The organism is Massilia rhizosphaerae (assembly GCF_016093545.1).
Taxonomy (GTDB): domain Bacteria; phylum Pseudomonadota; class Gammaproteobacteria; order Burkholderiales; family Burkholderiaceae_D; genus Telluria; species Telluria rhizosphaerae.
In genome coordinates this window covers 57,672-169,613 of record NZ_JADKYX010000014.1, presented here as the reverse complement: position 1 = coordinate 169,613, position 111,942 = coordinate 57,672, and the positions used below count along the sequence as shown (strand labels likewise).

At 63.2% G+C, this 111,942-nt stretch carries 110 protein-coding genes (1 of these 110 cut by a window edge); 47 read left to right on the top strand and 63 right to left on the bottom strand.

Annotated elements, in window-relative coordinates:
* Both ISF28_RS20260 and ISF28_RS20255 read right to left on the bottom strand, forming a co-directional pair.
* Nucleotides 1–173, bottom strand: the 5' portion of a protein-coding gene (locus ISF28_RS20260; RefSeq protein WP_198118985.1) for a transglycosylase SLT domain-containing protein. Its footprint begins 403 nt before the window's first position; 173 of the gene's 576 nt are visible here — the first part of the coding sequence; it begins with the start codon at nucleotides 171–173; its stop codon lies beyond the left edge, outside the window.
* A complete protein-coding gene (locus ISF28_RS20255; RefSeq protein ID WP_198118984.1) occupies nucleotides 170–724 on the bottom strand; it encodes a PAAR domain-containing protein in 555 nt (184 codons plus the stop codon). The genes ISF28_RS20260 and ISF28_RS20255 overlap by 4 nt, the downstream gene beginning before the upstream one ends.
* A 431-nt stretch (nucleotides 725–1,155) precedes the next feature.
* Between ISF28_RS20255 and ISF28_RS20250 the strand changes: the two genes are divergently transcribed.
* The 3 genes from ISF28_RS20250 to ISF28_RS20240 are packed head-to-tail and all read left to right on the top strand — an operon-like array spanning nucleotide 1,156 to nucleotide 4,638.
* Nucleotides 1,156–2,229: a hypothetical protein gene (locus tag ISF28_RS20250; RefSeq protein WP_198118983.1), complete on the top strand. Its 1,074-nt coding sequence runs from the start codon at nucleotides 1,156–1,158 to the stop codon at nucleotides 2,227–2,229.
* Nucleotides 2,222–3,430 (top strand): cation:proton antiporter domain-containing protein, encoded by a 1,209-nt coding sequence (locus ISF28_RS20245; RefSeq protein ID WP_198118982.1) that lies wholly within the window; start codon nucleotides 2,222–2,224, stop codon nucleotides 3,428–3,430. Before ISF28_RS20250 ends, ISF28_RS20245 begins: the two co-directional genes overlap by 8 nt.
* Entirely contained in the window at nucleotides 3,427–4,638 is a 1,212-nt protein-coding gene (locus tag ISF28_RS20240) for a YbdK family carboxylate-amine ligase (RefSeq protein ID WP_229519230.1), read from the top strand. Before ISF28_RS20245 ends, ISF28_RS20240 begins: the two co-directional genes overlap by 4 nt.
* A 150-nt stretch (nucleotides 4,639–4,788) precedes the next feature.
* Here ISF28_RS20240 and ISF28_RS20235 read toward each other — a convergent pair whose 3' ends face one another.
* From ISF28_RS20235 to dusA, 3 genes are all read right to left on the bottom strand, one after another.
* Entirely contained in the window at nucleotides 4,789–5,136 is a 348-nt protein-coding gene (locus ISF28_RS20235; RefSeq protein ID WP_198118981.1) for an energy transducer TonB, read from the bottom strand.
* A gap of 73 nt (nucleotides 5,137–5,209) precedes the next feature.
* On the bottom strand, nucleotides 5,210–7,009 hold the full coding sequence (locus ISF28_RS20230; RefSeq protein WP_229519229.1) for a methyl-accepting chemotaxis protein: 1,800 nt from the start codon (nucleotides 7,007–7,009) through the stop codon (nucleotides 5,210–5,212).
* Between the two features lie 343 nt (nucleotides 7,010–7,352).
* A complete protein-coding gene (gene dusA, locus ISF28_RS20225) occupies nucleotides 7,353–8,399 on the bottom strand; it encodes a tRNA dihydrouridine(20/20a) synthase DusA (protein ID WP_198118980.1) in 1,047 nt (348 codons plus the stop codon).
* 120 nt (nucleotides 8,400–8,519) lie between these two features.
* Between dusA and ISF28_RS31065 the strand changes: the two genes are divergently transcribed.
* A complete protein-coding gene (locus tag ISF28_RS31065; RefSeq protein ID WP_198118979.1) occupies nucleotides 8,520–9,599 on the top strand; it encodes a tyrosine-type recombinase/integrase in 1,080 nt (359 codons plus the stop codon).
* A gap of 353 nt (nucleotides 9,600–9,952) precedes the next feature.
* Here the strand turns inward: ISF28_RS31065 and ISF28_RS20215 are convergent, their stop codons facing one another.
* From ISF28_RS20215 to ISF28_RS20200, 4 genes are all read right to left on the bottom strand, one after another.
* Nucleotides 9,953–10,387, bottom strand: coding sequence for a BPSL0067 family protein (locus tag ISF28_RS20215; protein WP_198118978.1), 435 nt, complete (start codon nucleotides 10,385–10,387; stop codon nucleotides 9,953–9,955).
* Nucleotides 10,388–10,393: 6 nt separating this feature from the next.
* The gene (locus ISF28_RS20210) at nucleotides 10,394–10,885 is read right to left on the bottom strand and encodes an Hcp family type VI secretion system effector (protein WP_198118977.1); all 492 of its coding nucleotides are present in this window, start codon (nucleotides 10,883–10,885) and stop codon (nucleotides 10,394–10,396) included.
* Between the two features lie 596 nt (nucleotides 10,886–11,481).
* Nucleotides 11,482–12,165, bottom strand: a complete 684-nt coding sequence (locus ISF28_RS20205) for a hypothetical protein (RefSeq protein ID WP_198118976.1) — start codon at nucleotides 12,163–12,165, stop codon at nucleotides 11,482–11,484.
* Between the two features lie 74 nt (nucleotides 12,166–12,239).
* The gene (locus tag ISF28_RS20200; protein ID WP_370663475.1) at nucleotides 12,240–12,710 is read right to left on the bottom strand and encodes a 3'-5' exoribonuclease domain-containing protein; all 471 of its coding nucleotides are present in this window, start codon (nucleotides 12,708–12,710) and stop codon (nucleotides 12,240–12,242) included.
* 210 nt (nucleotides 12,711–12,920) lie between these two features.
* Between ISF28_RS20200 and ISF28_RS20195 the strand changes: the two genes are divergently transcribed.
* On the top strand, nucleotides 12,921–13,466 hold the full coding sequence (locus ISF28_RS20195) for a hypothetical protein (RefSeq protein WP_198118974.1): 546 nt from the start codon (nucleotides 12,921–12,923) through the stop codon (nucleotides 13,464–13,466).
* Between the two features lie 119 nt (nucleotides 13,467–13,585).
* On the opposite strand, the gene ISF28_RS20190 is transcribed toward ISF28_RS20195, so the two are convergent.
* A complete protein-coding gene (locus tag ISF28_RS20190) occupies nucleotides 13,586–14,956 on the bottom strand; it encodes a hypothetical protein (protein WP_198118973.1) in 1,371 nt (456 codons plus the stop codon).
* 399 nt (nucleotides 14,957–15,355) lie between these two features.
* Here ISF28_RS20190 and ISF28_RS20185 point away from each other — a divergent pair, with 399 nt between their 5' ends.
* From ISF28_RS20185 to ISF28_RS20175, 3 genes are read left to right on the top strand one after another with little or no spacing between them, the layout of a single operon-like run.
* Nucleotides 15,356–16,474 carry a DNA cytosine methyltransferase gene (locus ISF28_RS20185; RefSeq protein ID WP_198118972.1) on the top strand — a complete coding sequence of 373 codons (1,119 nt, stop codon included), beginning with the start codon at nucleotides 15,356–15,358 and terminating at the stop codon, nucleotides 16,472–16,474.
* Between the two features lie 13 nt (nucleotides 16,475–16,487).
* The gene (locus ISF28_RS20180; protein ID WP_198118971.1) at nucleotides 16,488–17,876 is read left to right on the top strand and encodes an ATP-binding protein; all 1,389 of its coding nucleotides are present in this window, start codon (nucleotides 16,488–16,490) and stop codon (nucleotides 17,874–17,876) included.
* Nucleotides 17,873–18,850, top strand: a complete 978-nt coding sequence (locus ISF28_RS20175; RefSeq protein ID WP_198118970.1) for an O-methyltransferase — start codon at nucleotides 17,873–17,875, stop codon at nucleotides 18,848–18,850. Before ISF28_RS20180 ends, ISF28_RS20175 begins: the two co-directional genes overlap by 4 nt.
* An 18-nt stretch (nucleotides 18,851–18,868) precedes the next feature.
* Here the strand turns inward: ISF28_RS20175 and ISF28_RS20170 are convergent, their stop codons facing one another.
* The 3 genes from ISF28_RS20170 to ISF28_RS20160 all read right to left on the bottom strand — a co-directional run bounded on the left by ISF28_RS20170 (nucleotide 18,869) and on the right by ISF28_RS20160 (nucleotide 21,777).
* Nucleotides 18,869–19,276: a very short patch repair endonuclease gene (locus ISF28_RS20170; RefSeq protein WP_198118969.1), complete on the bottom strand. Its 408-nt coding sequence runs from the start codon at nucleotides 19,274–19,276 to the stop codon at nucleotides 18,869–18,871.
* Between the two features lie 339 nt (nucleotides 19,277–19,615).
* On the bottom strand, nucleotides 19,616–21,481 hold the full coding sequence (locus ISF28_RS20165) for a replication endonuclease (RefSeq protein WP_198118968.1): 1,866 nt from the start codon (nucleotides 21,479–21,481) through the stop codon (nucleotides 19,616–19,618).
* Complete coding sequence (locus tag ISF28_RS20160) at nucleotides 21,478–21,777, bottom strand: hypothetical protein (RefSeq protein WP_198118967.1); 300 nt, start codon at nucleotides 21,775–21,777, stop codon at nucleotides 21,478–21,480. Before ISF28_RS20160 ends, ISF28_RS20165 begins: the two co-directional genes overlap by 4 nt.
* 322 nt (nucleotides 21,778–22,099) lie before the next feature.
* Here ISF28_RS20160 and ISF28_RS20155 point away from each other — a divergent pair, with 322 nt between their 5' ends.
* From ISF28_RS20155 to ISF28_RS20145, 3 genes are all read left to right on the top strand, one after another.
* On the top strand, nucleotides 22,100–22,330 hold the full coding sequence (locus ISF28_RS20155; RefSeq protein ID WP_198118966.1) for a helix-turn-helix transcriptional regulator: 231 nt from the start codon (nucleotides 22,100–22,102) through the stop codon (nucleotides 22,328–22,330).
* A gap of 31 nt (nucleotides 22,331–22,361) precedes the next feature.
* Nucleotides 22,362–22,787, top strand: a complete 426-nt coding sequence (locus ISF28_RS20150; protein WP_198118965.1) for a DUF7673 family protein — start codon at nucleotides 22,362–22,364, stop codon at nucleotides 22,785–22,787.
* Between the two features lie 259 nt (nucleotides 22,788–23,046).
* On the top strand, nucleotides 23,047–24,105 hold the full coding sequence (locus ISF28_RS20145; RefSeq protein ID WP_198118964.1) for a CAP domain-containing protein: 1,059 nt from the start codon (nucleotides 23,047–23,049) through the stop codon (nucleotides 24,103–24,105).
* A gap of 39 nt (nucleotides 24,106–24,144) precedes the next feature.
* On the opposite strand, the gene ISF28_RS20140 is transcribed toward ISF28_RS20145, so the two are convergent.
* Nucleotides 24,145–24,876, bottom strand: a complete 732-nt coding sequence (locus tag ISF28_RS20140; protein ID WP_198118963.1) for a COG3904 family protein — start codon at nucleotides 24,874–24,876, stop codon at nucleotides 24,145–24,147.
* A 373-nt stretch (nucleotides 24,877–25,249) separates the two neighbouring features.
* Between ISF28_RS20140 and ISF28_RS20135 the strand changes: the two genes are divergently transcribed.
* A complete protein-coding gene (locus ISF28_RS20135; protein WP_198118962.1) occupies nucleotides 25,250–25,453 on the top strand; it encodes a hypothetical protein in 204 nt (67 codons plus the stop codon).
* On the opposite strand, the gene ISF28_RS20130 is transcribed toward ISF28_RS20135, so the two are convergent.
* The 28 genes from ISF28_RS20130 to ISF28_RS19995 form a co-directional block, all read right to left on the bottom strand.
* Nucleotides 25,440–26,408 carry a VOC family protein gene (locus ISF28_RS20130; protein ID WP_198118961.1) on the bottom strand — a complete coding sequence of 323 codons (969 nt, stop codon included), beginning with the start codon at nucleotides 26,406–26,408 and terminating at the stop codon, nucleotides 25,440–25,442. The genes ISF28_RS20135 and ISF28_RS20130 overlap by 14 nt on opposite strands.
* Complete coding sequence (locus ISF28_RS20125) at nucleotides 26,405–27,235, bottom strand: alpha/beta fold hydrolase (RefSeq protein WP_198118960.1); 831 nt, start codon at nucleotides 27,233–27,235, stop codon at nucleotides 26,405–26,407. Before ISF28_RS20125 ends, ISF28_RS20130 begins: the two co-directional genes overlap by 4 nt.
* A 31-nt stretch (nucleotides 27,236–27,266) precedes the next feature.
* Nucleotides 27,267–27,695, bottom strand: a complete 429-nt coding sequence (locus ISF28_RS20120) for a lipocalin-like domain-containing protein (protein WP_198118959.1) — start codon at nucleotides 27,693–27,695, stop codon at nucleotides 27,267–27,269.
* A gap of 41 nt (nucleotides 27,696–27,736) precedes the next feature.
* A complete protein-coding gene (locus ISF28_RS20115) occupies nucleotides 27,737–28,603 on the bottom strand; it encodes an alpha/beta fold hydrolase (RefSeq protein WP_198118958.1) in 867 nt (288 codons plus the stop codon).
* A gap of 17 nt (nucleotides 28,604–28,620) precedes the next feature.
* The gene (dmpG, locus tag ISF28_RS20110; protein WP_198118957.1) at nucleotides 28,621–29,646 is read right to left on the bottom strand and encodes a 4-hydroxy-2-oxovalerate aldolase; all 1,026 of its coding nucleotides are present in this window, start codon (nucleotides 29,644–29,646) and stop codon (nucleotides 28,621–28,623) included.
* 13 nt (nucleotides 29,647–29,659) lie between these two features.
* Nucleotides 29,660–30,607: an acetaldehyde dehydrogenase (acetylating) gene (locus ISF28_RS20105; protein ID WP_307727456.1), complete on the bottom strand. Its 948-nt coding sequence runs from the start codon at nucleotides 30,605–30,607 to the stop codon at nucleotides 29,660–29,662.
* Nucleotides 30,608–30,613: 6 nt separating this feature from the next.
* Nucleotides 30,614–31,399: a 2-keto-4-pentenoate hydratase gene (gene mhpD, locus ISF28_RS20100; protein WP_198118956.1), complete on the bottom strand. Its 786-nt coding sequence runs from the start codon at nucleotides 31,397–31,399 to the stop codon at nucleotides 30,614–30,616.
* A 21-nt stretch (nucleotides 31,400–31,420) separates the two neighbouring features.
* The gene (locus ISF28_RS20095; protein ID WP_198118955.1) at nucleotides 31,421–32,365 is read right to left on the bottom strand and encodes a 3-carboxyethylcatechol 2,3-dioxygenase; all 945 of its coding nucleotides are present in this window, start codon (nucleotides 32,363–32,365) and stop codon (nucleotides 31,421–31,423) included.
* A gap of 86 nt (nucleotides 32,366–32,451) precedes the next feature.
* Complete coding sequence (locus ISF28_RS20090) at nucleotides 32,452–33,702, bottom strand: DUF1329 domain-containing protein (RefSeq protein WP_198118954.1); 1,251 nt, start codon at nucleotides 33,700–33,702, stop codon at nucleotides 32,452–32,454.
* Nucleotides 33,703–33,725: 23 nt separating this feature from the next.
* Nucleotides 33,726–35,339, bottom strand: a complete 1,614-nt coding sequence (locus ISF28_RS20085) for a DUF1302 family protein (protein ID WP_198118953.1) — start codon at nucleotides 35,337–35,339, stop codon at nucleotides 33,726–33,728.
* Between the two features lie 62 nt (nucleotides 35,340–35,401).
* The gene (locus ISF28_RS20080) at nucleotides 35,402–37,771 is read right to left on the bottom strand and encodes an efflux RND transporter permease subunit (protein WP_198118952.1); all 2,370 of its coding nucleotides are present in this window, start codon (nucleotides 37,769–37,771) and stop codon (nucleotides 35,402–35,404) included.
* A gap of 28 nt (nucleotides 37,772–37,799) precedes the next feature.
* Entirely contained in the window at nucleotides 37,800–38,849 is a 1,050-nt protein-coding gene (locus tag ISF28_RS20075) for a WD40/YVTN/BNR-like repeat-containing protein (RefSeq protein ID WP_198118951.1), read from the bottom strand.
* 204 nt (nucleotides 38,850–39,053) lie between these two features.
* Nucleotides 39,054–40,472 carry an indoleacetamide hydrolase gene (iaaH, locus tag ISF28_RS20070; protein ID WP_198118950.1) on the bottom strand — a complete coding sequence of 473 codons (1,419 nt, stop codon included), beginning with the start codon at nucleotides 40,470–40,472 and terminating at the stop codon, nucleotides 39,054–39,056.
* A gap of 12 nt (nucleotides 40,473–40,484) precedes the next feature.
* Complete coding sequence (locus ISF28_RS20065) at nucleotides 40,485–41,237, bottom strand: aspartate/glutamate racemase family protein (protein WP_198118949.1); 753 nt, start codon at nucleotides 41,235–41,237, stop codon at nucleotides 40,485–40,487.
* A 31-nt stretch (nucleotides 41,238–41,268) separates the two neighbouring features.
* Nucleotides 41,269–42,600, bottom strand: a complete 1,332-nt coding sequence (locus ISF28_RS20060) for a zinc-binding metallopeptidase family protein (protein ID WP_198118948.1) — start codon at nucleotides 42,598–42,600, stop codon at nucleotides 41,269–41,271.
* Nucleotides 42,601–42,618: 18 nt separating this feature from the next.
* Nucleotides 42,619–43,632, bottom strand: coding sequence for a ring-hydroxylating dioxygenase ferredoxin reductase family protein (locus ISF28_RS20055; protein WP_229519227.1), 1,014 nt, complete (start codon nucleotides 43,630–43,632; stop codon nucleotides 42,619–42,621).
* A gap of 23 nt (nucleotides 43,633–43,655) precedes the next feature.
* Nucleotides 43,656–45,053 (bottom strand): amidase, encoded by a 1,398-nt coding sequence (locus tag ISF28_RS20050; RefSeq protein ID WP_198118946.1) that lies wholly within the window; start codon nucleotides 45,051–45,053, stop codon nucleotides 43,656–43,658.
* Nucleotides 45,054–45,105: 52 nt separating this feature from the next.
* Nucleotides 45,106–46,446, bottom strand: a complete 1,341-nt coding sequence (locus tag ISF28_RS20045; protein ID WP_198118945.1) for an aromatic ring-hydroxylating dioxygenase subunit alpha — start codon at nucleotides 46,444–46,446, stop codon at nucleotides 45,106–45,108.
* A gap of 228 nt (nucleotides 46,447–46,674) precedes the next feature.
* Nucleotides 46,675–47,412, bottom strand: coding sequence for an SDR family NAD(P)-dependent oxidoreductase (locus ISF28_RS20040; protein WP_229519226.1), 738 nt, complete (start codon nucleotides 47,410–47,412; stop codon nucleotides 46,675–46,677).
* Nucleotides 47,402–47,920 (bottom strand): bacteriohemerythrin, encoded by a 519-nt coding sequence (locus ISF28_RS20035; protein ID WP_229519225.1) that lies wholly within the window; start codon nucleotides 47,918–47,920, stop codon nucleotides 47,402–47,404. Before ISF28_RS20035 ends, ISF28_RS20040 begins: the two co-directional genes overlap by 11 nt.
* Nucleotides 47,921–47,942: 22 nt before the next feature.
* Nucleotides 47,943–48,473, bottom strand: a complete 531-nt coding sequence (locus ISF28_RS20030; RefSeq protein WP_198118943.1) for a cupin domain-containing protein — start codon at nucleotides 48,471–48,473, stop codon at nucleotides 47,943–47,945.
* 38 nt (nucleotides 48,474–48,511) lie between these two features.
* Complete coding sequence (locus ISF28_RS20025) at nucleotides 48,512–49,627, bottom strand: alcohol dehydrogenase catalytic domain-containing protein (RefSeq protein ID WP_229519224.1); 1,116 nt, start codon at nucleotides 49,625–49,627, stop codon at nucleotides 48,512–48,514.
* Nucleotides 49,628–49,908: 281 nt separating this feature from the next.
* Nucleotides 49,909–50,907 carry an AraC family transcriptional regulator gene (locus tag ISF28_RS20020; protein WP_198118942.1) on the bottom strand — a complete coding sequence of 333 codons (999 nt, stop codon included), beginning with the start codon at nucleotides 50,905–50,907 and terminating at the stop codon, nucleotides 49,909–49,911.
* 195 nt (nucleotides 50,908–51,102) lie between these two features.
* Nucleotides 51,103–52,704, bottom strand: coding sequence for a methyl-accepting chemotaxis protein (locus ISF28_RS31060; RefSeq protein WP_198118941.1), 1,602 nt, complete (start codon nucleotides 52,702–52,704; stop codon nucleotides 51,103–51,105).
* The gene (locus ISF28_RS20010) at nucleotides 52,691–54,277 is read right to left on the bottom strand and encodes a methyl-accepting chemotaxis protein (RefSeq protein WP_198119001.1); all 1,587 of its coding nucleotides are present in this window, start codon (nucleotides 54,275–54,277) and stop codon (nucleotides 52,691–52,693) included. The genes ISF28_RS31060 and ISF28_RS20010 overlap by 14 nt, the downstream gene beginning before the upstream one ends.
* Nucleotides 54,278–54,349: 72 nt before the next feature.
* A complete protein-coding gene (locus ISF28_RS20005; protein WP_198118940.1) occupies nucleotides 54,350–56,200 on the bottom strand; it encodes an EAL domain-containing protein in 1,851 nt (616 codons plus the stop codon).
* 252 nt (nucleotides 56,201–56,452) lie between these two features.
* Nucleotides 56,453–58,945, bottom strand: a complete 2,493-nt coding sequence (locus ISF28_RS20000; protein WP_198118939.1) for a glycoside hydrolase family 31 protein — start codon at nucleotides 58,943–58,945, stop codon at nucleotides 56,453–56,455.
* A gap of 30 nt (nucleotides 58,946–58,975) precedes the next feature.
* Entirely contained in the window at nucleotides 58,976–59,911 is a 936-nt protein-coding gene (locus ISF28_RS19995; protein ID WP_229519223.1) for a LysR family transcriptional regulator, read from the bottom strand.
* A 142-nt stretch (nucleotides 59,912–60,053) separates the two neighbouring features.
* Here ISF28_RS19995 and ISF28_RS19990 point away from each other — a divergent pair, with 142 nt between their 5' ends.
* On the top strand, nucleotides 60,054–61,055 hold the full coding sequence (locus tag ISF28_RS19990; RefSeq protein ID WP_198118938.1) for a zinc-dependent alcohol dehydrogenase family protein: 1,002 nt from the start codon (nucleotides 60,054–60,056) through the stop codon (nucleotides 61,053–61,055).
* Nucleotides 61,056–61,092: 37 nt separating this feature from the next.
* Here the strand turns inward: ISF28_RS19990 and ISF28_RS19985 are convergent, their stop codons facing one another.
* Genes ISF28_RS19985 through ISF28_RS19975 form a run of 3 tightly spaced genes read right to left on the bottom strand, consistent with a single transcriptional unit; the run spans nucleotide 61,093 to nucleotide 63,046 of the window.
* Entirely contained in the window at nucleotides 61,093–61,485 is a 393-nt protein-coding gene (locus ISF28_RS19985; protein WP_198118937.1) for a DUF302 domain-containing protein, read from the bottom strand.
* 8 nt (nucleotides 61,486–61,493) lie between these two features.
* A complete protein-coding gene (locus ISF28_RS19980; protein ID WP_198118936.1) occupies nucleotides 61,494–62,381 on the bottom strand; it encodes a c-type cytochrome in 888 nt (295 codons plus the stop codon).
* Nucleotides 62,378–63,046: a c-type cytochrome gene (locus ISF28_RS19975; RefSeq protein ID WP_198118935.1), complete on the bottom strand. Its 669-nt coding sequence runs from the start codon at nucleotides 63,044–63,046 to the stop codon at nucleotides 62,378–62,380. Before ISF28_RS19975 ends, ISF28_RS19980 begins: the two co-directional genes overlap by 4 nt.
* Nucleotides 63,047–63,233: 187 nt before the next feature.
* On the opposite strand from ISF28_RS19975, the gene ISF28_RS19970 reads away from it, so the two are divergent.
* On the top strand, nucleotides 63,234–65,762 hold the full coding sequence (locus ISF28_RS19970; RefSeq protein WP_198118934.1) for a cation-translocating P-type ATPase: 2,529 nt from the start codon (nucleotides 63,234–63,236) through the stop codon (nucleotides 65,760–65,762).
* Nucleotides 65,763–65,768: 6 nt separating this feature from the next.
* Here ISF28_RS19970 and cydX read toward each other — a convergent pair whose 3' ends face one another.
* Genes cydX through ISF28_RS19935 form a run of 7 tightly spaced genes read right to left on the bottom strand, consistent with a single transcriptional unit; the run spans nucleotide 65,769 to nucleotide 71,646 of the window.
* Nucleotides 65,769–65,936, bottom strand: coding sequence for a cytochrome bd-I oxidase subunit CydX (gene cydX, locus ISF28_RS19965; protein ID WP_198118933.1), 168 nt, complete (start codon nucleotides 65,934–65,936; stop codon nucleotides 65,769–65,771).
* A gap of 14 nt (nucleotides 65,937–65,950) precedes the next feature.
* Nucleotides 65,951–67,090, bottom strand: a complete 1,140-nt coding sequence (cydB, locus tag ISF28_RS19960; protein WP_198118932.1) for a cytochrome d ubiquinol oxidase subunit II — start codon at nucleotides 67,088–67,090, stop codon at nucleotides 65,951–65,953.
* Between the two features lie 10 nt (nucleotides 67,091–67,100).
* Nucleotides 67,101–68,669 (bottom strand): cytochrome ubiquinol oxidase subunit I, encoded by a 1,569-nt coding sequence (locus ISF28_RS19955; RefSeq protein WP_198118931.1) that lies wholly within the window; start codon nucleotides 68,667–68,669, stop codon nucleotides 67,101–67,103.
* Nucleotides 68,670–68,694: 25 nt separating this feature from the next.
* A complete protein-coding gene (gene cydP, locus ISF28_RS19950) occupies nucleotides 68,695–68,895 on the bottom strand; it encodes a cytochrome oxidase putative small subunit CydP (protein ID WP_198118930.1) in 201 nt (66 codons plus the stop codon).
* On the bottom strand, nucleotides 68,892–70,553 hold the full coding sequence (locus ISF28_RS19945; protein ID WP_198118929.1) for a bifunctional protein tyrosine phosphatase family protein/NAD(P)/FAD-dependent oxidoreductase: 1,662 nt from the start codon (nucleotides 70,551–70,553) through the stop codon (nucleotides 68,892–68,894). Before ISF28_RS19945 ends, cydP begins: the two co-directional genes overlap by 4 nt.
* Complete coding sequence (locus ISF28_RS19940; RefSeq protein WP_198118928.1) at nucleotides 70,550–70,741, bottom strand: YgaP family membrane protein; 192 nt, start codon at nucleotides 70,739–70,741, stop codon at nucleotides 70,550–70,552. The genes ISF28_RS19945 and ISF28_RS19940 overlap by 4 nt, the downstream gene beginning before the upstream one ends.
* Before the next feature lie 29 nt (nucleotides 70,742–70,770).
* Nucleotides 70,771–71,646 (bottom strand): MBL fold metallo-hydrolase, encoded by an 876-nt coding sequence (locus tag ISF28_RS19935; protein ID WP_198118927.1) that lies wholly within the window; start codon nucleotides 71,644–71,646, stop codon nucleotides 70,771–70,773.
* Nucleotides 71,647–71,845: 199 nt separating this feature from the next.
* Between ISF28_RS19935 and ISF28_RS19930 the strand changes: the two genes are divergently transcribed.
* The 4 genes from ISF28_RS19930 to ISF28_RS19915 all read left to right on the top strand — a co-directional run bounded on the left by ISF28_RS19930 (nucleotide 71,846) and on the right by ISF28_RS19915 (nucleotide 77,725).
* Nucleotides 71,846–73,177 (top strand): sigma-54 interaction domain-containing protein, encoded by a 1,332-nt coding sequence (locus ISF28_RS19930; RefSeq protein ID WP_370663474.1) that lies wholly within the window; start codon nucleotides 71,846–71,848, stop codon nucleotides 73,175–73,177.
* A gap of 168 nt (nucleotides 73,178–73,345) precedes the next feature.
* Complete coding sequence (locus ISF28_RS19925) at nucleotides 73,346–75,631, top strand: beta propeller repeat protein (protein ID WP_198118925.1); 2,286 nt, start codon at nucleotides 73,346–73,348, stop codon at nucleotides 75,629–75,631.
* Nucleotides 75,632–75,857: 226 nt separating this feature from the next.
* Nucleotides 75,858–76,736, top strand: coding sequence for a flagellin N-terminal helical domain-containing protein (locus ISF28_RS19920; RefSeq protein ID WP_198118924.1), 879 nt, complete (start codon nucleotides 75,858–75,860; stop codon nucleotides 76,734–76,736).
* Between the two features lie 104 nt (nucleotides 76,737–76,840).
* Entirely contained in the window at nucleotides 76,841–77,725 is an 885-nt protein-coding gene (locus tag ISF28_RS19915) for a hypothetical protein (protein WP_198118923.1), read from the top strand.
* Between the two features lie 105 nt (nucleotides 77,726–77,830).
* Here the strand turns inward: ISF28_RS19915 and ISF28_RS19910 are convergent, their stop codons facing one another.
* The 9 genes from ISF28_RS19910 to ISF28_RS19870 form a co-directional block, all read right to left on the bottom strand.
* Nucleotides 77,831–78,529, bottom strand: coding sequence for a PEP-CTERM sorting domain-containing protein (locus ISF28_RS19910; protein ID WP_198118922.1), 699 nt, complete (start codon nucleotides 78,527–78,529; stop codon nucleotides 77,831–77,833).
* A gap of 315 nt (nucleotides 78,530–78,844) precedes the next feature.
* The gene (locus ISF28_RS19905; protein WP_198118921.1) at nucleotides 78,845–79,909 is read right to left on the bottom strand and encodes a transposase; all 1,065 of its coding nucleotides are present in this window, start codon (nucleotides 79,907–79,909) and stop codon (nucleotides 78,845–78,847) included.
* 358 nt (nucleotides 79,910–80,267) lie between these two features.
* On the bottom strand, nucleotides 80,268–82,364 hold the full coding sequence (locus ISF28_RS19900; RefSeq protein ID WP_198118920.1) for a flagellar biosynthesis protein FlhA: 2,097 nt from the start codon (nucleotides 82,362–82,364) through the stop codon (nucleotides 80,268–80,270).
* On the bottom strand, nucleotides 82,361–83,500 hold the full coding sequence (gene flhB, locus ISF28_RS19895; protein ID WP_198118919.1) for a flagellar type III secretion system protein FlhB: 1,140 nt from the start codon (nucleotides 83,498–83,500) through the stop codon (nucleotides 82,361–82,363). The genes ISF28_RS19900 and flhB overlap by 4 nt, the downstream gene beginning before the upstream one ends.
* A complete protein-coding gene (gene fliR, locus ISF28_RS19890) occupies nucleotides 83,493–84,272 on the bottom strand; it encodes a flagellar biosynthetic protein FliR (protein ID WP_198118918.1) in 780 nt (259 codons plus the stop codon). Before fliR ends, flhB begins: the two co-directional genes overlap by 8 nt.
* Nucleotides 84,272–84,541, bottom strand: coding sequence for a flagellar biosynthesis protein FliQ (gene fliQ / locus ISF28_RS19885; protein ID WP_198118917.1), 270 nt, complete (start codon nucleotides 84,539–84,541; stop codon nucleotides 84,272–84,274). The genes fliR and fliQ overlap by 1 nt, the downstream gene beginning before the upstream one ends.
* A gap of 19 nt (nucleotides 84,542–84,560) precedes the next feature.
* Entirely contained in the window at nucleotides 84,561–85,340 is a 780-nt protein-coding gene (gene fliP / locus ISF28_RS19880; protein ID WP_198118916.1) for a flagellar type III secretion system pore protein FliP, read from the bottom strand.
* A complete protein-coding gene (locus ISF28_RS19875; protein ID WP_198118915.1) occupies nucleotides 85,337–85,714 on the bottom strand; it encodes a FliM/FliN family flagellar motor switch protein in 378 nt (125 codons plus the stop codon). The genes fliP and ISF28_RS19875 overlap by 4 nt, the downstream gene beginning before the upstream one ends.
* A 5-nt stretch (nucleotides 85,715–85,719) precedes the next feature.
* Complete coding sequence (locus ISF28_RS19870; RefSeq protein ID WP_198118914.1) at nucleotides 85,720–86,574, bottom strand: FliM/FliN family flagellar motor switch protein; 855 nt, start codon at nucleotides 86,572–86,574, stop codon at nucleotides 85,720–85,722.
* A 351-nt stretch (nucleotides 86,575–86,925) separates the two neighbouring features.
* Here ISF28_RS19870 and fliE point away from each other — a divergent pair, with 351 nt between their 5' ends.
* Genes fliE through ISF28_RS19785 form a run of 17 tightly spaced genes read left to right on the top strand, consistent with a single transcriptional unit; the run spans nucleotide 86,926 to nucleotide 100,504 of the window.
* Complete coding sequence (gene fliE, locus ISF28_RS19865; RefSeq protein WP_198118913.1) at nucleotides 86,926–87,270, top strand: flagellar hook-basal body complex protein FliE; 345 nt, start codon at nucleotides 86,926–86,928, stop codon at nucleotides 87,268–87,270.
* A 16-nt stretch (nucleotides 87,271–87,286) separates the two neighbouring features.
* The gene (gene fliF / locus ISF28_RS19860) at nucleotides 87,287–89,038 is read left to right on the top strand and encodes a flagellar basal-body MS-ring/collar protein FliF (RefSeq protein WP_198118912.1); all 1,752 of its coding nucleotides are present in this window, start codon (nucleotides 87,287–87,289) and stop codon (nucleotides 89,036–89,038) included.
* Nucleotides 89,019–90,041, top strand: coding sequence for a FliG C-terminal domain-containing protein (locus ISF28_RS19855; protein WP_198118911.1), 1,023 nt, complete (start codon nucleotides 89,019–89,021; stop codon nucleotides 90,039–90,041). Before fliF ends, ISF28_RS19855 begins: the two co-directional genes overlap by 20 nt.
* Nucleotides 90,038–90,730 carry a flagellar assembly protein FliH gene (gene fliH / locus ISF28_RS19850; protein WP_198118910.1) on the top strand — a complete coding sequence of 231 codons (693 nt, stop codon included), beginning with the start codon at nucleotides 90,038–90,040 and terminating at the stop codon, nucleotides 90,728–90,730. The genes ISF28_RS19855 and fliH overlap by 4 nt, the downstream gene beginning before the upstream one ends.
* The gene (fliI, locus tag ISF28_RS19845; RefSeq protein ID WP_198118909.1) at nucleotides 90,727–92,043 is read left to right on the top strand and encodes a flagellar protein export ATPase FliI; all 1,317 of its coding nucleotides are present in this window, start codon (nucleotides 90,727–90,729) and stop codon (nucleotides 92,041–92,043) included. Before fliH ends, fliI begins: the two co-directional genes overlap by 4 nt.
* Nucleotides 92,040–92,492, top strand: a complete 453-nt coding sequence (gene fliJ / locus ISF28_RS19840) for a flagellar export protein FliJ (RefSeq protein ID WP_198118908.1) — start codon at nucleotides 92,040–92,042, stop codon at nucleotides 92,490–92,492. The genes fliI and fliJ overlap by 4 nt, the downstream gene beginning before the upstream one ends.
* Before the next feature lie 14 nt (nucleotides 92,493–92,506).
* Nucleotides 92,507–93,922 (top strand): flagellar filament capping protein FliD, encoded by a 1,416-nt coding sequence (gene fliD / locus ISF28_RS19835; protein ID WP_198118907.1) that lies wholly within the window; start codon nucleotides 92,507–92,509, stop codon nucleotides 93,920–93,922.
* A 19-nt stretch (nucleotides 93,923–93,941) separates the two neighbouring features.
* Entirely contained in the window at nucleotides 93,942–94,331 is a 390-nt protein-coding gene (fliS, locus tag ISF28_RS19830) for a flagellar export chaperone FliS (protein WP_198118906.1), read from the top strand.
* Complete coding sequence (locus ISF28_RS19825; RefSeq protein ID WP_229519222.1) at nucleotides 94,324–94,653, top strand: hypothetical protein; 330 nt, start codon at nucleotides 94,324–94,326, stop codon at nucleotides 94,651–94,653. The genes fliS and ISF28_RS19825 overlap by 8 nt, the downstream gene beginning before the upstream one ends.
* A gap of 5 nt (nucleotides 94,654–94,658) precedes the next feature.
* Nucleotides 94,659–95,876 (top strand): flagellar hook-length control protein FliK, encoded by a 1,218-nt coding sequence (locus ISF28_RS19820; protein WP_198118905.1) that lies wholly within the window; start codon nucleotides 94,659–94,661, stop codon nucleotides 95,874–95,876.
* Between the two features lie 52 nt (nucleotides 95,877–95,928).
* Nucleotides 95,929–96,390 (top strand): flagellar basal body-associated FliL family protein, encoded by a 462-nt coding sequence (locus ISF28_RS19815; RefSeq protein ID WP_307727454.1) that lies wholly within the window; start codon nucleotides 95,929–95,931, stop codon nucleotides 96,388–96,390.
* A gap of 23 nt (nucleotides 96,391–96,413) precedes the next feature.
* A complete protein-coding gene (fliA, locus tag ISF28_RS19810) occupies nucleotides 96,414–97,145 on the top strand; it encodes a FliA/WhiG family RNA polymerase sigma factor (protein WP_198118903.1) in 732 nt (243 codons plus the stop codon).
* 24 nt (nucleotides 97,146–97,169) lie between these two features.
* Nucleotides 97,170–98,060 (top strand): flagellar motor stator protein MotA, encoded by an 891-nt coding sequence (gene motA, locus ISF28_RS19805; protein ID WP_370663473.1) that lies wholly within the window; start codon nucleotides 97,170–97,172, stop codon nucleotides 98,058–98,060.
* A gap of 13 nt (nucleotides 98,061–98,073) precedes the next feature.
* Entirely contained in the window at nucleotides 98,074–99,039 is a 966-nt protein-coding gene (locus ISF28_RS19800; RefSeq protein WP_370663472.1) for a flagellar motor protein MotB, read from the top strand.
* A 29-nt stretch (nucleotides 99,040–99,068) separates the two neighbouring features.
* Nucleotides 99,069–99,350 (top strand): flagellar biosynthesis anti-sigma factor FlgM, encoded by a 282-nt coding sequence (gene flgM, locus ISF28_RS19795; RefSeq protein ID WP_198118900.1) that lies wholly within the window; start codon nucleotides 99,069–99,071, stop codon nucleotides 99,348–99,350.
* A gap of 4 nt (nucleotides 99,351–99,354) precedes the next feature.
* Nucleotides 99,355–99,783 carry a flagellar export chaperone FlgN gene (flgN, locus tag ISF28_RS19790; protein WP_198118899.1) on the top strand — a complete coding sequence of 143 codons (429 nt, stop codon included), beginning with the start codon at nucleotides 99,355–99,357 and terminating at the stop codon, nucleotides 99,781–99,783.
* Nucleotides 99,770–100,504 carry a glycoside hydrolase family 73 protein gene (locus tag ISF28_RS19785; RefSeq protein ID WP_198118898.1) on the top strand — a complete coding sequence of 245 codons (735 nt, stop codon included), beginning with the start codon at nucleotides 99,770–99,772 and terminating at the stop codon, nucleotides 100,502–100,504. Before flgN ends, ISF28_RS19785 begins: the two co-directional genes overlap by 14 nt.
* Here the strand turns inward: ISF28_RS19785 and flgA are convergent.
* Nucleotides 100,494–101,165, bottom strand: coding sequence for a flagellar basal body P-ring formation chaperone FlgA (gene flgA / locus ISF28_RS19780; RefSeq protein ID WP_229519221.1), 672 nt, complete (start codon nucleotides 101,163–101,165; stop codon nucleotides 100,494–100,496). The genes ISF28_RS19785 and flgA overlap by 11 nt on opposite strands.
* 114 nt (nucleotides 101,166–101,279) lie before the next feature.
* Here flgA and flgB point away from each other — a divergent pair, with 114 nt between their 5' ends.
* Genes flgB through ISF28_RS19720 form a run of 12 tightly spaced genes read left to right on the top strand, consistent with a single transcriptional unit; the run spans nucleotide 101,280 to nucleotide 111,134 of the window.
* Nucleotides 101,280–101,639, top strand: a complete 360-nt coding sequence (flgB, locus tag ISF28_RS19775; protein ID WP_198118896.1) for a flagellar basal body rod protein FlgB — start codon at nucleotides 101,280–101,282, stop codon at nucleotides 101,637–101,639.
* 10 nt (nucleotides 101,640–101,649) lie between these two features.
* The gene (gene flgC / locus ISF28_RS19770; RefSeq protein WP_198118895.1) at nucleotides 101,650–102,054 is read left to right on the top strand and encodes a flagellar basal body rod protein FlgC; all 405 of its coding nucleotides are present in this window, start codon (nucleotides 101,650–101,652) and stop codon (nucleotides 102,052–102,054) included.
* A gap of 2 nt (nucleotides 102,055–102,056) precedes the next feature.
* Nucleotides 102,057–102,722, top strand: a complete 666-nt coding sequence (locus ISF28_RS19765; RefSeq protein WP_198118894.1) for a flagellar hook capping FlgD N-terminal domain-containing protein — start codon at nucleotides 102,057–102,059, stop codon at nucleotides 102,720–102,722.
* Between the two features lie 41 nt (nucleotides 102,723–102,763).
* Nucleotides 102,764–103,984: a flagellar hook protein FlgE gene (locus ISF28_RS19760; RefSeq protein ID WP_198118893.1), complete on the top strand. Its 1,221-nt coding sequence runs from the start codon at nucleotides 102,764–102,766 to the stop codon at nucleotides 103,982–103,984.
* Between the two features lie 15 nt (nucleotides 103,985–103,999).
* Entirely contained in the window at nucleotides 104,000–104,725 is a 726-nt protein-coding gene (locus ISF28_RS19755; protein ID WP_198118892.1) for a flagellar basal body rod protein FlgF, read from the top strand.
* A gap of 34 nt (nucleotides 104,726–104,759) precedes the next feature.
* Nucleotides 104,760–105,545 (top strand): flagellar basal-body rod protein FlgG, encoded by a 786-nt coding sequence (gene flgG / locus ISF28_RS19750; protein ID WP_198118891.1) that lies wholly within the window; start codon nucleotides 104,760–104,762, stop codon nucleotides 105,543–105,545.
* 2 nt (nucleotides 105,546–105,547) lie between these two features.
* Nucleotides 105,548–106,216: a flagellar basal body L-ring protein FlgH gene (gene flgH, locus ISF28_RS19745; RefSeq protein WP_198118890.1), complete on the top strand. Its 669-nt coding sequence runs from the start codon at nucleotides 105,548–105,550 to the stop codon at nucleotides 106,214–106,216.
* 7 nt (nucleotides 106,217–106,223) lie between these two features.
* On the top strand, nucleotides 106,224–107,393 hold the full coding sequence (locus tag ISF28_RS19740; RefSeq protein WP_198118889.1) for a flagellar basal body P-ring protein FlgI: 1,170 nt from the start codon (nucleotides 106,224–106,226) through the stop codon (nucleotides 107,391–107,393).
* Nucleotides 107,393–107,749 carry a rod-binding protein gene (locus ISF28_RS19735; protein ID WP_198118888.1) on the top strand — a complete coding sequence of 119 codons (357 nt, stop codon included), beginning with the start codon at nucleotides 107,393–107,395 and terminating at the stop codon, nucleotides 107,747–107,749. The genes ISF28_RS19740 and ISF28_RS19735 overlap by 1 nt, the downstream gene beginning before the upstream one ends.
* Nucleotides 107,750–107,794: 45 nt before the next feature.
* Entirely contained in the window at nucleotides 107,795–109,165 is a 1,371-nt protein-coding gene (gene flgK / locus ISF28_RS19730; protein WP_198118887.1) for a flagellar hook-associated protein FlgK, read from the top strand.
* An 11-nt stretch (nucleotides 109,166–109,176) separates the two neighbouring features.
* Entirely contained in the window at nucleotides 109,177–110,088 is a 912-nt protein-coding gene (gene flgL / locus ISF28_RS19725) for a flagellar hook-associated protein FlgL (RefSeq protein ID WP_198118886.1), read from the top strand.
* A 5-nt stretch (nucleotides 110,089–110,093) separates the two neighbouring features.
* Nucleotides 110,094–111,134, top strand: a complete 1,041-nt coding sequence (locus tag ISF28_RS19720; protein ID WP_198118885.1) for a hypothetical protein — start codon at nucleotides 110,094–110,096, stop codon at nucleotides 111,132–111,134.
* A 298-nt stretch (nucleotides 111,135–111,432) separates the two neighbouring features.
* On the opposite strand, the gene ISF28_RS19715 is transcribed toward ISF28_RS19720, so the two are convergent.
* The gene (locus ISF28_RS19715) at nucleotides 111,433–111,927 is read right to left on the bottom strand and encodes an Hcp family type VI secretion system effector (protein WP_198118884.1); all 495 of its coding nucleotides are present in this window, start codon (nucleotides 111,925–111,927) and stop codon (nucleotides 111,433–111,435) included.
* Nucleotides 111,928–111,942 lie beyond the last annotated feature (15 nt).

Sequence of the window (111,942 nt, the reverse complement as noted above, 5' to 3'; positions counted from 1 at the left end):
TATATCTGGCAGATGATGACGTCTTCCTCGATCTGTGATCGGTTATTTTCCCTGACCAGCGCACGAATTTCGCGGAGTCTCTTTGCGTCGTCGATCTTGGCCTGAGCTGGCGCTTTATCGGACTGCGGAGTCAGTCGCGCGCTCTGGCGGTGTACAACGTGTGCAGCTGTCATAGCTGATCCCAGTTTCGACGAATCGGAGGCGTATCGTCAAACACGACCAATTCAACGATGTGGCTTGCACTCGCGGAGCAAAGTTTCGTGTGACCTTGGTCGTCCGTTGCACCTTCGAGGCTGCTGCCATCCGGCAGGCAAATGGCGTAGCGCCGTCGGCGCAACGGCTTGCCGGTCGCGGAGTCGAGCAGCAAGAAATAGCGATCAAAGCTTTCGCCGGGTCCCGTCGCCTGCCCAGAAGAGGCTCCTTGATCGCGCAAGCTTTCTGAACGGGCATCGTCCGCATACTCGACGGTCGCAGTATGTTGAGATGCAATCAGGGTTGCACCGCAGGCGGTCAGCATACCTTCGAGGGCAGTTCCGATACTGCCAAACACATGGTTTGCAGCACCCTCCGTGATCGGAAAATTGCCTTTGCACTTGGGACACCAGACTTTGTGCCCCAGTCCGGCAATTGGGAGCCCGTACAGGCTGGTATGCTCCCAGCCCTCCAGTACCTTACCGCCGTGGGAAGTCGCGTCCCCTTTTCGGATGATCGCTCGCGCAGACATTTATTCCTCGGGGTCAATTAAGGAAAAACGCCATTACAACGTGCCGTCGACCTGCCGCTCTTACGCCACCGCAAAATCGAAAATGAAAATGAAGCAGCCGACCTTTTCTGCAACAATCGCAGCCGTACGCCACCCCGCCCGCGCATGGTTTAAAATGCATGTCAGAAATGTATGAACGTCAATCATATTTGAGCAAATGAATTATTTGCCGTATACTTGACTGCGGTATATATCTAAAAACGAGCGGCAGGCATTGCGTTGACCTGGCCGCCATGCGGCCCCGCCGCATCGCGGATGCGCCGCAGCATCCACTCTTTCAACGGGTCCAGGCGCCGGCACGGCCGCGCCGCGACCGCCCGCCTCCGCGCGCCGGGACGGACCTGCCATCCCCGCCGGCCGCGCCGAGGCCTCTCTCCAAGGGCCGATCATTTATGACCCCAACACCGCCGCCGCACCGCCATCGCTCCGATAAGGTCCGCCTGCTCGCGAGCGCATTCGCCATCTGCGTGCTGCTCGCACCGTCGTCGCACGCGGCCAGGCGCAAGCCGGCGCCGCCCACGACACCGACCATCGCCGATTTCAGGGAGTTGAGCGGCTCTTACCCCGACGACTGCGCGGCGCCTCCGGATCCGGCGTTGTCGGCGATGGGCGCGCCGACGACGCGCCGCTGCGCCTGGAGCCAGCGCATCGAGATGGTGTACTGGCGCAGCATCCCGACACCGGCGGCCACCTGCCTGCCGCCGGCCGCGATCGCGTGGCAACGCCTCGCGCAGGACATCCACGCGGATGCGCCGCCGTGGAGTAGCGCCTGGTCCGGCCGGACCATGTCCGCGAACGTGGGCAACAGCCAGCAGGTGGCTGCCGTCTGGCGCGACGACGACGGCCAGTGGTCCGCGGCGCTGTGGCGCTGGCAGCCGTCCGAAAAGCCCGCGACGCGCGTCTGGCAGACCGGCCACTGGAACGACGTGATCGAGGCCGCGCATGCCATCGGCGCCGGCAATCCGATGCCCGCGGCAACGCCGCTGTTCGTCGCCTGGAGCGATGCATCGAAGGGCAAGCCGCGCGTGCTCGACGGCGACACGTGGCGCTGGGTATCCGACCGCACTTGCCTGCGCCTGGAGACGGCGAACATCGCGCAGACGCGCGTCCACCTGCCGTATTCGCGCGACGATGCGCGGCTCGAGCAGCGCAGCGGCATGCAGGTGCAGCTCGCGCGCCTGCTCCCGAACGCCGAATGGCTGCAGCCGTTCACGCTGCTCGATCCGGTCAAGCCGGGCGAGCGCACGAGCGCGAAATTCATCGCGGTCTGGCGGGAAGGCCGCAGCGTGAAGGGACAGCTGTGGATTCCGCTGCGCGACGACGCCGGCATCGTGCGCGCCCGCATCGTCAGCGACCTCGCGCCGGCATCCCCGGAACGCCAGAAAGACCTCGCGAAACAACGCGCGGACGTGATCGAACATGAGCTGACGGCGCTGGCCCACGCCTGGGAGGTACGCCATGAATGACGAACTGTCCACGCCCCTCTGGTTGCTGTCGCCGCTGGCCGTGCTGGGCGCCGGCCTGATGGTCGCGCTCGTGATCGGCCTGACGCTGCAGCGCTTCAAGATCCCCAAACTGTATGGCGCCGTGATCGCCGGCCTGCTACTCGGCGCGACCGGCGGCGGCTTCATCGACCGTGCGCTGCTGACCCAGTTCCAGGAACTGCTCAACGGCGCGGCGGCGCTGGTGCTGTTCGAAGTCGGACGCACGATGGACCTCGCGTGGCTGATGCGCAGCGGACGCCAGGGCGCAAGCCTGCTGCTGGCCACGCTGCTGCGCGGCGCGGCCGCCGCCATCACGCTGGGCCTCCTCGGCCTGCCGTGGGGCGCCGCGATCTTCATCGGGTCGATCCTCATCGCCGTCAACCCCGTCATCCACAGTTCGATGGTGGCCGACGAAAACGCCAGCGGCACGAGCACCTTCGCCACGTCGAACATGGTCGGCCTGTCCAACCTCGTCGCCCTGCTGGCGCTCGGGATCACGCTCGCGTGGACCCGCAGCCACGGCCCCGATGCCGACAGCGATTTCACGGTTGAGTTGATGCGCCAGGGCGGCAAGCTCGTGGTGGGCGCGGCCATCGCCGTGCTGTCGTACGGCGTCTACGCGCTCGCCACGCGGCTGTGCAAGGTGCCGGCGACGCTGCGTCCCGGCATGCTGCTGGCCGCGCTGTTGATCGACCTGGGCCTGTGCTCCGTGACGGCGGCCAGCGCCCTGCTCTCGCTGCTGCTGATGGGCGTCCTGCTGCGCAACGCCGAGAAGCGCGACAACGTGTTCCAGGCCCAGTTGAAGACGGCGCAGGACATCGGCTACGTGCTGCTGTTCCTGATGTCCGCCGCGCTCGTCGACCTGCAGCAACTGCTGCACGGCTGGGCCATCCTGGCGGCCGTGACGGTGTTCGCGGTCCGTATCGCGGCGACGCGCCTGGCCCTGTGGCCCGGCACGGCCTGGGACATGCGCAAGCAGCATGCGATGTCCCTGTCGATGTGCTCCCTGGTGAGCTACGGCGGCCTCGTCGTCGACAACACCCTGAATGCCTACACGGGGCTCGATGCGACGTCCACCGCCGTGATGGGCGCGCTGCTGGCCCTGAACGTCCTGCTGGCGCCGGGCCTGACCTGGGTCGGCCTGCACCTGGCGGGCGAAACTTACCGAGGAGGTGCCCAATGAGCGAATTGATGAACGAAGAAGGGCTGAGCAAGCTGAAACAGGATGCGCAGGCGCAGGCCGTTTCGGGCCAGGGTCCCGCGTATCTGCCCGACTTCAAGGCGTCGACGATCGGCACCATGGGCATCGAACTGGAACTGATGGTGCTCGACCGCCTCACGTTCGACCTGTTCCCGGCCGCGCCGGACATCCTGCGCCTGCTCGACAAGCATGACAAGCCGTGGGTCCACACGCCGGAAATCACGACGTCGATGCTGGAAGTGGCGACCGCGATCCTGACCTCGTTCGACGAGGCGGCCGAGCAGCTGGAACACATCCGCACGACGGTGCAGCGCGCCGCGTTCGAGGTGGGCGCGTCGATCTCCGGCGGCGGCGCGCATCCGTTCCAGAAGTGGAACGAACAGCGCATCTATCCGAAGGAGCGCTATTTCGCGTCCGAGCGCAAGTTCGGCTATCTGGCTAAACTGTTTACCGTGTTCGGCATGCACGTGCACATCGGCGCCGGCACGCCGGACGAAGCGATGCGCCTGTGCTCCTGGCTCACGCAGCGCGCGCCGTTGTTCATCGCGCTGTCGGCCAATTCGCCGTGCTGGCAGAGCGAGGTCTCCGGCTTCTGCAGCTCGCGCAGCAATGTCGTGGGCGCGTTCCCGATGAGCGGCATCCTGCCGTACAACATCCGGACCTGGAGCGATTTCCGCGCCCATTTCGACGAGCTGGCCGGCCACGGCATCGTCAACAGCATCAAGGATTTTTACTGGGACGTGCGGCCGAAACCGGAATACGGGACGATCGAACTGCGCGTGCTGGACACGCCGCTCAAGCCCGTCTACGCGGCCGCGCTGGCGTGCTACGCGCGCGAGCTGTGCCTGGAATGGGCCGACCAGCCGGGCCTCTGGCCCACCAGCGCCAGCCGCGAACTGTACATCTGGAACCGCTTCAACGCGGCGCGCGACGGCGTCGAGGCAAGCTGGATCGATCCTGAAACGGGCGTCTCGATGCCGGCCGCGGAAGCGATCCGCGCCGACCTGGAACGGTTGCAGCGCCGGTCGACCGACCCGGGCTTCCCCAAGGCATGCAAGGTGATCGAACACCTCATGAAAAACGGCGGCCAGGCGCGCTGGCTTCGCGCCCACCTCGACGCCGGCGGCGGCATGAACGACCTGGCGCGGATGGCCAGCGAACTGTTCGAGGACGGCGCGCCGCTGGGCTAGTTCGGATGCAAAAAGGGCGTTCCCGCGGGAACGCCCTTTTCGAATCGCCGGGTACCGCCAGGCCGCTGGTCTCGTGCGCAACCGGTAGAGATGCCGGGGACGCATTGCCTCACCTGGAGCGCCGAGCCAGCCGGCCGGCACCCGGGATGATCAGTCCAGCTTCCAGGCGTAGTCGACCTTGGTCCAGGTCTGGGCCGGCGCGCCGCCCTTGGTGCCCGGCTTGAACTTGCAGTTCGACAGGCCTTTCAGCGCGGCCTTGTCCAGGCCCTTGAAACCGCTCGACTTTTCCAGCTTCGAATCGGCCACCGAGCCGTCGGCGTTGACGAGGAACGACACGACGGTCACGCCCTGCTCTTCGTTCATCAGCGACGCCTTCGGATACTCGACCTTGCACTTGGACGGGTCGAACGTTGCCGGCGTATCGCCTGCGTAAGCCGAGCCGGCGACGCCCGAGATCAGCAGAGCCATCAGGCTCGCATAAAATTTCTTATTGGACATTTTTATTACCCCCGAAAAACAAAGTTTTTTTTAATGCCGGTGCGGGCACCGGCCCTGGACGAGCCGTCCTGGCTCAGAATTCTTCCCAGTCGTCGCTGGCGGCGGCCGCCGCGACCTTCTTGGCGGTCGATGCCGGAGCATCTGCCGGGCGTTCTTCCTGGACCGGCGCCTTGGCCTTCGCCGGACGTTGTGCCGAACGTTGCGCCGGACGTTGTCCCGGCTTCTTCAGCTGCGGCTTGGCTTGCGAGACGACGACGGCACGGCCGGGAGCGGCCGGTGCCGGCGTTTCCGCGACCACCGGCTCTTCGCCTTCGGCCAGCTTGAAGATGCTGACGACGCGCTGCAGTTCCGCAGCCTGATCCTGCAGGCTCTGGAACGCGGCGGCGGCTTCTTCGACCAGCGCGGCGTTCTGCTGCGTCATGCCGTCCATTTCGATGATCGACAGATTGACCTGCTCGATACCGGCGCTCTGTTCGGCGCTGGCGCTGGCGATGTCGCTCATGATGTCGGTCACGCGCTTGACGCTCGCGACGACCTCGTCCATCGTCTCGCCGGCTTGGCCGACGAGCTTGCTGCCGCGGCCGATCTTCTCGACGGAGTCGCCGATCAGCTGCTTGATTTCTTTTGCCGCCGCGGCGGAACGCTGGGCCAGGTTGCGCACTTCCGATGCGACGACGGCGAAGCCGCGGCCTTGTTCGCCGGCACGCGCCGCCTCGACGGCCGCGTTCAGCGCCAGGATGTTCGTCTGGAAGGCGATACCGTCGATGACGCCGATGATGTCGGCGATCTTGCTTGCCGAGCTATTGATCTCGCCCATCGTGCCGACGACTTGCGACACCACGTCGCCGCCCTTGCGCGCCACATCCGATGCCGTCGCGGCCAGCTGGTTCGCTTCGCGGGCATTGTCGGCGTTCTGCTTCACGGTCGACGTCAGCTCTTCCATTGCCGACGCGGTCTTTTCCAGCGAGCTGGCCTGCAATTCGGTACGCGACGACAGGTCGGTGTTGCCGGCCGCGATTTCACGCGATGCCGTGGTAATAGTGTGCGTGCCGCGACGCACTTGGCTGACGATGTCGACCAGGCTGTTGCGCATCTGCTTCATTTCGGTCAGCAAGCTGCCGCGATCCGTCGTTTTGGTGTCGATGGCGATCGACAGGTCGCCTTCGGCGATGCTGCCCGCGATCTTGGCGGTATAGCCCGGCTCGCCGCCCAACTGCTTCAGCAGGCCGCGGGTAATGGCGGTGGCGGCCACGATGCCGATCGCGACGGCCAGGCCCAGCAGCACGAGCATGAAGTTGCGGGCGCTGGCGAACGCGGCTTCGGCATCCACCTGGCTTTGCGCATTCTGCTTGTCTTCCAGCTTGCCCAGCTGATCCAGCGCGTCCAGCCATTTCTTCTGGGCGGGACGGATTTCCTTGATCATGACGCGGGTGGCGTCCATCGCGTTATTGGCCAGATAGAGGGCCGACGCCTTGGCGATGGCCGGCATGGCCGTGCTTTCGGCTTCCTTCACCTGGTTCAACAGGTTTTTTTCGTCGGCCGACGACTCTTCCGAGAACTTGGCAGCCAGTTTTTGCTGCAGAGCGTCGTATTTGGCGGTCTGTTCCTTGAAACGGTTCAGTTCCGGCTCCATGTCGGTAGGATCCGTCATCAGGGTCAAGGTGCGCAGCGACGTGACACGCTCGCTCACGTTGTTGCGCATGTCGACCACTAGACGAGTCACCACATTGTTGACGTTGACGACGTGGTCGAGCCGATTCTGGATCTGCGCCATGCGCAGGACACCGATGACAGTGACCATGACCAGCAGCACGAGCACAAGGGCAAAGCCCAACCCCAGCCGCGTGCCGACTTTCATGTTTGCAAGATTCATTCCTTATCTTCCCTGTTTCAAGTTCGGACCTGCCCGGGTGCCTGCCGCCCCGGTACCGTCTCATTTTTGTTACGGAAAGTCCATCTTCCCGGTGGACTTACGTATTTCCGTCAGGATAAATCAAAACGGCGAATTGCAGACAGAAAACATGCACCGCTGTAATTATGTTTCGTCACAACAACAGGATTAGATGTCGTGCAAGGAGAAGAACCACGATTATGGGTGTTCCCTTGCTTTTCAGCAAGGAATATGATGCATAGCATTTTACAAATGCATCACTTTATGTCGCACATTTTGAACAACCGGGGCCGCGTCGAGCGACTTCCGGTAGCAAAACGACAAATCAGGCGGCCAGGCGCAGGCGGCCGGCCGCTTCGAGGAGGAGTTCGGGATCGCCCGCAGCGAGGCGGCGGGAATCGGACAGCAATTGGCGATAGCCACGCGCGCCCGGCAGGCCCGCCATCAGGCCCAGCATGTGGCGCGTGATGCTGTTCAGGCGCAGGCCCAGCGGGCCGTAACGGTCGAGTTCGGCGCGAATATAGGGAATCATCGCTTCCAGCACCTGTTCGCGCGACTTGGGCGGGGTCGCATCGCCATAGAAACGGGCATCCCAACCGGCCATGACGTACGGATTATGATAGGCCTCGCGCCCGATCATGACGCCGTCCACGTGCTGCAGGTGGGTGGCGATCTCGTCGTCGGTCTTGATGCCGCCGTTGATGATGATTTCGAGATCGGGGAATTCGCGTTTCAATCGATACGCGACTTCGTACCGCAGCGGCGGGATCTCGCGGTTTTCCTTGGGCGACAGCCCCTTGAGCACGGCATTGCGCGCGTGCACGATGAAAGTTTGGCAACCCGCGTCGGCGATGGTGCCGATGAAATCGCGGACGAAACCGTATTCCTCGTCGTAGTCGATGCCGATGCGGTGCTTGACGGTGACGTCGATGGCGACGGCGTCGCGCATCGCCTTGACGCAATCGGCAACGAGCTGCGGTTCCTGCATCAGGCAGGCACCGAACGCGCCCTTCTGCACGCGCTCGGACGGGCAGCCGCAATTCAGGTTGATCTCGTCGTAGCCCCACTGCTCGCCCAGCCTGGCGCTCTTCGCGAGGTCGGCCGGATCGCTGCCGCCCAGCTGCAGCGCGACCGGGTGCTCGACGTCGTCATGGCGCAGGTGGCGCTCGACGTCGCCATACACCAGGGCGCCCGTCGTCACCATCTCTGTATACAACCAGGTGTGCTTCGTGATCTGGCGGTGGAACACGCGGCAATGGCGGTCCGTCCAGTCCATCATCGGAGCAATAGACAATCTCCGTCCCTTGTAAATATTTTTTTTCACACTGTTCTCATAGGAGAAAGCCGGATTTTCTTGGTTGAGATCATTCATTTTAGTTCACGATTTTTCACTACATTTGACTGTACCAGTGCCACAAAACTTGCCACAATTTACCCACGAGTTCGCTTGGCCGGGCCATCCGAACGCGACAACTTACAGCATGGAGAACACGTGGCAACAATCCTTCAAATCGGCAGCAAGTGGCAAGCACGCATCCGCAAAAAGGGCTTCCCGTCGACCTCTGCAAACTTCGACACGCAGAGGGAGGCAAAGGCATGGGCAGCCCACACTGAGTCGGCTATGCTCAAGAAGCAACACCAAGACAAGCGAGCGATGAAGGACCTCACCTTAGGGAAACTCGTCGATCAATACTTCGAGAAAGAAAAGCCGACCAAACCCTATGGCGACACGAAGAAGGCCAACCTCAACCGCATCAAGCGCATGCTTGGCGACGTTGTACTCCCCACCCTTACCTATGATCGCCTCAAGTCCTTCGTCAAGGACCGCGAAAAAGGAGGCGCGGGCGGCGTCACTATCGCGATGGACATCGCTGAGATCGCTGCTGTCATCCGTTCTGGTCGCAAAGATCACAAGTACGACTTTGACATGACAGTGTTCTCCGACGTGCGCGAGCACATGGCTGATACCGGTCTTGATCCAAAGTCCCATGAACGCGACCGACGCCCTACTGAGGAAGAGCTCACGACGATCAAGAAGCACTTCGACGCGAAGAAACGCCAAGAGATTCCTATGTCGGCCATCATCGATTTCGCAATCGCCACAACGATGCGTGCGGCTGAGATCACGCGCATCAAGTGGTCCGACGTCGACTTCGAGAAAAAGACTGTCATTATACGAGATCGGAAGCACCCGAAGAAAAAGAAGGGCAACCACCAGAAGGTTCCGCTCTTGGCCGACGCCTGGGCCATCCTGACTGCCCAGCCACGCACTCATGATGAAGTTTTTCCCTATGACCCTAAGTCGATCAGTACCATTTTCCCACGTGCAGTGAACGCTTGTGACATAAAAGACCTACACTTTCACGACCTCCGGCATGAAGGGACTTCTCGGCTTTTTGAGAAGGGCTACGACATCCCGCGAGTCGCGATCTTTACGGGTCATAACGACTGGAAGCAGCTTGCTCGCTACGTTCAGTTGAAGGCTGAGGATCTGCATCCTGATGAGGATGGTATCCTTCCGTGGCTTCGCATGATGATGAAGACGCCCATGCCGGTCGCTGAAGCAGCTTAACTAAGAAAAGCCGCCTCTGTGGGCGGCATTGTTTTACTTGCATGTCAGTTTTACATCCGTTACGTCTTTCTTACTTCCTCGGACCCTAAGCTTACAACTGTTGACCGTGGGCTCAGGCTTCACTTCTTTCCAAGCCTGAAGAGTTCCGTACTCACACACAAGCCATGCTGTGTTCAGGGGCAGCTCGACGTCATAGCCGCCCTTCACCTTCCTTCTCGCGCCTTGTATTTCGGTCTGCTTATCGAAATACGCGCCCGCTCCGGTCAGCTTGGCTCCCTGAGACACTTTAGGGCACTCGACTGTTTGAGCACTAGCGCCGGACGCTAGAAATATACCGATCAGTAGGATCTTCCTCATGGCACCATCACCACATAGTAGTCGTCCGCGTTGTCGCATGGGAGGATACGGAGCCGCTTGGCCTGGTCGACCGGCCACGCGTTCTTGTTCCTCCTCGCGACGGTCTTGCCGTGCCATTGGTCGAGCACCCAGAAATGCGTATAGCCACCACCAGGCCTTCTGTTGCCAAATTCCAAAAAGATGGCGACGTGGTAGCCGTGCATGTTTGGGAACCTTGCCTTGCCATTCTCGAACTTGAAGTTGGCGATCACCGTTCCAGGAGTAATGAACGTTTGATCCATCACCCTCGCACCGGGTTGCCATCGGCTCGTGTGACCGATGCTTGTAACTGCTTGCGGGAAGGCGACGCATTCTTGGTTCCTGCCGGCGAAGTGTCCGAAATATTTCGCGAGCAGTTCTCCAAGGTCGCCCTCGTAGAGGACGGGGCGCATAGGCGCTCACGCCGCGATTTTGTTGGTAGCGGCATCCCAGCCGCCTGAGGTATTGCCGGAAGCTCCGCCAGCGATCTTCTGCTGCGTGTAGCTCCACTTGATCTTCGAGTAGGCCAACGAAACCCGTTCGGTCAACACACCGCCGTCCCCGCTTGATGGGCTTACAGAGGAGATCATCACGTTCTCGATCTCGACAGTGTAATACTTGATGGGCTCACCGTTACCATCCGCACGCATAAACTCAAACTTGGCTTTCGGGATCGTCTTGCCAGTGGCACATGTCTGGCAGAGCAGCGGCGATGACAGGTCAGCCAGCTTCTTGAACGAGATTTCCGAAAGCTCGGCTTTGCCATTCGTGTGTCCCGAAGATGAGATCGACAGTGCGCGCGGCTGGTGAACATGCCAGTCGACGTTGCTGACCTCGATCCATTCTTTATGCTTTGAGTCGGTCGATTCGCCCTTGATGCCGTCGATTTGCAGGTATGCGTCGTTTGCCATTTGAGGCCCCATGTCAATTAAGGACCTCTCATCCTGAACTATAGGCTCGACCATGTATCAAATATGGTCAATCTGGAATCTTGACAGAGCGCAAGTAGTATCAACCAATCACCCGTGGGTCGGGTCCCGTCCCTACGAAGAACCTCATCAGTTGCCGAAGCACTACTGCCTGTGACTCGCCAGTTGCCTCAACAGCAAAATCGAACGCTTTACGCAGATCGTCATCAACGCGGATTGTGACTGCCGACTTGCGCTTCACGACTGGTCGGCTCTTTGATGCGTGGTAACACAGAAACCCCTGAGCGGTTCGTATAAGATGCTCTATACAACCGTGCCTATACACTGAGACAACCTCGGGCTCTTCCCCATCAACTTCTTCAGTCACGCACATACCGAACAGCTGTCCAACCGGCTGGAGAGGGTCATACGAGATCTCGGCATGTAGCCGACGACCAGTCAGTCGATTTGAAAAGGACAAGAAAGTCGTGCCATCAGGGAAGACACGATACGCCATGGCCTTCGTCAGCAAACCGGAATCGACTAAGCGCGGCACTTCCATGGCTGGATGCAGAGTCATAGAACCCATATGAAAGCCCTCAGTGTGTGACGCGCTTATACACCCGTTGGTATAGCTCTTCTTCAATGCCTAAGAATTCTGTGGTGTCGCACTGCTTTACGTACTCTGCAGCTAGAAGCGCCGCGAAGTCAGGATCTGAATAAAACTGATCAAGCAGCCGCCGCTTCTTCCGGCCTGGAATGAAGTGTGCGACGGTCAAAATGTAACTTCCGTCTGTACAGAGATAGACAGTCGCTTTGATCGTGGCTCCTTGCGCGGTGAAGTTTGGAGGCATAATGATTTCCACCTTCTTCTGCTCTTCTTGATAGTCACAGTGATCATGCTTGTCACGTGATTCTTGATCAACAACTAAGTTACGTTCAGCTTCTAAAATCACCTCACCTTCGTCCAGCGCGCGTGGCATAACTATGAAGAAACGGTACGCTGCTTCACCAATGTCAAAAGCATCAGTAACGTAGTCGAAAATCTTAATCCAGCGCTCGCCTTCTGCCTTGACTTCCAGGCAGAATTTCTTATCCGCTGTGATTTTATAGCTGAATTTCTCATCTTCGACGTGGCGCACGTACGACTCGAACGTGCCTAGCAAAACTTCATCCATTAAGCGCTTGCGGTCATACGTATAACGAACATCCTCATCGTAAGTGTAGATATTCTTAGGAGGGAAATTGTCCGTCAACTCCTCAAGCAATTCTTCACGCGGCATAGCATCGCTCCTCACATTACGTATGTTTATTGTAGTTGTCGGACACGCTATCAAAAAGCGAATTTTTTATTTTTTTATTTCTGTGCGTTCCGTATCCAAGGGCGGAGTGAATATCGCAAAGCTCGTGCATCATGCAGCGCGTGATGTTCTACTTGCTTCGTGCGTACATGGTATTCGTACTGCTTGATCTTATTGATGTATGACGCACCCAGCCGTTGAAAACTTACGCCCGTCGGAAAATTATTTTCAAAAATAATTTCAAGCATCATTCGATCGTAATCTGAATCAAAACACAACACGACCGGCTCCCCCTTCTTTATCTCCTCGACCCAGGCCGACAATCGGACCTTGAGTTCTGCGAGCGAGTATTTCTCAGAACTCGAGAGAAGCGGGACCACAGTGTTTCGTACGAAGTCGGTGCATGCTTCTAGACTGTACTCGACTTCTGCATAGAATTCATCACGGTCTAGGGTAACAAGCCCGATGCTGATGAGCTCGGGTTTTTCAAAATTAGTAAATTCCGTATCAATAAATACGTGCTGCACCAAGGTAGCACCTCCTTTATAGATAGCGCACTATCCTTTTTTCTAAAATACAACCTGCGTTACCCATCCATTATCTCAACATGAGCAGATCTTCGCATCAAAATTCAAAAATATCTTCGGCGAATGTTACGTTTTCGAATTTCCCACAAGATTCTCTCTAATATAGATCTAGAGGAACGATTTTTTAAAAAAAACGCAACGGATGTGAACATGAGTTCGTCTAAAGAGTTGGAGGACACAGCATTTTTCTACTACACCATTCAATCGATTCACTATTTAGAAGAGATTCCAATTGCAGAGTTGCGAGAGTTGGATATCGTCATGTTGCAGCGCATTTCAAAAGCGGCAACCTACGATGGACTTATGTTAGTGCTCGCTGTTGATTTCCACGACAAGAATTTGATCGTCGAACGCTACTGCCCTGACAAGCAGTCGAAACCGCTCCTCCCATTTTCCGAATCGCCCGACTCTGCAATTTACATCAGCAATGAAGCTGACCCTTATGAAGTTATCCAGAAACTACAAGAAATTTCCGAGCGATATGACTTACTAAATGCTCCGCAGTTTCAGAAATACGCAGATGATGAGACGGAGAATTGCGGATGGACTGTTCCTATTGACGAATATTTAGAAGAGAACGCGAAGGCAAAGTACAACCACGAAGTCTTTATGCGCAACTATGGCATGCATCAGATCGTCATCCCGGCAGACTACAAAAAACGCGCATGTCAGCTTAAATTAGTTAAAAATACTTAATCTATCGACGATTTCCAGATTATTTCAATGTAATCAAAATCCGGCTTTTTCAATTAGGAGGAAAACCGATTGTCTGTAGCTTATGCCGGAATAAAGTTCGGTTTGTATCAGCCGCAGCTTCAATAACTATCTTCGCCCTCTTCTTTCCTGCGTCCCAGAGTAGGCTTTGGCAGATCAAATAGCTTCCTTTTGGCCTCGTAATCTGGGGTCATCGACAAGGCGCAATCTGAAGCGACACCTTTCGCATCAGTTCCACTTGTCTTAAAGATGTGTGAAAATCCAAAAAAACCGAATGACTCAAGCCTTGCAACTGTTTCGTTGAGCCAGCTGTAGGCAGAGTGAAATTTACGTCTCCAAAGTTCGATCTCTTGTTTCGCTATCTCAAGCGCACGCTTAGCTAGGCGCAAGTCATTTTTAAGTTCAATATTCTCTCTAAAGACACTCACCGCAAGTTGTACATTCCCTCGCGTTAGAGCCAGTATGGTTCGCTCTTTATCTTCCGCAGCAAGTTTCGCAATTTTTAAAATGCGCTGAGCTTCCACTTTAGCTCTCTCTTGTGCGTCTTCTACCAATTGCTTACTTAGAGCCTCAGCCTCTTTCTCTGCTTCCGCCTTTTCTCTAGCAATTTCTTCGTTTGCCAAGCGGCGCCCTTCTATCGCAGCTCGTACCTGCTCGAACGCCTTCTCTTTCAGCTTCTCTGCTTCCAGTCGCTCAGCTTCTGCTTTTTTGATGTCGCGTTGACGCACAGCCTCTGCATGATTTAATTTTCGTTTCTGCTCCCCGAGCCTTGTTAAATTAAAGTGGCGTGCCACGTCATGATGAAATTTGTCTTGATATTCTTTCATCGCCTCAACGAAAGCTTTGCCTGTCTTTGCACCTGAAGAATTACCAGTCTTTTCGATTGCTCCGCGACGTGTTTTACGGCTTTCTCCATATCCTTCGTGCACTTCCCCAAAAGGCTCAGAGAAAGGTTTTCCATCCTCTCCAATACCGAAAAGTGGTATGCAGTAAGCGTGAAAATGTTTATTTTCCTCGTCTACATGCTCGATAACAAGCTTAAGCCGATTGCCATATTTCTCCTTTAACCATTTCAAAGAGGCCTCGCGAAAGGCAGGCCATTCGTCGTCCATTTCTTTTGGCAAAGAAATTACGGTCGATGCCATGACGGGAGAATTTCTTTGGTGCGCCCGTCCTGTGACTGCTTTGCGAGAGTCGGCCCAGGCTTCTGCCAGATCAGCAACCTTTAGCGGGTCTTCTCGAATGTCGTCGCTGCATGCGTACAAGATACCTGGCGGCTTGGGGGCTTTTACATGTGGTATGTGTCCATCTTTGCGTAGTGCCTCATTGAGTAGATCTAAAGCAGACCAGGCTACAGGTGTGATTTCTCTACCACGAACAATTACCTTTTCCTTCTTATCGAGTTGTACGCGAGCAGACCAAATCTTATTTATGAACTGGGCTCTTTGCATGTTTTTAGGTACGTTTTCCACAATTTCCGCCCATGATAATAATAGTTATATTTATGCAACACACTTAAATATATTATCACGCCGGAATTGGCATTTTTTCTGATCTTGGATAGTGGCTATTAGCAGACTAGACACTTCGCTTCGCAAAGTGTCGTCTGCCCCTGCGGGGTGCAATTCAGAACACGTCTATGCCGCCGTCTACACCAAGACCGCACCAGCTATGTCGAGCGAGCGTAAGCCTTGATCTGCAGCTATCCCGGCAAATTTCGCGCCGGCAAATTGATACTTCAGCCGCTCTGCACTGGCAAATAGTTGCACTTCTACAAAACATTTTGATCATTCGCGTACTTCTGTACGCGTTACGATTTACTTTTAAGCAATGTTAGGGTACGATCATAAGATATTCATTCAGAGTTCTTTATGCCACGTATCATCGATTTATTTGCCGGAGCTGGTGGAATTAGCTTAGGAGCAGTTCGAGCGGGCTTTCATCTTAGCGGCGCCGTAGAACTCGACGAGTTTGCAGTCGACACACATTCACGCAACTTTCCAAATTCTACGCACCTTAAACTCGACGTTGCGAAGTTGACGGGTGCTGAATTATTGTCTCTTGTCGGTTTATCAAATGGTGAACTCTCCGGTTTAGTTGGCGGACCGCCTTGTCAAGGTTTTAGCGCTATCGGCAAAAGAGATATAGCTGATCCAAGAAATAATTTGTTTCACCATTTCTTCCGGCTTGTGCATGAAATTCAACCGGCGTTTTTTCTAGCAGAAAATGTTCCTGGAATTCTAGACGAAAAATATGACGAGATCCGAACCAATGCTTTTTCTCAGCTGAATAACTTAGACTACACAATACTGCCGCCAATCAAGGTTCGGGCGTCTGACTACGGTGCTCCGACAACACGAACACGAATTTTTTTCTTTGGATATGACCAAAGGAGATTTCGCGCCGATTTTGATGTCCAAGACTTTGCTCCTACGGCTGATATTCAACCGATAAACGTTGAGACCGCTTTGGAGGGGCTACCGGTTCATATAGATAGTGAGTGGCAATCCGCCGAAGCAGGATGGCGCCCTATTGAAGCACTCCCTGAAGGTTATTACTTTGAACGAATTTTGAATAACGTTCCATCGAATATCGGCCATCAAGAGTCTCTTGAGAGGTTTTTCGGGGATATGGAAGTATCGGGATGTATGGGTACACGTCATACGTCTGATGTAATCGAGAGGTTCACGAGGCTCGGTTGGGGCGAGACCGATAAAATTTCAAGAGCCGTTCGTCTATCGCCAAGCGGTTTTTGTCCTACCCTCAGGGCAGGAACTGCAGCAGACAAAGGAAGCTTTCAAGCGGTTAGGCCAATACATCATCTTAGCCCACGAGTGATCACTCCACGCGAGGCCGCTCGCCTTCAGGGCTTCCCGGATTGGTTTGTGTTTCAGCCAACTAAATGGCACAGTTTCCGACAAATCGGGAATAGTGTCAGCCCGCTAGTTTCGGAATTTATATTTACGAAAATTCGCTCAAAACTAATTTAGTCTCACTAAAAATATGTCAAACACTGTCAAGGCAAATGCTTCTCCAGCAAAAAGATTTTTTGTCGAGATGCTTACAAGAGATATCGAATTGCAGGACTCGATTCTAGATCTATTGGATAATTGCGTCGATGGAGCCATGCGGTCCGTAGATGGAAAGGCTAGAACAAGCAAGCCTTACAAAGGTTGTGTTGCCTGGATAACCTTAGCTAGTGACCACTTTCAGATTTTAGACAACTGCGGCGGTATTCCACTAGACCTAGCGCAGACCTATGCATTTCGTCTTGGTCGACCTGACCCTCAGCGAGACAAGGATTTGCCCACCGTCGGCGTTTATGGTATCGGGATGAAACGTGCAGTGTTTAAAATGGGCCGGAACATTCAAATAAATAGTCGCACTAAAAGCGATGGTTTTATCGTAAATATTCCGCCTACCTGGCTTGACAGCGACAATGACTGGGAACTGCCTCTAGAGCTAGATAACGATGCTTTAGATAAACCTGGGACCTTAATTCGAGTCGAAGAGCTGCGCGATGGCATTCCGCGCTTATTCGGGAACGAGACGGGCTTCGTTGACAAACTCAAAGCCTCGATCTCAGCATATTACTCCTACATTATGGAGAAAGGGTTCCAAGTCTGGATTAACGGAGAAAAATTGGCCCCTATTCACAGCAATCTTATATTCGACGATAAGAATAATGCAGGAATAGCTCCGTTCTTATATCAAGCGAAGATTGGCGAGGTTTCTGTCGAATTGACAGTAGGCCTATATCGCCCACTACCGAAAGATGAAGAAGATGAAGAGGCGTTAGAGGGGCGTCCGAGCTCAGAACATGCGGGATGGACCATAGTATGTAATGACAGGGTTGTTTTATATGCAGATAAGACAAGGGCTACCGGCTGGGGTGAGGCGACCGTTCCCCAGTACCATACACAATTTATTTCCATTGCAGGTACGGTCATATTTAAGTCGAATGACGCATCGAAGCTGCCTCTGACCACTACAAAACGAGGAATTGACGGTAACTCCGAATTATATTTGGCCGTCAAAGAATACATGCGTGAGGGATTAAAGCATTTTACCGATTTCACGAACAAGTGGAAGAAGTCGACTAAAGAGCTTTCGCAACTGAACTCATCGTCACCTACGGTGCGTACTGAGAGCGTCAGTGCTTTGGTGCCACAAGACAAGTGGACTACAGTCAGTCGAGGGGTTGGAGGTAAGCGCTTTAAGCCCAACTTACCATTGCCAAAAGATGATGATCCTAACAAAGTAATAAAGTTCTCTAGGCCAGCAAGTGAAATTGCTGAGGTAGCAGAAATGCTCTTTGATGATCCTGATCGGTCACCAATGGATGTAGGCATGAAGTGCTTTGATGATGCTTTGAGAAGGGCACGGAAATGAGTTTAGGCGGAACAATTCCTTACAACTTGCGACAAAATAAGGCTATTGAACGTGGTCTTTTCGTCGACTTACTGTCCCGAATTGGACGCTACCGCAACATATCAAAGTACACATACATAGGTTTCGGCGGTCCATTCATGGAGGATTTTAAGCTCCTCCATAACGAAATCAAGATTAGCAAGATGATTTCTCTCGAAGTGGACAAAAACGTCCTCGCAAGGCAGGCATTCAATTTGCCGTTAGCATGCATTGAGCTTCGCAACAAAAAAAGCGGGGACTTTTTGGTAAGTCATGCGTTCTCAGGATCAAACATTGTTTGGTTTGACTATGCAATCCCGAAAGATCTCCCAACTCAACTTGCCGAGGTCGAAAGCTTGGTTAGCAAACTTTCGGCTGGAGATATAGTCAAGATTACTCTAAATGCTAATCCCAGTAGCTTAGGAGAGCCTACCAACACCACCGAAGATCTCTTGGATTACCGAGCGAAGATTGCACAACAACGTTTGGCAACGTACGCTCCTTCCAACATCGATGGCGACAGTGTAAAGTCCAATTCTTATCCCACACTGCTTTTGCGCGCCTTAGAAAATTCGATGAAAGCAGGTCTGAGTGGCACGGCAGATTTGATACTCCAACCTCTCACTGCATTCATATATGCCGATGGTCAACAGATGCTTACCGCGACCGCGATCATATTGAAAAAAGGTCATCGAAAAGATTTTATTTTAAAAAGTCGACTTTATGCTTGGGAGTACCAGTGTATAGACTGGAAAAAACCAATTTCGATTAGTATTCCGGATTTATCTTTGAAAGAACGATTGGAAATCGAGTCTTTACTTCCTGGAGCAACCCCAGCAGATATTCAAGCCAAATTGGGTTACTTTATTGGAAATAAGAAAGATGCGTTGGGCTTAATGGAGAATTTTGTAAGATATTATCGACTGTCGCCTTCTTATACTAGGGTGGTTATGTAATAATTTCAATAGACGCACTTAAGGCTGAAGAAAATTTTTTATCTCTTCAGCCAGTAGTTCAGGTTTTTTTAGTTCACATTGCCAAACCACAAGAACTCTCCAACCTTTCTTTTCAAGCTCACCAATAGTTTTGGAATCACGTTCTCGATTACGCCCGATTTTCTGAGACCAAAATTCTACTCGCTGCTTGGGCAATCGAGCATACTTACATCCAGTGTGGCCGTGCCAAAAACACCCATGCACAAAAATTATCTTTTTTCTTCCATGAAAGACTATATCAGGCTTACCTGGAAGATTATCTACGTGCAATCTGTAGCGAAAACCTGACGCATAAATAAGTTTACGTACTGCAATTTCTGGTTTTGTATTTTTCGCTTTAACTTGACTCATCAGCCAACTTCGACGTTCGGGCGACAATCTGTCCATTTATTGACCTCCCTCCTGCCGATTATTATAGCACTCACTACACACGGCACTAGTTCGGTATAACTTGGATAACTAGGAAAAGTTTTCCGGATGGGTGCATTATGAATCCTATTCAAACTGGCAGAAATTATAGCAATTACTTGAAAATCATTTCACGTTAAATTAAAAATTGTTTTGTTTTATTTTTGAGTTAATCAAGTTACCGACTCTGCAATAGCAGCTTTCAGGGCCTCAAATTTTTTAAAATAAAAAAATAGCTGTAATTTCGAAACGCAAAAAGCCGGTCTACCCGGCACGCTAATTCTATATTACAGCTCTGGCTATTTATCTAAAGCTAGGCTAAGGACTACAAGGCTTTCGGACGAACGCAGTTTGCACGGTCACAAATTCCCATTTTTTCAATTTTGTTCGAACGCTTGCCACAATCGACGTGACGGTTTTCCACACACTTCGTGGACGATCCTGTTTATCACTCTTACTTACGACCTTCATACGCTTCTTTTCGACCAAGAGAATTCCAACTGTTTTCTCGATGCGATCGCCATGTCTATTTGTGCTCTGTTCTACCAGACGAGTAAGCGCTAAGCGTTTAGCGTTCTGTTTGCCGTTTCTAGCGGCATCAAGTCCACCTAGTGCTTTCAGGAAAGCAAATGCGTCGCCGCGCTTGCCTGCTCCTTTTCCGATTCGGCCATCGTCAACACCGCCACGTGCCTTTGCCCACAAATCTCGTACTTTCGAGTTTTTTGGGGCACATACCATTTTTCTTAGGTGGTCCCATACGGTGAGACATTTTGCAACGCCGAATAGTTGCCCCCGACTCATTCCCCAAACTGACCTATATGAGTCTACCCTGGCAAGAGATAATCCTTTAGACGACTTATTTTTGTTGTCTTTCACATCGGAATTTATTTCTCCCTTTTTAAAGTTTACAGGCAAGGTCATCATTAAATATTTGGTAGCGTATGATGCTCCTTTACTTATATCAGAATTAATTTTCGAAAACACGACTTGCGCCCTTGCTTTGATTGAGCATACCTCAGGCGAACGAGCCACCAGGTGCTCACGACTTTTATAAATCGATTGTTCATGGATAATTTTTCCATCAGCCGATCGAAGTGCCGTTGCGACCTTTAACCTATGTGGAAAATATTGCATAATCGCCAGCATGATTTTGGCCTCATGTTCTGGGCGATATAATAACCAGACATGGTAATGCGGACATGCGTCACCATGGGGCTCCACGACACGCAATCCGCTCAATCTAATATTTCTTCGATGAAGATCCCGTACAATTGCTTGCCACCGCTTACAAAATGACTGATGCGCTTCCCTTGGCGACTTTCCGTTCCATTTTTTTATTCCGTGGGATGGATTTGGGTGCCACTCCGACTCGAGTGTAATTGTCAACATTGCCGAGTTGAGCTTTGATTCTTCGGCAAGAAGTTCCATGGCTTTGACGAAACTATACAGTTTTGCGAACCGCGCTTTAGGCTCCTGTACAACATCTATAAGCGGAATTTTTTTGTGATCGGGGCGCGGCTCAGGTGCATCATCTGATTTCGCAGGCACTAAATAAGTGTCGCTCATCCACTTTTGCTGTTTCCGAAGCTGAAGCTCTCGCGCATCAATACTTGAATCTGATACGTATTTCTCTAACTTCGTGCCAAGCATACCGAGACGGAGAAAGGCCTGCTCTTTCGCCCTCGCAACCCGCGTGGAAAGCGCTCGCCTCCAAAAGGCTGCGCTACAGCAACGAGAAAATTGGGACGCGAACGTATCGCCTGGAATATCGCACCCCAATAGTCTTTTCGAGGCATTTACTTTCTCGGTATGACTTGAGTATTGGAGTTCCGCTAGTGAAATTGCCAACTGTTTTATTTCAAAGTGGCTCATTTCGATGTAGTCGGCAATGCGACCATCTGATGCCACTACTGACAACAAAGATCGAGAAATTCGTTCGCCGACCTTTTTAAGTTCCTCGTGATCTCTCCGACTAATCTCCGGCGGAATCTCATCCATTGCGGTGTACTTTCCCGCATATAGACGCGATATTATTTCGGATTCAAGGTTTTTCTTGTATCTCTGCAGTAACTCAGCGATACCATCCCGAGTGTTGGACTTTTCAGAGAACGCATTATTTACATTGGTCCCTAAGTCGCCTCGATCCTTTGATTGATTTACAGCGTGATTATATTCGTGACTCATTCTTCAGCCCCAACTGAAGAATTGGAACCAAAAAATTGAAAGCTCAACTGGTGCTGATCAGGCAAGACATGCTGGGCGCCTTTTTTAAACAGCGATCGCTTTGGCAAGCATCCAGCAGTTCGCGGTGTCGAAGGTTCGGGATATTGAGCCGGCGCAAAGTGTGGTAGCGTCAGCTGGATTGGATGCTGACTGAGTCTCGGGCCAATGTTGCTTTTGTTGCCAGGAAATTTATTTGATTGGGCTAACGATTTAGAATTTGTTTCAAAATCATCAATAGATTGATTTGTGTTTAACATATTTACACCCTAAGGTAAGGTGTAGCTACGTTATCAGTTCCCCAATCGAAAATTCGTAGAAATAGCGTTATTTCTCAGTTATTTGAAAAAATCGAGCACAGAAATATTGCTGATATTCAGATTACTATAAGATTCGAAATCTCTTTCAGAAAAAAACGACACTTGTTTCGAATTAGCTGTATCTCGGCTATTGAACGAAATTCAACACTGTTGGAAATTTGCGAAAAACCTTGCAAATTGAATTTTTTTCCCAGACCTCAATGCATTAGATATTTACTTGCCTATAGAATGTGCTCATCCAGACGTTGCTTGAGGAAAACAAATGAATGCACATATATTTTACGGCTTAAAATACGGAAAACTCACTATTACATTAACGGAGGCAGCACCTGAGCTCGGAATGGAAGTGGGAACTGCCCATAACCAAATCAGCGCCGGCACGTTTCCTATCCCGACTAGAAAATTAGGAAAAAATCGCGTAGTTGATGTACGTGATCTTGCTGATTATATTGACCAGCAACGAATGCTTGCTCGTAAGATTTTTGAAAAATAACTTAAACAATTAATTAAAAAGGGGCTTTTGTATGGCACAAGAAGAAAAGGCAACTAAAAACATTATGCATGCGACTTCACATACGGATTCATGCGATTTGGCGCAAGCATTGAAATCCGCAGTGGCAGAATTATATCACTTGGAAAATAATCTGCCGGAGATTCGTGCCAAAGGTGAACTTGCACTCCAGCGTCTACTTCCTGTGGCTTTTTATTCAAGTGGACAATCGTCAGTGGTGGCGCGCTTCCTTTTGAATTTAGATCGCGGTGACCGCTTTCCCTTCGACATGACGGACCTACGCCGACTCGACTGCGATATACATGAGGACTGTCTATTAGTGCTCAAGATGGATCACAACCCTCTGAAAAAGGTCCATCAATACTTTGAGGATGGCAGCACCTTATGGGAATCACTCGCAAAGAAATGGGGTTCTAGAGATGATCTACACACACCTTGACGTCAGCGATTCTACACCAGGGTATCAGTCCCCCAGCAAACATTACTGCCTATCTAACACTCAAAATGAACTCTTCGGTATGTGACATTGTCACGTCTGCAAACGGGTATTTTAGGGCCTTTTCTGTCCGAAGCCGTAAAACCTAGCTTTTTCTAAAAATCCGCTAGCGGAGTTGTGTTGGCACACACATAATAAATATTGAGCAATTAGATGTGAAGTGACCCCGTAACACTTCTTCTAACTGCCCCATCAATAATTATTGGATAAAAAAGTGCATAAAACAAAAGTCGCCATTTCTATCAGCTTAATGCTGGCACTCTTGGGCTGCGGTGGCGGTGGCGGTACTTCGTCGCCTCCGGTTGCCAGCAACCCAACTACACCCGCTGTCCCCACCACTCCAGTCTCGACCGTTCAAACAGCCAGCCTGCAAGCTGCCGCGCCTTCGACCTACACAGCTGGCTCGACCGCTGATATCGCGTTCAAAAAGCTGAATGCGTTCCGCGCTGTCCAGAACCTCGGCCCGGTCAACCAGAACGCCAACGCCGACATCGCCGCCAAGAACCACCAGTTCTATGTGTACACGAACCAGAGCGGTGCCAACGGCCACGTTGAAGTCGCTGGCAATCCGGGCTTCACTGGCGTGGACGTAAAGGCGCGTCTGACCGCCGCTGGCTACCCGGCCACCATCGCTGGCGAAGTGATTGCGTTCAGTCTGGAACAAGGCAACCCGAATGCCACGGCAGTCGATAACCTGATCAACACCGTGTACCACCGCGCCAGCATGATGTACCAAGGTTTCACGGTCGTGGGTTCGGCAGGTGACGACGATACCAACCCACTGTACATCGACTTTGGCGCGACCGAGGCGCAAGTCAACGCGGGTGATTATGTCGGCGTGTACCCGGCCAACGGTCAAACCGGCGTGTTCCTAACGCACAGCATGGAAGCCCCGAACCCGTTCTATCAAGAACTGGAAATGACCCAGGCAAACATGTGCACCAAGACCAGCGCCCCGGTTAGCGTGGCTTCGGAAGCTTCGACTGTCCTGAGCGTGACCACCTTCACTCTCACCGAAGCCGGTCAAACCGCCCCGCTGGATGTGCGCCTGATCACCAGTGCAACCAGCCCCCAGGACACCACTTATCTTGGTCAGAACGTGGCCTTCGTCGTGGGCAAGGCTCCGTTTAAGCCGAACACCACCTACAACGTGCGTTTCGTGGGCAAAGCCACTGGCACCGCCACCGGCGCCACCAACGGCCTAACGATCGACAAGTCGTGGAGCTTCACGACCGGCAGTTACAAGCGCGGTTGCCCGTAACGCTTCCTGTGCAAACACAGATGGCCTTCGGGCCATTTTTTATTTAAAGTTCGTCCCCATTATTGCGTTAATGCAAGCCGTACGTTCATCGTAGCCAGTGTACTTGGTACATTCTGCATTCAGCCTGGCCATCTTTTGAACGTACTCTTCCCTAGTCACGCCGAGCTTCTTAGCCCTACGAATATCGTCCTGCTCTTGCTTAATGTAGTTCCCTTGGTCCAGTCGGTAGCGCGATACCTCTTCACTTGTGAGGATACGCATCTTGTGCGGCTCAACCGAGAACATGTCATCAACCAGTGACGGGGCAACACCCTTTTCTTCCAGATACTTCCGAATCTGGTTTTGCACGCGGATTACAGCAGAGGCCACAGCACCTTCTGGAAGATCTAGGTCCGTGATGAAGGGCCGGTGAATTCCAATCTTTCCTCCGACAGTCTTTGACTCCCCCCCTGCCAGCACAAGCACACAAGAGCTTTTGCAGCTCATCGCCTTGGGAACAATTACACCGATCTCGTGTGCTTCCAGATAGTTCCCGATCTTCATCGCCTCGCTTACACGTCCGCCTGGAGAGCTGATCATCAGAAGATGGCTGGTCTTAGGGCTTGCCTTCTGGAAGGCTGCTGCAATCCTCTCTGCGTCACCTGCTTCGATTGCTCCAGTGAAGAAAACAATCTCGTATCCATGGTCTTCGGGCAAAAGGCTAACAGTATCAGCAGCCATGACGTCGCAAGAAAGGAAAGCCAGCGAAAGAAGGGCAAGTAATTTGCGCATAGAGCCTCATGTTTAGTTGACAACATGATACCTCACGCAAATACCCTGCGGGCAACTTTGGCCAAAATTTGAAGAGCTGACAGTTGTGGCACCGGATGAGCTCAGTGCCACAAATCACTGCCACAAGTCGCTGAGTTTTGATGTTTCTCGGGGCTAGCGACGCTTCACTCTGCCCAGTCCATCATGGGTGCTACGCTCAGTTTTCTCTTGCTGTCTTTCATCAAATCCCTACTTTTCCCTGTTTCCTCCAGCGCTGCGACGATTCCGCAACAGATGACTTCGATACTTGAGGTCGGAGCATCTGGCGGGTGCGGATCCGCCGCAGGGGTCACAAGTCCATAACGGAAACTTTCCGGCGAAGGCGCTGAGTCGCGTGGCGCGACCGATCGAGGCTGAGATGGATGCCCGGCGCTTCGACGGCGCTCGCGGGCTGGCGAATATTACCCTAAAAGAGCCCATCGACTGGTATTTCGATGAGATCAGTGCGGCTCAACCCTTCGGCAAGAACAGGAAATTCGGCCGCAAGAGGCACGCGGCCAGGGCGTCAGGCGTCACGATCTCGATTAGCGATCGCTAACGACATCATGATTACCGGGCAGGACGTGCACCGGCTGGCGCAGCCCTCGATCGGCATTGTCTTGCAGTTGGGCGCGCAAGACGGCATTGGCCTCCTCGCTCAACCAGCTCCGGTTATGTCCCCAGATGCTGGGGCCATCGGTCAACTCGACCGCCTGCCAGGTGGCAGGGTCGATGGTCAGGCCGCCCCAACCGTATTCGATCATGAAGTCCGATGGCGTCCTGACATAGAAGGACGTCATGTGGTCGTTGGAATGCCGACCCAGGGTAACCGCAATGTCCGCCTTGCGCAGTTGCGCCAGGTCGTGGGCATGCCCCACGTCGTCGAACTGCATCAGCTCCAACATCAGGTGATGGAAGCCGCGCCGTCCGTTTTCGATCAAGGCCAGGCTGTGGTGACGCGGGTTGACGTGCAGGAAATAGGCCTTGAACGGGGCCAGCACGTAATCGGATACGCCGAAGCCGAGCAGCTCGGTATAGAAAGGCAGCACGGACGCGATATTTTCGCAGGTCAGCACCACGTGGCCGATGCCGAGCGGGCCGGCGCGGAAGCCGGCGATATTGCGTCCCGGCGCAAACGGACTGTCCGCTTTTTCCGGTCCCCAGTAGAGCTCGACCCGGTTTCCGGCCGGGTCATGCATCCAGATGAGTTCGCGCACCCGGCGCTGCCCGGCCAGCGCGGCGCTGCCGCGCTGGATCCGGACGCCGGCCGCTTCCAGCCGTGCCGCCATCGCTTGCAGGGCCGCGGCGCTTTCCACTTCCCATCCGATCTGCTGGATGACGCCGTCGGCGCCGTCCTCGAACTGGAAGCGCTGGCTCAAGTCGTCCATGCGGAAGGACAGGGTCCGCGCCGACCGGTCGGCAATTTGCAGGCCGAGGAATGCCGTGCCGAAGTCGGCCCACTCGTCCAGGCGGCCGGTACTCACGCCCACGTAACCCAAGGATATGACGCTCATGTGTTTTCCTCCAGGAAGCGGGTGACGATGTCGAGGAATGCCTGCTTCTTCTCGATTTGCACCCAGTGGCCGCAATTGGCGATCGGGTGCAGGGTGGCGTTCGGCAGCTTCGATGCGAGCATTTCCGATACGCTGAACGGAATGACGCGATCGTCGCGGCCGTGCACGAGGGCGACGGGCATGCGGATGGCGCGCAGTTGCGCATCGCTCAGTGCAAGCATGTCGACGCCCTCCTGGCGCGGCGCGGGAAACAGCCGGGCAAAGCGCTCCTGCGCGTCGGCGCGGATGCTGGCGCGGTAGCGCAACTCGACCAGGTCGTCCGTGACGATCGACTGGTCGTAGGCAAAGATGCCGATCAGTTCGCGCATGGCGTCGCGCGACGGCCGGTATCCCCACACCTTGTCCAGTCCTTCGCTGATCGGAAAACGCGTGCCGACCGAGCCCATCAGCACGACTTTCCTGACGCGGTCCGGATACATGCTCGCCAGCCTCAGCGCGATGGCGCCGCCGAAGGAATTGCCGATGACGGAAAATCGCGCGATCCCCAGCGCATCCATCAGGCCGATGGCTTGCGCGACCCAGTTGTCCGGCGACGTCCGGTACCCGGGCGGCGCGTGCGTGTAGCCGAAGCCGGCCATGTCCGGCGCGACCACGCGGTGCGAGGTCGCAAGTTCCGGCAGGACCAGGCGCCAGTTGGCCCACGCCGTCACGCCCGGGCCCGAGCCGTGAATGAGCAGGATGGCGTCGCCCTGCCCGCGGTCGTGATAGTTGATGTCCACCCCGTCGAGGGTGATGCTGTTGCCGATCTCGGGAACGTTCTCGCTCATGTCTGCTTCTCGAATTTTCATGCCGTAATGGTCAGCCGCGCTTCCAGATCAGCCGCGCCGTGCGCGCTTCCGACGTGCCCTCTTCCAGGCGCGCCACCAGCGCCAGCCGGTCCGCCTCGAACGTTTCGATACGGCGCTTCTGGGTGCCGCCCTGCCAGTTGGGAAAGGCGCTCAATTCCACGTGATGGCTGACGGTATCGCCGCCAAACGTATAGGTCCCGGCATAGGCCAGCATGGAGCTGTAGGCCGCCGCCCTTTCTTCCTCCGAGGCGTTCCATTGCCCGCCGATCGTGAAGTTCTGGCGGTCGCCGCGGCACAGCATGCACATCATGCGGCCGTCGGGATCGTATTGGATGAAGCCTTGCACTTGCTGCCCCATCGGGTAGGTGCGGCGGCCGTCGTCGTAGACCTGTTCCCACGCGACGATCTGCCAGCGTCCGGTGATGCCTTGTTCGCTCATCGACTACTCCTGTGAATTCTTGAAAATCTGTTCTTGCCGCGTCATTCCGCCAGAAACGCCAGCACCATGCGGTTGAATTTGTCCGCGTGTTCCCACTGCGCCCAGTGGCCGCAGCGGTTGAAGATGTGCATCTCGGCATTCGGCATGCCCCACAGCAGGCGCAGGCCGATATCGAACGGAACGAAGCGGTCGTCGCGGCCCCAGATGATGAGGGCCGGTGCCTTGACCTCGCCGAGGCGCGGGCCGTAGTCGCTGAACTGCTTCGGATGCGCGGTCACGCTCTTGACCCAGTTGTCGAGGTGATCGCGGCGCGCGAGCATGTTTTCCACGCGCAGCTGCAGGAGATCGTCCGTCAGTGCGCTGGCGTCGAACACGAAGATGTTCATCATGCGCTTGACGTTCTCGAGCGTCGGTTCGCGATAGACGTGGTTGAGCAGCTTGATGCCTTCGGTCGGCATCGGCACGAACTGGCTCGGGCCGCCCGTGCCGCCGCCCATCAGGACGAGCTTGCCGACACGCCCGGGATTGGCGAGCGCGAAGGCCATGCTGCTGTGCCCGCCCATCGAATTGCCGACCAGGTGCGCGCGTTCCACGCCGAGCCGATCCAGCACGAGCTTGACGATGCGGCCGTTGAAGTCCGAGCGCGAGCCGGCCGTGTTGAGGAACGCGTCGCTCTTGCCGAATCCGGGCATGTCGATCAGGAGCACGCGATAGCCGGCGCCGGCGAAAGACTCGACGTTACGGTGGAAGTTCGCCCAGCCGGTCGCGCCCGGGCCCGAACCATGCAGCATCACGACGGCCTGGCTGGACGCCGGGCCGACGTCGTTGTAGTGAACGTTGTACGCCACCTCGCCATCGCGGACTGTGACGAACCGGCTGGACGCGGCTTCGGTATAAGGGGTGCTCATATGCGATTCCTCCGGCCTCAAGCGGCCTTCTGCTTCAACATGTCCAGCGCGACGTCGACGATCATGTCTTCCTGGCCGCCGACCATGCGGCGCTTGCCCAGTTCGACGAGGATGTCGAACGCCGGCAGGCCGTACTTCTGCGCCGCCGCTTCGGAGTGGCGCAGGAAGCTGCTGTAGACGCCGGCATAACCGAGGGCCAGGGTTTCGCGGTCCACGCGCACCGGGCGTTCCTGGAGCGGGCGCACGATATCCTCGGCCGCATCGATCAGCTTCTTGACGTCGCAGCCGTGGTTCAGGCCCATGCGATCGACCGCGGCGATGAAGACTTCCAGCGGTGCATTGCCGGCGCCCGCCCCCATGCCGGCCAGGCTCGCATCAATGCGGTCGCAGCCGTTTTCCAGCGCGACGATGGAATTGGCCACGCCGAGCGACAGGTTGTGGTGCGCGTGCATGCCGGTATGCGTCTCCGGCCGCAGCACGTCCTTGAAGGCCTTGAAGCGGTCGGCGATGTCGTACGGGCTCATCGCGCCACCCGAGTCCACCACGTAGATCGTGGTCGCGCCGTAGCTTTCCATCTTCTTCGCTTCCTGCGCCAGGTTCTGCGGCGTGGTCATATGGCTCATCATCAGGAAGCCGACCGTGTCCATGCCGAGGTGTCGTGCGTATTCGATGTGCTGCTTCGAGACGTCCGCTTCGGTGCAGTGGGTGGCGACGCGCACGATGCGCGCGCCGGCATCGTAGGCGTTCTTGAGGTCGTGGACGGTGCCGATGCCGGGCAACAGCAGGGTCGCCACTTTCGCATGCTTCAGCACGCCGGCGACCGCTTCGATCCATTCCAGGTCGGTGTGCGCGCCGAAACCGTAGTTGAAGCTGGAACCTTGCAGGCCGTCGCCGTGCGCGACTTCGATGGAATCGACCTTCGCGTCGTCCAGTGCCTTGGCGATCCGCACCGCTTGTTCCAGGCTGTACTGGTGGCGGATGGCGTGCATGCCATCGCGCAGGGTGACGTCGGAAACGTAAATCTTTTTTGTCTTGTCGAACATGGTAATCCTCCGCTTAAGCCGCTGCCGCGGAAAGTTGGCGCTCGGCCATGCGCTCCGCCGTCTTCAGGGCCGCGCTGGTCATGATGTCGAGGTTGCCGGCATACGCCGGCAGGTAATGGGCCGCGCCTTCGACTTCGAGGAAGACGGAGACCTTCAGGCCGGGCTGGCTGCCGATGCCGGGCAGGTTGAGGCCGTCCTCGTAGCGGTCGAACTGCACCTCCTGCTTCAGGCGATAGCCGGGCACGTATTCCCGGACGGCGGCGGCCATGTCCTTGACCGATTGGCGGATGGCGTCCTGGTCGGCGTCCAGTTCGGTCATGCAATACACGGTGTCGCGCATGATCAGGGGCGGCTCGGCCGGGTTCAGGATGATGATGGCCTTGCCCTTTTGCGCGCCGCCGACCTGCTCGATGGCCCGGGACGTCGTTTCCGTGAATTCGTCGATGTTGGCGCGCGTGCCGGGGCCGGCGGACTTGCTGGAAATCGAGGCGATGATTTCGCCGTAGTAGACCGTGGCCACGCGCGAGACGGCCGCGACCATCGGGATCGTCGCCTGGCCGCCGCAGGTGACCATGTTCACGTTCGGCGCTTCCAGGTGCGCGGCGCCGTTCACGACGGGGATGCAGTACGGGCCGATGGCGGCCGGCGTCAGGTCCACCATGCGGACGCCGGGCTTCAATGTACGGAGGAAGGCGTCGTTCCTGACGTGCGCCGAGGCGGACGTCGCATCGAAGACGATGTCGATGTCGGCGAAGTTCGGCATGCGGGTCAACCCTTCCACGCCTTCGTGCGTCACCGCGACGCCCATGCGCGACGCACGCGCCAGGCCGTCCGAGTTCGGGTCGATGCCGACCATCGCGCCCATCTCGATATGCTTGCCGTGCCGCAGGATCTTGATCATCAAGTCCGTGCCGATGTTGCCGCTACCAATGATCGCGGCCTTGAGTTTCTTGTTCATCATGATTCCTTATTCCGTAAATACCGCGCTCACGCTGCCCAGTCCGTCGATCTGCGCCGTGAACGTTCCTCGCTGCGTGACGGGCACCATCGGGCCGAGCGCGCCGGTCAGCACCACGTCACCGGCACGCAAGGGCGTGCCCATTTTCACCATCATGTCGGCCAGCCAGACGGCGGCGTTCAGCGGATTGCCGAGGCAGGCGGCGCCGCTGCCGCGCGACAGCACCTCGCCGTCGCGGGACAGCGTCATCGTCGCCGCGACGAGGTCGAGACCGGCCAGCCGCACCGGGCGGCTGCCCAGCACGAACAGCGCGCTCGACGCGTTGTCGGCGACGGTATCGACGAAACGGATGTCCCAGTTGCGGATGCGGCTGTCCACCACTTCGATCGCGGCCAGCGCGTACGCGGTCGCGGAAATGATGTCGGCGAAGGTGTGCTTGTCGTGCGTGAGGTCGCGCTCGAGCACGAGGGCGATTTCCGCTTCGGCCTTGGGCTGGATCAGGCGCGACAGCGGCATCGGCTCACCGTCGCCATACGCCATATTCGCGAAGAGCGCGCCGAAATCGGGTTGATCGACGCCCAGTTGCTGTTGCACCGCGAGCGAGGTCAGGCCGATCTTGCGGCCGACGATGCGCTCCCCTCGTGCGCGCCGTGCATCGACGTTCGCCTGCTGGACGGCGTAGGCCAGCGCCATGTCGTCGAGCGCGATTTCCTCGCGCACCGGCGCCACCGGCAGGCGCGTGCTTTCCGCGTTGCGCAGCCTGCGGGCCAGGCTTTGTGCGAGTTGTTCAGACATCAGTGTTCCTTCTTTGTTTGATTACGCCGCCGCGGCGGGCGCGGCATGCATGGCGCCGAAACCCGCAATCCATTCGGGAATCGGCCGATAAAAATCCAGCGACGCGCGGTACGGCCCGTACGCGGACAGCGCGCCGAACGCCGCGACCCACGTGCGGATCTCATGCGCCGACCTGCCGCCGTCGCGGGTGATGGCTTCGTTGGTCATGCCGTCGACGGCCGGCAGCTCGGACGCCAGGCGTTCCAGGAACGCCCGGTCCCATGCGGGATTCAGCGGCCGCAGGTTGGCGGTGCCGGCCGCGAACGCGCGGGCGGCGGCGATGGTGCGTTCCTGGCGCGCGTTGCGCGCCTCGGGCGTCGGATTGCGTCCGGCGATCAGCCGTTCCGCCACTTCCGCATTGGCGCTGGCCAGTTCCGGCACCGGCGGCTCGTGCGAGATGCCGCCGGAACCGATCACGAGCACGCGTTTCCCGGTGCGCGCCAGGAAGCGCCCGATGGCTTCGCCGAGCAGGCGCGAGCGGCGCAGCGTCGCCAGCGGCGGCGCCACCGAATTGATAAACACCGGAATCACCGGGAATCGGTCCAGTCCACCGGTCAGCACTTCCAGCGCCTGCGCGCAGCCGTGATCGACCTGCATCCGGTACGACAAGGCGACGTCGACATCGGCCGCCAGCACGCTCGCCGCCAGTTCCCTGGCCAACTCGCCCGGCACCGGCAGCGGCCCGGCGAGGCTCTTGTAATCGCCGATCGAGTGCGCGGCCGCGCCGATGCAGAACGGCGGCATCACGTCGTAGAAGAAGCCGTTGTAGTGGTCCGGCGCGAACACGACCACCAGTTCCGGGTCGTAGGCGCGCACGCGTTCGCGCGCGGCGGCCTCCACGCGTTCCACCTCGGCCAGCACGTCCGGCGCCGGATCGAAATAGCCGTGCAGCGGCGTGTGGGAGAGGCATTCAAGACGAATTGGCATAGCGGTGCTTTTATGAATTCTGGGGTTGCCCCGGACGCGCGGTGCGAACCGCGCGCCGCAGGGCTCGCTGTCACGGCAGGCCGGCGTCAGCGTCCGGCCGATTCCAGCCGGGTCAACGACACGTCGCTCGGCTTGGCGTCGAAGTTGGTGCGCCAGGTCGACACGTCGATCAGCGACACCGTCGCGTGGTTGCGCTGGAAATCGATCACGTCGGCGGACACGGTGCGGATGTCGCCGGCCTTGGTGTTGACGTAGGAATGCAGTTCGATGAACTTCCAGAACTCGCCCTTGCGGTTGTACGCCTCCACGTAGTGCACGCGCGGATAGGCGGTCTCCACATACATCACCTTCTTGCTGTACGGGTGCTGCGACGGCGTGGCGACCTCGACCACGTAGACCTCGCGCGGCTCGAACGAATCGTTCAGGTTCCAGTACGGCGCGGAACGATCCAGCGTCGGATATTTCTCGGCCTGGCCGGACGCCTTCGTATTCCAGTTGTCCAGGCGGCTGTTGGCCGGGGCCAGGACCCAGCGCTTGCCCAGCAGCTTGTATCCCGGATACCAGCACGGGCGCGCATTGAAACCGTCGATCTCGTCCTGCAGCTGGTCGGAGGAACCGATCGGATCCATCCATGCGCCGCCCGACAGGCGGCGGGTACGGCGCACGGCGGGCACATAGGCCCACACGTCCGGCACCTTTTTCGAGTCGTACATCATGGTGTAGGTGCCGATGCCCTTGACCTCGGAGGGCGACTTGAAGAACAGCAGCTGGCGCGCGCTTTCGTCGTCGTCACCCAAGGTCGACGCGTTGCCGGTCAGGCGGCCCTTCATCGTGAACCGGGTGAATTCGGCCACCAGTTCGGCGTGGATGCCGCTCTTGCCGTCGATCAGCAGCTGCGTGAAGTTCGGCACGGAGGAAACGTCGCCGAGCAGCGATCCCAGGTGCAGGTTCCAGACGATTTTCTTCGCCGCGTCCGGATCCTTCACGTCGATGTCGGGGAACGGTTCGCCCGCTTTCCAGCCGTCGACCTTGCAGGTGGCTTCGTTGATCCTGGTCTTGCCTTGATTGGCCTTGCTGGCCGCGACCCAGCGCGGGTCGAGCGCCACTTTCTTCGAATGGGCCAGCGTGAGCTTCCAGCCGCTGTTGCGGATGCGCCATTCCATCTTGTCGGTCAGCATGCTGCCGATGGTGTGGCCTTCGAAGGTGCCGTTCTTGACCTGGTCGATGTTGGCGGCGGAAATCACCGTGCCTTCGGCCAGGTCGGCGGCCAGTGCCGGCAGGCAAGCCGCGCCGATCAGCGCGGCCGCGAGGGGGCGGTACAGGGTTGTTGCGTTCATGATTGCTCTCCGGGTGCAATGAGTTAGAACTGATAAGTCAGGCTGGTGTAGACCTGGTCGCGGTGATGCAGGTAGCCGAACAGCGTGGTCCTGTCGCTGGCGGGCACGCCACCGTTGACCGTCTTCGCATAGCCGTTGTCCCAGAAGCCGTCGTACTCGACCTTCCAGCGCAGGTTCTTGCTCAACTGGGTCGTGAGGGAGGGAACGTAGAAGCCGCCGCCATTCGTCACGTCCGAACCCAGCACGAGCTGCGGATGGATGCGGCCGTTGTCGTAGCTCAGGTCGAAGATGGTGGTCACGAGCGTGTTGTGGCGCTTGGCGCGGCCGCCCCAGCCGACGCTGTACAGCAGGTTGTCATTCCGGTCGAACTTCTGGATCCATTTGTCGAACAGCTGAACCGAGAAGAACATCGGCTTTTCCGTGCCCAGCAGGTCCTGCGTGAACGCGAAATTCTTGTCCATGCGAACCATGGCGGCGACGACGTTCTTCGTCTTCCAGCCGTCGAAGCCGGGCGCGATGAACTGGCTCATCGGCGACGACGTCGCGGCAACGACGTTGAACGGCGCGTTCTTGATGAAGGCGACTTCGGTACTGAACACGGCATCGGCCATGTCGGCGTAGCGGCTGGCCGTCGCGCCGAACACGTTCACGATCGGATAGATGATGTCGCCGGCGCTGCCGGCCGTGGTCGTCGCGCCGGTCGGCGTCACGCCCGACGACGCGCCCACGCCCGGGATACCCAGCAGGAAGACGGGCGTGGTCGGCGACGGATTCATGATCGGCGCGTTGTAGAACGTGCGCATCCACGAGACCGAGTAGTTGGTATCGCCCGCCATGCCGCTCCAGCGCACGCCGCCGGTCTTGCGGTCGATGTCGGCCTTCGAGTTATGCCAGGCATAGGGGTCGATGTTCCGGAAGTCGACGCCGGCATAGGGCTGGCTGGACCAGCGGCCGCCGTAGACGTCGATCTCGGTGCCGATATCCCGCTTGCGGTCCCAGCCCGGACGAAGGAAGGCCTCGATGCCGCCGTTCGCTTCGGGAACGTCGACATTGGCCTTGAGGATGATGTTGCCCTTGCGCAGTTCTTCGTTGGCCGGCTCCAGGAAGCTGCGCCAGACATCGTCATAGCCTTGCGCGAGGTCGTTGGCGACGAAGAAGTCGGTCTCGCCCCAGACGATCTGCTGCTTGCCGATGCGGAACTTGACGCGGTCGCTTGCCTTGATGTCGGCATACCATTCGCGCAGGTCGACGTCGTTGTACAGGTCCGTCAGGTTCTTGCCCCGGTAGCTGTTGGCGCCCAGGCTTTGCAGATGCTTCAGGAACGGGGTGTCGATCTCGCGGGCGGCGCGGCCCTTGGCGACGACGGTGACGGCGTCGCTCACCTTGAAGTCCAGGTTCAGGCGCAAGGTCGTACGCGCCATCGAGACCTTGCCCTGGTCGTCGTAGTTGGGCGTGTCCTGCCAGTTCTTGGCATTGACGGACACTTCCTCGCGCAGGTAGCCGTCGAGGTGGAAGCGGTCTTCGCCGCCATTGTCGTCGGCCAGCACCAGCGGGCTGGCGGCCACCATCACTGCGGTGGGGATCAGCGCGCGGCACAGGCGGCGGCGTCGCGTCGGGGTGGTCTTGCGTTGCTTCATTTTGTCTCCCTCGGAAGAAGCATGGAAAAGAATTGGAATCACGTTGTTGTTGTATGCAGCGATCAAGCGGCTTGCGGCAGCGGCACCTTGGCTTCGCCCCCTTGCGCACCGAAGATGAACCTGGGACGGCACACATAGATCAGCGAAGGCATCACGAACAGCGCCGACATGGCCGACACCGAGAGCCAGATGGCCATCAGCAGGCCCATCTCGGCCTGGAAGCGCAGCGACGACACCCACCACAACAGCGTGCTCAGGATCAGCACGCTGGCCGTGACGATGACGCCCATGCCGGCCGAGTGCAGCGCCTGGCTGACGGCGTGCTCGGGCGAGCTGCCGATGGCGATCTCTTCCTTGATGCGGTCGGCGATGTAGAACGCGTAGTCGACGCCGAGGCCGATGCCGAGCGCGGCCACCGGCACGGTATTGATGTTCATGCCGATCCCTTTCCAGACCATGAAGGCGAAGGTCAGCATGTTGGAAATGATGACCGGCACCATGAACAGCATCCCGGCGATCGTCGAGCGATAGACGATGGTGCACAGCACCGCCAGCACCAGCAGCGCCAGCGCGATGGCTTCGATCTGGCTGGAGAGGATGATCTCGTTGATCGCCGCCATCACGCCGACGACGCCGCCCGCCAGTTGCCAATGGCCTTCCTTGAGCGGGTTGGCCGCGATGAATTCCTTGATCCGTGCCACGGCGGTGCGGATGGTTTCGCCGCGGCGGTCGCGGAACATCAGCGTGACCGACGCATTGGCGGACTGCTTGTCGACGAAGCGGTCCATGTCGCCCGGTTCGGAGACCGATTCCAGCATCGCCATCAGGCTGCCGTTGATGGCCGCGTTGTCCGACATTTCGCGGTAATGCGGATTACCTTCGTGCAGCGTCGCGTTGAGCTGGGGGATCACGTCCGCGATCGACAGCGAGCCGCCGATCTCCGGCTGCACTTCCATGAAACGCTGGAAGCGGTCCATCGATTGCAGGACCTCGTTGCTCTTGACCACGCCCGGCCTGTCGTCGTCGCCGATCACCACGAACAGGCGATCGACGCCCTCGAAGCGCGCATTGATGGCCTTGGAATCCTGGTTGTACTTCGCCGTCGGCCACAGGATCGGCGAGCCGGGGTTGGCATCGCCGATCTTCAGGTTCAGCGCATACACGCCGGCGCCGACGACCACCAGCAGGCTCACGCCGAGCACCGCATAGCGTGCGCGGGACAGGGTGATGCCGACGGCGCAGTCCAGCACCTTGCGCAATACCGGCTGCAGGTCGAGCGGATGCGCGTGGCCGCGCGGCTTGCGGATGCAGGACAGCAGCACCGGCGTGAGGATCACGGCGCTGACGGTCAGCGTGGAGACCCAGACCACCGACAGCACCGTGAGCTTTTGCAGCATCGGGATCGGGCTCATGGCCACCACGGCCATGCACGCGGCGTCGGCGATCACGCCCAGCATGCCGGGACGGAACAGGTCGGCCAGCGCGACGCGCGCCGCGGTGCGGGACAGGTCGGCGTCGCCCAGCAGCGGCTGCGCCTCCAGCTCGTCATCGAAGCGATTGACGATCTGTACCGAGTGCGACACGGCACGCGAGGTGATGAGCATCGCCACCACGATCACCAGCGGCTCGAAATTGATGCCGAGGATCTCGCAAATGCCCAGCGCCCAGATCGCCGAGACGAGGCCGGCCAGCAAGGGCAGCACGACGCCGCGCCACGTGCGCAACAGCACGAACAGCATGGCCAGGGTGACGCCCAGCGCGTAGAACACCAGGTGCAGGGTCTCGGGCAGGTAGTGGTTCACCCAACCGAACAGGATCGGTTCGCCCACCACGCGGATCTTCACCGAGCCGTCGTCGACCTTCCTGATCTGCGCATCGATCTCCTTGAAGACCGTGGCGTAATCGACTTTCTGGTCGATGAAATCCACCGTGATCAAGGTCGCCTGCAAATCCTTCGACACGTACGGGCCGTACACCAGCGGATTGCGCAGCACGGCCGACTTCAGCTCGGCCATCTTTTCCGGCGTGGCCGGCACGTCCGGCCACATCAGGGGCGCGCTTTCGATGCCGCTGGTCGAGGCATGCACTTCCTTCAGCTTCTTGGATGCCAGCGACGTGATCTGGAACTGGTTGACCGCGGACACTTCGCGCATGCCCTGGGTCAGGTCGCGCACTTTCTCGAGCACGGACTTGCGGAAGATGTCGCCCTGGTCGACTTCGAGCATGATGGTGACCATGTTCGAGCCGCCGAAGGTGTCCTTGAATTTCTCGTGGGTCTTCACATACTCGTGCTTCGAGGGCAGCATGTCCTCGAACACCGTCCGCACCTGGATGTGCAGGGCGAACCAGCTCAGGATAAGGGTACAGGCCAGCAGCAGGCCGACGACCGGTTTGCGCCGGCGGATGCAGAAATGCGCGATGCGTTCAATCATGGGAGTCTCGAAAAATGGGGCTGGAGGTTCAATGCGGGGCGAGCGGCGTCCATTGCCGGCCATTCCAGCTGCCGACGTCGGCGCCGGCCAGCCAGTAAGCGGCACCTGCCGCCAGGACGCGGGTATGCCAGGACAGGGTGTGCTCGCCCAGCACGCCGGTCTGCCATTGCGTGCCGTCGGCGCCTTGCTTGCCGCTGACCCAGCGGCCCAGCGCGCCGACCGCGAACCATTCGTTCTTGTCGGCGTTCCACAACACGTCCAGCAAGTGGTCATGCGCGGGTACGTCGACACGGGTCCAGGTGCGGCCACCATCGCCGCTGGTCAGCACGACGCCGTCGAGCCCGACGGCGACGCCGTTGGCCGCGTCGCGGAACGCGGTGGCCATCAGCGACCCCTCGACCGGCGCCTGTTCCTTCTCCCAGGTCTTGCCGCCGTCGCCGCTGCGCAGGATCTTGCCGAACTCGCCCACCACCACGTACGCGCCGCCGTCCAGGATGGCGACGTCGTTCCAGGCCACGTCTTCTTCCTCGCGCAGGCGCTCCCAGGTCTTGCCGTAGTCCTGCGAGCGCAGCAGCGCACCCATCTCGCCGACGGCGACCGCCACGCCGTCGGCGCCGGTGCGCACGCGGTTAAGCTTGTTGGCGACTGGCGAGCGCGGCACGTTCGCGGCCCTGGCCCAGTGCTTGCCGCCGTCTGCCGTGAAGAGGATGACGTTGTCGTTGCCCACCGCCACGGCGTGCGTGGCGTCGAACGCGGCGATGTCCTGCAGCGACAGGTCGACCGGCGTCGCCTGGCGCGTGACCGTGCGGTTCGCGCCGATGGCCAGGATCTTGCCGTTGGACGCGGCCGCCAGCAGCGCACCGCCCTCCCCGTGCGTGATGCCGTAGACCCGGTCGCGGCGCTCCAGCGCCGGCGGCGTGACGCTGCCGCCCACGGCCTTGGGTTTGATGAACAAGCCGGCATACAACAGGCCGGCAATGATCGTCCACGGCAGCACCGACACGAGAAGATTACTCAGGCGCAGTTTCTCTTTCGATCGTGTCGGGCTTTCCATGCGAAGACTGGCGCGATTATTCATAAAGCGATCCACAAAGTTGAGATACGAAAATGGCTGCTACAAAACGATTCTCTTGATCCAGGTCATGTGCGGCTATCCCGGCACTGCGGCCTTATCCCTTGCCTGCAATATTCATGACGACTGCAGCGCAAATGGGACAGGCGTGCGCACGCCACGCGCCGACGTGTCGCGGCGCGTCCTCGCACATGACGTGACGGCGCGGTGTCAGGCCGGCGGTATGCGGTCGAGCACGGATTCGATGGCGATGCCGATCGCCAGCAGGCGGCGATCGCTTCCCGCCGGCGCATCCAGCTCCAGCCCGACCGGCACGCCGCTGCGGCGGCCCAGTCCGACCGGCAGCTGGATGCAGGCCAGGCCCGCGCTGGCGCCGGGTTCGGTATTGCGGATCAAGCCTTCGAAGTTTTTCGGCTCGTTGACTTCCGGCCCCGCCGGAGGCGCCACGATGGTGGTCGTGGGGAAAACCAGGGCATCGATCGCCAGGTTGTCGAACAAGGCGCGATAGCGCGCTTTCAGTGCCTGCCTGCCGCCGTTCTCGGCCGCCTCGTACAAGGGCTCGACGTCGACCATGCCTTGGGGCGTCGGCATTTTTCCCGGTAAAACCCACTGCTCGTAGATGGCTTTCACGTCCGGGCTGTTGATGTTCTCGACCAGGGCCTCGATGGAGATCCCCGGCCCCTGCTCGCGCAGATAGGCCTGCAGGCCGACGCGCGCTTCGTGGATGACGACGGGGAAGCCGATGGGCTGGTTCAGATCGAACAAGCCGGCATCCGGGATGTCGACCAGCTTCACGCCGTGTGCGCGCAACCTGGCCAGCGCGGCCTCGGCGCATCCGCGCGTGTCCTCGTCCAGCCGGGTCCAGAACTCGGCGGGCACGCCGAGGCGCAACCGGGCCAGTTCGACAGGTGGCAACGCGTATTCATCGGTCATCAGCGCGTCGAGCAGGGCCACGTCGGCCATGCAGTGCGCCATCGGCCCGACGGTGTCGCGGCTGGTCGAAATGGGAATCGTGCCCAGGCGCGAATAGCGGCCGCTGCTGGGCCGCAGCGATGCGCAGCCGTTCAGGGCGCAGGGAATGCGCATCGAGCCGCCCGTGTCCGTGCCGAGCGCCGCCAGCGCCATGCGCGCGCCGAGCGCCGCCGCACTGCCCGAGGACGAACCACCGGCGATCCGTTCGCTGTCGTAGGCGTTGCGCACGCCCACTCCGCTGCCCGTGTTGAACGAGGGGTTGTAGCCCGTCGCGCCGAACGCGAACTCGTTCATGTTGGTCTTGCCCAGCACGATGGCGCCCGCGTCGCGCAGCTTTTGCAAGGTCGGGGCATCCTGTTCGGGCACGAAATCGGCCAGTGCCGGGGACCCCGCCGTGCACGGCAGGCCGGCGGCGTAGATATTGTCCTTGACCACGATCGGAATGCCGGCCAGCGGCTTGCCCGGCTTGCCGGCCGCGCGCGCCAGGTCGGCCTGGGCGGCCGCCGCCAGCGCGCCGGGTGCGTCGACCGTCACGAAGACGTTCAGATGCTTGCGTTCCTCGATGCGCCGCAGGCAGGCTTCGACGAGGGCCACGCTGGTCAGCGTGCCGGCGCGGAAGGCGGCCATCGCGTCATGGATGGTGAGATCGGTTTTCATGGGCTTGCCTCGTCAATTGCCGAATCCGATACGGAAGGCGTCGTCCTTGAGCGCTTCCGGGCTGGGGAAGGCGGTCTTGCTGTGGGCGATGCCGAGGTCGAGCAGCATTTCGCACATCTTGTACGCGATCACCCCGGGGTTGAGGACCGGCACCGGCAAGTTCGCCGCCAGGAACGCATGCGACTGGTGCATGGTGGTGGAACCGAGCACCAGCACGTCCGCGCCATCTTCTTCGATGGCCAGCCGGGCCTGCTCCAGCAGCTTGCCGAACACGACGTCCTCCTTGCCCTGCAATAAGGCCTCGGTATCCGGGCGCACGTCGATGGCGCGTATCGATGCCAGGCGGGACTCGAGGTTGTATTCCTTGAGCGTCTTGCGGTAGAGCGCGAACCACTGCGGCCACATGGTCAGGACGCTGAACTTGTGACCCAGCGTGCAGGCCAGGTGGAATGCGCTCTGGCCCGGCGCCATAACGGGAATCGACAGGCGCGAGCGCAGACCGTAGAGGCCGGAATCGCTGACGGTATTGATGCAGACCGCGTCGAAGCCCTCTTCCTCGGCCTTCATGCCGGCGGCCAGCACGGCGGCATCCATCAGGGTCGTGTCGTAATAGCTGTCGGCCAGGCTGAGCACGCGGCCGGCGCCCACGAACTCGACGTCGATGTCGTCGCGCACCATGCCCGGCGGCAGCTGGGACGCGAACATGGCCTTGGTTTGTTCATTCATCGGCACGGGGACGATGAGCTTGATGCGTTTCTTTTTCATGGCGTGTCTCCTTGTATTTGTTATGCGGTGCTTACAGGCCCAGTTCGCCGCGCGGGCGCGTCAACGTGTCGACGAGGGCATACATGACTTTCCGGGCGCAGGGGATGAGCTCGGGAACGTAGGTCGCGCCCATGCCGCCCAGGCCTTCGGCGACCGGCAGCGGCGCGCCTTGCGCCGGCCACGGCCAGCCGATGCGCGCCGTCGGCACGCCCCAGCGGCGCAGGGCCGCGCCATCCGTCTGGCCGGCCAGCCAGTCGGGTGTGCCGTGCGGCCGGCCTTCGATGTGTTCCCAGCCACGCTTGCAGGACTGGATGATCCAGTTCTGCGGATCGGTGGTGCCGCCGGGCGTGGAGCCGTACATCTCCCAATCCATGTCCAGTTCCGGACGGCGCGCCTGGAGGTCGGCGACGAAGGCCGCGAACTGCGCTTTCACGTCGGCCGGCGACATGCGCGGATTGACGCGCACGTCGAAGAACAATTCGGTGAGGAAGGATGGAAACGCGGGACGCTCGGGATCGCCGCCGCGCACGCCGGCGATCCAGCCGTGCGGCTTGATCACGCCGGAGGTGTTGTTCTCGGCGTAGTCGAGGATCCATTGTTCCAGCTCGGGAATGACGGTGGCGGTGGCGCCGACCGAACTGCGGAAACCGGGAATGTCATGCGGCACGCCCGCGTAACCCAGCGTGCCGTACACGCGCAGCTTGAACCAGGCCATGCCGGGCTCTTCGTGATAGACCCAGTTCCACGGCTTCATGATGATGGCGAAGTCGGGATACATGCCGCGGTTCAGCAAATGCAGTACGCCGCCGGACATGCCGGCATGCTGGCGCGCCGAGATGTCCACCGGCATGCCGCCATCGGCCATGCCCATCAGCAGGTCGCCGCGCAGCGGCACCTTCGCTTCGATCAGGGCGGTGGCGACTTCGGTCAGCGTGGCGATCATGCCCTTCGGATTCGATGCGCCCAGGCCGAACACCCAGTCGTCGACCTGCTGCGCACGCGGCTGCATGTCGGCCTCGGTGGCCGGCCCCGTCAGCAATTCGCGTTCTGCCGGCGTGCATTCGAGGTGCGTGTCGATCGGCGCGTACAGCATCACCGACGCGCCGCCGCCCGCTCCCTTGTACTGCGCCTTGACGTTGCCGCTGGTCTCGGTCAGCGGCTGGTAGCCGGCCTCGAAGCCGACCTTGCCCAGGTGCGCGACCATGAATTCGCTGGCCGCGCGCGTCGCGCCGGTCGGGCTGTGGATGTCGGTCAGGTCGAACAGCAGTCGTTGCAGGCGCTTGGGATCGATCTTCGCGCAGGCCTGCTCATACCATTGCTTCTGTTCGGCGGAAAACGGGACGGGGGTGGTGGCGGGCAGCATGGTCGGTTCCTCGTGCTCTCAATTGCTCGGTGTGAATTGTTCGCTGTAGATGTTGGCCGGGTCCGCGCCCAGCTCGATCAAGCGTCTGGTCGCGGCGTCGATCATGACCTGCGGACCGCAGAGATAAGCGACGGTGTCGGGCGTCACGTCGCCCGCGCGCAGGGCGCTGACCGGGTTGCCGTGATGCATGCCTTCGAGCGGATCGCGGTCCACGCAGATGCGCGCTTCGAGCGTCGGCAGCCATTGCTTGCGCAACTCGATGTCGTCCAGGCAGAACAGCGCGTCCGGCGTCGCGCAGCCGAAGCTGAGCAGCATCGGCGGCTTGCGCCCGCCCATCTGGCGCAGCGTGTCGATCATCGACAGGATCGGCGCGAGCCCGGTGCCGCCGGCCACGAAGATGTGCGGCGCGCGCTTTTTCTCTTCGCGCAGGAAGAACGAACCGTACGGGCCCGTCAGCTTGAGCACCTGGTCCGGCCCGGCCGCCGTCGACAGGAAGTTGGACATCGCGCCGTCGGGCAGGATCCGGATCAGGAACGTCATCTTCGGCAGGTCGGTGCCCACGCTCGACGGCGAATAGCTGCGCAGCACGCCGAGGCCGGGCACTTCGATCTGCATGAACTGGCCTGGACGGAATGCCATCCACTCGCCTTCGGCCAGTTCCACGGTCAGGCGCACGGCATTGCTGGCGATGTTCTCGATCGAGTCGATGAACGCATGGACTTCGTGTGCGACGCCGGCGCCAGCCTCGCTGGTGTAGCCGACGTCGAAGCTGCAGTCCGAATTGGCTTCGCATACGCACAACAGGCGCGTGCCGGCGGCCACCTCGCTGGCCAGGAGGGTCGAGCTGGCGCCGGCGCGGGTCTGCGCGTCGCCGGACGCCAGCGTGGCCGTGCAGGAGGAGCAGCTGCCCGACTGGCACTGGTACAGCACGGGAATCTCGGCGGCAATGGCGGCGTCGAGGATGAGCTCGCCGGGGGCGACTTCGAAACTGCGGCTGACGCCGTCGGCATAGTTAAGTGTGACGTTACGCATGGTGTTTCTCATTACGGTGAAAGTCAGATTCCGGGCGGATGCTGCTTGTGCCAGTCGCTGACGCGCTGCACGGCCATGCCGGCGCGGCACAAGACGGCTTCCGCGCCTTTTTTTCCGATGAACTGCACGCCCAGCGGCAAGCCCTGCTGCGTGCAGCCGTAAGGCAGGCTCAGGCATGGATGGCCGCTCACGTTGAACGGCGCGGTGAACTGGATCAGGTGCCGGTTCGCCTCGGGATCCTGCGCGAGGTCCGCCAGCTGCTCGTAGGTCGGCGCGGCATACGGCTGCACCGGCGCCAGCACCAGGTCGACCCGATCGAACAAGGCGTCGACTTCGCCGGTGAAGCGCTGCGCGGCCAGCAGGATGCGCTGGTAGTCCAGGCCGCCCAGCTCGCGCCCGCCATCGATCAGGCGGCTCAAGGCCGGGCCGTAGTCGGCGGCACGGCGCGGATACGTCGCTTCGTGCGCGATCGCCGTCTGCACGCCGCAGTGCCGTTCCCAGTTCGTGCTGACGGCACGGGTGTCGGGCATCCGCACGCTGTGCAGGACGCCGCCGCCTTCGCGCACGAACGCCATGATCTGCTGCAGGCCGTGCTGGATGGCGGGATCGACGCCGTCGCTGAGCCACGATTCGTCCACGCCGACGCGCAGGCCCTTGAACGTGTCGTCGACCCGCGGGATTTCCAGGCATGCGCCGGGCAGCGAGGTGGGATCCCTGGGGTCGTGGCCGGCGATGGCGCACAGCAGGTAGAGCACGTCCCTGGCGCTGCGCGCCATCGGGCCGACGTGGTCGAGGCTGGCCGCAAGCTCGAACACGCCGTGCCGGCTCACGCGGCCCCAGGTCGGCTTGAGGCCGGTCAGGCCGTTGGCCGCGCACGGGAAGCGGATCGAGCCGCCCGTGTCGGTACCCAGCGCGCCGTAGCACAAGCCGGCGGCCGTGGCCACGCCGCTGCCGCTGGACGACGCGCCGGCCCAGTGCGCCGCGCCCCAGGGATTGACCGGCGCCGGCAAGTCGGGATGATGGATGGCGAACGCGCCCTCGGTCATGCGCAGCTTGCCGAGGTTCACGGCGCCCGCGGCTTTCAGGCGCGCCACCACGGTCGCGTCTTCCGGCGGCACGAAGTCGCGGTAGATCGTGGTGCCCGCCGTGGTCGGCATGTCGTGCGTCCAGAACAGGTCCTTGACGGCAATCGGCACGCCGTGCAGGGGGCTGCGATACTCGCCCCGCGCGATTTCGGCCTCGGCCTGGCGCGCCTGCGCCAACGCCTGCTCCGCCGCGACATACGCATAGCTGTTGAGTTTGCCGTCGAGCTGCTCGATGCGCGCCAGTTGCGCCTGCGCGACGTCGACCGGCGATATCTTGCCGCCGCGGATCAGCAGCGACAGCTCGGACAGTTCCAGATAGTGCAAATCGTTTTCCATGCTCACTCCATGCCGCGGAAGAATTCAGGCGCCGACGCAGCCCGCACGTGGCTTACTCTTCGTCCGGAATCTTCGGGACCTTGTAGCCGGGACGCATGCCGTCGGCCGTATCCTTGAAGCGCAGGCTGCTCGTCTTCAGCGCGCCGGCCACGCCACGTCCAGGCTTGGCGATGCCGCGGTGCCAGCGCGACGCGAGCTTGCGCCAGGTGATGGGCGACACGTCGGTCGCCACCAGCTGCTCGTCGTCCCAGCCGGTGCCGTCGGCATAAAAGTTCTGCATCGCTTCGCGGGCATACAGGTCGCAGTCGTTGAAGCCGTGCAGCGCCAGCGGCTTGTAGACGCGGTCGAAGCGATACTGGAATTTCTTGCGGTCCGCCTCGGTCGGGCACACGCGCACCAGCACTTCCCAGTATTCGTGCGTGTCGTCGGTGATCGGCACGTACCACTCGTACTGCACCACGTGCTCTTCCGGCCAGTTCTCGACCATCAGCACGCCCGGCAGCACCACCGAGGTGCGGTAGTAGCGGCCCTTGATGCCTTCCACCTTGAGTCCCAGCTTTTCGTTCTCGAGCACGGGCGCCCACTTGTCGGTGAACAGCCACTGCATCAAGCCCTTCGGCCCGTTGTCGTCCTCGACGGTGGCGATGCAATCGTCGCTGGTCGGCAGGATGCCCAGGGGCAGGACCCAGTCCAGCGCGTGGACGATCGTGTTGTCCTTGTGGACCAGGATGTGGGCATTGTCGAAGCCGTTCTCGCAAGCGATGCGCCAGTTGCCGAAGCCGGTGCGGTGCATGCCCAGCGCCACGGCGTTGTCGTCCAGGACGCTCGGCGAGGCGGGCCACAGCGGGTGCGGGAAGCGTTCGCTGTTTTCCGGGAAGCGGAACGGCAGGTCGTCGGACAGCGGCGGCACGTCGGCGTCCGGGAAATCGTCCTCGCGCACGAACACGAAGATCATGCCGGCCACTTCGCGCACCGGGTAAGTCGTGATGCCGGTCGTGCCGATCAGCTTGTCTTCCGGGTTGGCCACGATGGTGGACAGCACGCCGGTATCGAGGTCGAACGTGAAGCCGTGGTACCAGCAGGAGATCGTCTCCTTGTTGAAGCACATCGGCTTTTCCGACAGGCGAACGCCGCGGTGCACGCATTGATCCTTCAGCGCATGGATCTTGCCGTCGACACGGCGCAACACGATGGGGATGCCGCAGATCTGGATGCCTTCGACCTGGTCTTCCGGCAGTTCATGGCTGAACAAGGCCGGGTACCAGTGATTGATGAAGCCCCAGGCCGCATCCTTGTACGGCTGGTACTGGCTCTGGACTTTGCTGCTGTTGGTGCGCTCTTCGCTGATGCCGGTCTTGACGACGCGGCGACGGACAACGGGTTTATCTGCCATGGGAGTCTCCTACTGTATGGGAAAGATGCTTCGTCCTGTGCGAAGCGGTGATGCCATCGTACGTAGCGGCATCGTTGCTGGCGCTCCCGCCGGTGAACCCACTATCCCGTCAATGCAAGAAAACACGTCCATGTGCGGGCGGCGATTTGGGCGGCAAATGAACAAGGGCCGGGCCCCGTTTGCACAGGACCCGGCCCTTCGATTCGATGCGTCGCGCGCCGTGCGCCGTCAGGCCGTCATCCCGCCATCGACCGACAGCACCGCACCGGTCACGTAGGCCGATTTGTCGGACAGCAGGTAGAGCACGGCCTCGGCCACTTCCTGCGGCTGGCCGATGCGGCGCATGGGGATCATGTCGTCGAGCAGGTGGATGTCGCCGCCCGTCGAGCGCATGTAGTTCGGCGTTTGCGTCGCGCCCGGACACACGGCGTTGATGCGGATGTTCCTGGCCGCATACTCTTTCGCGACGGCCTTCGTGAGACCGACCACCGCATGCTTGGCCGCGACATAGTGGGCAATGCCGTCGATGCCGCGCAGGCCGAAGATCGACGCGTTGTTCACGATCGCGCCGCCACCCGCTCGCAACATCGCCTCGACCTGGTACTTCACGCCGTAGTAGACCCCCTTGAAATTGAGGTCGATGACCCATTCCGACTCGTCGACGGACGTGTGATGGATCGGTTTGAAATCGGCGTGGCCGCCCGCATTGTTGAACGCGAAATCGAGACGGCCGAAACGCGACTCGACGAACCGGACGAGCGCCTCCTGGTCGTCGCGGCGCGACGCGTCCATCGCCTGGATCTCGGCCTTGCCGCCCGACCGGACGATCTCGTCGCGCACGGCGGCAAGCTTGTCTTCGGTACGGCCGGCCAGCACCACCGTCGCGCCCTCGGCCGCGAGGGCCAACGCAGCCGCGCGTCCCATGCCGGAGCCGCCGCCCGTCACCAGTCCCACCTTATCCTTCATCCGCATACGCTCCGCCCTGTACGCCGGCACGGATGTCGCGCCGCAGGATCACCGGTGCGCCGCCATGCCTGCGTTTGGTGATCCACGTCGACAGCGCGGAATCCAGGTAAGTGGCGTGCTTCGGGAACCAGTCCGCGAGCGCGGCCGCGAGGCGTCGCACGTCGCGCAAGCCCACCTGCCCGGCCTGCGCGAGCCGGTTCACCTCCAGCACCGTGTCGAGGACCTTCTGGTGTTCGTCGAGATGGCAATCCATGTTCGGATAGCTTGTGCGCACCATAGCCTGCCGCTCGGACTCGAAATGCGACAGCAGGTGGTCCTCGACCGCCTGCAGGCAGCCGAGAGCCGTGACCGCGTTACATGCCGCAAGCGCCTTGACGACCTGCACGAATTCTTCATGCGCGGCGTCCGTCGGGCCGTGGCCGAGCAGCATCGCGTCGTTCCACTCGAGCCGCTCGGCGGCGTTCTCGTCGAATCCGCCCTGGTGCGCATGTGCGTGATGATGTGACATGTGAAGACTCCGCGTCGAACCGTCAGATTGCGGCGCCGATCAGCACGGACAGCATCACCGCCGGCGTTTCGGTCCGGTTGCGCCACGCGTGGCGCGTGCCGTTCTGGATCACGACGTCCCCGGCCTTCAGGTGGCGGACTTCGCCATCGTCGAGCTCGAGCCACAGCTCTCCGGACAGGATCACGTCGTAGTCGACCGTGGCGGTGCGGTGGAAGCCGGAACCGTCGGCATCGAAGGTCTCGGCGAGGCCCGGCAGGAATGCCGCGTATTCCGCGCCGGTCGCGGCACCGTCGAAGCCCGGCGCGGCCATCACGCTGTCGGGCGGGAACTGCACGACGATCACGCGCGTGCCATTTGGTGCGGGCAGCATCGATTGGATGCCGGCGGCCGGGTCGCGCCCGTCGAAGGGCAACGTGGGCCCAAGCTCGGAAGCCCATGCCAGCGTGGTGCGGAAACCGGGCACCGACGCGTAGTCGTGCGTGTTCTCCACCTGGCTGTCGAACACGACCACCGACTTGCCGTTACGTTCGCCCGTTACGATACGTCTTACCATGTCAAACTCCTTGTCCTTGCTGGTTGCGGACCGTGCGCTCACTGCACGATCACCACGTTGACGAAACCGCCCTTGCGCTGCTCGGCGTCGGCGAGCGCCTCGTTGGCCTGCTCCAGCGCATACCGGTGATGGTCGAACACGCTCAAGTCCAGCGTGCCCGCCGCGGCCATGTACGCGAGGTCCTGGCCTTCGCCCACGGTGAACCACAGCGACGTCATCAGGCTGATTTGCGAGCACATGATCTCGTGCAGGTTCAACGGCAGCGGATCGGACATCGCGCCCACTTCGACCAGGCGGCCGCCACGGGCCAGCGTCCGCAGGCAATCGAGCGTGACCTGGTGCGACGCGCCCGGGCCGATCGCGTCGAGCACCGCATCGACGCCGACGCCGTCCGTCTCGCTCCGCACCCACTCGCCGAGATCGCCGGAGCCATACGAAAAGGTGCGGATCCGCCGCGGATCGAGTGCGCGCACTTGCTCGAGCAACTCGGGGTTGCGCGCGACGCAGAAGATCTTGACCGCCCCCATCGCCCGCGCGATCTGCACCGCGCACAGGCCGAGCGTGCCGCTGGCACCGCTGATCAGGACCGTCTTGCCGGCGCCGACACCCGCCTTGCGCAAGCCCGAATAGGCGGTGCCCAGATAGCCGAAGCGGGCGGCCTGCTCGAAGCTGACCGCCTCCGGCAATTTGACGAGGCCGTCGGCCGGCGCGGTCGCATACTGGCCGAAGCCGCCGTACGGATATTGCTTGTAGATTTGCTTCGAATTCGGTCCGAAGCCGAAATAGCCCTGGAAGGTGTAGGCGACGCAGTTGGTCGGCTCGCCGCCGCGGCAGGCATGGCACGATCCGCAGGAGCGGCCCGGATTGACGTACACGCGGTCGCCCGGCGCGATGCCCGTCACGGCCGTACCGACCCTGGCGACGACGCCTGCGATATCGAGACCGAAAATCGCGGGCAAGTCAGGCAAGGTCAGGTAGGAACGTTCGCCATAGTGGCTGATCACGTTGCGCAGGTTCGGCACGACGCCGGACGCCTTGACCTCGACGAGCACATCCGTCGGGCGCAACAGCTCCGGGAGCGGCACCGTATCGAGCTGAAAACGGCCGCTGGCGTCATGCACGCGCATGGCTTTCATCTGCTTCGAAGCGTTCATTCGGTCTCCTTGATCTGGTAGTAGGTTCGGAGTCGATGCTAGGGCACGGCGGGCCGGCCGGCGCTCCCGCCGGCGAAACCACTATCCCGTCAATGCAGAAAAGAACGCGCTGCCGCGCCGGTCGGCGCAGGCCATGGCGGCCGGCGGCGATCGGGAGCGTATCGAAGGTTCGGTGGGATGGCGCCGGAGCGGCGCCTGCGGCATGCACGCGCGGTGCAGCGAAGGTGCTACGGGTAATGCACCGGCGAGCGCCGGCGCATCAAGTACGCGTCAGGAACGCATCAGGAACGCATCAAGGTTTCGGACGGGGTTTCGCCGAAGCGGCGCTTGTAGTCGGTCGTGAAGTGCCCCAGATGACTGAAGCCCCAGCGGAATGCGACGGCGGTCACGGTGCCGCTGGAAGGCTGGGCCTGCTGGAGTTCGTCATGCACGCGGCGCAGGCGGACTTCCTTCAGGTAGTGCATCGGCGAGATATTGCGGAAGCGGCGAAACGCGGAGAACAGCGAGCGCGTGCTGACGCCGGAATATTCCGCCAGGTCACCCACCGAAATCGGCTCATGGGCATGTTCTTCGATGTAATGCTCGATGCGCTTGACGAAGGACGGCGCGATGGACTGCCCTTTGTCTTCGTGCAGTTCCGCGCTGTAGTTGTTCGGCTGGCAGCTCAACAGCGTGCCCACGAACGTCGATTCCAGTTGTTTGCTCAACAGCGGCGACAGCTTGTTCGAGTTCGACAGGACGTCGCACATCCACGCCAGCATCTGGACAAAATTGCGGCCGTCGGGCGTATTCAGCGCCATGCCCGTCTTGAACTCGACGTCCTTCTGCAAAGTGCGGCCGAGATGCTGCTGGCAATGGCGTTTGACGACGTCGTTATCGACCCGGACGATGATTTTCTCGGTATTCGCCATGTGGTGGATGCGCGTGCGCGCATGCGCGTTCAGCACGACGCCCTGCTCGGATTCGAACAAGACCGGCTTGCCGTCGCACTCGATCAGCTCGCGCCCCCTGATCGGCACCTGGATCAGTGCAAACGACTCCATCACATCCGGATCGATGATGGTCTCGCCGCCATAGGTCATGCGCCCCACGCCCAGGCCGCCCGCGCGCCGGTAATTGACGCGCGTATTGAACTGGGGATCTCTGGAATAGATCGTGTTCTTGCAAAAGATGTGCTCACCGACCGAGCGCGCCTCTTCGATATCGGACGTCTGGCACAGGCCATAGGCCGACAGCACGGAATCGGCCGGAGTCACGGAAGGAAAAGTGCAGTGCGCCATAGTCTCTCTCTCGAACGCATAATGAACGACCAATGATGGGATTCGTGTTCCGAGCATGGAATACGGCGTCGTCGCCCGGACTGTTTCCCCACTCGCAGCGCGCATGATGTGAGCAGCGGTTTTTCCTGCTTCTTTATAAGTTTGATCCGCGTCAATGCAACGAAAATACTATCATACGCAGCGTAAAAAATTTTCCTATTTGCAGGGCTGATCGCCGAGCAATGGCGTCGCAATGGCCAGGCGTGGCGCCGGCGCATCAAGCTTGAATACGCTGACGACATCCGCCAGCGTCGCCACCTGGTCCTGCATGGACTGGGCCGCCGCTGCCGCTTCCTCCACGAGCGCCGCGTTCTGCTGCGTGACGTGGTCCATCTGCCCGATGGCCTGGTTGACCTGTTCGATCCCGGCCGTCTGCGCCTGCGCGGCGGCGGTGATCCGGCCCATGATCCCGCCGACGCGCTTGACGCTGTCGACGATCTCTTCCATCGCCGCGCCCGCCCGTTCCGCCAGCTTGCTTCCCGCGTCCACTTTTCCCACCGAATTGTCGATGAGCGCCTTGATTTCCTTGGCCGCGACCGCGCTGCGTTGCGCAAGCGTTCGTACTTCGGCGGCCACCACGGCGAAGCCACGCCCCGCCTCGCCGGCGCGCGCCGCTTCCACCGCCGCGTTCAACGCCAGGATATTGGTCTGGAACGCAATCCCATCGATCACCCCGATGATGTCCACGATCATCCTGGACGAGTCGTGGATCGAACTCATCGTCTCGACGACCTCCAGCACCACCGCCCCACCCTTGACCGCCGTTTCGGAGGCCAACAGCGCCAGGCCGTTTGCCTCGCGCGCGTCGTCGGCGTTGCGCCGGACGGTCGACGTCAATTCTTCCATCGAGGAAGCGGTTTCTTCCAGCGAGCTCGCTTGCTGCTCGGTGCGCGAGGACAAATCGAGATTGCCGGTGGCGATCTGGCTGGAGGCGCTGGCAAGCGCCCCGGTGCCGTTGCGCACTTGAGCCACGATCTTCACCAGGCTATCGTTCATGTTCTTCAACGCCTGCAGGAGCTGCCCGGTTTCTTCCGTGGTCCGGACGTCGATCCGGCTGGTCAGGTCGCCCGCGGCAACCGTATTGGCCAGCGTCAGCGCCTGCTTCAGCGGACGGGTGATCGAGAGCGTGATCCGGATGCCCATGACAGCGGCGAACAGCAACGCCGCAGCGCCCAGGCCGAGCATCATCAGGCGGCTGGTCGCATGGGTCGTCGCGGCACGTTCGCTATACGCGTTCATGCGCTCCACCTCGAATCCGATGATGTCGTTGATCGCGGCCTTGTACGCGGCCAATGCCGGGCCAAACTTCTGGTTCAGGTAAGCCTTCTGCGCGTCCGGCGTATCGGCGGCAAGCAGCGTGAGCAACCGGTCGGTGCAGGCCGCGTATTGCGCATCGGCGTCCAGCGCTTTCCGCAACAGTGCCTTGCCTTTCGGCAGATCGACCGTTCGCTCCAGATAGGCGAGTTTTTCGTGCAAGCCTTTTCGCGATTCCGTGATGTGCGCTTGCTGCTTGTTCCTCTCCCCGCTATCCTCGTTGAGCAGCATATTGCTCAACGCAATCGCGATGTCATTGATATCGCCCATCGCCTGCGTCGCCTGCGCCGCCTTCGGCACGGAGTCCGTGACGATGATCGCAGTCGCGCCATTGACGCGGCCCAGCATGGTGATGCCCAGGGAAATACAGGCCACCAGCAGGAGGCCCATCACGACATTGTTGGCAACAAGGCGCGTGCCGATCTTCAGGTTAGTGATATTCATGCTTCTTTCCGTCCAGTTTGAATACGCTCACCGCCTGCGACAGCTGCATTGCCTGCTCTTCCAGGCTGGAAGCCACTGCGACCGTCTGTTCCACCAGCGCGGCATTCTGCCGAGTGACTTCGCCCATCGTGCCGATGGCCCGGTTGACCTGGTCGATGCCGCTGCTTTGCTCACGGCTGGCGGAAGCGATCTCGTGCATGATGCCGGCCACGCGCCGCACCGACTCCACGATGTCCGTCATGATGTGCTCGGCGTCGCCGACCAGGCGGTTCCCCAGTTCGACCCGCGCAACCGAGTCGTCGATCAGCCCTTTGATTTCCTTGGCCGCGGCGGCGGAGCCCTGCGCCAGGCTCCGCACTTCGGCGGCGACCACGGCAAAGCCACGCCCCTGCTCGCCCGCGCGCGCCGCCTCGACGGCGGCATTCAGCGCCAGGATATTGGTCTGGAACGCGATACGATCGATCAGGCCGATGATGTCGGCGATCTTCTTCGCCGAGGCACTGATACCGCCCATCGTCGCGCCCACCCTCGACACGGCTTGACCACCCTTGACCGCAACGGCCGAGGCGGACTCGACAAGTTCGTTGGCGCGCTGCGCATGGTCCGCATTCAGCTTCGCGCTCGAGGAAAATTCTTCCATGCTGGACGCGGTTTGTTCGAGGCTGGCGGCCTGCGCTTCGGTGCGTGCCGACAGGTCCATATTGCCTGCGGCAATTTCCCTGGTCGCGACGTTCACGGCATCGACATTGGTGCGCACGTCGCCGACGATCGCCAGGAGATTGGCGTTCATTTGTTGCAAGGCCCGCAGCAATTGCCCCATATCGCCACCGCGGTGTGTTTCGAACGTGCTGGTCAGATCGCCGCCGGCAATCGTGCGCGCGGCACGGATCGCGCCGCGCAAGGGGACGACCACGGATTTGTGGAGGAAGTATCCCAGCGACGCTGCGCCCGCCACGCCGAAGGCGGCGGCAGCGGCGAATCCGCGCGCCGTCCCGCCGCTCGACGCCGCGAAACCGAGGATGCCCATGCCGAGATACGAGGCACAGATCGTCAGCAGCCCGAAGGTGATGTGCGCGCTCACCGGCAGGTCGTTCAATGCCGGGATCAAGCCGGCCAGGCCGGTACGCACGATCTGTCCCTCGCGGATCGCGATGCGATCCGGATTGCCGGCAACGATGCTTCGATAAGCCCGCTCCGCCGCCTCGACCTGCGCGCGGCTCGGCCTGGTACGGACCGACATGTAGCCGCTCGCACGGCCGTTTTCCATCACGGGGGTCACGTTGGCCACGACCCAGTAGAAGTCGCCGTTCTTGCGCCGGTTCTTCACCATCCCGGTCCACGGCTGGCCGGCCTTGATGGACTTCCACAAGTCTTCGAACGCTTCGGGCGGCATGTCCGGGTGGCGCACCAGGTTATGCGGCGCGCCGATCAATTCCTCTTTGCTGAATCCGCTGACTTCGATGAAATACGGATTGACGTAGGTGATTTTTCCCTTGAGATCGGTCTTCGACACGATCGGCTTGCCATCCTCCATGTGGTACTGGATATCGGTTACGGGCAGGTTTTTACGCATGCTGTTGGTCGCTTTCTTGAATGACCGCACGCGAACGTCGTTCAGGCAGATCTTCAATCGGGTGTGTGTTCGTTACGTACCGGGTGCCGTGCGTGTCGGCCGGGCCGGGGCGGCCTTCCTGGCGTTCTGGCGATGCAGCTGAACGATGGACAAACGCTCTTCGCAAATGATGGATTTGGCCAGGCGGGGCAATACGCCGTCGAGCGCGTGGACGAATGGCGCCCCGGCATGCGCGTCGACCCATTCGGGCAAGCGGTCGGCCGGCATCGGCCTGGCCACCGTGTAGCCCTGCACCGCATCCACGCCCAGTATCATCATCGCTTCCAGCATCTCCGGATTCTCGATGCCTTCGACGACCACCCATTTGCCCAGCGAATGCCCCAACCGCGTCAATTGATAGGCGAAGCGCAACGCATCCCGGGCGTTGCCGATGTCCCTGGCGCCGTCCGGGGTCTTGACGATGCCGCGGTCAATCTTGATGCCGTCGAACGGCAGCGTGCGCAAGCGCGTCAGTCCGCTATGCCCCGACCCCAAGTCGTCCTGCGCCAACTGCACGCCCAGCGATTTGAACTGCGATAACAGCGTCTGCTGGTTGTCGTACGGGCCCAGGGATTCGTTTTCCAGCATTTCCAGTGTCAACCGTTCGGGGCGGCATGCGTGAACCGCGAGTGCGTGGCGGGTCGCTTCCAGATAACGGCAGTCGTTCATTGCCGACGGCGGCAGGTTCAAGGACACGTCCAATTCGATACCTTGCTCCAGCCAGCGCCGGCGATCCAGCAGCGCGCGATTCAAGCCGCGCACATACAATTCCAGAAAATCGTCCGGCGACAAGGCCGCGAAAAACGTGTCGGGTGCCAGGATCTCGTCGTCGTTCATCAAGCGGGCCAGGGCTTCCACCTTGGTCACGCTGCCGGAACGCAGGTCGAGTATCGGCTGGTAGTGGAACTGCAGGGCATCGGAATGGAGCAATGCCGATATGTGTTGCCGGTCCAGCAGGGAAACGACCGGCGTGTAATTGTCTTCGATCTTGAGCCGTGCGATCGCGCTGCCCAGGATGCTCTGTATCAGGTTGATAAAGGTTTCCTGGAGCTTGCCGATGAATCCGCCGGGGTACACGCTGAACAATAGCAATACGGCGAATGAAATCGGTTGATCGGGGGAGCGCAAGGGAATGGCCGCACACGAGCGCAGGCCGAGCGCCATGGCCTGGATACCGTGCGGGCTTGTTTGTGTCTTGAAATTCAGGACGCGCTCGATCTTGCCGCTACGCCAGGCCCGGCCTGTCGGCCCCTGGCCCGACGGATCGTCGGCATGGACGACGGGAGGCGGATCCAACGCGCTGATGACGTTCGGCGCGACCTTGTTCGATCGGCTCTCGACGTGCTCGAAATGAAAAACGCCCTGCTCGTCCGGGCGTCCGATGGCACAGACGCCGATGTCGTAGTGATTCGCGAGGATGCTGACGGCCTGCTGGATGAGGTCGGTATAGTTTTGCGCACACCAGGCGGCCTTGGTAATTTCCAGCAAAATACTTTGTTGCGAGTCCGCGAGGTCCTGATAGGCCTTGAGCTGGTAGGCCAGGTCTTGCGACAGGCACTGGCTGTAGACGGCCATGGCTTCCAGCGACACGTCGTCCTTGACGAGGCGGTAGATGACCTCCATCAGGATGCTGCGGCTGTTTGCCAGCTCGTCCCGGTCCAATCCGACAATGGCGTGAATGCGCCCGACGTCCAGGGCAATGGCTTCATGTCCGCGGGTATCGTCCGGTTGCAGTCCGGCCAAGCGTTGCAGGTTTTGCGCCTGGTGCGCCTGCAAGTGCAACAACTCGTCCTCGGACAGGATGTCCAGGATACGCCTGGACTTCGGCAGCCGTGACAGCTCCGTATAAAACTGCCTCACGATGTCCCAGGCCTTGTCTTTCATGACCTGTTCCATTTGCCCGATACCGCTTTCTACGCGCCGCATGTCACCCTTCTGGACAAGTGCTGTTTGCCGAGTGACCGGATGAGGGTTCTCCATGGGAAGACTGGAATACCGGTTCATCGAGCAATCCGCAAAGTTGACATGCCAAAAAACGGCCTGTACATACGGATTCTCTCGATCACGATCCTTCGCGGCTATCCCAATCCCGCACGCTTATCCGTTGGCTGCAACATTCGGGCGCGGCCTGTCCTGTCACTGCCGCCGCACCACCACCGTCGCGGGGTGCGCCGCATCGTCCAGCATGAAGCTCACCGTGCGCCTGGCCGGATCGACGCGGCCCGCCAGCGCCTGCCCGCCGGCGCGCACGTCGGCCTTGCCCTGCCAGCCGTGCACGGTGATGGCCAGCCGGCGCCACCACGGGGCGAAGCGGCCCTCGCGCGGGCCGAACTCGATGGCGACGCCGTCCGGCCGCACCGTGCAGCTCACCGCCTGGCGCAGGTAGCCGCCCTTCTCGAAGTCCATCGAATGGCCGTCGTCGAGATACAGCTCGTCGGTGCAGTCGGGGCCCGGGTACACGTCCAGCATCAGCGGGCCGCGCGGCGTGTCGGCCGTGGACTGCACGACGTTCTGGCGCGGCAGGATCGTGCCCGCCCGCACGTACACGGGCAGGTGCGCGAGGCGCACCGTCTCGGTCACGAACGAACCGCCGCCGTGCGCCTCGCCCGTGGCCTGGGTGGCGGACTGGATCACCTGGTCCTGCGCGGCCGGCGCCGGCTGGCCGACCGGCAGTCCCGTCCAGTAATCGAACCAGCCGCCTTCCGGCAGGCAGGTGCGGTAGGACTGGGGCGATTCGGGATGCGGCGGCGGCGACACGAGCAGCGCGCGGCCCAGCGTGAACGTCCACGATTGGTCGCACGACAGGTTCAGCGCCGACGGGTAGTCGTAGAACACGGGCCGCAGGATCGGGTCGCCGGTGCGTGCGTTCTGCTCGGCCAGCGCGTACAGGTAGGGCATCAGCTTGTAGCGCTCCTCCACGTACCTGCGGCGGATCGCCAGGTGCTTGGGGCCGTCGACCCACGGTTCCACGCGCGGCGTGCCCTTGGCCGAGTGGTCGCGGAACAGCGGGTAGAACGCGCCGATCTCGAACCAGCGCGTGAGCAGGTCCGGGGCCGGTCCGCCCGTGAAGCCGCTGACGTCGGCCGCGCCGTACGAAAAGCCGGACAGGCCCAGGTTGATGATCTGCTGGACCGACAACTTCAGGTGGTCCCAGGTGGCGCTGTTGTCGCCGGTCCAGGTGACGGCATAGCGCTGGCCGCCTGCATAGCTGGCGCGCGTCATCACGACGGCGCGCTCGCCCGGCGCCAGCTTGCGCAGCCCGTCGTAGGTGGCGCGCGTGTTCTGCATGCCGTACACGTTGTGGATCTCGCGGTGGTCGGCGGTGCGCGGCGCGAAATCGTCGGAGTCGATGCGGTGGCGCGTGTCCAGCGGCATGGTCTTGGTCGGCGTATTGAAGATGGCCGGCTCGTTCATGTCGTTCCACGACCCGGCCACGCCCCACCGCACCTGCTCCTTGAACAGGCCACCCCACCAGTCGCGCGTGGCCGCCCGCGTGAAGTCGGGGAACACGGACGGGCCGGGCCACACCGGCGCGACATACGTCGTGCCGTCCGCGTTCTTCACGAAATGGTCGCCCTGTGCGCCGCTGGTGTAGGGCGCATAGCCCTGCTCCACCTTGGCCACGTGCAGGTCGGTGATCGTGATCAGCTTGATGCCCTGGCGGCCCAGGTCGCGGATCAGGCCCGGCATGTCGGGGAACGCTTTCTTGTCGACGGTGAACGGCCGGTTGCGGTCCTGCCAGTCGATGTCGAGCCAGACGACGTCGGTGGGCACGCGTTCGGCGCGCAGCCGCGCGACGACGCCGCGCAATTCGTCCGCCGACATATAGCTGTAGCGCGACTGCTGGTAGCCCAGGGCCCAGCGCGGGACCAGCGGCGCCTTGCCCGTCAGGTCGGTGTAGCGGCGCACCACCTCGGCCGTCGACGGGCCGTGGATCAGGTAGTAGTCGATCGGACCGTCCGGCGCGCCGAATGCCAGCACGCCGTCCTCGCGGTGGCCGAAGTCGAACCAGCTGCGGTACGTGTTGTCGAGGAAGACGCCGTAGCTGCCCCCGGCGCCGCCGACGCCGATGAAGAACGGGATCGATTTATAGATCGGGTCGTCGGCCGAGCCGAAGCCGAATGCGTCCGTGTTCCAGTCGACGAAGCTCTTGCCGCGCCGGTCCAGGCCACCGGTCTTGTCGCCGAGGCCGAAATAATGCTCGGCCTGCGGCATCTGCTTGCGCAGCGTGAACGCGTGGCCGTCGACCTTGACGGGATCGATGGCGTCGGCCGAGATGACCTTGCCGGCCAGGTCGCTCACCACGAGCCGGCCGTCGCGCAGGTCGACGCGCAGCGTGCGCGTGGCGAACCCGGTCGGACTCGCCTGCACGTGCACGTGGCGTGCGCGCACGTCGGCCGGCACGGCCCAGCTGGCGTCTTCCGGCAGCGTGCCCGCCGCGCCCATCGTCACGCGCAGGATGTCGTCCGTGAGGGCGCGCACGCGGATGCGCAGGCTGCCCTGGCGCACAATCATGCCGTCGTCCTGGGCGCCGATGGTCGCCGGCTGCGCCTGGGCCGGCGCGGCGGCGAGAACGGACAGCGCCAGCGCGACGGCGGCGATGCCCTGCTTGAGGACGTGGTCCTGCATACTGGTCTCCTGATCGGTCGGTATTCGCGTTTATATCATTTCCTGGCGCGCGGGCTGATCGCGGCAGCGCATCCGGAAGACCGCGTGCAGGAACTCGACGAACACCTTCACCTTGGCGGCGCGCAGGTGCCGCTGCTGGAACAGCACCGCCACGTCGGGGCCCGGCGCCGTCCATTCGGTCAACAGCGGCACCAGGGCGCCGCGTCGGATCCGGTCCTGCACAGAGATCGACAGCACCTGGATGATGCCGCCACCCGCCACCGCTGCCCCGATCAAGCTTTCGACGTGGTCGGAGACGAAGATGCCGCGCGGCGCGAGCGAGGTGACCTGGGCGTCGCGCTGGAAATACCAGGGCCGGACCCGGCGCGACTTCGGGTAGAGGAAATTCAGGCAGTCGAAGTGGTCCAGGTCTTCCGGCGACTGGGGCCGGCCGCGCCGCGCCAGGTAATCCGGCGCCGCGCAGCAGACGTAGCGCGTGCCGGCCAGGGTCTGGGCCACGAGACGGGAGTCGGCCAGGTTCCCGATCCTGACCAGCACGTCGATGCCTTCTTCCACCATGTCGACCAGCCGGTCGTTGGCGCTCATGCGCACCGTGACTTCCGGGTAGTTGCGCAGAAAGCCCGGCAGCGCCGGGGAGACGATCTGCGTGCCGATGATGCCGGGCATGTCGACCCGCAACAGGCCGCTCGGGGCCGCGGTGGAGTGGCGCAGGACGTCTTCCAGCTCGTTCATGTCCGCCAGCAGGCGCATGGCGCTTTCGTAACACTGCCGTCCCTCGTCGGTGACGGACATGCTGCGCGTGGTCCGGTGCAGCAGTTTCACGCGAAAGCGCGCTTCCAGCGCCGCCACCTGGTTCGTCACCGACGTCGTGGATATGCCGAGGCGGTCGGCGGCGCGCCTGAACCCGCCCGCGTCGACGACACTGCAGAAGACTTTCAACGCATCCAGGCGATCCATGCTGTTCATCCCAAGTCGTGTCACGATGGCCGGGCATTGTAGCAGCGGATGTCGATTGTTTCCGAATCCGGAATACTGCATCGCCGACTGCCCGGTTTTTCCGGACGCGCAAGGCCCCTACACTGGGTCACACCGATTGAAAGGAGTGATCATGAATACCGCAACAACCATGCAAGCAGTCGTCCTGCGCGCCTTCGGCGAGCCGATGGTCCTGGCCGAAATCGACCGCCCCGTGGCGGGTCCCGGCCAGGTCCTGGTCCGGATCGCAGCGAGCGGCGTGAACCCGCTGGACACGAAGATCGCGGCGGGCAAGGCCGATCACGCACGCGCCGTCCTCCCCGCGATCCTCGGCATCGACATGGCCGGCGTCGTGGAAGCGGTCGGCGCGGGCGTCGCCGGATTCCGCCCGGGCGATGAGGTCTACGGCATGACCGGCGGGATCGCCGGCGTGCAGGGCTCCCTGGCCCAGTACGCCGCCGTCGACGCCGACCTGCTGGCCCACAAGCCGCGGAACATGTCGATGCGCGCAGCGGCCGCCCTGCCCCTGGTCTTCATCACGGCCTGGGAAGGCCTGGTCGACCGCGCCCAGGTCGGGGCGGGCGCGAAGGTGCTCGTGCACGGCGGCGCCGGCGGCGTCGGCCACATCGCGGTGCAGATCGCGCGGGCGTTCGGCGCCGAGGTCTACGCGACCGGCGAAGCGCGCCAGCGCAGCGCCATCGAAGGCTACGGCGCGACCGCCATCGATTTCAGGGCCAGCAGCGTGGACGACTACGTCGACCGCTACACCGATGGCGAAGGATTCGACATCGTCTACGACACCGTCGGCGGCGCGACCCTGGATGCGTCGTTCCGCGCCGCGCGCCTGTACGGGGGCCACGTGGTCAGCTGCCTGGGATGGGGCACGCATGCGCTGGCCCCGCTGTCCTTCCGGGCGGCGACCTATTCCGGCGTGTTCACCCTGCTGCCGCTCATCCGCGGCAAGGGGCGCGCCGCCCACGGAGCCATCCTGCGCGAAGCCACTCGCCTCGTCGAAGCCGGCAAGATCACGGTGCGCGTCGATCCCACCGAGTACGCCCTGGCCGACGCGAACGCCGCCCATCGCGACCTCGTGGACGGCAAGGCGAGCGGCAAGCTGGTGGTCTCGATCGCCTGACGCGGACGACGCGCGATCCGGTCCGGCGTCGTCCGGCTCAGATCGCGCGAAGCACCCTGTCGAGACGCTCGCGTACCTCCGTGGCCAGCGCCGCGATCTCCGGCTTGTCGACCAGTTGCAGGACCGTCTCGGTGTTCATCACCTCGACGTGCACGGCACCCGCCGGGTCCTGCCGCACGAGCACATTGCAAGGCAGGAGCAACCCGATCGACGGCTCGGCCGCGATCGCCCGTTGCGCCAGCGGCGGGTTGCAGGCGCCGAGGATGCGGTAAGGCGGCATGTCCGCCCCGAGTTTCTTCTTCAGGGTCGCGGCGACGTCGATGTCGCTGAGGACGCCGAAGCCTTCCCGTTGCAGCGCCTCGATGACCAGATTCACCGCCTCGTCGAAGCCGCACCGTACCGTCTTGCCGTAGCCATATCGCTGAGTCATATGTCCTCCTATTTGCTGCCGAGAACGTGTCCGTTCACGGTCATGCCATACATCGAGGTCGGCTCGTCGTGGAATTTCTTGCGGGTTTCCGCCACCGAGCCGGCAAAGCGCGGATCCTGGGGCCGCTCGTGGCTGTCCATGAACATGGCCACGTCCCAGGCTTCCTGGTCGCTGAGGGTGCCGCCCAGGCCGAGCGGCATATTGGCCTTGATGAAGGCCGCGGCGTTCTTGACGTCATGCATGCCGGCACCCCAGTTGAACGACTTCGGTCCCCACAGCGGCGGAAAGGCGGTCTTGCCGCCGCTCGCCTGCCCTTCGCCGTTCGCGCCGTGGCACAGCGCGCAGTGCTGGGCGTAGAGCTTCTGGCCGCGCGCATAGTCGGGCGCCTGCGCGGGCTTCGGCACGCTCGGATAACCGCGTCCCGCCACGGCCTGCCGGACCGGCGCGCCGGTGGCAAGCCAGTAGGCATAGGTCTCGAGTGCGACCAGGACTTCGTCGTCGGCCGCCGGCGCCTTGCCGTTCATGCTGAACTTGAAGCAGCCCTGCAAGCGCTCGGCGAACGTGTTCACGTGCTTGTTCTTGCTGCGGTAGGCCGGATAGGCGACGTAGGCCGCCCACAACGGGCTGGCATTGGCCTTGCGTCCGGCGTCCAGGTGGCAATTGACGCAATTGAGGCTGTTGCCGACGTACTTGCGGGCATTCTCCTGCGTGTTGACGAAGATTTGCTCCCCTCGCCTGACCACTTTGCCGAACTCGTCGTCCGGGATGCTGTCGGCGGCGGGCGGCGTGAACGGGACCGGCTTGGCTTCGGCCTTGGCCTGGGCCGCCGCATCGGCGGCAATCGAGGCGCCGGCCAGCGCGGTCGCCGCCATCAGGGAAAGTACGAACGTTTTCATGGTTTGGCCCCGCCGAAGTAATTGGATACCGCCGTGATGTCGCCGTCCGACAGCTTGCCGGCGACGGCCTTCATCAGGTCCTGCGGACCGCCCGGCCGCGTGCCGTTCTTGAACGCGTGCAGCTGGGCCGCGATATAGGCGCTCGACTGTCCGGCGAGCGCGGGAAAGGCCGCCCCGACGCCGGTGCCGCCCGGTCCATGACATTGCACGCAGGCCGGCAGGTCGTGGTCCCAGCGCCCGCGCAGCGCCAGCCACGCGCCGGTATCGGTCTGTCGCAGCGCCCCGCCTTCCGGCGACGCGGGCGCGGCAACCGGCGCGAGCGCGCCGTAGTAACCCGCGACGGCCTGGCGCTGCGCCGCATCGAGTTGCTTGGCGATCGGCCCCATGATCGGGTTCTGGCGCTTGTCCGCCGCAAAGCTGTCGAGTTGCGCGGCCAGATACTGGGCGGGCAAGCCTGCCAGCCGGGGAAACCCGGCCGCCGCGTTGCCTTCGCCCTGGGTGCCGTGGCACGTCATGCAGGCCAGCGCGCCCGCAGGCGTTCCCTTGGCCGCAATCGCGGCACCGTCGCCCTTCATCTGGGCCAATGCCGGCGTCAAGGGCCCCGACAGTGCCAGCACGGCCATTCCTGTCCACACCGGTGTGAACTTCCTGAAGCGTCGTCGCATGATGTTGTCTCCCCTCTCCCAAGGCGTGTCCAGCCGAGGCTCGGCTTTTCGCCAATTGTATATCGAATTATATATCGTCAAAAGATATAATGTATTCGAGTAGATTCTATGCGACACCGTGCGTGCGGAGAAGATGCTATCGTCGAATGCACCACGCAAGGAGCCGACATGCATGCGGAGCGAGTAGATGGACACATTGCCCGGCCAGCGCCCCGGCCTTGACGACGAGGAGGCGGCACGGCGGCTGCGCCAGGACGGCCCCAACGAACTGCCGGCATCGCGGCCGCGCAGCATGCTGCGCCTGCTGCGGGATATCGTGCTCGAGCCCATGTTCCTGTTGCTGGTGGCCTGCGGCGCCATCTACATGCTGCTCGGGGACCGGCAGGAAGCGTTGATGCTGCTGGGCTTCGTGTTCGTCGTGATGGGCATCACCTTCTTCCAGGAGCGCCGCGCCGAGCGGTCGCTCGACGCATTGCGCGATCTCTCGAGCCCCCGCGCCCTGGTCGTGCGCAACGGCCGGCCGCGCAGGATTCCCGGGCGCGAGCTGGTGCGCGGCGACACGGTCCTCCTGGCCGAAGGCGACCGCGTGCCGGCCGATATCCGGTTGCACGAATCGTCGAACCTGATGGTCGACGAGTCGATGCTGACCGGGGAGTCCGCGCCGGTCGCCAAGCACGCGGCGCCAGGCGACGATGCCGGCGGCAGCGTCTTCTCGGGAACCCTGGTGACGCAAGGCACCGCGCGCGGCGAGGTCGTCGCCACCGGCGAACGCAGCGCCCTGGGCAGGATCGGCAAGTCCCTCGCGAACCTGGGTGGAGAAAGCACGCCCATCCAAACCGAAACGCGGCACATCGTGAAAGTCGTGGCGCTGGCGGGTCTCGCATTGGCGGCGCTGCTGGCGCTCGGCTACGGCTTGCTGCGCGGCGACTGGCTGCATGCCCTGCTGGCCGGCCTGACGCTCGCCATGGCGATCATCCCCGAGGAATTGCCGGTCGTCCTGACGCTGTTCCTCGGACTCGGCGCCTGGCGCCTGTCCCGCGAAAACGTCTTGGCGAGAAACGTCCCGGCCGTCGAACTGCTCGGGGCCACGACGGTCCTCTGCGTCGACAAGACCGGCACCTTGACGACCAATCACATGGTCGTCCGTCAACTCTGGTGCGATGGCGCGCAATACGATGTCGCGGCAACGGCGGACGCCATGTTCCCGGAAGCGTTTCACGGCCTGCTTGAATACGCCGTGCTGGCCAGCCACCGCCGCGCATTCGATCCGATGGAGACGGCCATCGTCGACGCCGGCCAACGGCTGCTGGCCGATTCCGAACACCTGCACGGGGATTGGGCCCTCGTCGACGACTACCCGCTCTCGCGCGACATGCTGGCGATGTCGCGCGTGTGGCAATCGCCCGATACCGCCACGCGCATGATCGCCGCCAAGGGGGCGCCGGAAGCGATCGTCGACTTGTGCCACCTGGACGCCGCGCAGGGCGAGCGGATCGCCGCACAGGTGGCGCGCATGGCCGCCGGCGGCATGCGCGTCATCGGGGTGGCGCGTGCGGTCTTCCCGGCGCGGGATCTGCCGGCGAGCCAGCACGATTTCGATTTCCGGTTCCTCGGCCTCGTCGGCCTGGAAGATCCGGTGCGGCCCGACGTGCCGCATGCCATCGCCGAGTGCCGCGCGGCGGGCATCCGCGTCGTGATGATCACGGGCGACCACCCGAGTACCGCCCTGTCGATCGCCCGCCAGGCCGGCCTGGCGGCGGACGGGAATCCGATGACCGGCCCCGAACTGGCCGCGCTGGACGACGACGCGCTGGCGACGCGGCTGGCGACCACCGACATCTTCTGCCGCGTCCAACCCGAGCACAAGCTGCGGCTGGTGCAGGCGTTCCGGCGCCAGGGCGACATCGTCGCGATGACCGGCGACGGCGTCAACGACGCGCCGGCGCTGAAGGCCGCCCACATCGGCGTGGCGATGGGCGGACGCGGGACCGACGTCGCGCGCGAGGCGGCCGGCCTGGTGCTGCTCAAGGACGATTTCACGTCGCTCGTCACGGCGGTGCGTTACGGCCGGCGCATCTTCGCCAACCTGCGCAAGGCCATCACGTTCGTCGTCGCGGTGCACGTGCCGATCGTCGGGCTGTCGATTCTCCCGGTCCTGCTGGGATGGCCCCTGATACTCATGCCGGCGCATATCCTGTTCCTGCAGCTGATCATCGACCCGAGCTGCTCGCTCGTGTTCGAGGCCGAGGAACCGGAACGGGACACGATGCGCGGCAAGCCGCGCCGCCCCGACGACCGCCTGTTCGACACCGCCGTCCTGGCCAGGGGACTGGCGCAGGGCGCGGGATTGCTGGCCCTGCTGTGCGGCGTCTACGTGTGGAGCAGCCGTGCGGCGCATTCGGCCGACGTCGCGCGCGCCATGACGTTCGCGGTGCTGGTCCTGTCCAACATCGGGCTCATCTACGCGAACCGCCGCTGGGACGCGGCGCCGTGGCGGATGAAGCGCGCGCCCAATCGCTACTTCGACTGGATGGCCATCGCGACGTCGATCCTGCTCGCGGTCGTGCTCGCCATCCCGGAGGTCGCGCGGCTGTTCGCGTTCGCATTGCCGCCGGTCCGGATGCTGGCCGCCGCCGCCGGCGCGTCGCTGCTCGCCGTCGCCTGGTTCGAAGGGGTGAACGCGATCCGCCGTCCGGGCCGGGCCGGCACGCGCTGAGCCTCTTCAGCGCCGCCGCTTGCGCCGCTCCTGCTCGCGCGCTTCGGAAAAGCGCGTCTCCGTCACGCTCGCTTCGCGCCGGCCGAAGGCGTAGTTCGCCTCCAGCCACAACACGTTGATGATGCCCGCCGCCAGCGCCAGGCCCACGCCGAGGATCCAGCTGAAATACCACATGGTGCTCTCCTTTCTCAGTACGACGTATGTTCGTTCTCGCGGATGTAGTCGAGCGTCACCTTGCCCCGCATGATCCGGTAGACCCAGGCGGTGTAGGCGACGATGATGGGCAGGAACAGGAGCACCATCCAGAACATCAATCCCAGCGTGCGCTTGCTCGACACGGCGTCCCAGACGGTGAGGCTGCTGCGCGGATCCAGCGACGACGGCAGGATGAACGGAAACAGCGCGGCGCCGGCCGTCACGATGATGGCCGCCACGGCCAGCGCGCTGGCGCCGAAGGCCAGGCGCGGCCGGCGCAGCCCCATGCACAGCGCCGCCAGCAGGGCGCCGCCGACGCCGGCCGCGGGAAACGCCATCATGGCCGGCCACCGGCCATAGTTGTCCATCCACGCGCCGTCCGCCACCGTCACGGTCTTGGCCAGTGGCGTGAAGGCGCCGTTCGGGTCCGGCATCGCGTCGATGCGCATGCCCGGCAGGTGCGCGACCCAGAAGCCGGCGGCGGCGAACAGCAGCGCGGTGCCGAGCGCGGCGCCGATGCCGATGCGGCGTGACCGCGCGGCGACCTCGCCTTCCGTCTTGACCAGCGCAAAGGCCGCGCCATGCATCAGCAGCATCAGCACCGACACCAGGCCGGCCACGAGGCCGAACGGATTCAGCAACCCGAAGAAGCTGCCGTAGTACGCGACCCGCATCGATTCGTCGTAGCGGAACGGCACGCCCAGCAGCAGGTTGCCGAACGCGACCCCGAAGATCAGCGGCGGCACGAGCCCGCCCGCGAACAGGCCCCAGTCCCACGCCGAGCGCCAGCGCGGATCGGCCACCTTGCCCCGGTAGTCGAACCCCACCGGGCGCAGGAACAGGGAGAACAGCAGCACCATCAGCGCCACGTAGAAGCCGGAGAACGCGGTCGCGTAGACCAGCGGCCAGGCCGCGAACGTGGCGCCACCGGCGGTGATGAACCAGGTCTGGTTGCCTTCCCAGGTGGGGCCGATGGCGTTGATCAGCACGCGCCGCTCGCCGTCGTTGCGCCCGGCGAAGGGCAGCAGCATGCCGACACCGAAGTCGAAGCCGTCGGTGAGCGCGAAGCCGACCAGCAGCACGCCGACGAACGCCCACCAGATGAGCTTGTAGGTTTCGTAATCGAAGATCATGTCGTTCTCCTCAAGTGGGCTGGCCGGCGCCCTGCTCGCGGTGGTAGCGGCCCGTGTGCAGGCTGCTCGGGCCCAGGCGCGCGTACTTGACCATCAACGTCATCTCGACCACCAGCAGGAACGTGTAGAAGCCGACGAAGCCGGCCAGGCTGAAATACAGGTTGCCGGGCGTCAGCGTGGAGGCGGACAGGTGGGTCGGCAGCACGCCGGCAATGGTCCAGGGCTGGCGGCCGTACTCCGCCACCACCCAGCCGAGTTCGGCCGCGATCCACGGCAGCGGGATCGCGAGCGCGGCCAGCCGCAGCAGCCAGCGCTGGGGCGCCAGCCGGCGCCGCACCAGGAAGTAGAACGACGCGCCGAAGATGAACAGGAACAGGAAGCCCAGGCCCACCATGAGGCGGAACGCCCAGAACATCGGCAGCACGTGCGGAATGGTGTCGTCGACGGCGCGCGCGATCTGGGCGGGCGTCGCGTCGACCACCTTGTCGGTGTACTTCTTCAGCAGCAGGCCGTAGCCGAGATCGGCCTTGGTCGCTTCGAACGCCGCCACCGCCGCGGGCGAGCGGTCGCCCGACTTCAGCCGCGCCAGGTCCGCGTAGGCCTGCATGCCGCGCCGGATGCGGACTTCGTGCTCGCGCTTGAGATCGGCGATGCCGACGACCTTGCCGTCCGTCGAGCGGGTGCCGATCAAGCCCAGCACCCAAGGCAGCTTGATCGCGTAGTCGGTGCGCCGGGCCTGCTCGTTCGGGATGCCGAACAGGGTCAGGCTGGCCGGCGCCGGCTGGGTTTCCCACTCCGCTTCGATGGTCGCCAGCTTGACCTTGTTGACCTCGCCGGCCGTATAGCCCGACTCGTCGCCCAGCACGATCACCGACAGCACGGACGCGAGGCCGAACCCGGCCGCCACGGCGAACGAGCGCAGGGCGAACGCGGTATCGCGGGCCCGCAGCAGATACCAGGCCGAGATTCCCAGCACGAACATCGAGGCCGTGACGTAGCCGGCGGCGACCGTGTGCACGAACTTGACCTGGGCCACCGGATTGAAGATCACGTCGGTCATGCTGACCAGTTCCATGCGCATGGTGTCGATGTTGAACGCGGCGCCCACCGGGTTGTTCATCCAGCCGTTGGCGATCAGGATCCACAGCGCCGACATGTTGGAGCCGAGCGCGACCAGGAAGGTCACCAGCAGGTGCTGGCGCCGGCTGAGGCGATCCCAGCCGAAGAAGAACAGGCCGACGAAGGTCGACTCCAGGAAGAACGCGGCCAGGCCCTCGATCGCCAGCGGCGTGCCGAAGATGTCGCCGACGTAGTGCGAGTAGTACGACCAGTTGGTCCCGAACTGGAATTCGAGCGTGATGCCGGTCGCGACGCCCATGGCGAAGTTGATGCCGAACAGCTTGCCCCAGAACCGCGTCATGTCCTTGTAGACCGCGCTGCCCGTCATGACGTAGACGGATTCCATGATCACCAGGATCCAGGACAGGCCCAGCGTGAGCGGGACGAACAGGAAGTGGTACAGCGCCGTGACGGCGAACTGCAGCCGCGACAGCGCGACCACTTCATCGATGACAGACATTGCGCATACCTCCGATTGCTTGCGTTTATCGTGTTGTGAGCAGGTGCCGCGTCACCCGCGCGGGATCCATCCGCATGTGTTTCGCCTCCGGTTCGGCGAAGAACAGGTGCGCCAGCGCGAACAGCAGCGTCACCTTGACCGCCAGCACGATGGCGATTTCCGCCGCCAGCGGCAGACCGGTCGCGCGGTGCAGGCCGCGGCTGCGGCTGCGGAACAGCGTGGTCATCCCACCATCTCCGGCTTCGCCAGCCATTCGCGGCCCCGCAGCATGCCCTGCCAGTACAGCGGCGGCAGGATGCGTTCCTTCAGCAGCCAGGCCAGGCGCGACGGCTTGCGGCCGTCCAGCAGCCATGACGGGAAGCTGGGCGCCAGCTTGCCGCCGTACGTGAACTCGGCCAGCACGATCTTGCCGCGCTCGACGGTCAACGGACAGGAGCCGTAGCCGTCGTAGCGGGCCTCGCGCGCGCCCCGGCCGCGCGCGAACAGCACGTTGTGGGCGACGACCGGCGCCTGCTTGCGCGCGGCGGCCGCGGTCTTCGCGTTGGGCGTGTTGGCGGCGTCGCCCAGCGCGAACACGTTGGGATAGCGTTTGCTGCGCAAGGTGGACTGGTCGACGTCGACCCAGCCCGCCGCGTCGGCCAGCGGGCTGGCGCGGATGAAGTCCGGGGCGACCTGCGGCGGCACCACGTGCAGGAAGTCGAACGGCACCTGCTCGACGCGCTCGCCGTCCGGGGCCGCGACGGCGAACGTGGCGACGCGGCACGCGCCGTCCACCGCCGTCAGGCGGCGGCCGAAATCGAGGCTGATCCCGTAGGCGCGCACATAGTCCATCAGCGCAGGCACGTAGTCGGCGACGCCGAACAGCGCGGTGCCGGCGGTCTCGAAGCGGACGTCCGCCTGGTCGAGCACGCCGCGCCGGCGCCAGGCGTCGCACGACAGGTACATGGCCTTCTGCGGCGCACCCGCGCATTTGATCGGCATCGGCGGTTGGGTGAACAGCGCGGTGCCGCCCCGGAAGCTTTGCACCAGCTCCCAGGTGTAGGGCGCGAGATCGAAGCGGTAGTTCGACGTCACGCCGTTGGCGCCCAGGGTGTCCTCGAGTCCGGCGATGGCGCCCCAGTCCAGCTTGAGGCCCGGGCATACCACCAGTTGCTTGTAGCGCACGCGGCGGCATCCTTCCAGCACCACGGTGTCGCGCTCCGGGTCGAAATGCGACACGGCCGACTTGATCCAGCGTACGCCGCGGGGCACCAGCGCCCCGACTGCGCGGACGGTCTCGCCGGCGTCGAACACGCCGGCGCCGACCAGGGTCCAGCCCGGCTGGTAGTAATGGACGTCGGCCGGATCGATGATCGCGACGTCGAGGTCCGGGTCGCGCGCGCGCAGGCTCGCGGCCACCGCGATCCCCGCCGCGCCCGCGCCGACGATCACGACCTGGTGCACGGCATCGACGAAATCGACCCGGCTGTCCGGCGCCACCATGCGGCGCACCAGCGCGCTCAGGTCATAGCCGCATTCGCCGGCGCGGGCCAGGATCTCGGCCGGCGGCATGCTGCCGCCGCGCGACAGGCCCCACAGGCTGGCGCTGCGCATGCCGGTGCGGCAGTAGGCCAGCACCGGCTTCGGCAACTCGTCCAGCAGGCGGCCGAACTCGCCGGCCTGCGCATCGCTCAATTGCCCCGGGATCACGGGCAGGTAGCGCACCGGGATCCCTTCGGCCTGCGCCGCCAGCTCGACTTCGCGGAAGCTGGGCTGGTCGGCCCCCTCCCCGTCCGGGCGGTTGCAGATGATCGCCTTGTAACCGGCCGCGGCGATCTCCGGCACGTCGGCCGGCGCGATCTGCGGCGCGACGGACAGCGCCGCGCTCAAGTGCTTGATGTTCATGACCCGAGCCTGCAAGTGTCGATGCCGAGCAGGCGGTACAACGGGCACCTCCCCACCAATCCGGTGAGCAGCGGCACGATGCCGATCCAGCCCCAGGGGCCCAGCACGCCGGCCAGGTGCAGACCGATCAATCCGGCGCCGGCACCGATGCGGGCGGCGCGGTCGAGCGTACCTTCATTGCGTTTCATGATGCTCTCCTTGTACGTGGTCAGATGGGTCAGATGGCGTTGAGGGGAATCTTCAGGTAGCGCACGCCGTTGTCCTCCGGCTCCGGCAGGCCGCCGGCCCGCATATTGACCTGCACGGCGGGCAGGATCAGGACCGGCATCGGCAGCGTGGCGTCGCGCGCGTTGCGCATGGCGACGAATTCCTCCGCGCTGATGCCGTCGCGTACGTGGATGTTGTGCGTGCGCTCTTCCTCGACGGTCGTCTCGTAGCGGACCTCGCGCGCGCCCGGCTGGTAGTCGTGGCACATGTACAGGCGCGTGCGGCCCGGCAGGCTGAGCACCTTGTTGATCGAGGCGAACAGCGTGCGCGCGTCGCCGCCGGGGAAATCGCAGCGCGCCGTCCCGTAGTCGGGCATGAACAGGGTGTCGCCGACGAAGGCGGCCAGGTCGTCGCCGTCGCGCACGACATAGGTCAGGCAGGCTGGCGTATGGCCGGGGGTGTGCATCGCCACCGCTTCCAGGGTGCCGATCATGAATTCCTCGCCGTTGCGAAACAGATGGTCGAACTGGCTGCCGTCGTGGGCGAAACCCGGCCCCGCATTGAACAGCTTGCCGAACACGTCCTGCACCTTGCGGATGTGTTCGCCGATCGCGATGCGCCCGCCCAGCCGCTCCTTCAGGTAAGGCGCCGCCGACAAGTGGTCGGCGTGCGCGTGCGTCTCGAGGATCCAGTCGACCTTGGCGTCGAGCGCGTGGACCCGTTCGATCAGGCGGTCGGCGCTGGCGGTCGACGTGCGGCCGGACTTGGGGTCGTAGTCGAGCACGCTGTCGACGAGCGCGCAGTGGCGGCTCGCCTCGTCCATGACGATGTAGCTGATCGTGCTGGTGGCGGGGTCGAACATGCCTTCGACATGTATCTTGCTCATGACAGTCTCCTTCAGGGTTAGTCACTCCCTTCTATACAAATTCCGTGCCATGCCATCATCCGCCGCCAAGCCGTTGAATTTTCAGGAAAATTTCGATGACATCGCGGCTCAGTGAAGGAAGCGGCCGCCTCTGTTGGCAGAATTGGCAGTTTCCGACTGCCACTTGGCAGTCGTGGCAGAACGAGGCAGAATGGGCGCGATGCCCTCCCCCGACAGGTTCCCCATGAACACCCCGCACGACGTCCTCCAGGCTTCGGAAGTGCAAGCCCTGATTTCCTATCTCGACCACGAGGCGGCCCCCACGATCGTCATGAACACGGACTACGAAATACTGGCGGCCAACACGGCCTACCAGCGCCAGTTCGGGGCGGCCGACAAGCCGTATGTCGGGACCAAGTGCTACGCCATGTCGCACCACTACGACCGCCCGTGCGACCAGGCCGGCGAACACTGCCCGATGCGCAACGCGCTCGCCACCCACGCGCCCGACCGCGTGCTGCACATCCATCACACGCCGCGCGGCCCGGAGCACGTCGACGTGGAATTGCGGCCCATCGTCGATGCGGGCCACCGTGTGGTAGGCTTCGTCGAGCGCCTGCAGACGGTGCGCCACGCCTCCGCCCAGCCGAGCGGCAAGGGACTGGTGGGAAGTTCGCCCGCCTTCAACCGCGTGCTCGGCGAGTTGCGGCGGGTGGCGCCCTCGGACCTGCCCGTGCTGTTGCTGGGCGAATCCGGCACCGGCAAGGAGTTGTTCGCGCGCGCCGTGCACGAGGAGAGCGCGCGGGCGCGCGGCCCGTTCGTCGTCGTCGACTGTTCCGGCCTCACGGAAACGCTGTTCGAAAGCGAACTGTTCGGCTACGAGCGCGGCGCGTTTACCGGCGCCAGCCATCGCAAGCCCGGATTGGTGGAGACGGCGCAGGGCGGCACCCTGTTCCTGGACGAGATCGGCGACGTGCCGCTGTCGATGCAGGTCAAGCTGCTGCGCCTGATCGAATCGGGCACGTACCGGCGCGTCGGCGGCGTCGAGACGCTGCAGGCGGACTTCCGGCTGGTCGCGGCCACCCACAAGCCGCTGCGCGAGATGGTCGAGAACAAGGCATTTCGCGAGGATCTGTACTACCGGATCAGCGCCTTCCCGATCCGCCTGCCGCCGCTGCGCGAACGGCGCGAGGACATACCGATGCTGGTGGAGTCGCTGCTCGCACGCAGCGCCAGCGTCACCGGCAAGCGCATGCACCTGTCGAGCGCCGCGCTGGCCACGCTGATGGCGCACGATTGGCCGGGCAATATTCGCGAACTGCGCAACGTTCTCGAACGGGCCCGCCTGTTTGCCGACGACGGCGAAATCCGTCCCGACCATCTGCATCTCGACGTGGCGGCGCCCCCTCCGCCGCCCGCCGAACCGGGCGACGATGCGGGTTTCCGGGACTATGTCAGGCGTTTCAAGGGATCGCGCAAGGAACTCGCCACGGCGCTCGGCATGAGCGAGCGCAGCCTGTACCGGCGGCTGAAGGCGGCCGCCCTGGATTGACGCGGCGGGCCACGGGATTTCGCGCGGGCGCTGATGGATTTCGTTATGGAAGGGCTATCGAAGGGCGAGCACAATCCTTCGTGGTGATTTTTCGAGAGATTCTCGACAGAAATCCCCCCGGCGAGGAGACGCCGGGACACTCCTTCACTTGACGAAAGCGAGATACCTATGAAACTGCTTGCTTCCACGGGCGTGACCGCGGCGCTGCTGGCGGCGTTCGGCATGGCCTGCGTGCCCGCCGCCTCGGCCGCGCCCACCTACACCTGGAGTAACGCGAAAATCGGCGGCACGGGCTATGTCGACGGCTTCCTCGCCCATCCGGGCCAGCAAGGCCTGTTCTATGCGAAGACGGACGTGGGCGGCGCCTACCGCTACGATGCGTCGACCAGCACCTGGATTCCGCTGAACGACTGGCTGCCGCCCAGCCTCGGCTATGCGATGGGGGTCGACTCGATCGCCGTCGATCCCAGCGATGCGCGCAAGTTCTACATGGTGGGCGGCGGCGGCTACGGCAACGGCACCGACAAGGCCATCTTCATGGCCTCGAACGACCAGGGCCGCAGCTTCACCACCTCGACGTTGCAGTTCTCGGCGGGCGGCAACGAGAGCGGCCGCCAGGCCGGCGAGAAACTGCAGGTCGATCCGAACAACGGCAACATCCTGTTCTACGGCACCGGCAATGCGAGCGCCAACGCCGCCACCAACGGCATCTGGAAGAGCGTCGACGGCGGCCAGCACTGGAACCGCCTGCCGAACTTCAACGTGCTGACGAGCGACGGCACGGGCGCCGGCATCGCCTTCATCGCCTTCCGCAAGGAATCCGGCACGTCCGGCAACGCGACACCGACCATCTATGTGGGCGTGAACACCCAGTCGGCCGCCGACAACGGCATCCCGGTCTACAAGAGCACCGACGGCGGCAACTCGTGGTCGCGGCTGTGGGGCGGACCGGCCGCCGGCGCCTTCCCGCAGCGTGGCCAGATCGGTCCCGACGGCTACCTCTACGTCACGTTCGCGCGCGCCGCCAACTACGGCCAGGGCAACAACTACGGCCCCGGCGGCCTGATCGGCGGCGAAGTCTGGAAAATCAACGTCGCGAGCCAGGACCAGTGGGCCGACGTCACGCCGAACGGCCCGGTCTCGCCCAAGTCGTACGGCTTCGCGGGCCTGTCGGTCGATCCGTGGCGGCCGGGTTGGCTGACGGTGAACACCATCGACTGGTACGCCGGCACGGGCGCGCAGGTCGAGACCATGTACCGCTCCACCGACGGCGGCGCGCACTGGACCGACATCCTGCCGAACGCCCACTTCGACACCAGCGCGGAACCGTGGCGCACCGCGAACGGCCCGGTGAACGACTTCGGCAACTGGGGCGGCTCCATCCTCGACCCGTACGACGTCAATCACGCATTCGTCTCGTTCGGCGGCGGCATCTGGGAAACGAAGAACCTCACCGCGGCCGGGACCACCTGGGCCTACGGCGAAAACGGTGTCGCGGAAACGGCCATCCTGGACCTGAAATCGCCGCTTCCCAATGTGTGGAACGCCTACCCCGTCCTGACCGGCGCCGGCGACGTGTGCGGCTTCACCCACACGGACGTGAACGTCTACCCGCAGTCCCCGTTCACGGGACCGAGCTGCAAGGACACCTGGTCGCTCGATTACGCCAAGACCGACTCCAGGCTGGTGGTGCGCGTCGGCACCGACGACTGGCAGCCGGCGGCCAACAAGCATTTCGGCGCCGTGTCGACCAACGGCGGCTACAGCTGGCAGGCATTCGGCAGCAACGGCCCGTCGACGGCGGGCGGCGGCCACGTGGCGATGTCCACCGACACCAGTACCAACCCCGCCACCACGTCGATCATCTGGTCGACGTGGACCGCGCCGACGGTGCGCTCGACCGACATGGGCAATTCGTGGCAGACCATCGGGGTACCGAAGTCGGCGCTGATCGCATCGGACGGTGCCGATCCCACCGTGTTCTACGCCTACGACCGCCCCACGGGCATCCTCTACCTCAGCAACAGCAGGGGCGCCAGCTGGTGGGCGGCCAATTCGAGCAGCAACACGAACGGCATCCCGGCATGGTCCGACAACCTGGTCACGCCGGCCGGCGTGCGCGGCGACGTCTGGCTGGTCAACTGGCAAGGCCTGTACCACAACAACAACTGGGGACAGGGCGCGTGGACCAAGCTGGCGAACGTGACCGCCGCCAAGGCGCTGGGCTTCGGCAAGGCGGCGACCGGGGCGAGCTATCCGGCCATGTATCTGTCGGGGACCGTGGGCGGCGTGCAGGGCATCTTCCGCTCCACCGACACGGGCCAGAACTGGGTCCGGGTCGACGACGCCCAGCACCAGTATGGCGCCGCCACGGTGATCACCGGCGATCCGAAGGAATTCGGCACCCTCTACCTGGGCGGCCGCGGCCTCATCGTCGGCAAGTCGACCAACTGAGACAGGCGTTCCGGCGCGCGGCCCCGGCGATTCTTGCCGGGTGCCGTCGGGATGCCATATACACAACGGGCGAAACCGGGATTCCGCTCCCGCGCACGCCCTCAAAAATTTTTCAAAAAAATTTCCACTCGGCATTTAATGACTCGCGCCAAATGGTCGTCCTGTACTTGTGAGAGCGCGAGATGCGCAACCTCCCAACAGTATCCAAGCCACTAGGAGCCATATCATGCTGAGCCTTCACACCAACGTCGCATCGCTTTCCGCACAGAATTCCCTGAGCCGCACCCAGAACAGCCTGTCGACCTCGATGACCCGCCTGTCGACCGGTTACCGTATCAACTCGGCAATGGACGACGCCGCCGGCCTGCAGATCGCGACCCGCCTGAAAGCCCAGAGCAGCGGCATGGCCGTCGCAATGCGCAACACCCAGAACTCGATCTCGATGCTGCAGACCGCCGACGGCGCGCTGTCCGAAGTCAACAACATCCTGGTCCGCATGAAAGACCTGGCAACCCAGGCCGCCGACGGCTCGTCCTCGACCAACGACCAGACCGCGATGCAGGGCGAGTTCGACCAGCTGAGCAACGAACTGGGCAACATCATGTCCAACACCAGTTTCGGCGGCAGCAAACTTCTGACCAGTGGCAGCGGCAAAATGGCCACCGCCATCACTTTCCAGATCGGCGCCGACTCGACGGAGAAAATGTCCGCCGACTTCACCACCGAGCTGTCCGACGCTCACTCCAACATCGCTTTGGCCGCAACCCAGTACGATGGCGCCACCGGGGCTGCCGCCGCCGGGCCCGGCTCCGAAATCAACGCTACCAACGCCAACGGGACCATCGGCAAGCTGTCGACCGCCATCGATAGCGTCAGTGCCCTGCGTTCGAAGCTGGGCGCGATCTCGAACCGCCTCGACCACGTCTACAACAACCTGTCGAACATCTCGAGCAACACGCAAGCCGCGACCGGCCGCATCATGGACGTCGACTTCGCGACCGAATCGTCGAACATGACGTCGAACCAGATGCTGATGCAAGCCGGCACCGCCATGCTGAAGCAGACCAACAGCATGTCGTCGATGGTCATGTCCCTGCTGCAGTAATCGCAGTCATCGCAGGGCCGCGAGGCCACCTCCCGGGCTGACACGGCCGGGATTCGCAAAAGGCCAGCCGCAAGCTGGCCTTTTCACTTTACACTGCCGAGATCATGGCCAGCCTTTCCTTCTCCGCCCTTCCGCCACCCGTCGTGCCGGCGAGCGCCCCCGGTGCGATGCCGGCGGCGCCGGTCGACGCGGTCGCGGCCGCCGTCCCGGTCGCGCTGCTGCAGGCCGAGCTCGAGGCGCTCCCGTTGCCGCTGCCCGCGGCGCAGGCGGTGCCCGCCCCGTCCGCCGGCGACGGCTTGCCGGACGCCGCGGCGATGCGCCCCGACCAGGTCGTCATGGCCCGCCAGCTCACGTGGCCGAGCCCGGACGGCGGCGCGCTCGCGACCTCCTGGCGCGGCATGGTGCGCAGCTACGGCAGCCAGCTCGTCACGCGCGCGATCCAGGCATCCCAGCAACAGCGCGGGCAAATTCTGCCCGGCGCACTGCTGCAGAGTGGACTGGATGCGCGCGTGCTGCGCCAGGCCGACCTGGCCACCCTGCCGCCCGACGCGTGGCGCTTCACCGTGCACGCGCACGGGCCGCAGGCACAGCACCTGCGCGTGATCGGGGAAGAGGAACAACCATCGAAATCCCAGCGGCGCCGCCGCCGTACCGCGCTGCGCCTGGAACTGATGCTGGCCGACGGCAGCGTCGTCACCGTGCAGGCCGAGCCGCTGGCCGACGGCGTCATGCTGGAACTGTGCACGCCGAATGCGGAAACCCTCGTGCACCTGCGCGCGCTGCAGCCGCAGCTGGAAGACGCCGTGCGCCGCGCCGGCCTGCGGGTGCTCGGCTGGACGTGGCGCGACGCCCTGCCGGAAGGCCGCGTGCACGCGCGCCTGCCGTCGACCGAGGCGGCCGCCGCCCTCAGCCTGCCGGTGTTCCGCGCGATGGCCGAACTGGCGCTTTTGTTGCCTGCCGAACAGCGCGACGGGGCCGGACCGCCATAATGTTCGCGGACCGCATCGGTTTGGTGGACACGAGGTGCCAGCCCTTTAAAGATGGTTGCAGTTTCGTCGCGCGTGCACAAAGCTACCCACCAAGCCTCGAGCACTCTAGCAGCGATTTTTGCGACGTCGCAAGCCCGCTAGGCCCAGCAGCCCTGCGCCGAACAGCAACGCGGAGGCCGGTTCGGGGACCGAGGTAGATGCAGGACTGGCAGTTGGGCCGGGAGCTGGTGCTGCCGATTGAGGGAGCGTCACGGGATCGCCGTTCAAGATCACGGTTCTCGCAATATATGAGTTGAACAACGTAACCGCGTTACCTGAACCGATCCTTAAACTGACTATTGGGTCAGGAATCGGAGTTGGTGGCGATGAGAGATACATGTAATCCGTCAATGAAGTCACAGCCATTCTCTGCATCACACTCTCGTGTAGAGTAACCAGTCTTCCGAGTTCGTCTGTGCCAGTGCCGTAGAGCAGTACCCCGGAAGTAGAAACCCCCTCATACATACTTACATTGTTGGCCACGGCAAACGTATAAGTTATGCCATTCACTGTTGCAGCAACATTAAATGGTCCAGTCGAGTCTTCGCCGGCGTAGCTTCCTGGACTCGAGGAGTAATGAATTGGTCTATCCAAATCGACACTCACGGTTAACGTGTACTTACCTCCTAGCGCTCCATTGCCACCAAAAAGTCCCAAGCTGTCATAACCATTGTTGATATAACCGCTCATACTCAGAGTCATTACCGTCGCGTTCGCAACACCCGCAACCGCAAATGCCAATGTGGCAAAGGCAAATTTCCTCATTTTCAATTCATTCCTCTTTTGCTGTGGAAAATTCTATTTTAAAGATGAAATGACAATATTAATGTTTTGAAATAAAAGATGAATGTAGTCTATTTTTATTTCTATATGCAAATACTAATGAGGCAATTGCAAAACCTCCCGCCGAATTCAGGCCGGCATCATGCAAGCGCACTGTGTGTAAGTGCATTTTCATGATGGCGGCCACATTGAGCGGTCGTTATGGTGGCGGAATCATGGTTTCGGTGATGGCACGGGCGTGACAGCGCCGCGCCGGGGCGGCGCACGGCGATTTGCGGATCACAGCGGGCGGCAAGGTCATCTTCGTAACCGCAACAATTGGTCGACGCTCAAGGCGAGCAGGCCGAACATCAAATGGCACATGACCTTGATATGGCCCCTGACCATGATGGCGCGGGCGCCGAATTCGTCCTTGAGACGGGCGTTGGTCCGCTCTGCGGCGCTGCGTTCGCGGTAGCGCACGGCGTCGGCGGGTTCGAACTCTTCCTTCTCGCCGCCACGCGGATTGTGGTCGATCAGGAGCACATGCCCCAGGTCGCGGCTGTGGGCATGCAGCTCCCTGCTACAGTAGGCGGCGTCCATCAGGTCGTACAGGTTGGTGACATGCTCCTTGCTGAGATACGACAGCGGCACGGCGGCGCGGCTGTCATGCATCGAAGCCGAAGTCAGCACGGCGGCGACGGGGACGCCGCAGTCGGCGGTGTCGACATGCAGTTTGTAGCCGTTCCAGCTGGTCTTGTATCCCTGGGCGTTGCACTTGGTGCCCCGGTCGCACGCGGTGGGCAGTTCGGCCAGCATCCGCGCCAGCGTTTGCACCAGCTGGCGCCGGATCGGCGATCCGGTCGTGGCCTTCACGGCCGCTTGTCGCGCCGGCTTCCTGGCCGGCCGCTCGCGCGCCGGGATGGCCGTGCCGTCGCGGCTGAGGTGGCCAATCAACCGGTCGCCCAGCTGCTCCCGTATCAATGCCTCGTGCGCACGCTCGCCCAGCTTGGCCTCGGCGAATTCGCCAAAGGCGCGGGAAAACGTCGCCGCCGACAGCAGCTTGGAGAACGGCGCGAAGCCACAGATGCGGCGCAGCGCCCGGTCGATCGTCAGCCGCTCGATCAGACCGACCGTGGTGCCGATGTTCAGCACCGCCTTGGCGACAAACGCGTTGGCCAGCCAGGCCCGCGTGTGCGGAGGACGGCCCGTGCCGCACCAGGAATCGGAGACGAATTCCTCGATGCGCGCCCACTCCAGCACGTGCACCACCCGCTCCAGTTTAGGCGTCAGGGAACCAACCTCGGCGCCCAGGCCGGGCAACACCTCGTATTGAATCGCTTTCCAGCGTTGCATGATTTGGGCGGGTCGGGTAGCCTCCATGGCGTGGGTGTCGATGATTGGCGTAGAGAACCATCATCATGCCAGCAATGGCCACCCATCCCGCCTCGTTTTTCCTCGCCACGTCAGGCGAAAACCTCGTTCCCCGCTAGTTTTGCAAGAGCCTCATCCTCTATTGCTTCACGCAATTAAGCACTCCCACGATCGTCGCCCTGCCGCAATTCCGTCCGGGCTATGGGTACGACGAATCCACCTGATTTATGGAAGAAAGCTCCGGAGCGCGACGGACCGCCACCAGCTTTACCAAATTTAGTTTTACGGCAGAGCGCTGATGAGCAACAAGAATTGTGCTGTAGAGTGACCTTTAAAGGGTGAGACCCTATAGCCATCAAATGCCGGATCAGCCGACCGTGCCGATGATCGCCACCTCACGATTCTCCGGAATCTCGTTATACGACAGCACGTTCAGCCCCGGCGCGAACAGGCGCGCGTAGCGGGCCAGCAGCGGGCGGATCTGCGGCAGCACCAGGAGCAGCGGCGGCGTGTGCTGCTGCTTCATCTGCTCGCGCGCCACCGGCATGTTCAGCTGCAGCTGCGACAGCAGTTGCGGATCGATCGGGTAGTTGTCCAGCACGACCTTGCCGCCATTGTTCTGGCGCGCCTGGTTCAGGGAACCGAGCAGCATGTTTTCCAGCTCGCCCGACAGGTTAAACGCGGGCATGTCCTTCTTCTTGCCGTACAGGCCCGACACGATCTGGCGGCGCAGCGAGCAGCGCACTTCGGCCGCGAGCAGGATCGGATCCTTCGTCGTCTCCGAGCTGTCCAGCAGGGTCGTCGCGATGACGACGATGTCCTTCAGCGACACGTTCTCGGCCAGCAGCACGCGGAACACGCGCAGCAGCTGGGTGTGCGTGAGCGCCTTGTCCAGCGCGCCCGCCAGCTTGGGCGACAGCGCCGTCAGGCGTTCCATCAGCGCCGGCACGTCTTCGTGGCGGAACAGCTCCGCCATGTAGTCGCGCGCCACCTTGGACGTGTGCGTGGCGATCGCGCTCGGCACCTCGACGACCTGGTAGCCCTGCCCCAGCGCGTGGGCCTTCTGCTCCGGATCGATCCAGGTGACGGCCATGCCGAACGCCGGCTCGATGCCCGGGATGCCGTCGATCTCGCCGTACACGTTCGGCGACGGGATCGCCATCAGGCATTCCGGCACGACCTCGCCCTCGGCCACGACGGTGCCGTTGATCGCGATCGCGTACTGGTTCGGCCGCAGGGTCAGGTCGTCGCGCACGCCGATCGGAGGCAGCAGGAGACCCATCTGCTCCGAGAGGCTCTGGCGCACGCCCTTGATCCGCTTGGGCAGCACTTCGCCCTGCGCCTTGTCGAGAAGGTGCACGAGCTTGTAGCCGACGGTGATCGAGATCGGCTGCACGACCGGCAGCTGCTGCCAGTCGAGTTCCGGCACGCGGTCGTCGCGCAGCGCCGCTTCGATGGCGGCCACGCTGGATTCGTCCGGCGCCTTCACCTCCTCGCGCGCGAGCCGGAAGCCGACGTAGCCGAGGGCGCCCGCGAACACCATGAAGTAGAACGACGGCATGCCCGGCACCATGGCCAGGATGACCATCACGCCGGCGGCCGAGTACAGCACCGTGGGGTTGGCCAGCAGCTGGCCGCCGACCTGCTGTTCGAAGTCGCCCGAGTCGCTGATGCGGGTGACGAGGATCGCCGCCGCGGCCGACAGCAGCAGCGCCGGCACCTGGGCCACGAGACCGTCGCCGATGGTCAGCAGCGCATACTGGCGGAAGGCGTCGCCGAACGACAGGTCGTGCATCAGCGCGCCGATCGCGACGCCGCCGATCATGTTGATGAGCAGGATGAGGATCGACGCGATCGCATCGCCGCGCACGAACTTCGAGGCGCCGTCCATGGCGCCGTAGAAGTCCGCTTCGGACGCCACTTCCTTGCGGCGCAGCTGTGCCTTTTCCTGGTTGATCAGGCCCGCGTTCAGGTCGGCGTCGATCGCCATCTGCTTGCCGGGCAGCGCGTCCAGCGTGAAGCGTGCGGACACTTCGGAGATCCGTTCGGAACCCTTCGTCACGACGACGAAGTTGATGATCATGAGGATCACGAAGACGACGATACCGACGACGAAGTTGCCGCCGATGACGACGTTGCCGAACGCCTCGATCACGTGGCCGGCCGCCGCCGTGCCCTCGTGGCCGTGCAGCAGCACGACGCGCGTGGACGCCACGTTCAGCGCGAGGCGCAGCAAGGTGGTGCCGAGGATGACGGTCGGGAAGACCGAGAAGTCCAGCGGGCGCCTGGACGACACGGACACCAGGATCACGATCAGCGCCAGCACGATGTTGAACGTGAACAGGATGTCCAGCAGCACCGGCGGCAGCGGGAGCATGATCATCGCCAGAATCGTCAGCAGGAACGCCGGCGTGGCGATCTTCTGGCGGCGCAGCTCGAGCATCAAGCTGTTCAGGAAATTCATGTCGGGGATACCTCACTCAATGCGGCCGGCACGGCCACGTCATTCGGGAAACGCGGGGGCGCCTGGCGCCGCCCCGCACGGAAAGCATTCAATTGCAGCACGTAGTTCAGCACCTGCGACACCGCCTGGTACAGCGCGGCGGGAATCTGCTGCTGCACCTGGCTGGTGTTGTAGATGGCACGCGCCAGCGGCGGCAGCGCGATCGTCTCGATCTGGTGCTTCGCCGCGACCTGGCGGATATACAGGGCCATCTCGTCGATGCCCTTGGCCACCACGAACGGCGCTTCCGCACGCTTGGTGTCGTACTTCAGCGCGACCGCGTAGTGCTCGGGATTCACGATCACCACGTCGGCGGACGGCACCGTCTTGTTCACGTTGCGGCGTGCCATCTGCTGCTGCAGCTGGCGGATGCGCGCACGGATCTCGGGCTTGCCCTCGGTGCTCTTGTATTCTTCCTTCACTTCCTGCTTGCTCATGCGCTGGCCGCGGGCGAACATGAAGACCTGCAGCGGCACGTCGATCAGCGCGAACAGCACGAACACGGCGACCAGCGACATCAGGCCGTCGAACATCATGCCGGCGCCATGCAGCAGCGCGTCGGACAGCGGCATGCGCTGCAGGTCGACCCATGCCGTCAGCGCGGAGCGCACGACGTGCACGAGCACGACCGCCAGCAGCGCCGCCTTGGCCACCGACGTCGCGAACGTCGTCCAGTGCTTGCCTGATGCCAGCTGGCCCAGGTTCTTCACGGGCGAGAAGCGGTCGAACTTCGGCATCAGGTTATTCGTCGAGAACATCAGGCCGCCCGGCACGATGCTCGCCACCACGATCGCGAGCGGCACGCCCAGCAAGGGCAGCACCATCTTCACGAGCAGCACGGCGGCGCCGCTCCACACGACCGACATCGCGTTCTCGACCGCGCCCGCCGCGCCGAGCGGCGCGTACACGAGCCGGAACAGCGACCGGAACGATTCCAGGTAATCGGGCAGCAGGAACACGAACAGCTTCATGCTGGCCAGGATCCCGACCGCGGTGGCCAGGTCCTTGGAGCGGACGACATGGCCCTCCTCGCGCGCCTTCTTCAGCTTCTGGGCCGAAGCCTTTTCTGTCTTGTCGCCGCCGGTCCCGTCAGCCATGGCCCGCCCTCATCTGCTGCTGGAGCATCTCCAGCACCTGGTTGGTCATCTGCACGTAGTGTTCCGGGATGAAGCGCACGACCTGCACGAGCATCATCAGGCCGAACAGCGTCACCAGCGAAAAGCCCAGCGAGAACAGGTTCAGCGACGGCGCCACGCGGTTCAGGAAACCGAAGCCGATCTGCACCACCATCGTCGAAAACACGATCGGCAGCGCCAGCAGGATCGCGGCCGAGAACACCCAGCCCACGTTCAGCGCCACCGTCTGCAGCAGCAGGTTGTCGTAGCCGCCGCCGACCGGCCAGGCCTTGAAGCTCTGGCCCAGCACGCCCGCGAGCACGAGGTGGCCGTCGACCGCGAAGAACACGAGGATCGCGACGATGCCGAGCAGGCCCGAGATCACGTCCGACTGCTGGCCGTTCAACGGGTCGTTCATCTGCGCCATCGAAAAGCCCACCTGGCTCGAGACGAGGAAGCCGAGCATGTTCACGACGGCCATCGTCAGCTGCAGCGCGAGGCCGATCACGCCGCCGATCACGGCCTGCTCGACCATCACGACGACGCCGGCGAGCGAGAACGGGTCGGGCATCACGGCGCCTTTCGTCAGCGGCAGCATCAGGAACGCGAGCACCACGGACAGCAGCGCGCGCACGGGCACCGGCACCAGCGCGTCGCCGATGACGGGCGCCGTCGACAGCAGCGCCATGATGCGGCAGAACGGCCACCACAGCGCGCTGATGATCGGCAGCAGCAGGTGGGAGACTTCGAGCATCAGCCGACCAGGGTCGCGGCGCGCTGGAACACGCTCACGCAATAGTCCATCAGTTTGCCGGTCATCCAGTGACCCGCGAGGATCAGGGCCAGCAGGGTCACGAGAAGACGCGGCAGGAAGCTCAGCGTCTGCTCGTTGATCTGGGTGGCGGCCTGCACGAGGGCGACGATGACGCCGGCCACGAGACCGGGCACCACCAGCACCATCACGAGCAGCATCACCAGCTGCAGGGCTTCGACGACGAAGTCGACGGCGATATCAGGAGTCATACGAGTAGTGTGCAGCCGGCTAGATGCCGTGGATGCTGCCGACGAGGGTATTCACGGTCAGGGTCCAGCCATCGACCAGCACGAACAGCAGCAGCTTGAACGGCAGCGAGATGACGAGGGGCGACAGCATCATCATGCCCATCGCCATCAGCACCGACGACACCACCAGGTCGATGATCAGGAACGGAATGAACAACATGCAGCCGATCTGGAACGCGCTCTTGAGCTCGGACAGCACGAACGCGGCCAGCTTCACGGTGAAGCCGCGCTCCATCGGCTTCATCTCGGCCGGCTCGCCGGCCAGGTGCGCGATCTGGGCCAGCGCCGTCTTGCTCGTCTGGGCCAGCATGAAGCGCGACAGCGGCACCTCGGCGATCTTCAGCGCCTGCTCCAGCGAGATCTTGTCCTTGTCGTACGGGACGAAGGCCTCGTTCCAGACCTGCTCGCCGACCGGGCGCATGACGAGCAGCGTGAGGATCAGCGCCACGCCGGTGACGATCCGGTTGGGCAGGCCCTGCTGCAGGCCCAGGGCCTGGCGCAGCAGCGACAACACGATCACGAAGCGCGTGAAGCTCGTCATCATCATGACCATCACGGGCAGCAGCCCGAGGATGGTCATCAGGACGAGGATCTGCGACTTCACCGTCAGGCCGCTGGAGGAGCCGGGGATCACGCCCGGGAGGACGTCCTGTCCCGCCGGGGCGGCCCACACGCCCGCGCTGGCCAGCAAAAGAACGGCGCCGGCCACGATGACCGGCGCGTGGCGGCGCACGGCGGCGCCGCGGCGTTGCAACGTCATGACGCGATCAGGTCCAGGTTCAGGCCGTCCAGATCGATCACCTTGAGGCCGTACTGCTCGCCCGCGACGACCACTTCGGCGCGTCCGATCGCGGCGCCGTTGACCTTGATGACGAGCGGCTCGCCCGCCATGGCGTCGAGCGGCAGCACGCTGTCCGGGCCGATCGCCATCAGTTCCTGCAGCGAGATGCGGGCCGAACCTACTTCCAGCGTCAGCGTCACCGGGATGCGGCGCATCATCTGCGGCAGGCGCTGGGCCGCTTTCGGGGCGGCCGCCGGTGCGTGCGCGGATTCGTCGGCAACCGGTGCGTCGTCGATGAGGATGTCGCTATCGTCGCTATCGGCGCTCGCGGCGAATTGATCGTTCAGGTTCATGTTGATTACTCGGCGTCTTCAAAAGAGGTTAAACACAGTTTGCCTTTGTGCTCGGCGACGGCGGCGGTGAACAACCGCGCCTCGTCGAGCAGGACGTCGGCCCGGCCCACGTTCACCGGAATCACGTCGCCCACCTTGAGGTCGAACAATGCGCCCAGGGTGATTTCCTTGCTGACCAGACGGCCGTCCAGTTTGACCTGGAGCCTGGTCGCAAGCGGCTCGGCCGGACCGCGCGCGGTGGTCGGGCGGACATTTTCTGGGCGCAGCGTGCCCAGGATCGTGGCCATCAGTTGCTGGTCGGGCGCGATCCAGAACTGGCCGGTATTGTCGTTGTTATCACGTACCCGCACGCACACGGCCCAGTTGCTCTCGCCGGGCATTGCCGAAGCAACCACGGCATTGGCCGGGACGGGCCGCGGCGCGACCTCCATTGCCACACTGACAGCGACGCGTGCATACAACAAATCCACCATCTGTTGCGTCAAGACGACGCTCAGCCGTTCCTCGGTGGCCGTCACGCGCACCGTTTGCGGGTCGCGTTGCGTTGCGCCTGCGCTACGTCCGCCGTAGCGCCGTTCCAACAGTGTCAGTAATAAACCACGCTCGAACGTCACCGCGACGGTGCCCAGGGCGCCCAGCACGGCCATCCAGCGCAGGCCGTGGTCTTGCGGCACACGGCCGAATTCGACGTGTTCGAGGCGCCATCCGGCCCAGTAACGACGGGCGCTACCCTGCATCGCGGCTTCCAGTTCCTCCTGGAGACGCGTCGCAAACTGGGGCAGCAGATGTACCGGACGCCCTAGCAGGGAGGGGTCGAGCACTTGGTGCTGCTGGGCGGTGTCGGGGTTTGCAATCGGCATGGTCAAATTAAAAAAATGATAAGCAGAGATGCTTTCTTTTCATTCCTCTGGGCAACTATTATAACCGGGAAATTGTGTCACGCCATTTGATTTTCCCCTTTGAATTCGCCATTGCCCTACGGTAAGATGCCGTTACTGCGCTGGGGAAAACAAAAAATCACTCTGGGTACCGACGAGACCGCTGATATTCTCCTCGGTTCTGCGGGAGAAACCAAGCCACAGTGTGGCACTGGAAATTTAACAATTTTCTTTTTGCCAACGGCTGTTGTAACAAATGTAACGCCCGCCAGCGAAGGCAACATTTACTAAAAGTCACAACCCACAACCTTAAGCATGGGAGCGATGAACACGATGGGAACTGAACTTGCCGGCCTGATCCGGGCAGACTTGGCAGCCCTCACCAACGATGCCAGCCGCCTCGGCGTCGTGGCGCCGGCGATGGATGGCGGCCACCCCACCCTGGGCGATGGCGGCAACTTTTCCTTCGCGCAGAGCATGAAGAATGCGCTGGTCAGCGTGGACCAGGACCAGCAGGTGGCCAACCAGAAGATGGCTGACGTGGACAGCGGCAAGAGCGACGACCTGGTCGGCGCCATGCTGTCGTCGCAACAGGCCAATCTGTCCTTTTCGATGCTGATGCAGGTCCGTAACAAAGTGATGGGCGCCGTCGACGAGCTGCTCAAGCTGCCGGTCTGACAGGAACAAACCGATCGTGATTGCCACTCTCAAGTCCGCCTTTGGCGGCAAGCGCCTGGCCCTGCCGCCCGCGCTGTCCAAGAACCTGACCCCGATGCTGGTGCTGGCCATCGGCATCACCGCGGCGGTCATGCTGTACATGTGGAACGACCAGGCCAGCTACAAGCCGGTATTCGGCGCCCACGAAAAGGTCGCCGCCAGCGACATGATGAGCGTGCTCGACGCCGAGCACGTGCCCTACCGCATCCACCCGGATTCCGGCCAGGTGATGGTCCCGACCGGCCAGCTGGGCAAGGTGCGCATGCTGCTGGCCGCCAAGGGCGTCACCGCGCAGCTGCCGGCCGGCTTGGAATTGATGGACAAGAACGACCCGCTGGGCGTGTCGCAGTTCGTGCAGGACGTGCGCTTCCGCCGCGGCCTCGAGGGCGAGCTGGCGCAGTCGATCCTGACCCTGGACGCCATCGCCTCGGCGCGCGTGCACCTGGCCATCGCCAAGTCGTCGTCGTTCGTCGCGAGCGACGGCGATAAATCGTCGGCCTCCGTGGTGGTGGCGGTCAAGCCCGGCCACACGCTGTCGAACGAACAGATCGCCGCGATCGTGAATCTCGTCGCGGGCAGCGTCGCGGGCCTGGAACCCGCCCGCGTGTCGCTCGTCGACCAGAACGGTAACTACCTGTCGTCGCGCGTGGACCTGACCGAAGGCTTCGACGGCGCCGCCCAGGGCGACGCCGCCGCCAAGCGCTACCAGGACGACGTGCGCGCCAACGTGGCCGGCCTGCTCGGTCCCGTGCTCGGCAACGACAACTTCAAGGTCAGCGTGACGGCCGACGTCGACAACGACAAGATCGAGGAAACGCAGGAGAAATACGGCGCAGACCCGAAAGTCACCAGCGAAGCGATGCGCGAAGAGATGGAAAAGAGCCGCATGGCGTTGGGCGTGCCGGGCACGCTGTCGAACCGTCCGCCGGTCGCGAGCAATCCGCCGGCCGATCCGAACGCCGCGAACGGTGCCAACGGCGCCGCGGCCGGATCGAACGCCCAGCCCGACGACGGCAGCGCGCGCAAGAATGCGACGACGCGCCAGTACGCCTACGACCGCGCGATCACCCAGATCAAGCGCTCGCGCGGCCGCCTCAAGAAGCTGTCGGTGGCGGTGGTGCTGAACAACGCCAGGGCCGCGTCGCCGAAGACGGGCTGGACCCCGGCCGAGATCGCCAATATCGACAAGATCCTGCGCGGCGGCCTGGGCATCGACGCCACCCGCGGCGACGTGCTGACGGTGTCCTCGCTGTCCTTCCCGGCCCCGGTCGCGGTCGGGCCGTGGTATCAGGAGCGCGACAACATCGTCGACATGGCCGGCTACGCCATGTACGCGATCGGCGCCCTGCTCGGCTGGCTCCTGATCCTGCGTCCGCTGATGCGCATGCTGACCCGGCGCGTCGCCCCGCAGGCGGCGGCCGTCGCCCCGACCCTGGCAACCGTCCAGGCCGGCGCAGGCAACGCCCTGCCGGCCGCGCACAGCGCCGGCGCGTTGCCGGCCCCGGCTGCAAATGCCGCGGCGGGCGCGCTGGCGGCGCCGGAGACGGCTTCGGCGGGCGGCACGCTGCCGGTCCAGGCGCTGCTCGAGGAATACGATTTGCCCCCGGCCGGTTCGGCCGTGGATGTGATGGTCGACCACCTGAAGGTCCTGGCGGGTAAAGAGCCGGAGCGGGTGGCAGAAGTGGTCAAACAATGGGTGCAAAAGAAAAATGGCGGATCTGAACAATAACGACGTGCAGGAAGCGGTGCTGAGCCCGGTCGAACAGGCGGCGATCGTGTTGCTGTCCATCGGCGAAGAACCGGCCGCGGCCGTGCTGCGCTGCCTCGAACGCGAGGAATTGATCGAGCTGACCCAGGTGATGAGCCGGATGAGCGGCATCAAGGTCGACGCCGTGAAGAACTCGATCCAGAAATTCTTCGACGACTACCGCCAGCAAAGCGGCCTGCACGGCGCGTCGCGCAGCTACCTCAAGCGCTCGCTCGACCTGGCGCTGGGCAGCGAGATTGCGAATTCCGTGCTCAACACGATCTACGGCGACGCGATCCGCCCGATGATGGCGCGCCTGCAGTACGCGTCGCCGAAGTGGCTGGCCGACTACATCGCCGCCGAGCACGTGCAGATGCAGGCCGTGTTCCTCGCCTTCCTGCCGCCCGCGCTGGCCGGCCAGATCATCGACGCGCTGCCGGAAGACGGCCGCGAACTGGTGCTGCTGAACCTGGCGCGCCTGGAAGAGATCGACCGCGACCTGCTGTCCGAGCTGGAAGAGCTGGTGCAGCGCTGCCTGTCCGCGCTCGACACCCAGAGCGCCACCGTGGAAGGCGTGCGCCAGGCGGCCGAGATCCTGAACCGCCTGCCGAACAACCGCGCGTCGATGGTCGAGCTGCTGCGCGCGCACGATCCGGACGTGGTCTCGCAGATCGAGATGTCGATGTACGACTTCTTCATCCTGTCGAAACAGACCGAGCAGACCATCACCCGCCTGCTCGACGAGATCCCGCTGGAGCAGTGGGCGATCGCGCTCAAGGGCGCGGAACCCGCGCTGCGCGTGGCCCTGCTCGGCGCGATGCCGAAACGCCAGGCGCAGAGCTTCGAAGACCTCATGAAGCGGTCCGGCCCGGTGCCGATGTCGCGCATCCTGCAGACCCGCCGCGAGATCATGGCGCAGGTCAAGGAGCTCGCCGACAACGGTGAGATCGAAGTCCAGCTGTTTGCCGAGGCGACTGCGGAATGAAGCAGTTCCGGCCTTACCACTTCCCCCCGCTGGCGCAGTTCATCGCCGCCGGCGCGGCCAAGCGTGCCCCGTCGTCGTCGTCCGCCACCCCGGACGACGACTGGCAGAGCGCCGTGGCCGACGGCTATCGCCAGGGTCAGCGCGAAGGCTATGAGGTCGGCCTGGACGAAGGCCGCAACGACGGCTACGACGCCGGCTACACCGAAGGCGTGGAGCGCGGCGTCGCCGAGGGCCGCCAGCAGGCGCTGGCCGAGCTGGAACAGATGGCCAAGCCGGTCGACTCGATGCTGCGCAGCCTGAAGAAGATGAAGACCGAGTTCCGCAATGCCCAGCGCAAGGAAGTCGTGGACTTGGTCGGCAAGATCGCCCGCCAGGTGATCCGCGCCGAACTGGCGCTGCAGCCGGTGCAGATGCTGAACCTCGTCGACGAAGCGCTGGCCGCGATGCCGCCGACGCGCGACGAGGTGGAAGTCTTCATGAATCCGGAAGAACTCAAGCGCATCCAGGAACTGGATCCGAAACGCGCCAAGAAATGGAACCTGATGGCCGACCCCGCCCTGGACCTGGGCGAATGCCGCGTGCGCGCGGGCGACCATGAAGTGGACGCCGGCTGCCAGGGCCGCCTGGCCGCCTGCATGACGCAAGTGCGCGAAAGCCTGGACGCATCCGCCAGGGAGGACGCCGAGTGAGCGCCCTGGCCGACACCCTGCGCACGCTGGAGATCAAGGCGCCGCCGGTCGCGCTGCCCACCGGCCGCCTCGTCGCCGTGCAGGGCCTGCTGCTCGAAAGCGTGGGCTGCCGCCTGCACACGGGCCAGCGCTGCCGCGTCGAGACCGTCGACGGTTCCTGGCTCGACGCCCAGGTCGTGGGCTTCCGCGACAAGGTGACGTACCTGATGCCGTTCAAGCAGGCCGACGGCCTCGTGACCGGCGCCCGCGTGCTGCCGGCCACGGGTCCTTCGAGCATCCAGATCGGCCCGTCGTGGATGGGCCGCATGGTCAACGGCCTCGGCGAACCGATCGACGGCCGCGGCAAGCTGGGCGGCGACGAGACCCTGCCGACGACGCCGCCGAAGGTCAACCCGCTGAAGAAGGCCCCGGTGGAACAGCCGCTGGACGTGGGCGTGCGCGCGATCAATTCGATGCTCACGCTCGGCAAGGGCCAGCGCGTCGGCCTGATGGCCGGTTCCGGCGTCGGCAAGTCGGTGCTGCTCGGTCTGATCACGCGCCAGACCGTGGCCGACGTGATCGTCGTGGGCCTCATCGGCGAACGTAACCGCGAGGTGCGCGAGTTCATCGAAAAATCGCTCGGCCCCGAAGGTCTGAAACGCGCCGTCGTGGTGGTGGCGCCGGCCGACGAATCGCCCCTGATGCGCGTGATGGCGACGGAACTGTGCCACTCGATCGCGGCGCACTTCCGCGACCGCGGCCAGAACGTGCTGCTGCTGTGCGATTCGCTGACCCGCTACGCGATGGCGCTGCGCGAAGTCGCGCTGTCGCTGGGCGAGCCGCCGGCCACGCGCGGTTATCCGCCGTCGGTGTTCTCGAACCTGCCGCACCTGGTCGAATCGGCCGGCAACGGCGAAAACGAGAACGGCAGCATGAGCGCCATCTACACGGTGCTGGCCGAAGGCGACGACCAGCAGGACCCGGTCGTCGACAGCGCCCGCGCGATCCTCGACGGCCACATCGTGCTGTCGCGCGAACTGGCCGAACGCGGGCACTACCCGGCGATCGACGTGGCGCAATCCATCAGCCGCTGCATGGCGCAGGTGGTGGCGCCGGAACACGCGCAGGCCGCGCGCAAGCTGAAGGCGGCGCTGGCCCGGCATGCGCGCGTGCGCGACCTGATCCCGCTCGGCGCCTACCATCCGGGCGCCGATCCGGAGACCGACCGCGCCGTCCAGCTGCATCCGCACATCGAAGCATTCCTGTGCCAGGGCACGCGCGAAGACGCGCCGTTCGCGGCCTGCGTCGACCAATTGAAAGCGATCATGGCATGAGCAAGCGCGAGACGATCACCAGCCTGGACACCCTCGTGCGCGTACGCAGCACCGAGGTCGAGCGCCTGCAGACGGCGCTGGCCAAGAAGGAGGCGACGCGGGTGCGCTACCAGGCCAGCGTGGACCGCCTGACGGCGCTGGCCGAAGGCAGCGGCCCGTCCGGCCAGCCGGCCGGCGCACGGCCGTTGTCGCCGGCGCTGGCCATGAATTGCGGTAACTACAAGCAGGCCGTCTTCGCGTTGGCGGAAACCCATCGCACCGACCTGCAACTGCACGAAGCCGACATGGCCGTCGCGCAGAAGAACCTGGCCCACGCCTGGACAAGGCGCGAGCTGCTGGGCAAAGTGCTGGAGCAGCACGAGGCCGCGTACGCACGCGCGCAGGAACGCACGCAACGCAAACGCGAAGATGAAGTTGCCACGCAGTCGTGGCTGGCAAAAAACGCATAAGCAGGAGAACCGATATGTCGACGAGCGTCATCACCGCCCCCACCTACGACCCGACCAGCACGGCCAAGGCCATGGCCGACCAGTACATCCAGGGCATGCAAACCCAGCTGACCAACCAGACCAGTGCGGCGACCGCCACCGGCAAGGCCCTCTCCACGCTGAGCGCCGCGATCTCGGCCTTCCAGACGTCGCTCGCCGGCCTGTCCGGCCTGGGCCACACGTTGTACGCCCAGAGCGCGACCCTGTCCGACACGGCGGTCGGCACGGCCACCGCCAGCGCGACGGCCGCCGCCGGCGCCTACAGCCTGTTCGTGCAGCAGGTCGCAACCAGCAGCCAGGTCTCGTACGACAGCCTGGCGGACGGCTCGCAGCTCGGCGGCCAGCTGACCGTCAACCTCGCGAACGAAGCCGCGGGCACGAACACGGCCAACTTCACGGTCCAGCTGGACGCCACGGCCGACTCGGACGGCGACGGCAAGCTGAGCGTGCGCGAGATCGCGGCCGCCATCAACAACGCGAGCGGCAACGCGGGCAAGGTGTCGGCCGGCGTCATCACGGTCAGCGGCGCGCCGCGCCTCGTGCTGACGTCGAAGAACACCGGCGTCGCCAACACCGTCTCGGTGGACGGCTCGCAGGCCACCGACGCCGGACTGCAGACGGGTTTCACGTCGCGCACCATCATGACGGCGGCCCAGGATGCCATCCTCTATCTGGGCGACCCGACCAATCCGGCCACCGCGATGATCCAGCAGGCCTCGAACACGTTCACGAACATCGACGGCGTGTCGTTCACCGCGACCCATGCCCAGGCGGCAGGCTCCGCGCCGATCACGCTGACGGTCGGCACCGACACCAGCGGCACGACGGCGAACGTACAGGCCTTCGTCGACGCCTACAACAAACTCAAAAGCGCGGTCGACGGCCTCGTCTCGGCGGGCGACCCGAAGAACAGCGTCGCCGCCGGCGCGTTCGCGCACGATTCGGGCATCGTGGCCCTGCGCGACAACCTCGTCAATCTGCTGCGCCCGTCCGGCACCCTGTCACTGGCCAGCTACGGCATCCTTGCCAACAAGGACGGCACGATCGGCCTGGACGCGACGCGCCTGCAAAGCCAGCTGGCGATCAATCCGAACGGCCTCGACACGCTGATCGGCACCGCCAGCACGTCTGCGCCGACCGGCATCGCGGGCTCCTTGACCACCTACCTGAACAAATGGACCGACCTGACCACCGGCCAGATCCAGCAGCGCACCGAAGCCAACTCGAAGCTGCAATCGGACCTGACCCAGCGCCAGACGGACCTCAACGCGAAATACGACAGCGCCTACCAGCGCTATCTGAAGCAATTCACCGACCTGCAGACCCTGCAGGCTACGATGCAAAACAATTCTTCGCTGTTCACCTCGCTGTTCAGCAACTCTTCCAACTGAGCCAACCGAGAGATTCGAGATGTCTTATTCCGAAGCCTACAGCAGCTATCACGCGACCAGCCTCGATGCGCAGACGTCGCGCGCCTCGCCCATCGAGCTCGTGCTGGTGCTCACCGACGGCTTGCTCGACGAACTGGCGCGCGCGCGCGCACACATCGAAGCCAAGCGCTACGAGCAGCGCGCCACCAGCATCAACAAATGCGTCGACATCATCAACGGCCTCTCCAGCTCGCTCGATTTCGAGACCGGCGGCCAGGTCGTGGCCAACCTCGCCGACCTGTACGACTTCTGCGTCACGCACCTGCATGGCGCCGGCATCAAACAGGATCCGGCGATGGTCGACGAGGTCGTGAAGATCATGACCACCATCCGCCAGGGCTGGGCCGGCGTACAGGCACGCAATGGCTGACGCGATCGACCGGCAGGCGCAGTTGGCACGGCTGGGCGACGCCCTGCAGGATGCCGCCGCGCGCAAGAACTGGGACAAGCTGGGCGAGCAGGCGCGCGCCCTGCTCCCGGCCTTGCGCGCGCTCGCCGCGCACGGTCCGTGGAATGCCCTGGAACACGCCGCGCTGGAACGACTGCGCGCCCAGCACGACGCGGCCGCCCAGGACGTCGGCGCCGCCGCGCGCGCGCTCGAACCGCGTCTGGAAGAGATGCGCGCCAACAAAGACGGCTGGATCGCCTACGCGATGCACAACGAAACCGAACCGGGCGTAAGCCACGAATGACGATCATGCTCAACACCGTAACCCAGTCCGCTCCGGCCCAGTCGGCGCAGTCGGCCCAATCGGCCAAGCCGGCCAACGCGCCGGCCGCCGCCCAGGACACGCAGGCGGCGGCGCCCGCTGCGGCGGCCGCACCGGCCGCCGCTGGCGCTGCCCCGGCGCCGACCCAACCGTTCGCGCGCTGGCTCGGCCAGCAGGCCGACGGCGCCGTCGCGCAGGCGCTGGCGGCCGCCCAGCCCGACGTGCCCGCCACGGACGACGGCACGACCCCGGCGGCGCCAGCGGCCGGCGCCCCGGCCGCCAACGACGGCAAGCCGGCGGACGACGGCAAGACCGCCGCGGCGGCGACCGACACACCCCTGCTGGCCGCGATGGCGATGCCGCTGATGCCGCTGTCGCCGCAACAGGTCACCCAGGCGGTGCAGGCCGCCCAGGGCAATGCGCATGGCGGCGCCGACGACGCCGGCAAGGCCGACAAGGCCGACACGCCGGCCCAGCCGCTCGCCGTGTCCGGCCAGGACGGCCGCCGCGCCGCCGTCGCCCTGCCCCAGGCGGCGCTCATGCAATCGTTGCAGGCACCCCAGGCGGCCCAACCGGATGCGACGGCGGCGAACGTGCGCCTGGCCGTCCAGGCCAATGTCGCGGGCGGCCACGCCGGCGCCACCGGCCAGGATGCCAACGCGGACGGGTCGGTGTCCCAGAATGCGCAACCCGGCGCGAACGTCGCCGCGGCCACGTCCGTGCCGGGCGCCGTGACATTGCCGTCGGCCCAGCCGGCGGCCGACACCGTCAAGCTGGCCGGCCCGCCGACCGCGTGGCGTCAAAGTCTGCAGGAAACGCTGGGCGACCGCCTGAACGTCCACGTCGCCAACAACGTGCAGCAGGCCACGATCAGCATCGAGCCGCCCCAGCTGGGACGCATCGACATCGCGATCCGCCATGCCGCCGGCCAGCTGGAAGTGACCATCTCGGCCACCAACGGCGACGTGCTGCGCCAATTGCAGACCGTCAGCGACAACCTGCGCAACGATCTGGCGCAGCGCCAGTACACCGAGGTCGCGGTGACGGTGACCCCGGCGCCGAAGAACGGCGCGGCGCCGTTCGGCGACCCGCAACAACAGGGCCGCGGCCGCCAGCAGGACCGCGACCAGGACAACGAGCCCGGCCGCGGTCTGGCCGAGGCCGGCAATCCCGCGTCCGTGTTCAAACTCGGCCGCGACTCGTGAGCAATCGATGCATCGATAGCGCCTCCGTGGCGCGAGTACCAACATGAGCAAAATGAAAATGATTATCGCCATCGCCGGCGCCGTGATCGTCAGTGCGGCCGGCGCAGGTGGCGCGGTGTGGTGGTTCATGCCCAAGCCCGCATCCGCCGCGGGCGCGGCCAAGAAGGCGGAACACGAAAGGCCCAGGGACGGCAAGCCGCTCAAGTACGTGACCCTGGACAAGGTCATCGTGATGCTGCGCCGCGGCCCGGACGACACCGACACGCACTACCTGTCGACGGACCTCGTGCTGTCGACGGAAGGGTCGAAGGAAAAGGAAGCGAAGGAAAACCTGCCGCTGCTGCGCAGCCTGGCGGTTCGCACCCTGTCGGCCTACACGATGAAGGAAGCGTCCAGCATGACGGTCGAGCAGTACGCGGACCAGCTGAACAAATCGTTCGACGCCAATTATGAGCACGAACACACGGAAAAGCCGTTCGTGGAAGTCATGATCGGCAAGCTGATCATCGAATAACCATCGGGGACAATGTGGGTTACATGACCGACTACGCCGACAGCTACGCCAGCAGCGAATACTTTGATCCCGCCATCCACGCGGTCATGAGCGCGGCCGAAGAGCAGAAACACCTCGTCGCCTACGCGCCGCTGGTCAAGCGCATCGCACGCCAGCTCACGTCGCAGGTGTCGGGCGCGATGGGACGCGAGGACATGGAGCAGATCGGCCTCATGGGCCTGCTCGAAGCGCTGCGCCGCTACGGCACCCCGGACAATGGTTTCGCCAGCTATGCCTCGCTGCGCGTGCGCGGCGCGATTCTCGACGAACTGCGCCGCCAGGACTGGCGTCCGCGCGCCGTGCGCCAGGACAGCCACAAGATGCGCGACGCCGTGCGCGCCCTCACCCGCAAGCTCGGGCGCGAACCGAACGACAAGGAAGCGGCGGACGCGCTCGGCATCAGCCAGGAAGAGTGGCGCCAGTTCCTGCTGGACGACTGCGCGGAAGAGCTGCTCAGCTTCGACGACATGCTGCAGGAAGCCACCGAGCGCGCCCACAGCACCCCGGGTCCGGAAGATCATTTCATGGTGCGCCGCAGCCTCGAGCAGGCGCTCTCCGCCCTGAACGAACGCGAGCAGCGCGTCATCCAGATGATTTATGAATTCGAGCTCAGCTACAAGGAAATCGCGGCCGTGCTCGACCTGTCCGACGCCCGCGTCTGCCAGCTCAACAAAAGTGCGCTGGCCAAGATGAAGGCGGCGCTGGCCCAGGCCTGAACGACCACAAGAAAGGTAATAACAATCATGCAAATCCTTGGCATTCTCATCGTGCTCGGCGCCGTGTTCGGCGGCTTTACGATGATGGGCGGCACGGTCGGTGCCATCTGGCAGCCCACCGAGCTGATCGTCATCTGCGGCGCCGCCACCGGCGCCCTGGTGCTGGGCAACCCCAAGCACGTGCTGGCCGAACTGTTTTCCCAGGTCAAAAAGGTCGCAAGCAAGCACAAGCACGACTCCGAGTTCCAGCGCCAACTGCTCCTGTTGATGTATGAACTGCTGCAGACGGCCGCCGGCGGCCTCAAGGCCCTCGACGCCCACGTCGAGGCGCCCAAGGACAGCCCGATGTTCCAGCGCTATCCGCTGATCCTGGCCGAGCCCAAGCTGCTGGCTTTCATCGTCGACAACTTCCGTCTGATGGCGATGGGCAAGATCAACGCCCACGAGCTGGAAGGCGTGCTCGAGCAGGAACTCGACGCCATCCACGAAGAGCTGGCCCAGCCCTCGAAGTCGCTGCACAAGATCGCCGAGGCCATGCCGGGCTTCGGCATCCTGGCCGCCGTGCTGGGCATCGTGATGACCATGAACTCCGTCGGCGAAGGCGCGGACACGGCCGAGATCGCGGAACGCGTGGGCGCCGCCATGGTCGGTACCTTCATCGGTATCTTCTTCTGCTACGGCGTGCTCGACCCGATCTCCGGCATGATGAAACAGCTGGTCAATTCCGAAGCGTCGACGATGGAAACCGTGAAGGTCGTGCTGTGCACCCACGTGGCCGGCAAGCCGCCCCTGCTGGCGATCGACGCGGGCCGCCGCCTGATCCAGCTGAACACCAAGCCCAGCTTCGCCCAGCTCGAAGCGTGGATCACCGCGATGGCCGACGGCGAGGATGCCGGCGCCAAGCGCAAGGCTTGACCTGGAGCGATCCGTGCAAGCAACCAAAAAAGGCGCCGACAAGCAGCACGAAGCCACCATCGTCAAACGGGGCGGCGGCAAGCAACACGACGACGAACACAATGGCGCGTGGAAGGTGGCGTTCGCCGACTTCTGCATGGCGCTGATGGCGCTGTTCCTCGTGCTGTGGCTGATCGCCGCGCGCAACGCCGAGCAGGTCAAGAACATCGTGCGCGACAACACGGCCAGCGGCCTGATCGATGGCACGGGCGGCAAGCCCGAAGTCAAGTCGAGCCCGGCAGGCAGCCTGATCGAGCGTTTCCAGCTGCCCAAGAGCAATGGGGGCAGCGAGGGCCCGGCCACCGGCAACCACTCGGACACGCCCATCCGCATGAAATACGAATCGCCGTCCGAACTGGCGGCGCTCGCGCACCAGTTGGAAAAGATGAGCGCGGACGCCGGCCTCGCGTCGAATCTTGCCACCGTGATCACGCCGGACGGTTTGCGCGTGATGCTGCACGATACCGACCGCCAGGGCATGTTCGTGCGCGGCAGCGCGCTACCGACCGAGAGATTCGCGAAACTGTTGCGCGCGATGGCACCGCTGTTCGAAAAAATGGAAAATCAGATGTTGATCGTAGGCCATACTGATTCCGTGCAGTACACTAATGCGGGACCGGCGAGCTATTCCAACTGGAGCCTGTCGGTCAACCGCGCTCTGGCTGCGCGGTCCGAGCTGCTCATCGGCGGCATGCGGGGCGAAAGCATCCTGCAACTGGTCGGCATGGCCGACCGCGCCCCGATCGACCCGGTCCATCCGGATGCTTCGGCCAACCGCCGCATCGAACTGCTGATCCTGACGAGCAGGCAGGCCGCCGCCGTCAAGGCCATGTTCGGGGCGCCGACAGCCACCGACGCCCTGACCGACGACGCGTCCACGTCCAGGACGGACGATACGGAGCTCAAGGCACTGCGCAGCCAGATCGTAAAGAAACCATGACGATTCAATCGAAAACCCGAGGTCCACGCATGAAGATTTCCAGCGCCTCCACGCCTGCCGTCTCGATCGCTCCACAGGTGGGCGGTGCCGCCGCGCCGGCCGCGGCCCCCGCTGCCGGCCCCGCCGGCAGCGACGCCCTCGAATCCGCCGTGCTGCAGCCGGCGCAGAAAGCGCTTGGCGCCCTGCCCGATTTCGACGCCGCCCGCGTGGCCGAGCTGCGCGACGCGCTGGCCAAGGGCGAGCTGCCGTTCGACGCGGGCCGCCTCGCCGGCCTGATCCAGCGCTTCCACGGCAGCGGCAACAAGGTTTGATCCCATGAGCCGCATGACCCGCGACCAGGCCGTCGCGCGCCTGCTGGACGGTGTCCAGGCCGACCTCGGCGCCTGCGGCACCATCCGCGACCTGCTGGAACGCCAGTTCCAGGCCGCCCTGCGCCACCGCGGCGCGGAGCTGGCCCAACTGGCCGAACAGCTCACGCCCGAGCTGGACGCGATGGAACAGCGCCGCCAGCAACGCGTGCACCTCGTGCGCGCCCTGCTGGGCCCGCAAGCGACGATGGACGACCTGTTCGGCAGCCTGCCGGCGCAGCAAAGCGCGCGCGGCCGCACCGACTGGGACGAGCTCGAAGCGCTCGTGCGCGACTGCAAGCAGGCGACGACGCGCAACGGCAACCTGATGGCCGAACAATTTACGATCATGCAACGCCTGCTGCACGGCGGAGACGATACCTATGCGCCACGCTGAATTCACGACCTCGATCCCCGCCCTGACACCGACCCAGGCCACCGCACCCACGGCGCCCATCGACAACGGGAGAGATGCGGGCGGCGCCAAGTTCGGCGGCATCTTCGGCGAGGTACAGGGCGAAGTCGCCGACTTCATCCAGAACGGCGGCGGCGACTTCGTCACCAGCGCCCAGCTCAGCGCGGAAGGCCGCATGTGGGCCGCCCGCAGCCAGAACGCGACGGCCGCCGTCATGGGCGACGGCGCCGACACGTCGCCCGACCAGCAGGCTTTCCTCGCCAGCATCGCCCCGTGGGCGAAGGAAGCGGCCGACAAGCTGGGCGTGGCGCCCGAGCTCGTCTCCGCGCACGCCGCGCTGGAATCCGGCTGGGGCCAGCGTCCGCTGCGCAACGCGGACGGCAGCTCGACCTATAACCTGTTCGGCATCAAGGCGAATGCCGGCTGGCGCGGCAGCGTCGCCGAATCCGCGACGACGGAATACGTGGGCGGCGCCGCGCTCAAGACGAACGCCCGCTTCCGCGCCTATCCGGACCAGGCCAGCGCCTTCCGCGACTATGCGCAAATGCTGATCGACAATCCGCGCTTCCACGGCGCACTCGGCGCCGGGAACAATGCCCAGGCGTTCGCCGCCGGACTGGCCAAGGGCGGCTATGCCACCGACCCGTCCTACGCGGCCAAACTCGCCCGCCTGGCGGGCAAGCTGCAGAACATCAGCGGCTGATTTGTATGTCGATCGGCTCAACCGTGCCCGGCGCGACGACGCGCATGCGCACGACCTGCCCGCTGCCGACGTTGCGCACGCGCACGACGGCGCCTTTCCCGCCCTCGTCCAAGGCTTCTCCGGCCATGCTGACTTCGATGCCTTCGCGCCGCGCGACCATCGTGACGGCATCGCCGCGTTTCACCAGAATCGGGGCGCGGAGCTGTCCGCTGCGCAAAATGTCTCCCGGACGCAACATGCGACGAGACATTTGTCCGACCGCATCGGCCGGATTACTGATCGGATCGGCAATGTTCGAAATATCACGACGCTCGATCGTGACTTGTTCATCCGTCAACGCTTCGTTCGGCGCGACGGGTGCCGCCGCGATTGCCACCATGGCACTCACGCGCGCCCGGACGACGTACTCGTACCGCCATCCGGGCGTGTCCGGACAGCGCGCCACGAAGCGCATCCTCTGGGGAGAACGGGTATCGAGCGGTTCGATGGCCACTTGCTGGCTGCATGGCGGCGCCGGACGCGGCGCCACGACGGCGATGTCGAATTGCGGTTCGGTCAAGCCGGACGCCTCCATTTGTTTTTCCAGTTCGGCACGGGCGGCTTGTTCAATTTGCACCGGAATCGACGACGTTGCCGCTTGCGCGAACGCAGAAAACAGCATAAGTGATGAAGCGGCAAGGGTTGCCTTACAGAAAGCATTCATTAGAGAATAGTGGCTGCGGAAAAATCTGATTCTAACCAATCATTTGACGTTCAACCGACAGGAGTTCCTGACATGACGATTAATTTCAAAGACGCACTGGGTGTGCACGCCGACGCGCTGGAACTGCGCGCCGAGCGCACCAAGGTGTTGGCGGCGAACATTGCGAACGAAAGCACGCCCGGCTACACCGCACGCGACATCGACTTTGGCGCCATGCTGCAGGATCGCATCGACACGGAGAACGGCGAGCTCACCCTCTCCGACGACAAGCCGCTGTACCGCGTGCCCTACCACCCGAGCGCCGACGGCAACACCGTCGAGATCGGCGTCGAGCAAGCGGCATTCGGACAGAACTCGTCCGATTTCAATACCAGCCTCACTTTCATCAACATGCAGTTGCGTGGGCTGGCAAAAGCCATCAACGGTCAATAACAGGTCAACAATGGGCTTCAAGGACATTTCCCAGATCGCCGGTTCGGCGATGGCGGCGCAGTCGGTGCGCCTGAACACGATTGCCAGCAACCTGGCCAACGCCGACGTCGCGGCCGGCTCCGAGGCGGAAGCGTACCGCGCCCGCAAGCCGGTCTTCGCGTCCGTCATGGGCAACGACGCCAGCGCGGGCGTGCGGGTGCTCGACGTGGTCGAGAGCGCCGAGCCGTTGCGCCGCGTGCACGAGCCGGACAACCCCAAGGCCGACGCCGACGGCATGGTCTATTACACCAACGTCAACGAAGTCTCGGAGATGGCCGACATGATGTCCGCCAGCCGCGCCTTCGAAACCAACGTCGAAGTCCTCGGACGCATCAAATCCATGCAGCAGTCGCTGCTCAAGCTGGGAGATTCCTGAACATGGTGACCACCGCCTCCACCACCAACAGCCAGTTCGGCACGACGGCGCAAGCGGCCGTCGACAAGGTGTCGACCCAGGCGCCGACCGACGCCAACAAGGACATGTTCACCAAGCTGCTGGTGGCGCAGATCCAGAACCAGGACCCGCTGTCGCCGCAGGATCCCACGCAGTACGTCAACCAGCTGTCGCAGTTGTCGCAGACGGAAGCGCTGCAGAACCTGTCGCAGACGACGACCGCCAGCGCCAGCGTGCTGCAAAGCCTGCAGACGCTGGCCATGGGCGGCCAGGTCGGCTCCGACGTGACGGTGGCGACGAACACCATCAAGGTCGACGGCAGCAAGGTGCACGGCACCGTGCAGCTGGACGGCCTCTCGGCCGGCACGGACTTGATCCTGACCGGCTCCGACGGCCAGCAGCATACGCTGGCCCTGGGTCCCGGTTCGGGCCCCCAAAGCTTCACGATCGATCCGGACGCCCTTGGCCTGGCGCCCGGCTCGTACACGATCCAGGCCAAGCCATCGGACGGCAGCTCGCCGACGGTCGAAGTGGCGGCACGCCTGAACAGCGTGCGCGTCAACGGCACGCACGTCGTGCTCCAGGTGGCCAACATCGGCGAGGTCGATCCCTCGTCCGTCACGGGTTTCAACGGCAAGACAGGCTCCTGAACGGCGCCCTCCCTCTACCGCAACGTATTCAAGGAATCGACATGAGCTTCGACATCGCACTGTCCGGCATCCAGGCCATCAACGAACAACTCGACACAGTCTCGAACAACATCGCCAACGCGGCGACCTACGGCTTCAAGGCCAGCCGCGCCAACTTCGCGTCGCTCATGGCCGGCACCCAGCCCAACGGCGTGGAAATCGGTTCGGTCACGCAGAACATCGGCCAGAACGGCAGCACCGTGACGACCGGCCGCGCCCTCGACGCGGCCATCGACGGCCGCGGCTTCTTCGTCAGCGTCAACGGCCAGGGCACGACGCAGTACTCGCGCGTCGGCATCTTCTCGACCGACGCGAAAGGCGTCCTGGTCGACAGCAACGGCAACAAGGTGCAAGGCTACGGCGTGTCCGCGAACGGCGCGCTGGGCGTCATGGGCGACGTGACGGTCCCGACCGGCCAGATCCCGGCCGTCGCGACGGCCAACATCGCCTACGTCGGCAACCTGTCGGCCGACTGGACCGTGCCCACCACGAAGTTCGACTCGACCAAGAGCGAATCGTACAACATGGTCAAGCAATCGATCATCTACGACTCGCTGGGTTCCCAGCACACGCTGTCGCAATATTTCGTCAAGGCGGACGACAACACCGTCAACGTGTTCTACGCGATGGATGGCGCCGCGCGCTCGCCCACGTACGCGACCGACGGCACCGTGGCGACGGAGCTGACGGCAGACCACGCCCTGACGTTCGACGCCACGGGCGCACTGACGGGAACGACCACCAGCAATGTCTCGTTTGGCGCGGCGGGCGGCGCGGCCGCGGGCAGCGTCACCATCGACTACAAGGGCACGACGCGCTTCGCCGGCGAAGCCAGCACCACCACCAACCGCAGCGACGGCTATGCGTCGGGCTCGTTCGTCGGCCTGTCGATGTCCCCCGACGGTTCGCTCGTGGCCAAGTACAGCAACGACCAGTCGCAAGTGGTCGGCACGGTCGCCCTCGCCACGTTCGCCAACGAAGGCGCGCTGTCGCCCATCAGCCAGACGAGCTGGACCGCCAACTCGGCGTCCGGCGCCGCCCTGATCGATCCGCCGGGCGTGGGCCTGTCGGGCAAGCTCTCGACCGGCGCGCTGGAAGGCTCGAACGTCGACATCACGTCGGAACTGGTCGGCCTGATGACCTCGCAGCGCAATTACCAGGCCAATTCGAAGGTCCTGACCTCCGAAAGCCAGATGATGCAGGCCTTGATGCAAGCCCTGTAAGCGGCTTGACGACCCATGGATAAACTGATCTTCACCGCAGTCTCCGGCGCCGAGCGCCTGATGCGCGCGCAGCAGGTCCACGCCAACAACCTCGCCAACCTTGACACGGCGGGCTTTCGCGCCAGCATGGAAGTGGCGACCCAGGAGCAGTTGGGCGGTTTCGGCTACGACGACCGCCACATGTCGACCATGCAGGCCGACATGATCTCGACCCGCGCCGGGGCCGTGCGCGAAACCGGCCGCCCGCTCGACGTCGCGATCGGCGGCCAGGGCTACCTCGCCGTGCAGTACGGCGACAACGAGGCCTATACCCGCTCGGGCGAGATCGACATCGGCCCCGACGGCGCCCTGTCCGTGCACGGCCATCCCCTGCTGGGCGAAGGCGGTCCGATCGTCCTGCCGCAGCACACCGCGGTCGAGATCGGCACGGACGGCACGATCTCCGTGCTGACGGAAGGCGCCACGCAGATGCAGGTCGTCGACAAGCTGCGCCTCGTGAACGCCACGGGCGCCGAACTGACGAAGAACGAGGCCGGCCTCATCGTCACCCGCGACGGCGGCAACCTGCCGACCGATCCGGACGTGAAGGTCCGCCCGCGCGCGCTCGAAGGCAGCAATGTCTCGGCCGTCGAGGAAATGGTCGCCACCATGAGCCTGAACCGCAGCTTCGAGGTGCAGATGCGCCTGTTCAAGGCCAGCGACAGCATGAACGAAACGGGCAACAAGCTGATCGCCGGCTGACGCACGTCCATCCCAGAATCAGGAGAAAGAAACCATGAATCCAGCAATGTGGATCAGCAAGACCGGTGTGCAGGCCCAGGATGCGAAACTGCAGGCCATCGCCAACAACCTGGCCAACGTGAACACGGTGGGCTTCAAGCGCGACCGCGTCGTGTTCGAAGACCTGTTCTACCAGGTCGACAAGCAGCCGGGCGCCCAGACGGCGGACAACACCGTCAGCAATGGCGTCCAGCTCGGCAACGGCGTCAACATCGTCGGTACGCAGAAGGTGTTCACCAACGGCAGCATCCAGACCACCGGCCAGTCGCTCGACGTCGCGATCAACGGCAATGGTTTCCTGCAGGTGCGCCGTCCGGACGGCCAGCCGGCCTACACCCGCGCAGGCCAGCTGCAGATCGATTCGAACGGCGTGCTGGTCAACGCCCAGGGCCTGCCCCTGGTGCCGCAGATCACCGTGCCGAACAACGCGACCGCGATCACGATCGGCGAGAACGGCATGGTCAGCGCGACCGTTCCGGGCAACATCGCCCCGACCGAACTCGGCCAGCTCACGCTGACGACCTTCGTCAACCCGGCCGGCCTGCAGGCCCTGGGCGAGAACCTGTTCCAGGAAACGGCCGCCAGCGGCACGCCGAACGAAGGCAAGGCCGGCGACGGCGCCTTCGGCAAGATCAAGCAGGGCGCGCTGGAAGGCTCGAACGTGCAGGTCGTCGAAGAAATGGTCGACATGATCGCCGCGCAGCGCACTTATGAAATGAACACCAAGGTATTGTCGGCCGCCGACAATATGCTGCAATACCTGTCCCAGGCTTCCCGCTGACCATGAAACGTTTCGCCCTCGCCGCCGGGATGGCGGCCAGCCTCGTGCTGACCGGATGCGCTTCGCGCGCCCACCTGAACCGCTCGGTTCCCGAAGACGACGCCCTCGCCCTGCCGAAAGCGCAGCCGGCGCGCGCCGGCGTCGGGGGCGGCGTGTTCAGCGCCGACACCGTCTCGCTGACCTCGGACGCGCGCGCGTTCCGCGTGGGCGACGTCGTCACCGTCCTGCTGCAGGAAACGACCCAGGCCAGCAAGAAGGCCGGGACCAGTTTTTCCAAGGGTTCGTCCGCGTCGGTCACCCCGATCACCGCGTTCGGCAAGACCTTCGGCCGCAGCGGCATCGACCTCTCGGCCGACCGCAGCTTCAACGGCGACGCCACCAGCACCCAGCAGAACGCGCTGTCCGGCGCGATCACCGTGCTCGTCCAGGAAGTGCTGCCGAACGGCCTCTTGCGCGTGGCCGGCGAAAAGACCCTGCAGCTGAACCAGGGCGAGGAATACGTACGCATCAAGGGCTATCTGCGCGCGGCGGACATCGACAACGAGAACCAGGTGTCCTCGCTGCGCGTGGCCAACGCCCGCATCGCCTATTCCGGCCAGGGCACCCTGGCCGACGCCAACAAACCCGGCTGGCTGACCCGGTTCTTCACCGGTCCGGTGATGCCGTTCTGAGGACGACATGACCCGACCCTTACGTATCGTTGCATTGGCCCTGGCCGCGCTGCTGTCCCTGCCCGCGCTGGCCGCTCCCGCCGTACCCAGGACCGCGAGCGTGGTCCCGGTCGGCCCGGACCCGGCCATCCTCGCCCGCATGCAGCCGCTGCGCAATCTCGTCAGCGTCGAAGGCGTGCGCGACAATCCGCTCGTCGGCTACGGCCTCGTCGTCGGCCTGAACGGCAGCGGCGATTCCACGCAGGTGAAGTACTCGAGCCAGTCGGTCGTCAACATGCTCAAGCAGTTCGGCGTCAAGCTGCCGGAAGGCGAAGAGGCGAAGAACAAGAACGTGGCGGCCGTCATGGTGTCGGCCGTGTTCCCGCCCGGCTACCGGCGCGGCCAGGAGATCGACGTGACCGTCTCGTCGCTGGGCGACGCGAAAAGCCTGCGCGGCGGCACGCTGCTCCTGACCCAGCTGCGCGCGGCCGACAACGAAGTCTATGCGCTGGCCCAGGGCAACCTGGTCGTCGGCGGCCTGTCCGCGGCCGGCAAGAGCGGCTCGTCGGTGACGGTGAACACGCCGACCAGCGGCCGCATCCCGAACGGCGCGCAGATCGAGCGCGAGATCCCGACCGATTTCGCCACCGGCCCGGCCGTGCTGCTGCGCCTGCGCCACCCGAATTTCGACACCGCGACCAATGTGGTGAACGCGATCAACCGCCGCTTCGGCCAGGTCGCCACCACGGCCGACGGCACCAGCGTCGAGGTCGTGGCCCCGAAGAATCCGACCGAGCGCGTCGCCTTCGTCGCCAAGCTGGAAAACATGGCGGTGGAAGCAGGCGAGGACGTGCCCCGCGTCGTCTTCAATTCGCGCACCGGCACCGTCGTGATTTCCGAAGGCCTGCGCGTGAAATCCGCCGCCATCACGCACGGCGCGCTCAAGGTCGTGATCTCGGAAAGCTCGGCCGTCAGCCAGCCGGGGCCGTTCTCGAAGGGCCAGACCGCGGTCACGCCGCAATCGAAGGTCTCGGTCGACCAGGGCTCGGGCCAGATGTTCCACTGGCCGGCCGGCGCCCGCCTGCAGACCATCATCGACACGGTCAACAGCCTCGGCGCGTCGCCGGACGACATCATGGCCATCCTGCAGGCGCTCGACCAGGCCGGCGCAATCGAAGGCGAACTCGTGGTGATCTGATGCTAAATAACGTCAACGCACTCAATCCGGACAAGCCGGACCAAGCCGCGGACCACGACAAGGTCGCGCCCGCCGCGGACAAGGCCGACAAAGCCGACAAAGCCTATATTGCCAAAGCGACCAAGGCCGCCGTCGACTTCGAGAGCTTTTTCATTTCGCACATGCTGCACCAGATGCGCGAAACCACGCGCGCCATCGCGCCGGACGACAGCCCCACCAAGGACAAGGTCAACCAGGACATGACCGACATGGTGGACAACATGTTGGCCGGAAATATGGCGCAGCAGCGCGCCTTCGGCGTCGCCGATGCGATTTTGCGCCAGATATTGCCGGCACCGCTTAATAAGTCGTCCTGAACGGTCGCCTGTTCATACTGATCACGCACAAAAGAGACTCGCACCATGAGCATCCTGAACAACGCCCTGTCCGGAGCGGTCGCTTCGCAAGTGGCCCTGTCGGCCAGCAGCCAGAACATCGCCAACCTGCAGACCAAGGGGTACACCCGCCAATCGGCCCTGCTGTCCGCCGTCGCCCCCGCGGCCGGTGCTGCGCAGGCGGGCAACGGCGTGCGCGTGAGCCAGTTGCTGCGCTTTTCCGACGGCTACAAGACCCAGCAGCTGTGGCGCAGCGCGTCCGACCTGGGCGCGCACTCGCAGACCCAGCCCTACCTGACCCAGCTGGAAAAGGTGATGGGCGACGACACGGCCAGCCTGTCGAGCGGCGTCGACGCGTTCTTCGCGTCGCTGAACGCGGTCGCCGGCGTCGATCCGACGTCGACCCCGCTGCGCCAGCAGGTGGTGACGGCGGCCGGCCTGCTGTCCCAGCGCTTCAACAGCCTGAACAACGTTTTCAACGCGCAACTGCAATCCGTGCGCCAGCAGCGCAGCGCGCTGGTGGACGCCGCCAACAGCACGATCGCGTCGATCGCGTCGCTGAACGCCCAGATCGCGAACGCCACCGCCACCGGCAGCAATGCCTCGGCCCTCGTGGACGCGCGCGACCAGGCCATCGACAGCCTGGCGAGCCAGATGGGCGTGGAAGTCAGCGACCAGCCGGACGGCACCCGCAACGTGTCGCTCAAGTCGGGCCAGTCGCTCGTGCTGGGCGGCGTGGCCGGCAAGCTGTCCGTCACCGGCGCCGCCACCCAGACCTTCAGCCTGACGTTTGCCGGCAGCAAGTTCGACCTGGACACGACCAGGGCCGGCGGCCAGCTGGGCGGACTGTCGGCCTATGAACAGGACACGCTGCTGCCGCTGCAGCAAGGCGTGGCCGACATGGCCCAGCAGATCGCCGACAAGGTGAATACCCAGCTCGCGGCCGGCTTCACGATGGACAACACCCCGGGCAAGCCGCTGTTCTCCTACACTGCGGGCGGCACGTCGGACATGCTGCAGGTGGCGGACGGGTTCCAGACCTCGGACCTGGCGTTTTCCGGCGACGGCACGCCCGGCGACACCGGCAACCTGCAACAACTGGTCGACATCAAGAGCCAGACGATCACGCTGACCAAGATCGGCACCGTGATGGTCGGCGACGCCGACACGCAGCTCGTCGGCCGCCTGGCCGTCGACAGCCAGCAGAACAAGGGCGCGCTGACCACCGCGCAGACGATGCGCGACCAGGCCGAAGCGGACTGGCAGTCGACGAGCGGCGTCAACCAGGACGAGGAAGCCGTGCACCTCGTCGAATACCAGAACATGTACCAGGCGAATATGAAGGTGATGTCCGTCGCGAACGCGCTGTTCGACGCCACCTTGCAGATGATGGGTTAAGGGAGAGAAGCATGCGTATCGCCACCAGTCAATACCAGGCGATGATGACTCAATCGCTCCAGATCAACCAGGAGCGCATCACCTATGTGACACAGCAGATGGCCAACGGCAACCGCATCCAGTTGCCGTCGGACGATCCCGTCGACAGCGTGCGCCTGTCGCGCCTGAAACGCGAAGAAGCGACGATCGCGCAATACCGCAGCAATATCGCGGCGGTGCAGGAACGCATGTCGAAGAACGAAGGCTCGCTGCAGAACATGGTCAACGACATGGGTTCGGGCCGCGACCTGCTCGTGTGGGCGTCGAACGGTTCCAACACGCCGCAGGACCTGAACGCCATGGTCACGTCGCTGACCGCGCTGCGCGACAGCCTGATGTACAACGCGAACACGAAGGACCAGGAAGGCCGTTACGTCTTTTCCGGCACCGTGACGGACACCCCGGCCATCACCTGCGATACCGGCGCCCCGCTCGGCGCGCGCTACACTTATACCGGCAACACGAACGACCAGATGGTCATCGTGGGCAACGGCATCACCCAGGTGGGCAACCAGAACGTCAACGGCCTGGAAAAACTGCTGAACCAGCTCGACCTGACGATCGACACGCTGTCGAATCCGGCCGTCGACGCGAACGACCCGGCCGTGCGCGCCACGTTGAAGGACAACCTGGACGGCTTCGACGCCGCGATGGACCTCATCAGCGGCAAGGTCGCCGTGATCGGCGGCCAGCAAAACATTCTCAAGACGATCGACGCCAACCACGAGAACGTCAGCCTGGCGAACCAGACGGCGATTCTCGACATCGGCCAGCTCGATGTCGGCGCCGCCGCAATCGAGCTGAACGGTTACCAGACAGCACTCCAGGCCAGCTACAAGGCCTATAGCAAGATCGGCACCCTGTCCCTGTTCTCGGCGCTCTGACGGCCATGGATACCACACTTCGACCCACGACCGCCGGCGGAACCGGCGGCACGCTCGGCACCCGGCCGAATGCCTCGTCCCGCCTTCTTCCGGCCCGCGCCGCCGACGTCGTCGACGACACGGCGGCGACCAATGCGGCCGCCGCGCCGGCGACCGCGGCCCCGCTGCGCGGCAATGCCGGCCCGGCGAAAATCTCCGGCGGCTTCCAGGACCAGGTGGCGCGCGCCCAGCAGGCGCTCGACTACCTCGACCGCGTGGCCACGCAGCTGGAAGCGCTCAAGGGCGAGCTGACCGCCAAGCTGGCCGGCACCCGCCCCGGTTCGCGCCTGCAGCTCGAGGCGCTGGTGCGCCAGCTGGCCCACACGCTGTCCACGCGCAAGAAGCAGGGCGGCGGCAGCGTCGACCACAATCTGAACTACACGACGAAGCCGGCCGTGCAGCGCTTCCGCATCCGCGGCCTCGACATCGGGAACGTCAGGAAGAGCGCGCCGCAGAGCATCTCGTTCTCGGTCGGCGGCGTCGGCGGTCCGCAAATGGCCGTCAACATCGAACCGGACCAGTCGAACGCGGACATCGCCCGCGCCCTCGACCGCGCCCTCGCCCCGATGGGCGTGCACGCGAGCCTGGACGACAACGGCGAACTCGTGTACTCGACGCCGGAATCGAACTGGTCGTCCGTCAAGGACAGCATCGCCGTCAGCGGCCGCGGCCGCGTGACCACAGACGAAGTGCCGGCGAACCTGGCGCCCGAGCTGTGGAACGTCAGCGCGGACACGGGCAATGCCGACGCGCTGCGCCAGAGCCTGCGCGAAGTGGTGCAGGCCCTGGAACGCGTGCACCGCTCGCAGGCGGCGGCCAGCAACGCCGTGCAGGCCGCCTCCGTCCAGGTCGCGGCGGCCGAAACGCCGCTGCCGGACGTGACGTTCGCGGCCGACGACTTCGGCAAGGCCGCCGCCAGCACGGACTACGAGTCGCTGGTGGCGCTGACGTCGGCGCTGGTCGGCGTCAGCCGCGACCGCGTGCTGGCGCTGCTCGGGCTGCGCTGAACACGCCTTCCGCAACGAACCAAGCCCCGCACCGCGGGGCTTTTTCGTTTCTTGACCAAGCGAGCGGTTCCCGCTCGTATGCATCCGCGCCGGCATCGGTAGCGCCCTTTTGCTGCCACCCCACAACCTTTCCGCGCTTGGAATGTTTCTGTTTTAGGTAAGAACTTATCTGATTTCGATAAGAACGGTCAGGTCGCTAAGCTGGACAGCCTGAGCGAGATGCGACGAGTGGCAGCCGTAACCTCGAATGCTCCACCTAAGCCAGATAAGTAGGCCCTGCCGGGGTCTCGACACCACGCTAAGCGGCTACGCGGTTTGACGCCAAGTCCCAGCCACCTGACGTATTGCCTGCGGCACCACCACCGATTTTCTGCTGTGTGTAAGTCCACTTGACCTTCGAAAATTTCAAGCAGACGTGCTCAACCAACATCGTACCTGCATGCAGCGACGGTTCCACGCCCCCAATTAGCACGTTTTCCAGCTGAATCTCAAAATACTTGATCGGCTTTCCGTCGCCGTCAGCGCGCATGAACTCGAATTTCGCCTTGGGAATGGTCTTACCCATTGCACAGTACTGCATCAAAATTGGCGACGCCAGGTCAACGACCTTTGCGAACACGATATCACGCATTTCCACGCGTTCTGCGGTGTGACCGCCGCCGGTCGACGAGGTCGCGCTACGCGGCTGCAGTATGCCCCACAGCACCTCGGTGCACTCAATCCAGCTCTTGTGAGCGTCGTCAGCCGACTCGCCCTTGACACCGTCAATTTGCAGATAGACATCAATTGCCATCTCAAGACTCCTTTG

What these genes read in the sequence shown, in the direction of transcription:
- ISF28_RS20255 (WP_198118984.1), bottom strand. Translation starts at nt 724, where the DNA reads ATGTCTGCGCGAGCGATCATCCGAAAAGGGGACGCGACTTCCCACGGC.
- ISF28_RS20250 (WP_198118983.1), top strand. Translation starts at nt 1,156, where the DNA reads ATGACCCCAACACCGCCGCCGCACCGCCATCGCTCCGATAAGGTCCGC.
- ISF28_RS20245 (WP_198118982.1), top strand. Translation starts at nt 2,222, where the DNA reads ATGAATGACGAACTGTCCACGCCCCTCTGGTTGCTGTCGCCGCTGGCC.
- ISF28_RS20240 (WP_229519230.1), top strand. Translation starts at nt 3,427, where the DNA reads ATGAGCGAATTGATGAACGAAGAAGGGCTGAGCAAGCTGAAACAGGAT.
- ISF28_RS20235 (WP_198118981.1), bottom strand. Translation starts at nt 5,136, where the DNA reads ATGTCCAATAAGAAATTTTATGCGAGCCTGATGGCTCTGCTGATCTCG.
- ISF28_RS20230 (WP_229519229.1), bottom strand. Translation starts at nt 7,009, where the DNA reads ATGAATCTTGCAAACATGAAAGTCGGCACGCGGCTGGGGTTGGGCTTT.
- dusA (WP_198118980.1), bottom strand. Translation starts at nt 8,399, where the DNA reads ATGAATGATCTCAACCAAGAAAATCCGGCTTTCTCCTATGAGAACAGT.
- ISF28_RS20215 (WP_198118978.1), bottom strand. Translation starts at nt 10,387, where the DNA reads ATGCGCCCCGTCCTCTACGAGGGCGACCTTGGAGAACTGCTCGCGAAA.
- ISF28_RS20210 (WP_198118977.1), bottom strand. Translation starts at nt 10,885, where the DNA reads ATGGCAAACGACGCATACCTGCAAATCGACGGCATCAAGGGCGAATCG.
- ISF28_RS20205 (WP_198118976.1), bottom strand. Translation starts at nt 12,165, where the DNA reads ATGCCGCGTGAAGAATTGCTTGAGGAGTTGACGGACAATTTCCCTCCT.
- ISF28_RS20195 (WP_198118974.1), top strand. Translation starts at nt 12,921, where the DNA reads ATGAGTTCGTCTAAAGAGTTGGAGGACACAGCATTTTTCTACTACACC.
- ISF28_RS20185 (WP_198118972.1), top strand. Translation starts at nt 15,356, where the DNA reads ATGCCACGTATCATCGATTTATTTGCCGGAGCTGGTGGAATTAGCTTA.
- ISF28_RS20180 (WP_198118971.1), top strand. Translation starts at nt 16,488, where the DNA reads ATGTCAAACACTGTCAAGGCAAATGCTTCTCCAGCAAAAAGATTTTTT.
- ISF28_RS20175 (WP_198118970.1), top strand. Translation starts at nt 17,873, where the DNA reads ATGAGTTTAGGCGGAACAATTCCTTACAACTTGCGACAAAATAAGGCT.
- ISF28_RS20170 (WP_198118969.1), bottom strand. Translation starts at nt 19,276, where the DNA reads ATGGACAGATTGTCGCCCGAACGTCGAAGTTGGCTGATGAGTCAAGTT.
- ISF28_RS20165 (WP_198118968.1), bottom strand. Translation starts at nt 21,481, where the DNA reads ATGAGTCACGAATATAATCACGCTGTAAATCAATCAAAGGATCGAGGC.
- ISF28_RS20160 (WP_198118967.1), bottom strand. Translation starts at nt 21,777, where the DNA reads ATGTTAAACACAAATCAATCTATTGATGATTTTGAAACAAATTCTAAA.
- ISF28_RS20155 (WP_198118966.1), top strand. Translation starts at nt 22,100, where the DNA reads ATGAATGCACATATATTTTACGGCTTAAAATACGGAAAACTCACTATT.
- ISF28_RS20150 (WP_198118965.1), top strand. Translation starts at nt 22,362, where the DNA reads ATGGCACAAGAAGAAAAGGCAACTAAAAACATTATGCATGCGACTTCA.
- ISF28_RS20140 (WP_198118963.1), bottom strand. Translation starts at nt 24,876, where the DNA reads ATGCGCAAATTACTTGCCCTTCTTTCGCTGGCTTTCCTTTCTTGCGAC.
- ISF28_RS20130 (WP_198118961.1), bottom strand. Translation starts at nt 26,408, where the DNA reads ATGAGCGTCATATCCTTGGGTTACGTGGGCGTGAGTACCGGCCGCCTG.
- ISF28_RS20125 (WP_198118960.1), bottom strand. Translation starts at nt 27,235, where the DNA reads ATGAGCGAGAACGTTCCCGAGATCGGCAACAGCATCACCCTCGACGGG.
- ISF28_RS20120 (WP_198118959.1), bottom strand. Translation starts at nt 27,695, where the DNA reads ATGAGCGAACAAGGCATCACCGGACGCTGGCAGATCGTCGCGTGGGAA.
- ISF28_RS20115 (WP_198118958.1), bottom strand. Translation starts at nt 28,603, where the DNA reads ATGAGCACCCCTTATACCGAAGCCGCGTCCAGCCGGTTCGTCACAGTC.
- dmpG (WP_198118957.1), bottom strand. Translation starts at nt 29,646, where the DNA reads ATGTTCGACAAGACAAAAAAGATTTACGTTTCCGACGTCACCCTGCGC.
- ISF28_RS20105 (WP_307727456.1), bottom strand. Translation starts at nt 30,607, where the DNA reads ATGATGAACAAGAAACTCAAGGCCGCGATCATTGGTAGCGGCAACATC.
- mhpD (WP_198118956.1), bottom strand. Translation starts at nt 31,399, where the DNA reads ATGTCTGAACAACTCGCACAAAGCCTGGCCCGCAGGCTGCGCAACGCG.
- ISF28_RS20095 (WP_198118955.1), bottom strand. Translation starts at nt 32,365, where the DNA reads ATGCCAATTCGTCTTGAATGCCTCTCCCACACGCCGCTGCACGGCTAT.
- ISF28_RS20090 (WP_198118954.1), bottom strand. Translation starts at nt 33,702, where the DNA reads ATGAACGCAACAACCCTGTACCGCCCCCTCGCGGCCGCGCTGATCGGC.
- ISF28_RS20085 (WP_198118953.1), bottom strand. Translation starts at nt 35,339, where the DNA reads ATGAAGCAACGCAAGACCACCCCGACGCGACGCCGCCGCCTGTGCCGC.
- ISF28_RS20080 (WP_198118952.1), bottom strand. Translation starts at nt 37,771, where the DNA reads ATGATTGAACGCATCGCGCATTTCTGCATCCGCCGGCGCAAACCGGTC.
- ISF28_RS20075 (WP_198118951.1), bottom strand. Translation starts at nt 38,849, where the DNA reads ATGAATAATCGCGCCAGTCTTCGCATGGAAAGCCCGACACGATCGAAA.
- iaaH (WP_198118950.1), bottom strand. Translation starts at nt 40,472, where the DNA reads ATGAAAACCGATCTCACCATCCATGACGCGATGGCCGCCTTCCGCGCC.
- ISF28_RS20065 (WP_198118949.1), bottom strand. Translation starts at nt 41,237, where the DNA reads ATGAAAAAGAAACGCATCAAGCTCATCGTCCCCGTGCCGATGAATGAA.
- ISF28_RS20060 (WP_198118948.1), bottom strand. Translation starts at nt 42,600, where the DNA reads ATGCTGCCCGCCACCACCCCCGTCCCGTTTTCCGCCGAACAGAAGCAA.
- ISF28_RS20055 (WP_229519227.1), bottom strand. Translation starts at nt 43,632, where the DNA reads ATGCGTAACGTCACACTTAACTATGCCGACGGCGTCAGCCGCAGTTTC.
- ISF28_RS20050 (WP_198118946.1), bottom strand. Translation starts at nt 45,053, where the DNA reads ATGGAAAACGATTTGCACTATCTGGAACTGTCCGAGCTGTCGCTGCTG.
- ISF28_RS20045 (WP_198118945.1), bottom strand. Translation starts at nt 46,446, where the DNA reads ATGGCAGATAAACCCGTTGTCCGTCGCCGCGTCGTCAAGACCGGCATC.
- ISF28_RS20040 (WP_229519226.1), bottom strand. Translation starts at nt 47,412, where the DNA reads ATGAAGGATAAGGTGGGACTGGTGACGGGCGGCGGCTCCGGCATGGGA.
- ISF28_RS20035 (WP_229519225.1), bottom strand. Translation starts at nt 47,920, where the DNA reads ATGTCACATCATCACGCACATGCGCACCAGGGCGGATTCGACGAGAAC.
- ISF28_RS20030 (WP_198118943.1), bottom strand. Translation starts at nt 48,473, where the DNA reads ATGGTAAGACGTATCGTAACGGGCGAACGTAACGGCAAGTCGGTGGTC.
- ISF28_RS20025 (WP_229519224.1), bottom strand. Translation starts at nt 49,627, where the DNA reads ATGAACGCTTCGAAGCAGATGAAAGCCATGCGCGTGCATGACGCCAGC.
- ISF28_RS20020 (WP_198118942.1), bottom strand. Translation starts at nt 50,907, where the DNA reads ATGGCGCACTGCACTTTTCCTTCCGTGACTCCGGCCGATTCCGTGCTG.
- ISF28_RS31060 (WP_198118941.1), bottom strand. Translation starts at nt 52,704, where the DNA reads ATGAATATCACTAACCTGAAGATCGGCACGCGCCTTGTTGCCAACAAT.
- ISF28_RS20010 (WP_198119001.1), bottom strand. Translation starts at nt 54,277, where the DNA reads ATGCGTAAAAACCTGCCCGTAACCGATATCCAGTACCACATGGAGGAT.
- ISF28_RS20005 (WP_198118940.1), bottom strand. Translation starts at nt 56,200, where the DNA reads ATGAAAGACAAGGCCTGGGACATCGTGAGGCAGTTTTATACGGAGCTG.
- ISF28_RS20000 (WP_198118939.1), bottom strand. Translation starts at nt 58,945, where the DNA reads ATGCAGGACCACGTCCTCAAGCAGGGCATCGCCGCCGTCGCGCTGGCG.
- ISF28_RS19995 (WP_229519223.1), bottom strand. Translation starts at nt 59,911, where the DNA reads ATGAACAGCATGGATCGCCTGGATGCGTTGAAAGTCTTCTGCAGTGTC.
- ISF28_RS19990 (WP_198118938.1), top strand. Translation starts at nt 60,054, where the DNA reads ATGAATACCGCAACAACCATGCAAGCAGTCGTCCTGCGCGCCTTCGGC.
- ISF28_RS19985 (WP_198118937.1), bottom strand. Translation starts at nt 61,485, where the DNA reads ATGACTCAGCGATATGGCTACGGCAAGACGGTACGGTGCGGCTTCGAC.
- ISF28_RS19980 (WP_198118936.1), bottom strand. Translation starts at nt 62,381, where the DNA reads ATGAAAACGTTCGTACTTTCCCTGATGGCGGCGACCGCGCTGGCCGGC.
- ISF28_RS19975 (WP_198118935.1), bottom strand. Translation starts at nt 63,046, where the DNA reads ATGCGACGACGCTTCAGGAAGTTCACACCGGTGTGGACAGGAATGGCC.
- ISF28_RS19970 (WP_198118934.1), top strand. Translation starts at nt 63,234, where the DNA reads ATGGACACATTGCCCGGCCAGCGCCCCGGCCTTGACGACGAGGAGGCG.
- cydX (WP_198118933.1), bottom strand. Translation starts at nt 65,936, where the DNA reads ATGTGGTATTTCAGCTGGATCCTCGGCGTGGGCCTGGCGCTGGCGGCG.
- cydB (WP_198118932.1), bottom strand. Translation starts at nt 67,090, where the DNA reads ATGATCTTCGATTACGAAACCTACAAGCTCATCTGGTGGGCGTTCGTC.
- ISF28_RS19955 (WP_198118931.1), bottom strand. Translation starts at nt 68,669, where the DNA reads ATGTCTGTCATCGATGAAGTGGTCGCGCTGTCGCGGCTGCAGTTCGCC.
- cydP (WP_198118930.1), bottom strand. Translation starts at nt 68,895, where the DNA reads ATGACCACGCTGTTCCGCAGCCGCAGCCGCGGCCTGCACCGCGCGACC.
- ISF28_RS19945 (WP_198118929.1), bottom strand. Translation starts at nt 70,553, where the DNA reads ATGAACATCAAGCACTTGAGCGCGGCGCTGTCCGTCGCGCCGCAGATC.
- ISF28_RS19940 (WP_198118928.1), bottom strand. Translation starts at nt 70,741, where the DNA reads ATGAAACGCAATGAAGGTACGCTCGACCGCGCCGCCCGCATCGGTGCC.
- ISF28_RS19935 (WP_198118927.1), bottom strand. Translation starts at nt 71,646, where the DNA reads ATGAGCAAGATACATGTCGAAGGCATGTTCGACCCCGCCACCAGCACG.
- ISF28_RS19930 (WP_370663474.1), top strand. Translation starts at nt 71,846, where the DNA reads ATGCCCTCCCCCGACAGGTTCCCCATGAACACCCCGCACGACGTCCTC.
- ISF28_RS19925 (WP_198118925.1), top strand. Translation starts at nt 73,346, where the DNA reads ATGAAACTGCTTGCTTCCACGGGCGTGACCGCGGCGCTGCTGGCGGCG.
- ISF28_RS19920 (WP_198118924.1), top strand. Translation starts at nt 75,858, where the DNA reads ATGCTGAGCCTTCACACCAACGTCGCATCGCTTTCCGCACAGAATTCC.
- ISF28_RS19915 (WP_198118923.1), top strand. Translation starts at nt 76,841, where the DNA reads ATGGCCAGCCTTTCCTTCTCCGCCCTTCCGCCACCCGTCGTGCCGGCG.
- ISF28_RS19910 (WP_198118922.1), bottom strand. Translation starts at nt 78,529, where the DNA reads ATGAGGAAATTTGCCTTTGCCACATTGGCATTTGCGGTTGCGGGTGTT.
- ISF28_RS19905 (WP_198118921.1), bottom strand. Translation starts at nt 79,909, where the DNA reads ATGGAGGCTACCCGACCCGCCCAAATCATGCAACGCTGGAAAGCGATT.
- ISF28_RS19900 (WP_198118920.1), bottom strand. Translation starts at nt 82,364, where the DNA reads ATGAATTTCCTGAACAGCTTGATGCTCGAGCTGCGCCGCCAGAAGATC.
- flhB (WP_198118919.1), bottom strand. Translation starts at nt 83,500, where the DNA reads ATGGCTGACGGGACCGGCGGCGACAAGACAGAAAAGGCTTCGGCCCAG.
- fliR (WP_198118918.1), bottom strand. Translation starts at nt 84,272, where the DNA reads ATGCTCGAAGTCTCCCACCTGCTGCTGCCGATCATCAGCGCGCTGTGG.
- fliQ (WP_198118917.1), bottom strand. Translation starts at nt 84,541, where the DNA reads ATGACTCCTGATATCGCCGTCGACTTCGTCGTCGAAGCCCTGCAGCTG.
- fliP (WP_198118916.1), bottom strand. Translation starts at nt 85,340, where the DNA reads ATGACGTTGCAACGCCGCGGCGCCGCCGTGCGCCGCCACGCGCCGGTC.
- ISF28_RS19875 (WP_198118915.1), bottom strand. Translation starts at nt 85,714, where the DNA reads ATGAACCTGAACGATCAATTCGCCGCGAGCGCCGATAGCGACGATAGC.
- ISF28_RS19870 (WP_198118914.1), bottom strand. Translation starts at nt 86,574, where the DNA reads ATGCCGATTGCAAACCCCGACACCGCCCAGCAGCACCAAGTGCTCGAC.
- fliE (WP_198118913.1), top strand. Translation starts at nt 86,926, where the DNA reads ATGGGAACTGAACTTGCCGGCCTGATCCGGGCAGACTTGGCAGCCCTC.
- ISF28_RS19855 (WP_198118911.1), top strand. Translation starts at nt 89,019, where the DNA reads ATGGCGGATCTGAACAATAACGACGTGCAGGAAGCGGTGCTGAGCCCG.
- fliH (WP_198118910.1), top strand. Translation starts at nt 90,038, where the DNA reads ATGAAGCAGTTCCGGCCTTACCACTTCCCCCCGCTGGCGCAGTTCATC.
- fliJ (WP_198118908.1), top strand. Translation starts at nt 92,040, where the DNA reads ATGAGCAAGCGCGAGACGATCACCAGCCTGGACACCCTCGTGCGCGTA.
- fliD (WP_198118907.1), top strand. Translation starts at nt 92,507, where the DNA reads ATGTCGACGAGCGTCATCACCGCCCCCACCTACGACCCGACCAGCACG.
- fliS (WP_198118906.1), top strand. Translation starts at nt 93,942, where the DNA reads ATGTCTTATTCCGAAGCCTACAGCAGCTATCACGCGACCAGCCTCGAT.
- ISF28_RS19825 (WP_229519222.1), top strand. Translation starts at nt 94,324, where the DNA reads ATGGCTGACGCGATCGACCGGCAGGCGCAGTTGGCACGGCTGGGCGAC.
- ISF28_RS19820 (WP_198118905.1), top strand. Translation starts at nt 94,659, where the DNA reads ATGCTCAACACCGTAACCCAGTCCGCTCCGGCCCAGTCGGCGCAGTCG.
- ISF28_RS19815 (WP_307727454.1), top strand. Translation starts at nt 95,929, where the DNA reads ATGAAAATGATTATCGCCATCGCCGGCGCCGTGATCGTCAGTGCGGCC.
- fliA (WP_198118903.1), top strand. Translation starts at nt 96,414, where the DNA reads ATGACCGACTACGCCGACAGCTACGCCAGCAGCGAATACTTTGATCCC.
- flgM (WP_198118900.1), top strand. Translation starts at nt 99,069, where the DNA reads ATGAAGATTTCCAGCGCCTCCACGCCTGCCGTCTCGATCGCTCCACAG.
- flgN (WP_198118899.1), top strand. Translation starts at nt 99,355, where the DNA reads ATGAGCCGCATGACCCGCGACCAGGCCGTCGCGCGCCTGCTGGACGGT.
- ISF28_RS19785 (WP_198118898.1), top strand. Translation starts at nt 99,770, where the DNA reads ATGCGCCACGCTGAATTCACGACCTCGATCCCCGCCCTGACACCGACC.
- flgA (WP_229519221.1), bottom strand. Translation starts at nt 101,165, where the DNA reads ATGCTGTTTTCTGCGTTCGCGCAAGCGGCAACGTCGTCGATTCCGGTG.
- flgB (WP_198118896.1), top strand. Translation starts at nt 101,280, where the DNA reads ATGACGATTAATTTCAAAGACGCACTGGGTGTGCACGCCGACGCGCTG.
- flgC (WP_198118895.1), top strand. Translation starts at nt 101,650, where the DNA reads ATGGGCTTCAAGGACATTTCCCAGATCGCCGGTTCGGCGATGGCGGCG.
- ISF28_RS19765 (WP_198118894.1), top strand. Translation starts at nt 102,057, where the DNA reads ATGGTGACCACCGCCTCCACCACCAACAGCCAGTTCGGCACGACGGCG.
- ISF28_RS19760 (WP_198118893.1), top strand. Translation starts at nt 102,764, where the DNA reads ATGAGCTTCGACATCGCACTGTCCGGCATCCAGGCCATCAACGAACAA.
- ISF28_RS19755 (WP_198118892.1), top strand. Translation starts at nt 104,000, where the DNA reads ATGGATAAACTGATCTTCACCGCAGTCTCCGGCGCCGAGCGCCTGATG.
- flgG (WP_198118891.1), top strand. Translation starts at nt 104,760, where the DNA reads ATGAATCCAGCAATGTGGATCAGCAAGACCGGTGTGCAGGCCCAGGAT.
- flgH (WP_198118890.1), top strand. Translation starts at nt 105,548, where the DNA reads ATGAAACGTTTCGCCCTCGCCGCCGGGATGGCGGCCAGCCTCGTGCTG.
- ISF28_RS19740 (WP_198118889.1), top strand. Translation starts at nt 106,224, where the DNA reads ATGACCCGACCCTTACGTATCGTTGCATTGGCCCTGGCCGCGCTGCTG.
- ISF28_RS19735 (WP_198118888.1), top strand. Translation starts at nt 107,393, where the DNA reads ATGCTAAATAACGTCAACGCACTCAATCCGGACAAGCCGGACCAAGCC.
- flgK (WP_198118887.1), top strand. Translation starts at nt 107,795, where the DNA reads ATGAGCATCCTGAACAACGCCCTGTCCGGAGCGGTCGCTTCGCAAGTG.
- flgL (WP_198118886.1), top strand. Translation starts at nt 109,177, where the DNA reads ATGCGTATCGCCACCAGTCAATACCAGGCGATGATGACTCAATCGCTC.
- ISF28_RS19720 (WP_198118885.1), top strand. Translation starts at nt 110,094, where the DNA reads ATGGATACCACACTTCGACCCACGACCGCCGGCGGAACCGGCGGCACG.
- ISF28_RS19715 (WP_198118884.1), bottom strand. Translation starts at nt 111,927, where the DNA reads ATGGCAATTGATGTCTATCTGCAAATTGACGGTGTCAAGGGCGAGTCG.